Below are 113,890 nucleotides of genomic sequence, written 5' to 3'. Positions count from 1 at the left end.
CAGCCCCGGCGGCCTCAGTCGAACCGCTCCGCGTTTCCGCCTTCGAAAGTGCTGACACTGGCCAGCGGTCGGTCGATCCCCTGCTGCAGTTCCTCCAGCGACGCGGCGAGCACCTGGCGGTCAATGGAGCGCAGCGTTTCAAGAGATACCCCCGCGAGATCGACCAGGCTGGACTCGACGGCGGCCACAGACGGCTCCATGACGGCCAAACCCCTTCCCCCCCGGCTGCGTTTGTGGATGCGGGCTGCTCACATCCCCCTGATAATGGCCCGCTGCGCGGAGGATGAAACCCCGCGCCCTCGGGGCGGCGCGATATCAGGTCAGCGGCTCTCATCGGCTCGACGGTGGCGCCGGGACAACTCCACCGCCTCTTCGTCCATGCGGGCCACCCCGGCGGAGTCGCCCTCCATCAACCGTATCGCTTCGAGGAGTTGGTCCAAGGTCCCCGGGTAGCGCAGGCAGGTCCGCAGGATTCCGAACACGTCCGGTCTCAGTGCCGGTGTCCTCGGACTCATGGCCGCGACGGCCGGGTTGATGCTGCCCAGGACCAGGGCCAGGGTGGTGCGGTCGCTCACCGTGGGCAGTGCCGTCAACGCGCCCACCAAGCCGTCGAGTTCGCGCAGCGGCAGGTCGTCGCGCAGGTCGGCCAGGGTGACCGGGCCCGCGGCGGCGGTCGGCGCGGACGGGATGCGGGGCAGCTCGGGCGCCGACGCGGGCAGGCCGGCGCACTCGTGCAGCAGGGCCAGTTCGGACCTGGTCAACAGCTCGTACCAGCGGTCCACGCGGACGGCGGCGAGGCGGCCGAGACCGTCCGTGCGGTGGTGCGCGCTGACCAGGCCGACGATCGCGTCGTCGTGCCAGACCGCCGCGCCCGACATGCCCTCCCAGGGCGACCGGTCGGGCTCGGCGTCCGACTCGGGCGGGGTGACGGCGAGTTCGAGCGTGCCTTCGCGGCGGTTGGACAGCACCGAGGTCATGCCCGTCGCGTGGCAGGAGTCGCGGTACTGGGACGCCGAGCCGTCGTCGAGCCGTCGCATCCGGTCCTCGCGCAGCTTGAACCGGGGAAGCCCATCGCGCTGCACGGCAGGACGAGGTCCGCGTCGGGCACGGCCCCGTACGAGGGGGGTTCGGTCACGGCCGCGTGGACGCCGTGCGGCGCGGATCCGTCCAGCTCCAGGAGCGCCACGTCGGCCTGCTCCGAGGCCAGCACCACCCGGGCGGCCACGGTCCACTCGTCGGCGCGGTCGGCCTCGAACCGTACGTCGGTGGCTCCCGTTCTCGCGTCGCGGACGACGTGTGCGGCGGTGAGCACCCACCAGGGACCCACCCGGTAGCCGGAACCGCGCCGTCCGGGGCCCCGCCCCGCGAGCGGTCGCACCATCACCTCCGCCACCCGGAGCGGATCCAGTCCGCGGCGCGGATCCTGTGCCGCCACGGCTCAGCGCTCTCGTTCGGCCTCGGCCCCGCCCACCCACGGGGCCCGTCCGCCGCCGCTATGGGTGCGCGGGTCGAGCGTCAGCTTCACCCGGTGCGTGACGCTGTCCGCCACCCGTCCGTCCGCCCCCGCCTCCACCACCCAGAAGCGGATCTTGCCGCCCGCCGTCGCCGACCGCTCCACGACCACGGCCGCCTCCAGCTCCACCGGACCCACCTCGAAGTACAGATCCTCCCCCTCCGCGGCCGTCCGGGCCGCGGTCAGTTCCCTGCGCAACTCCTCGATCAGTTCAGCGAGTTCAATCACACCCGGTCCCTACCCCACCGCGCGTGCTCCCACCGCCCCTCCGTCACCCGATCCGGGCCGATTCCGCGCTGTGGCCCTGCGTGACGGCGTTGATGCAATAGGGTCACCCAAGTAGCCTGAAATCCCTGGAAACGCCATATTCAGTGATATCTAAGGCATTGTTCGCATCACCTCACTGTCACAGGGGCGCCGCCATGGAGAAGTCCGGAGTCGAGTCCGAGCTGATCGACCTCAGCGACGTTCCGCTGGACGCGTGGCCCCAGCTGGACCTGCCGTCCGCGCAGGGCTCCATGCGCCGGCTGCTCAGCCGTATCGACGACCCCGCGAGCAGCCTCGGCGGCTACAACCCGCAGCGCGACGCGTAGCGGCGCGAGAGGTGCACCAGACGGACCGGTCCCACGTCCTGCCCCACGTTCTGCCACACGCCCTGCCGTCGCGGTCGTTCGACGAACTGCTGTGCGGTGGGGGCGGACCCGCGACGGTGGACCGCCTGCGTGCGAGCGAGCGGAGCTGGCGGCTGCTCGTCGTCCGGGCCCTGCTGGACTCGGCCGCGACGGCACCGGCAGGCCCCCTGCCCCCCTTGGCCGACGGCTGGAAGTTGCTGTCGCGTGCCTGGGCCGTGTCCAAGGAGGCGGCGGAAGACCTGCTGGGGTATCCGGCCGTGGGCGTGTGGGCGGCGCACACGCTGCGTCGGCTGCGCGGGACCGCCCAGGACGACGCACCCCTCTGGGCGGACACCGGGCACCTCCACGCGATCGCCGCCGCAGCGGCCGTCCGCGTCGGCCTGGAGTTCCGTACCGACGTCCCGGTCCGCCACGGCTGGGTGGTCCTGCCCGCGCTCGGGGCGATGCGGGTGCCCGGCCGGGCGGACTGGGACGTGGCCGAGGTCGGCGCCTTCGCGGGATCCGTGCGGATCGCCGGGCGCCCACTCGGGGGGCCGGACTGGCATGCCCTGACCGAGCTGCGCGCCGACGGCTGCACCCTGCTTCTGGACGACACCGACCCCTACCGCGACCTGCGCGGACCGGCCGGGGTGGAACCGATCGACTCCACCGCCGAGTGGCAGGAACTGTTCGGCCCCGCCTGGGACATCCTGCGGCGCACCGACACCGAGGTGGCCGAGGCGCTGGCCGGCGGGCTGGTGTCGGTGGTGCCCCGTCCGCGCGCCGAGAGGTTCCGGCCGCACAGCGCGTCCTCGGGCGACGCCTTCGGCACCGCCCTGGCATCGGCCCCGGACGACGCCGAGCAGTTCGCCTCGACGCTGGTGCACGAGTTCCAGCACAACAAGCTCAGCGCGTTCATGCACCTGTTCACCCTGTACGAAGACCAGGGCACCCGGCTCCACTACGCCCCCTGGCGCGACGACCCCCGTCCCCTGGGTGGGCTGCTCCAGGGCGTGTACGCCTTCTTCGGCGTCACCGCGTTCTGGCGGCGGCGCGGCCACGCCCTCGGACAGTTCGAGTTCGCGCTGTGGCGCAGCCAGACCGCGTACGCGCTGCGCGCCGTCGGATCGGCGGACGGGCTCAACGATCTGGGACGGCGGCTGGTGGCCGAGCTGACGCGGCGCCTCGAACCCTGGCTCGACGAACCGGTCGACGCCCGGGTCCGGACCGCGGCGGCCCTGGCGGTCGCCGACCACCGTGCCACCTGGCGCGCCTGCCATCTGCGGCCCGAGCCGGGGATCCTCCGCGCCCACGCGACAGCCTGGGCCGCCGGAAACCCGCTGCCCAGGACGACGGACGAGCCCGAGGCCGTGCCCGTCCCGGGCAGTCCGGCGCGGGGCATCGACACCCGGGCGGTGCTGCTGCGATGGCTGCTGGCGGACCCCGCGGGCTTCGCGGCGCTGCGGGAGGACCCCGGCGCGGTGGTCGCCGGAGCGCGCCTCGAGGACATCGCGCTGGTGGAAGGCCGCACCGCCGAGGCCCTGGGCGCGTTCCGTGCGCGCATCGGCCGCGGCGACGGCGACCCCGAGACCTGGGTGGGGCTCGGCCTCGCGGCACGGGCCGCCGGAGACCCGGCGGGAGACGGTCTGCTGGCCCGCCCGGAACTGGCGATGGCCCTGCACGGCGAACTGGACGGACAGGCCGATCCACTGGCACTGGGGCGCGCCCTCGCGAACGGGGCCCGAGCCGAAGGGCGACCCTTTTAGGTCGCTTTTGCGCCGCTTCAGGCCCCGCTCAGGCTCCGTTCAGGCCTCGCGCGGGGTGCCCCGCAGCCGACGCGCGATCTCCAGCTGGACCGCCTCCAGCGGGCGGCCGTCCTCGATTTCCCACAGAGTGTTCTGTAGGACACGGCCGAGGGTCCAGGCACGGGCCCGCTCGCGATCCAGGCCCATGACGTCGGTCATCGCGTCGAAGCGCCAGCGGATCTCGGCGGGCTCGAAGCGGTTGCCGAGCGCCGGGCAGAGGTCGAAGCCGGGGTCGCCCGCGAGCGGCTTGGGGTCAATGGCGACCCAGGACCCGCGGCCGACGGAGCGGGCGCCCCCGTCCTGGAGGCGGTCGGGGACCTGGAGACCGTCGGGGTCCTGGAGGTCCTGGAGGTCCCGGAGGACGTTGTCGTAATGGAGGTCCCAGTGGAGGAGACGGTCACCCGGCTCGGTCGCCACCTCGCGCACCGCCGCCGCGCAGTCCTCGACGAGACGACGCTCGGCCGGGTCCGCGATCAGTTTCAGGGCCCCCGGCACCCGCTCCAGCATGGCCGCCGCGATGTCACCGAGCCGCCGCATCCCCTCCGGCGCCGGCACGGCCGTCAGCCGGGCCAGCAGCCGCGCGACGACCAGGGCGGCCTCGCGTGTGTCGGGGAGGTGCGTCAACATGCGGGTGTGGTCGAGCCGTTCGAGCAGCAGGGTGCAGGTGGCCTCGTCATGGGCGAGGAGGCGTACGGCCGCGCCACCGTCCCAGACACGCAGGGCGGTCGGCTCACCCGCGCTCTCCTCGTCCAGGAGCTGGAGCTTGAGCACGGCCGGGCTGCCGTCGGCCCGCAGCACCGGCAGGACCAGCGCCGTGACACCGTGCATGGAGGGGCCGTCGAGACGCAGCTCCCAGCGCGCCAGGAAGTGCGCGGCCCGCTCGGGCAGCCCGGCGACGAAGGCGCGCCCCGCCGCTCCGTTGTACTTGTCCTGCGAGGCGGCCAGACCCACCGGAACGTCGATCACGGAGCCGAGCCTACGTGCGGCGGTGAGGCGGCCCATGCGCGTTGACGGGGCCCTGCACCGCGCCGGGAGCTACCTACGCAGTGCCCCCGGCACCTACGTGTGGCTGGCGGTCCTCTTCGTCAGCACAGTGGCTCTGCACCACATGTCTCCGGATTTCGAAGAGGACTTCCTGCGCCAGCGGTCCACGAACATCCACGAGCTGTCGGACAACCCCGTACGGGTGCTGATCACCAGTGCGATGTGGATCGACGGCGGTCTCTGGCTGCCGTACGCCGTCCTGTTCACCGCTTTCCACGCCCAGGCGGAACGCTGGCTGGGCACCCTGCGCTGGCTGGCGGTCGCGGTGGCCGCGCACGTCCTGGCGACACTGATCAGTGAGGGAGCGCTGCTGGGCGCGATCAAGCGCGGGGCGGCGCCGCACTCGGCGGTCGACACCCTGGACATCGGGGTGAGCTATGCGCTGGCGGGCGTCGTAGGGGTCCTGACATACCGCGTCGCGGTGCCGTGGCGGTACCTCTATCTGGTGGTGATCCTCGCGGTCTACGGCCTGCCGCTGCTCACCGGCCGCACCTTCACCGATTTCGGGCATTTCATATCGATCCTGATAGGTCTCTGCTGCTATCCACTGGTCAGAGGCCGCGGAAAAGCATGGAATCCGAAGGAGACACTGGCCACCCTCAGGGGTTAACGTCCCGCCCATGAGCAGCACAGGAAGCGGCACGGTCAACGGCGGCATCTCCTTCTGGTACGCGGACGACGGTCTGCCCGAGCCCCGCGAGCCCCTGGGGGGCGACGCGACCGCCGACGTCGTGATCGTCGGCGGCGGCTACACGGGCCTGTGGACCGCGTACTACCTCAAGAAGGCGGCCCCCTTCCTGCGCGTCACCGTCCTGGAGCAGAAGTTCTGCGGCTACGGCGCCTCCGGGCGCAACGGCGGCTGGCTCTACAACGGCATCGCGGGCCGCGACCGGTACGCCAAGCTGCACGGCCACGAAGCGGCGGTCCGTCTCCAGAAGGCGATGAACGAGACGGTCGACGAGGTCGTCCGGGTCGCCGCCGAGGAGGGCATCGAGGCGGACGTCCACCAGGGCGGCGTCCTCGAAGTGGCCTACACGCCTGCCCAGCTGGCCCGCCTGAAGGCCTTCCACGAGCACGAGCTCTCCTACGGCGAGAAGGACCGCGAGCTCTACGGCGCCCGGGAGACCGTCGAGCGCGTCCGGGTCGCGGACGCGGTCGGCTCGACCTGGACCCCGCACGGGGCGCGTCTGCACCCGGTGAAGCTCATCAAGGGGCTGGCGGCGGCGGCCGAGGCACTCGGCGTCACGATCCACGAGAAGACGCCGGTCACGGAGATCCGCCCGAAGCACGCGGTCACGCCGTACGGCACTGTGCGCGCCCCCTACGTCCTGCGCTGCACGGAGGGCTTCACGGCCTCCCTGAAGGGCCAGAAGCGCACCTGGCTGCCCATGAACTCCTCCATGATCGCGACCGAGCGGCTGACCCCCGAGCAGTGGGCGACGATCGGCTGGGAGGGCCGCGAGACGCTCGGCGACATGGCGCACGCCTACATGTACGCCCAGCGCACCGCCGACGACCGCATCGCGCTCGGCGGCCGGGGCGTCCCGTACCGCTTCGGCTCGCGCACCGACAACGACGGCCGCACCCAGCAGGCGACCATCGACGCCCTCCACGAGATCCTGGTCCGCTTCTTCCCCTCCCTGGCCGGCGTACGGGTGGCGCACGCCTGGTCGGGCGTTCTCGGCGTCCCCCGCGACTGGTGCGCCACCGTCACCCTGGACCGCTCCACCGGCCTCGGCTGGGCGGGCGGCTACGTCGGATCCGGCGTCGCGACGACGAATCTCGCCGCGCGCACCCTGCGGGACCTGATCCAGCAGGACTCGGGCCAGGCGGGCCCGACCGACCTGACCGCCCTCCCATGGGTCGACCACAAGGTCCGCAAGTGGGAGCCGGAGCCGTTTCGCTGGCTGGGCGTGCAGGGCATGTACGCCACCTACCGCACGGCCGACCGCCGCGAACTGACCACACACAGTGCGCAGTCGTCGCGGCTCGCGCGGATGGCGGACCGCGTCGCGGGCCGGCACTGACCACCGGGCGGACCTCTGTCCCTCTGCGAGGGGTCTTTCACGTGTGTGTGAAACTGCGCCCATGATTCGCACCGCGACCCCCGACGACATCCCCGTCATCCACGCGATGGTCCGTGAACTCGCCGAGTACGAGAAGGCGCCGGACGAGGCGAAGGCCTCCCGGGAGCAGCTGCACGAGGCGCTGTTCGGGGAGCGGCCGGCCGCGTTCGCGCACATCGCGGAGGCGGCGGGGGAACCGGTCGGCTTCGCGCTGTGGTTCCTGAACTTCTCGACCTGGCGCGGGGTGCACGGGATCTACCTGGAGGACCTGTACGTCCGGCCCGAGGCGCGCGGCGGCGGGCACGGCAAGGCGCTGCTCACCGAGCTGGCACGGATCTGCGTCGAGCGCGGGTACGAGCGTCTGGAGTGGTCGGTCCTGAACTGGAACCGGCCTTCCATCGAGTTCTACGAGGCGTTGGGCGCGCGTCCGCAGGACGAGTGGACGGTGTACCGGCTGACGGACGGCGCGCTGCGGGAGCTGGGGAAGCCGGGTTCAGGGGACTGACTCGGGCACGGGGGCCGGTGCGGTCGCGTGTCTGGGGGTCCTCGCGGTGACCATGAGGCCCGCGACCAGACCGGCCAGGAGCATGATTCCGGCGGCCCACCAGATGGCGACCGTGTAGCCGTGCACGACGCCCTCGCGGACGATCAGGGCTTTCCGGGCGGGGTCGGTGAGGTGCGCGGCGATGTACGCCGCGCCGCTGGTGGTGGCGATGGTGTTCAGCAGGGCCGTACCGATCGAACCGCCCACCTGCTGTGAGGTGTTGACGGTCGCGGAGGTCACGCCGGAATCCTGTGGGGCGACCCCGGCGGTGGCGGTGGCGAAGACCGGCATGAAGATCAGGCCCATGCCGAGGCCCATCAGGATCAGACCGGGCAGCAGCCGGCCCGCGTAGTCGGCGTCGACCGTGAGGCGGGTGAAGAACAGCATCCCGGACGCCGCGAGGAGCGCTCCGGGGACCATCAGCACGCGCGGTGCCACGCGGCGCAGCAGCCGCGCCGAGATCTGCGTCGTACAGATGACGATCGCGGCCGTCATGGGCAGGAAGGCCAGGCCCGCCCCCACGGGCGAGTATCCGAGGACGACCTGCAGGTAGTAGGTCATGAACAGGAAAATGCCGAACATGCCGATGACGGCGAGGGCCATCGTCAGGAAGCAGCCCGCGCGCGTGCGGTCCTCGATGATGTGGAGCGGGAGCAGCGGGCCCGGGGCCCTCGTCTGCCAGTACACGAACGCGGTCAGCAGCACGATTCCGCCCGCGAGGAGGGCCAGCACCAGCGGGTCCGTCCAGCCGCGGGCCTCCGCCTCGCTGACTCCGTAGACGATCGTGACCAGTCCGCCGCAGCCGAGCACCACACCGGGGATGTCGAGCCGGGCGCGGGCGTTGCCCGGGGGGTCGGGCAGCAGCGCGAACGCGCCGAAGACCCCGATGACGGCTATGGGGATGTTGACGTAGAGGCACCAGCGCCAGTTCAGGTACTCGGTCAGCAGCCCGCCCATGATGAGTCCGATCGCCGAGCCGCTGCCCGCGAGGGCGCTGTAGACGCCGAAGGCCTTTCCGCGCTCCTTGGGTTGGGTGAAGGTGGTGGTCAGCAGGCTGAGCGCGGAGGGGGCCAGGACGGCGGCGAAGGCGCCTTGGAGAGCGCGGGCGCCGTAGAGCATGGCGGAGTTGCCCGCCGCGCCGCCGATCGCGGAGGCGGCCGCGAAGCCGATGAGGCCGAAGACGAAGGTGCGTCTGCGGCCGACGAGGTCCGCGATCCGGCCGCCGAGCAGCAGGAGACCACCGAAGGCCAGCGTGTACGCGGTGATGACCCACTGCCGGTTGCCGTCGGACATGCCCAGGGCGCGCTGTGCGGAGGGAAGCGCGATGTTCACTATGGTCGCGTCGAGGACGACCATCAGCTGCGCGAGGGCGATGATCACCAGGCCCCACCAGCGGCGGGAGTCGGCGCCTTCGGAGGTTCCAGGGGCGCCGCGTTCACCTGATCGGGTGGCGCTCACTTGCCCAGAAGACCATGAATTGGTATGTATCGCATCTTACCGGGCAGTTGATCCTGATCACGGCTCCAGGACCACCTTTCCGAGGGTGGCGCGGGTCTCCAGGGCCCGGTGGGCCCCGGCCGCTGCGGCCAGCGGGAAACGGGTCACGGCCGGGGTGAGGCGGCCCGCCGCGGCTTCGGCGAGAGCTCTCAGCTCCAACGTGCGGACGGGGTCGGGACCGCCCGCCGCGCGCAGCATCACGGGGCCGAGGACCTGCTCGGACACCCCCTCCACGAGGAGTGGCCCGCCGCTCTGGATGCCCTCGCCGGACCAGCCGAAGACGAGGTGTTTCCCGCCGGGGCCGAGGAGGCCGACGGCGGCGCGGGCGACGTCGCCGCCGACACCGTCGAAGACGACGGTGACCGGCTTCCCGTCCAGCTCGGCGCGGACCCGGTCCGGCCAGCCGCCGTCCTTGTAGTCGACGGCCAGGTCGGCGCCGTTCTCGTGGACGCGGGCCACCTTCTCCGGGCCGCCCGCGAGACCGATCACGGTGGCACCCGTGTGCCGGGCGTACTGCACGAGCAGCGTGCCGATACCGCCCGCGGCGGCGGGGATCAGGGCCACGGAGCCGGGGCCCAGCTCGGCGAACTGGAGGATCCCCATCGTCGTACGGCCCGTGCCGATCATGGCGACGGCCTGGGCGAAGTCCAGGTTCTCCGGGATCTCGTGCAGGCGGCCGGCGCCGGTGACGGCCAGTTCGGCGTAGCCCCCGGGGGCGAACTCGAGGTGGGCGACGACGCGCCTGCCGAGCCAGTGGCCTTCGACACCCGCGCCGAGGGACTCGACGGTGCCGGCGACCTCACGGCCGGGGATCGTGGGCAGCGGGGTGGGGGAGGGCCCCGGGCCCCGGGCACCCGCGCGCAGGGCGGCGTCCAGGAGGTGGACACCGGCCGCGGCCACGGCGATACGGACCTGCCCCGGGCCCGGCTCGGGATCCTCGGTCCTCTCGTAGGTGAGGTTCTCGGCCGGGCCGAAGGTGTGCAGGCGGACGGCGTGCATGACGGTCTCCCTCGCTGACGTCCGGAGGCGTGCTTGATCGCTCGGTGGTGGTGCGGCTCAGCGTTCAGCCTCAAGCGCGCTTGAGGTCAAGGCGCGGGTGCCGGGCGGGGTCAAAGGCGCCGGTCGGGGGCGTTGTCAGTGGCGGAGTGCACGATGGGGGCATGGTGCGAAAAGCGGCGGGCAGGGCGAGCGGGCGGGGCCAGGGGGCGCGGCGGCCGGAGGTGCGGCTCCCGTCGCTGGAACCCCATGACGGCTCCGAGCTGGAGCCGGACGGGGACTATGACGGGCTGGAGTTCCGGGAGGCGGACTTCGTCGGGCAGGACGGCGGAGGAGCGACCTTCATGGACTGCGCCCTGACGGGGTGCGCGCTGGACGAGACGCGACTGCACCACGCGCGACTGCTGGACTCGGTCCTGACGGGCCTGCGGGGCGTGGGCACCGATCTCGCCGAGTCGACCTGGCGCGACGTCGAGTTGGTGGACGCCCGCCTGGGCGGGGTGCAGCTGCACGGGGCGGTGCTGGAGCGGGTCCTGATCCGCGGCGGCAAGATCGACTATCTGAACCTGCGCAAGGCCCGGCTCAAGGACGTCGTCTTCGAGGGATGCGTGCTGGTCGAGCCGGATTTCGGGGCCGCCCGGCTGGAGCGCGTGGAGTTCGTGGACTGCGTCCTGAAGGGGGCGGACCTCACCGCGGCCACCCTGACGGACGTGGACCTGCGCCACGCGGCGGAGCTGGACATCGCACGGGGCGTGGACCGGCTGGCGGGGGCGGTGATCAGTCCGAGCCAGTTGCTCGACCTGGCGCCCGTGTTCGCCGCGGCGCTGGGGGTGCGGGTGGACGGGGGGCCGGGAGCGTAACGAGCCGGGGCCGAGTGGGGAGTACGGGGGTCTCAGCCCACTCGGGGGAAGCGGGCCTGGAGGGTCCAGATCGCCGGGTTCTCGGCGAGGTCGTCGTGCAGGTCCGTGAGGTCGGCGATCAGGTCGTGCAGGAAGTCGCGGGCCTCGCGGCGCAGTGCGGAGTGGGAGAACGTCAGCGGCTCCTCGTCGCGCGGCATCCAGTCGGCCTCGATGTCCACCCAGCCGAAGCGCCGCTCGAAGAGCATGCGGTCCGTCGACTCGGTGAAGTCGAGCTCCGCGTGCTGGGGGCGCGATGCCCGGCTGCCTCGCGGGTCCCGGTCGAGCTGCTCCACGATGTCGCACAGGGCCCACGCGAAGTCGAGCACCGGCACCCATCCCCAGGCTGTGGACAGCTCCCGGTCCGCCTTGGTGTCGGCGAGATAGACGTCACCGCAGAACAGGTCGTGCCGCAGCGCGTGGACGTCCGCGCGGCGGTAGTCGGTCTGCGGGGGGTCGGGGAAGCGGTTGGAGAGGGCGTAGCCGATGTCGAGCACGTAGGTGATGGTGTCATGGGCCTGGGGGAGGGGACACGGCTCCGCCGCGCGGGCGCGACCGGTCCCCACCGGCCGACGGCCGGGCCCTCGGGCGGGGTGCGGGGCCTGGGTGGGGTTGCCGGGGCCTCGTAGGATCGCTGATGTGCCCCGATCTTCCGTCGCCGTCCGCTTTGCCCCGGCCCTCGCCCTCGCCCTCGCCCTCGCGCTCACCCTCACCGCGTGCGGCGGCGGTGGTGGTGTGCACGGCAAGCCCGGTGCCACCGGGGTCCGAGATCCGTACTTCCCGAAGATGGGCAACGGTGGCTACGACGTCACGCACTACGCCCTGACCCTCTCCTACGACCCCAAGGCGCACCATCTCGACGGCACCGCCGAGATCACCGCCCGGGCCACCCAGAACCTCAGTGCCTTCGACCTGGACCTGAAGGGCCTGGACGTCGCCTCCGTCACCGTCGAGGGCAAGGAGGCCCGCTGGAACAGGGCGGGCCAGGAGCTGACCGTGCGCCCGCACACCGACCTCGACAAGGGCGAGACGTTCCGCGCGACGGTCCGCTACTCGGGCACCCCCGAGACGCTCACCGACCAGGACGGCTCGCAGGAGGGCTGGCTGCCCACGGCCGACGGCGCACTCGCCCTCGGTGAACCCACCGGCTCGATGGCCTGGTTCCCCGGCAACCACCACCCCTGCGACAAGGCGACGTACGACATCGCCGTCACCGTCCCGAAGAACCTGCAGGCTGTCTCCAACGGCGAGTTGACGAGCGAGACGACGGCGGCCGACGGCCGCAGAACCTTCACCTGGCACACCGCCGAACCGATGGCGAGCTATGTCGCCACGGTCGCGATCGGCCGGTACGACATCACGCGCACGACGACGAAGAACGGCCTGCCCGTGTACGTGGCGGTGGACCCGACGCAGACCGCGGCCGCGAAGAAGGTGCTGTCCGAGATACCCCAGATCATGGACTGGGAGGCGTACAACTTCGGTCCGTACCCCTTCTCCTCGACGGGCGCGATCGTGGACCGCGGCGGTGACGTGGGCTACGCCCTGGAGACCCAGACCCGCCCCGTCTTCCCCGGCGCCCCGGACATCGGCATCCTCGTCCACGAACTGGCCCACCAGTGGTACGGCGACTCCGTCACCCCCAAGTCCTGGCAGGACATGTGGCTCAACGAGGGCTTCGCCACGTACGCGGAGTGGCTGTACCAGGAGGACCACGACGGCGAGAGCGCCGACGAGATCTTCAACTCCCTCTACCGGGGCGACTACTACGACACCCCCGAGAAGAACAAGGCGATCTGGGCCTTCCCGCCCGCCAAGCCCTCCAGCGCGGCCCACATCTCCGACCCGCCCGTCTACGACCGTGGTGCGATGGTCCTGCACAAGATCCGCCGGACCGTCGGCGACGATACGTTCTACGACATCATCCAGGGCTGGGCCGCCACCCACCGCCACGCCAACGCGTCCACGGCGGACTTCACGGCCTACGTCGAGAAGAAGGCCCCGGACAAGGACTTCAGCGGCATCTGGAAGGACTGGCTGTACGGGGAGGGCAAGCCGCCCCGGGCGTGACTCAGGTCCTCCCGTGCAGCGCCTTGCGCAGTACCGCGCAGGGGCGGCCCCGTTGGAGGTCCTCGCGGTGGCCGATGGTCTCGTAGCCGAGGGCGGTCCAGAAGGCGAGGCCCTGGGGGTTGTTGTGGAGGACGGCGAGGCGGGCGGCGTCTCGGCCGGTGCGGCGGAACCTCTCCTCGACGAGTGCCGCGAGTTCACGCCCGTACCCCTTGCGCCGCTCCCGCGCGTCCACGATCAGCAGTCCGATCCACGGATCCGGATCGGTGGGGTCGGGGTGGTGCGCGAGGGTGATCGCGACCCCGACGACTCGCCCCGCACTCCGCGCGAGCAGCACCTCGGCCCCCGGATGTGCCAACTCCTCGGTGAGCGCCGCCGCGACCTGCTCCGGCCGGATGTCGTGGGCGTCGGGGAAGTCCCCGCTGAGGGAGAAGAACTCGTGCTGGGAGGCGTAGAGGGAGGTGAGTTCGGTGAGGACGGCGACGGGGATGTCGTGGCCGGGTACGAGGGCTTCGAGAATCACCGGTGCAGGCTAGCCAATCGGTCCCGTGCTCGGTGGTGGCCGGGCACGGGTGGGGAGGAGCGGGAACGGTCAGGTCTCGTCGGGGGTGGACGGGGGAGGGGGGCCGCCGAAGCCGTGTGCGGAGAGGTCGAACCAGTTGCCCTCCGGGTCCATGGCCCGGTACTCGGCGAAGGGGCGGTCGGTGAAGCGTTCGGCGGGCTTGTCCGCGCCCGCTTCGACCAGGGCCGCCGAGGGGGCCTCCGTGTCGGTGACGTGGAAGCGGAAGTGGTTCATGCCGAGCGGGGTGTCACCGTCGAGGCGGTGCTTGATGAGGGCCAGGGAGAGATGGCCGTCGGAGAGGAAGCAACTGCCGTCGGTGGCCCGGCCGGCGTGGCCCAGGAGGAGGGCGAAGCAGGGGAGGGGGGTTCGGGGGGTGATGAGCTGGTACTCGGTGACCGCGGCGGTGAGGAAGTCGTCGAGTGCCTGGTTGTCCATCAGGACGGTGGGCGGAGCGCTGTCGTTCGTACAGTGCTCGTCCGTTAAGCCGGACAGGGAGGGGGACATGAGGTGGGGGCTCCGTTTCCCGTGGGGGTGAGTGGGACGCCCGGGAGCCTAGAGGTGAATGCTTGAAGGTTTCAGTACCTTGCTCGGAACGTGGGGATATCCCTATGGAGACGGGGAGCGGGGCGCGGGCGAGGCGAACGCGAGGAGCCCCTGGCCCGATCTCCCGGGCCAGGGGCTCCTTCAACCGCCTTGTACGGATCAGACGTTGACGCCGAAGTCCTGGGCGATGCCCACGAGGCCCGAGGCGTAGCCCTGGCCGACCGCGCGGAACTTCCACTCCGCGCCGTTGCGGTAGAGCTCGCCGAAGACCATGGCGGTCTCGGTGGCGGCGTCCTCGCTCAGGTCGTAACGGGCGATCTCGGCGCCGCCGGCCTGGTTGATGATGCGGATGTAGGCGTTGCGGACCTGGCCGAAGTTCTGCGAGCGGTTCTCCGCGTCGTAGATGGAGACGGGGAAGACGATCTTGTCGACGTCGGCGGGGAGGCCCGCCAGGTTGACGTTGATCGCCTCGTCGTCGCCCGCGCCCTCGCCCGTGCGGTTGTCGCCGGTGTGGACGATGGTCTGGTCCGGGGTCTGCTTGTTGTTGAAGAAGACGAAGTGACCGTCGGAGTAGACCTTGCCCTGGGTGTTGACCGCGATGGCCGAGGCGTCGAGGTCGAAGTCGGTGCCCGTGGTGGTGCGGACGTCCCAGCCGAGGCCCACGGTGACGGCGGTCAGGCCCGGAGCCTCCTTGGTGAGCGAGACGTTGCCACCCTTGGACAGGCTTACAGCCATTGTTGGGAGTCCCTTCCCTCGTTGCGTACGTGCGCTGTGCCCGTACGTATGGGCTTCGTACGGGCACGAAGCTACAGCTACCCCTAAGAACGCCAAGAGGGGTGCCGAAGGTTCCTGCCCTCTTTACTTTCTTTACCCTCTTGGCGGACACATGACGGCGAAAACGGGGTGACGTGGACCGGACATCCACGCGACCATGGACCCATGCCTGGTCCTTACGTCATCCGCGGCTCCGTCTCCCTCCCCGAGGCCGAGCTCCTGTGGCGTTTCTCCCGCTCCAGCGGGCCCGGCGGACAGCACGTCAACACCAGTGACTCGCAGGTCGAGCTGAGGTTCGACCTCGCGAAGACCGAGGCGTTGCCCCCGGTCTGGAAGGAGCGCGCCCTAGCCAAGCTCGCCGGGCGGCTCGTCGACGGCGTCATCGGGGTCCGCGCGTCCGAGCACCGGTCGCAGTGGCGCAACCGGGAGACCGCGGCCGTACGGCTCGCCTCCCTGCTCGCCGAGGCCACCGCGCCACCGCCCAAGCCCCGCCGGGCCACCCGCATCCCCCGGGGGATCAACGAGCGGCGGCTGCGCGAGAAGAAACAGCGCTCCGACACCAAGCGGGGCCGCTCCGGTCGCGACTGGGGTTAGGAGCACCCGCGGCACCCGCGGGTCTTCCGTGGGCGTGTCGGCCACTGCGCGGGTGTGAGGTGACAGGCCTTTGTGCCGAGTTGTCGCTAATCTCATGGAATGGACGGATACGAGGACAGGGCGCACCTCGAGTGGTGGGCCAATCGATCGACCTGCCTGGCGCGGATCCCCGTCCGGTTGCGGCAGGCCGCCGTGCCCGACGCCCGTGCGTGGGACGCCGTCGTCTCCGCGCCGCTGGACAGTGGCGCGCGTGAGGACATGCAGTTCCTGATCGAGGCCAGTCCGTACTTCACCCTCCGCTTCGCGGACGATTCCGTGAACGAGGTCGAAGTGGAGCGCTCCGGGGACGGCAGCCGACTGCGACTGAGCGCCGTACCGGAGACGTGACGTCACATCAGCAGGCCGCGGTCCGTCAATGCCATGACGGGCAAGTCCGTGCCGGACCGCGGCGGCGACCAGGAGATGTGACGTATGAGCGACAGCGAATTTCCCGGAGAGAACGGGAATGACGGCAAGAATGCGAAGAACGCGAACGCGAAGAAGGCCGAGAACGCGAAGGACGGCGCGAACGCGAACGAATTTCTCGCCGCGCGATTCGAATCCCACCGCGGTCACCTCCGCGCCGTCGCCTATCGCATGCTCGGCTCCCTCTCGGAGGCCGACGACGCGGTCCAGGAGGCCTGGCTCAAGCTCAGCCGCGTCGACGCCGACCGGGTCGACAACCTCGGCGGCTGGCTCACGACCGTGGTCGGCCGGGTCTGTCTCGACATGCTGCGCTCCCGCCGAAGTCGCGGTGAGGAGCCGCTCGGCCCCCTGGGGGAGGGGCCCGGTGTCCGGATGCCGGAGCCGGTGCTCAGCCCCGTCTCGGGCATCGACCCCGAACAGGAGGCGCTGCTCGCCGACTCGGTGGGCCTCGCCCTGTTGGTCGTACTGGAGACGCTGACGCCCGCCGAACGGCTCGCCTTCGTGCTGCACGACCTGTTCGCGGTGCCCTTCGAGGAGATCGCGCCCATCGTGGGCCGTACGCCGACGGCGTCCCGTCAGCTCGCCAGCCGGGCCCGGCGCAGGGTCCAGGGCGGGGCGCCCGTGCCCGACCCCGACCTGGCGCGGCAGCGGGAGGTCGTGGACGCGTTCCTCGCGGCGGCGCGGGAGGGCGACCTCGACGCGCTCGTCGCGGTGCTCGACCCGGACGTGGTGGCGCGGAGCGAGGGCGGGGTGACGGCGGGTGTGATCGCCGTGGCCTCGGGAGCGAGCGGGTACGCGCACCTGGCCCGGATCGCGCGGCCCGCCCTCGTCAACGGCGCCGCGGGTGTGGTCGTGGTCGCTGAGGGACGCCTCGTCGGTGTCCTCGCCTTCACGGTCGTGCACGGCAGGATCGCCGTCATCGACATCCTCAACGACCCGGAGCGGCTGGCCGGGCTGGACGTCACCGTCCTCGACCGGTAGCCCCGGCCCCGGCCCTCGGAGAAAGGGCGTCAGCCCAACTGCCGGTAGCGGCCCTTGAAGTGCAGCAGCGGTCCGCCGTCCCCGCTCGGTACCGACGCGGTCAGCACCCGCCCGATGACGAGGGTGTGGTCACCGGCGGTGACCCGCTGCTCGGTGCGGCACTCCAGGGTCGCCAGGGCGCCGCCCACCAGGAGTGCCCCGGACGCCTCGCCACGGACGTACGGGATGTCCTCGAAGAGCAGGCGGTCGCTGATGCGGCCCTTCATGGCGAAGCGGCCCGCGATGTGGCGCTGGCTCTCGGAGAGCACGGAGACGGCCCACAGGGGCTGTTCGTCGAGCAGGTCGTCCATACGGGAGCCCTCGCGCAGGCTGACCATGACGAGGGGCGGGTCCAGGGAGACGGACAGGAAGGCCGTCGCCGTCATGCCGACGTCCTCGCCGCCGGGGCCTTCCGGGTCCAGCGCGGGCTCGTGCGCGGTCACCAGGACCACACCCGCGGCCAGCCGGGACATGGCGGCACGGAACTCGTCGTTGCTCACCCCCTCAGCATGCACGGAGGGGATGAGTGGGGCGGCAGAGGGAGTGTTCAGCACGCAGAAACGCTAGTCTCCGATCCGGGGGAGCCGCATCGGGCCTCGGCCCGAGCGTGGTCCTAAGTCCGGTCCTAAGTCTGGTCCCGAGCAGGGTCCTAGGTCTCGGGACGGACACAACTGCTCACAGTGTCTACACAGCGTCCAAATAAGCGTTCAGTAAGCACACGGGGGAAATGCAGAAACCCCACTCAATTGCTCATCTTCTGCTGTGACTTGAGTCACAGGGCCCATATTTTGTTGACCCTGTGTACCGAGTGGGCAGCGCGCTGTGATTCAGTGGCGTGGAAGCTATGAACGAAGCTACCAAGTAGTACGCGAGAGAACCGTAAGAGAACCAGGTACGCCGAAGACAACCCTGGAGTTGCTGCGAGGTCTCGAGGGGAGGGCGAATGGAGACCGAGTCGGAGCCCTATGTCCGTCTTGCGACCCTGCGGCAGCTCCATCAGGTGATGGCGGACATGAACACCGCGCGGAGCCTGGCGGACACGCTGCAGACCGTCGCCGACGGCGTGGTCACGGGCCTCGGCTACGAGCTGGCGTGTGTCAATCTCGTACGCCCCGACGGCGACCTCGTGGTCGCCGCGCTCGCCGGCAACTCCGCCGCCGAAGCGCTGATCACCGGCCGGGTCGGCTCCCGCGCCTCCTGGGACCGGCGGCTGACCATGGGCGAGGCCTGGGGTGATCTGCGCTTCATTCCGCACACCGAGGGCTGGGTCCTCGACGACGACGACGTACCGCAGTGGTACACCGACGGGCCCGCACCGCGCTTCGAGGACGAGTGGCACCCCTCCGACCGCCTCTTCGCCCCCATGTACACCCCGGGCATCTCCGGGGGCAGCACCGGTGAGCTGATCGGCGTCCTGTCCGTGGACCGGCCGCGCAACGGGCGGCGCCCCGGCGCGTGGGGACGCGAGGCGCTCCAGATGTACGCCTTCCAGGCCGCCATCGCCATTAGCAACGCGCGTCTACGAGCCAATATGCAGCGCGCCCTGGTCCGGCTGGAGCGGGAGCAGCAGGCCCTGCGCGCCAGCGAGGAGAGCTTCCGGCAGGCCTTCGAGTACGCCCCCTCCGGCATGGCCATCGCCGAGATGGGCGGCGACCAGCACGGCCGCATCCTGCGCACCAACGACGCCCTGTGCCGCCTCCTGGGCCGCCCCGCCTCCGCGATGCGCCGCTACTCCTTCTCCGACCTCGTGCACCCCGAGGACATCGGCACCCTGCTCCGGACGTCCGCCGAGGGCGGGCGCGCCGAGCTCAGACTCGGCCGCCGCGACGGCACCTACGTCTGGGTCTCGCTGCGCAACTCCGTGGTCGCGGACGCCGCCGACGGCCCCCGCTTCCTGCTCACGCACGTCGAGGACATAGAGGAACGCAAACGCCGCGAGCTCCAGCTCGCCCACCGCGCCTCGCACGACTCGCTCACCGGCCTGCCGAACTCGGCCGAGCTGCGCTCCCGCCTCGGCTCCCGCCTCTGCCAGCGCCCCGGGGCCCTTCGGCCGGGCACGGTCGAGTCGCTGGACGCGGCGTACGGGCACGGTCCGTTCGCGGACCAGGCGGCCGAGCACAACTCCTACGACAACCACCTCGGCGGCGGCGCGGGCACCACGGGCAACGGGAGCGGGCACGGGTTCGACCTCGGGCCGGGCTTCGACGCGTACGACGCCTTCGACCACCATGTGCACACCATCGCGCCCGAGGGTGAGACGGATGACGGCACCAAGGGGCTCGCGGTGCTCTTCTGCGACCTCGACGGCTTCAAGTCGATCAACGACCGCTTCGGGCACAACGCGGGCGACGCGGTGCTCATCGAGGTCGCCAGACGCCTGACCAACGGCGTCCGGGACGGCGACACGGTGGCCAGGCTCGGCGGCGACGAGTTCGTGGTGCTGGCCGACGGGCTCGGCCGGGCCGACGCCGCTGACCTCGCCGTACGGCTGCGGAACGCGATCATCCCGCCGATCCGTGTGGACGGCAGGGCCGTCCGGGTGGGCGCCAGCTTCGGCATCGGGTGGGCACACTGCGGCATGACGGCGGACGAGGTCTTGAAATCCGCTGACGAACGGATGTACGTCGAGAAACGGTCTCGTCCCAAACAGCATCGGCGTGCCGGATAAGTCACAGGTCAGTGGGTTGATGCGAGGAAGCCCACCCGTTTGGCCCCCTGGGAGCGGGTAGGCTCGCCATTTATCCATGTACCGCATCTGTACCGCACCTGTTGAGGAGACCAAGGGATGACGCCCGGCAACAACGGCGCGAGCACGCCCGAGGACGACGACCCGTTCGGCTATCTGTACGCCGACGGTCAGGCCAACGGCGCCACGCCGCCCAGCGGAGGCGGCGGCTACGGCTACCCCGGCTCGGTCAACCGGGTGCGGGCGGTCGGCGAACGCCAGTACGGACAGCAGCAGCCCGGTTACGGCCAGCAGGCTCCGACGGCGCAGTACGGCCAGCAGGCTGCCCCGACCGCGCAGTACGGCCAGGTGCCGCAGCAGGGCGCCTACGGCCAGCCGAACGCGCACTACTCGGCGCCCGAGACGGTCCCCGGCGGGGCCCCGACCGGCCGGCAGCCGTCGGGAGGCGGCGGCCGTGGCCGCGGCCCGAACACCAAGGGTCTGCTGATCGGCGCCATCGCCGTGGTCGCCGCCGTCGTCATCGGCATCGGCGTCGCCATGATGAACGGCAACGCGAACGACAAGAGCAAGGACACCGCGGGCGGCGGCTCGACCCCGTCGGCCTCCGAGAGCGCCTCCCCGAGCGCGTCGTCCGCACAGTCGGCGCCCGCCGGTGAACTCCCGAAGATCGACGCGAAGGCGCTGAACCTGGGGACGGGCGTCGCGACGACCTCGGATGTGGCGGGCGCCAAGTCCGACGGCGGCACGTACGTGACCGGCCTCAACAACCCCGGAGCCTCGGTCACCTGGACCGTCAACGGCATCCCCGACGACGGTACCTACACCCTCTTCGCCCGCTACAGCGCGGCCGGTGCCGACGGCTCGATGACGCTCACCGTCAACGGCAAGGTGTTCGGCTCCAAGCTGAGCATGAAGAACTACGCGCACGCCGCCGACGGTGACTTCGCGAAGGGCTGGACGAAGACCTTCGCGTGGCCCACCCTCACCAAGGGCACCAACACGATCACCATCTCCTGCGGGGACGGCGACAGCTGCAACGTCCTCCTCGACCAGCTGTCGCTGAAGGCAGGCCAGGTCAAGTCCTAGTCGCCGGGGCTACGGCGGTCAGGCCGCCGTGGCGTCCGTCGTCACCGTGATCTGGTCGAGCAGGGTGTCGTACGTCTGGCGGTCGAACTCGCCCGCCACGGGGGCCAGTACGGTCGCCGTGGCGAGGGCGACCGCGCGGGCGAGGCGGTCGGGCCAGGGAAGGTGTTGCACCAGGCCGGACAGCAGGCCCGCGACCGCCGAGTCACCCGCGCCGGTCGGATTGCCGTGGACGCGGCGCGGTGGGGTGGCGCGCCAGAGGCCGTCCGGAGTGTGGGCGAGCAGGCCCTGGGCGCCCAGTGAGGCCACGACGGCGTGCGCGCCGCGCCTGCGGGCGTCCCGGGTCGCCTGCAGCGGCTCGTGGGAGCCGGTGAGTTCGGCCAGTTCGTCGGCGTTCGGCTTGACGATGTCGGGACGGGCGGCGACGCCCCGGCGCAGGGGTTCGCCGCTGGTGTCCAGGAGGACCGGGACGGCCGCGGCGCGGGCCGCGCGGATCAGCCCCGCGTACGCGCCCACCGGCACCCCCGGCGGCAGGCTGCCGCACAGGGCCACCGCCGACGCGGAGCGCAGCAGCACCTCGTAGGCCTCCTGGAAGGCCGCCCACTCGGCAGGGGTGATCTCCGGTCCTGGCTCGTTGAGTTGAGTCGAGTCACCCGTCGTCGTGTCGACCACGGCTATCGTGCGGCGCGTCGCTCCCTCGACCGGGATCAGCGCGTCCACCACCCCGGAGGTGTCCGCGAGTTGGTCCCGCAGGGCGCGGCCCGTCACGCCGCCCGCGAAGCCCGTGACCGTCACCTCGTGGCCGAGGGCGGCGAGCACCCGGGCCACGTTCAGGCCCTTGCCGCCGGGGCGTTCGGTCACCTCGGTCACCCGGTGCGCGGTGTGCGGGCGCAGGGACCGTACGCGATAGGTGATGTCGAGAGCGGTGTTCGGTGTGACCGTGAGGATCACCTGGACCGACCTCCCCCGATGGATGCGCTGGCCGACAGTTTCGAGTTCCGGAGAATCCGGAGGCTCGATCATGCCAAAGACAACGGCGGTCGGCCCAGTCCCGGGACGACCGCCGTAGGTCACATCGCGCTCCAATCGGAGGGCGAATCAGCCCAGTTGCGGGTCAACCACCCATTCGCCCCGGCGCATGACGCCCTTGAGGGCGAACTCCGCGTCCAGGACCACCAGGTCGGCGTCCTTGCCCGGTTCCAGCGAACCCACCCTGTCGTACAGGCCGAGCAGGCGGGCGGGGTTGGCGGACAGGGCCGCGACGATGTCCTCGACCGGCAGCCGGTCGACGGTCACCGCCCGCTGGAAGGCGCGGTCGAGGGTGAGCGTGGAGCCCGCGATCGAGCCGCCCTCCACCAACCGGGCGACCCCCTCGCTGACCTCGACCTCCAGCGGGCCGAGCCGGTAGCGGCCGTCGCCGAAGCCCGCCGCGTCCATGGCGTCCGTGATGAACGCCACCCGGTCCGCCCCCGCGTGATGGAACGCCAGCTGGAGCGCGGCCGGGTGGAGGTGGGTGCCGTCGTTGATCAGCTCGACGGTGATCCGCTCGTCCTCGAGGAGGGCGGTGATCGGGCCGGGCGTGCGGTGTCCGAGCGTGGGCATGGCGTTGAACAGGTGCGTGGCGACGGTCGCGCCCGCGTCGATGGCCTCCACCGTCTGCTCGTACGTCGCGTCCGTGTGCCCGATCGCCGCGATCACCCCGTGCTCGGCCAGCAGGCGTACGGAGTCGATGCCGCCCGGCAGCTCGGTGGCGAGGGTGACCATGCTGGCCCGGCCGCGCGCCGCGTCGATCAGCTTGCGGACCTCGGCCGGGTCCGGGTCGCGCAGCAGTTCCTCGGAGTGCGCGCCCTTGCGGCACGGCGAGATGAACGGGCCCTCGAAGTGGATGCCCGCGATGTCGCCCTGCTCGGCCAGCTCGGAGAGCAGCCCGGCGCGCTGGGCGAGGCCGTCCATGTCGCCGGTCACGGTCGAGGCGACGAGAGTGGTGGTGCCGTGCAGCCGGTGGGTGTGGACGCCCTGGAGGACCTCCTCGACGGTCCCGGAGGTGAAGGAGGCACCGCCGCCGCCGTGGTTGTGGAGGTCCACGAAGCCGGGGACGAGCCAGTGGCCCGACAGGTCCAGTGTCCGCGCCGACGAGGGCGCGCTGCCGGCGATGCGTGTGCCGTCGACGATCACACGACCGTCGACGACGACTCCGGTGGGCAGTACCACCCTGGCACCGGCGAGAACCGTTCTAGGGGCCATCAGGTGGTTACCTCCGAAGTCGGTCGGGAAGCGGTGGTCGGCTGATTCAGCAGGTCCCAGGCCAGCAGGCCCGCGCCCAGGCAGCCGGCGGTGTCCCCGAGGGCCGCGGGCACGAGGGACGGCAGTTTCTGGAAGGTGACGCGCCGCTCGACGGCGGCCCGTAGCGGTGTGAACAAGGTTTCCCCCGCTTCGGCGAGACCGCCACCGATGATCAGCGTGCGTGGATCCAGCAGGGTGAGCGCGGTGACGAGCCCGTCGGCGAGCGCGTCGATGGCGTCCTGCCAGACCTCCCGCGCCCGCGCGTCCCCGGACTCGACGGCCTTCGCGCAGTCGGCGGCGTCCGCCGCCGGGTCCCCGCAGGCCTCGGCCCAGGCCTGGCTGACGGCGGCGGCGGACGCGTACCGCTCCAGACAGCCGTGCTGCCCGCACGGACACGGGGTCCCTCCGGGGCGTACGACGACATGGCCGATCTCGCCCGCGAAACCGTGCGCGCCCGCCTCGACGCCGCCGTCGATGCCGATCGCGCCCGCGATGCCGGTGCCGAGGGGGACGAACAGGAAACGGTCGGCCCCCTGCCCCGCGCCGATCCGGCCCTCCGCGAGCCCGCCGGTGCGCACGTCGTGTCCGAGCGCCACCGGCACCCCGCCCAGCCGGTCGCCGAGCAGCCGGCGCATCGGGACGTCGCGCCAGCCCAGGTTGGCCGAGTACACCGCCACGCCCCGGCCTGCGTCCACGATGCCGGGGACGGCGACTCCGGCGGCCGCCGCGGACTCGCCGAGGTGGTGCTCGCCGTACGCGCGCAGCTCGGCCGCGAAGTCGAGGATCGCGTCGACCACGGCGTCCGGGCCGCGCTGGCGGCCGGTGGCGCGACGGGCCTGGTGGAGGAGCTCGCCCTCCGACCCGACCAGGGCGGCCTTCATCCCGGTGCCGCCCACATCGAGGGCGATGACATGTCTCACGGGGACAGTGTCGCCCCTTACCCCAGGAGAGGTCTAGTCCACTCGCGTGGTGTAGACCTTGTATCCGCATTCCGAGACGGATGCAACGGACGCAGAAGCAAAGACGGACAGCCTCGGGACAGGGGCGGCCGGGGGTTGGGAGAAGTGCGGTGCAGCGGCGTAGGACAGGACGTAGGACGGTACTGATCGCGGCGGCGTCCGCGTTGGGCATGACGGCGACCCTCGCGGGCTGCGGCGGCTCGGCCGGTTCCGGGGACGTGACCCTCAGACTCGTGGCCGCCGACTACGGGGACTCCAAGGCCAACAGCTCCCAGAAGTACTGGGACGAGCTCGTGAAGGCGTACGAGGCCGGCCACCCCGGGACCAAGGTCGAGGTCACCGTCTATCCGTGGACGGACGTCGACCGCAAGGTCAAGGAGATGGTGGCGCGGGGCGACGCCCCCGACATGGCGCAGATCGGCGCGTACGCCGACTACGCCGACAAGGGCGAGCTGTACAAGGCCGAAGAGGTGCTCTCCATACCCGTCCAGGCCGACTTCGTCGCGCAGCTCACCGATGCGGGGAAGATGAACCGGGTGCAGTACGGCATGCCGTTCGCGGCCTCCACCCGGCTGCTCTTCTTCAACAAGAGGCTGTTCGCCGCCGCGGGTCTCAGCGCGCCGACGACCTGGAGCGAGCTGGCCGCAGACGCGCAGGCGCTGAAGGCGCGGGGAGTGAAGATCCCGTACGCGCTGCCCCTCGGTCCGGAGGAGGCTCAGGCCGAGACCATGCAGTGGCTGCTGAGCGGCGGCGACGGCTACACCGACGACGTCGGCACCTACAGCCTCGACTCCGCCCAGAACGTCGCCACCCTCACCTGGCTCAAGGACGACCTGGTCGGCAAGGGGCTGACCGGACCGGTCGCGCCCGCGAAGCTCAATCGTGCGGACGCCTTCGCGGCGTTCGCGCGCGGCGAGGTCGGGATGCTCAACGGGCACCCCACGCTGATGAAGATGGCCGCCGACAAGGGCGTGAAGTTCGGAATGGTGCCGATGCCCGGCGTCAGCGGGAAGAGCCGGGCCACGATGGGTGTCGCCGACTGGATGATGGCCTTCAAGAAGAACGGCCACCGGGAACAGATCGGTACGTTCCTCGACTACGTCTACAGCGAGAAGAACGTGCTCGCCTTCTCGCACGAGTACGACCTGCTGCCGGTCACGACGTCCGCGTCCGAGGCGATGGCGGCGGACAGCGACGACGCGGACCTCACCCCGTTCCTGGACGAGCTCCCCTCCTCCCAGCTCTATCCGGTCGGCAAGACGTCCTGGGCCGCCGTCAGCGCCGATATCAAGGAGCAGATCGGCAAGGCGGTCTCCCCGGACGGCAGCCCGGCCGGGACCCTCGGCTCGCTCCAGCAGAGGGCGACCACGATGGACTCCGCGGGGTAGCTCCGCTGTCGGTGGTGGGCGCTACGGTGCGGTCATGGACGAACTGAGCGGGAGGGAGCGGGGGATCCTCGCCATGGAGCGCCGTTCCTTCGCGGGGCCCGGCGCGAAGGAACGAGCGATACGCGAGCGACTCGGCCTCGCCCCCGTCCGCTACTACCAACTCCTCAACGCCCTCCTCGACGACCCCCGCGCCCTCGCCCACGACCCGATCACGGTGAACCGCCTCCGCCGCATCCGGGACACCCGCCGCGCGGAACGCTGACACCGCCTGGTGTGACTCGGTGAGCCGTGGGTGCGCCCGGGGGTGCGCGGATAGGGTCGGGGTATGGGCAGCCACTCGGAAAACGCGGAATTCCCGGACCTCACGGACCCCTTGCCGACACCCGTGACCCCCGCCGGACGCGACGGTCTCGACGCCATCCTCACCCGGCCCGACCGGGCCGTCATCGCGCTCGACTTCGACGGAACACTCGCCCCCATCGTCGCCGACCCGGAGCAGGCCCGCGCCCACCCCGACGCGGTCCCCGCCCTCGCGGCCCTCGCCCCGAAGGTCGCCTCCGTCGCCGTCGTCACCGGCCGCCCGGCCGGCGTGGCGGTCCGCCACGGTGGTTTCGCGGGTGTCCCGGGCCTCGACCACCTCGTCGTCCTCGGCCACTACGGCGCCGAACGCTGGGACGCCCGCACCGGTACCGTCAACGCCCCCGCCCCGCACCCCGGCGTCGCCGCCGTCCGCGCCGAGCTGCCCGGGGTCCTCGACGGGATCGGCGCCTGGCACGGCACCTGGATCGAGGAGAAGGGCCGCGCGGTCGCGGTCCACACCCGCCGCGCGGAGGACCCCCAGGCCGCGTTCGAGGCACTGCGCGAACCCCTCACCGACCTCGCCACCCGCCACGGCCTGATCGTCGAACCCGGTCGGATGGTCCTCGAACTCCGTCCTCCGGGCATGGACAAGGGCGTCGCCCTCCTGGAGTACGTCCGCGAGGTCCAGGCCGAAGCCGTCATGTACGCCGGCGACGACCTGGGCGACCTCCCCGCCTTCGCCGCCGTCGACAAACTCCGCTCGGACGGCGTCCCGGGCCTGCTGGTGTGCAGCGGCAGCGCGGAAGTCACCGAACTGGCCGAACGAGCGGATCTCGTCGTCGACGGCCCCGCGGGAGTCGTGCGCCTGCTGATGGCATTGGCGAGTCGCCTGGACCGTTGATCCCCGGCCGACCGCTGCGCGACCAGCCACAACGCACCCGCAGTCGACCTGTACCCCTTATCCCTCCAACTCCCGCAACTGCTCAAGAAACCACTGCGCCGGAGGCAACGCCGTCCCGGCGGCAGCCAACCGCTTCGTACGTTCCGCCCGTTCCCCCACCGGCATGGTCAGCGCCGCGTCCAGCGCCCGCGCGGTGCCGACCACGTCGTAGGGGTTCACCACCACCGCGTCCTCGCCCAGCTCCTCGTACGCCCCCGCCTCCCGGGAGAGCACCAGCACGCACCCCTCGTCGGAGACGACCGGCACCTCCTTGGCGACGAGGTTCATGCCGTCGCGGATGGGGTTGACGAGGGCGACGTCGGCGAGCCGGTACGCGGCCAGGGAACGGGCGAAGTCGTCCTTGACGTGGAGGACGACCGGGGTCCAGCCCGGTGTCCCGTACTGGGAGTTGATCTCGGTCGCCACCCGCTGGACCTCGGCCGTGTAGTCGCGGTAGACGGCCAGGTCCTGGCGGGAGGGGTAGGCGAAGGCCACGTGGACGACGCGCTCGCGCCACTCCGGGTGGTCCTCCAGCAGCTGCCGGTACGCCAGCAGGCCCCGCACGATGTTCTTCGACAGCTCGGTCCGGTCGACCCGCACGATCGTCCTGCGGCCCTCGCCGATCTGCTCGCGCAGCGTGGCCATGCGGTCCGCGACGTCCGCCTCGTGCGAGCGCCTGCGCAGGAAGTCCGCGTCCGCGCCGAGCCCGTGCACGCCGATCCGGGTGTCGCCGAGACCGCCGACGAGCGCGTCGCAGCAGGCGGTGAACGCGTCCGCCCAGCGCTGGGTGAGGAAGCCGAGCCGGTCCGCGCCGAGCATGCCGCGCAGCACCTGTTCGGCGATGTCGTCGGGCAGCATCCGGAAGTAGTCGACCGGCGCCCAGGGGGTGTGCGAGAAGTGACCGATCCGCAGGTCGGGGCGGAGCTCGCGGAGCATCCCGGGGACGAGGGTCAGGTGGTAGTCCTGGACGATCGCCACCGCGCCCCGCGCCGCCTCCGCGGCCAGCGCTTCGGCGAACGCGCGGTTGTACGCCTCGTACGACGCCCACTGGCGCCGGAACTCCGCGTCGAAGACCGGCTCCAGCGGGGTCTGGTACAGCATGTGGTGGACGAACCACAGCATGGAGTTCGCGATGCCGTTGTAGGCGTCCGCGTGTACGTCGGCGTCGATGTCCAGCATCCGTACGCCGTCCTCGGCGATCCCGCGCCGGACCGCCTCGCGGTCGCCGTCGCCGAGCGCCGAGCACACCCACAGGGCCCCCGCGTCCGGCCCGATCGCGGAGAGGCCCGAGACCAGCCCGCCGCCACCGCGCCTGGCGCGCAGCGAGCCGTTCTCTTGGACCTCGTAGGTGACCGGGCCGCGGTTGGACGCGACGAGGATGTTGTGGGCGCCTTGCGTTGAAGCCATGCCTCGAAACTTAGCCCCGCATGGAAACGCTCAAACGTTCCCGTTGGCCATATGAGGGGTCGTATGTGATCTTCCGGCCGATGGGGGCCGAGCGCGCAGTTCCCCGTGCCCCTTGCAGGGGTGCCGTTACGCCGCCCTTCGTTTCTGGTACTCGGAGATTTCGACCATCGGAGGACGTTCCTCCGTGTCCACCGAGTACGTGCGCGGCTCGAAACCGTCCCCGCCCCGTTCGAACTGGGTGAGGGCCGGGCGGATCAGGTGGCCGCGGGCCAGCCGGAGCTGGGCCGTGCGGTAGATCGCGGCGGACATCCGGCCCAGCGCCTGCCCGTCCTGGTGGCGGTGCTTGCGCACGCCCACGTCGACCTGGGCGAGCGCGTCCAGGCCCACCAGGTGCAGGGCGTCGACCAGCATGCCCAGCTCGACCCCGTACCCGACGGGGAAGGGGAGCTGTTCGAGCAGCGAGCGGCGGGCCGCGTACTCCCCGCCGAGCGGCTGCACGAAGCCGGCCAGCTGCGGCCAGTGCATGTTGAGGAGGGGGCGGGCCATGAGTTCGGTGACCCGGCCGCCCTGCCCCGCCGTACCGCCGAGCGGACGGTCGTACATCGCCTTGACGAGGTCCACGCCGGGCTCGGTGAGCAGCGGCCCCACGATCCCGGAGACGAAGTCCGAGGAGAACTCCTTCAGGTCCGCGTCGATGAAACAGACGATGTCCCCGCTCGTCACGAGGAGGGAGCGCCACAGCACCTCGCCCTTGCCGGGCACGGTCGGGATGCGCGGCAGGATCTCGTCCCGGTGCACCACGCGCGCGCCCGCCGCGGCGGCCACCTGCGAGGTGCGGTCGGTGGAGCCCGAGTCGACGACGACGATCTCGTCGACGAGGGGCACCTGCTGCATCAGGTCGTGGCGGATGATGGCGACGATCTCGCCGACCGTCTCCTCCTCGTTCAGCGCAGGCAGGACGACGCTCACCGAGGAACCCGTGGCCCGTTTGGCGGACATGAGTCTGTGGAGCGGGCGATCGGTCACGGACCAGGAGCGATTGCTCAGCCAGCGCTCAGTTTCCTTCAGCACGGTCTGCGGCTCCTCACTGTCTGATCACCCGGTGTCTCACGGTGTGATCCATCTCGCGGTTCGGACGACTATCTCAACTGTCCTGGCCTTCGGTTACAGTCTTGAACAACGCGGATGACCATCGCATGTCGTAGATCATTTGCGGACGACCGCACCACCCGCACGACACAACCGAATACCGCTCATCCAGAGGGGCAGAGGGATACGGCCCGATGAAGCCCCGGCAACCCTCCAGCTGGTCCTGTCACGTTGATGTGGCGAGGCTCCCGGCTAGGGAAGGTGCCAAATCCGTCTCACGGCGAAGTGCGTCGTGAGGAAGATGAGGAGAAAGGGCCTCGCCTCCATGGCTGCGCAGACTGTTGCAAGTTCGACTGTTGCAAGCACCACGAACCCTGTCGCGGGCGACACCACCACCGTAGTCGGTGTGGATCTCGGACCCGCCGCCGCGCTTTCCTGCCGCGAGTGCGGGCACCGCGTGCCGCTCGGCCCGGTCTTCGCCTGCGAGGAGTGTTTCGGCCCGCTGGAGATCGCGTACGACTTCTCCGCCTACGAAACCGAAGAACTCCGGGCTCGCATCGAAGCGGGCCCCGCGAACATCTGGCGCTATGCGCCGCTGCTGCCTGTCCCGGCCGACGTCGCCGACAAGCCGAACATCAACCCCGGCTGGACCAAGCTCGTCAAGGCCGACAACCTCGCCCGCGAGCTGGGCGTCGAGGCCGGCAAGCTCTTCGTCAAGGACGACTCGGGCAACCCGACGCACTCCTTCAAGGACCGCGTCGTCGCCCAGGCCATCGAGGCCGCCCGCGCGTTCGACTTCACGACCCTGTCCTGCTCCTCCACCGGCAACCTCGCCGGCGCCGTGGGCGCCGCCGCCGCCCGCGCCGGTTTCCGCTCCTGCGTGTTCATCCCGCACGACCTGGAGCAGGGCAAGGTCGTCATGGCCGCGATCTACGGCGGCGAGCTCGTCGGCATCGAGGGCAACTACGACGACGTGAACCGCTTCTGCTCCGAGCTGATCGGCGACCCGGCCGGCGAGGGCTGGGGCTTCGTCAACGTCAACCTGCGGCCGTACTACGCGGAGGGCTCCAAGACCCTCGCGTACGAGATCTGCGAGCAGCTGGGGTGGAAGCTCCCCGACCAGCTGGTGATCCCCATCGCCTCCGGCTCCCAGCTCACGAAGATCGACAAGGGTCTTCAGGAGCTGATCAAGCTCGGACTGGTCGAGGACAAGCCGTACAAGATCTTCGGTGCCCAGGCCGAGGGCTGCTCGCCGGTGTCCGTCGCCTACAAGGCGGGCCACGACGTCGTACGGCCCCAGAAGCCGAACACCATCGCCAAGTCGCTCGCCATCGGCAACCCGGCCGACGGGCCGTACGTGCTGGACATCGCGCGGCGCACGGGTGGGGCCGTGGAGGACGTGAACGACGAGCAGGTCGTCGACGCGATCACGTTGCTCGCCCGTACGGAGGGCATCTTCGCGGAGACCGCCGGTGGTGTGACGGTGGGCGTGACGAAGAAGCTGATCGAGAACGGGCTGCTGGACCCGACGCTGACCACCGTCGTCCTGAACACCGGTGATGGTCTGAAGACGCTGGATGCGGTGGCCGGTACGGGGCTCACGGCGACGATTCGCCCCAGCCTCGAGTCCTTCCGGGAAGCTGGGCTCGCGTAAGCGTCGTCGTTCGTCTGCGGGCCGGTGGGGGCTGGTCGCGCAGTTCCCCGCGCCCCCAAAAGCCCTTACCTGACCGGAGGTCACAAGAATGAGCGTTTCCGTCCGCATCCCCACCATCCTGCGCACCTACACCGGTGGTCGGGCCGAGGTGACGGCCGAGGGTGCGACCCTCGGTGAGGTCATCGCGGATCTGGAGAAGAACCACACGGGTATCGCCGCGCGCGTCCTGGACGACCAGGGCAAGCTGCGCCGGTTCGTCAACGTCTACGTCAACGACGACGACGTCCGTTTCGAGCAGGGTCTGGAGACGGCGACGCCGGACGGCGCGGGCGTCTCGATCATCCCCGCCGTCGCCGGAGGCTGACCGCCTCGCGAGCCGTTACCCAGGGTGAGATAGTTACCCTTGGTAATGCCAATTACCGAGAGTTCATCGAATTGCCCCCTCCGCGAGAGAAGCGGAGGGGGCAATTCTGCATGGTTGAGCGCGGTACAGTTGGGGAAGCCGCTCCACTTTGCATGCCGGGCGCATATGAGTTCGCGCCCGAAGTCCGGCAAGAAGTAGCCAAAGTGTCCCGTGCTTTTGAGCCTTATATGGCTTTTATGGGGCCCGACTTGCCCTGAATCTTCGCAAATTCTCCCCATATTTCCGATCGGTCGTGCCCGGAATTCTCGTCCGATTGACCTGTTGCAGACGGCAGTTGGACAGATACATTCAGCCGCGGTCGACGCGTTCCGGCGCACACCCCCAACCGTTGGGGGGTGAGGTCTGACCCGGGTCCGCGAAGTGCGGTCCTGTGCAAGGGCCAGTAATAGGGGAGTTAGGCATGGCTCAGGGCACCGTCAAGTGGTTCAACGCGGAGAAGGGGTACGGCTTCATCGCGGTCGACGGTGGTGCGGATGTTTTCGTCCACTACAGCGCGATTCAGATGGACGGCTACCGCACCCTGGAAGAGGGTCAGCGGGTCGATTTCGAGATCTCGCAGGGCCAGAAAGGGCCGCAGGCGGACATGGTCCGACTCGCGACCAGCTGAAGCACGCGCCGACTGACTGTTCGACGTGACGAGGGGCTCGTATCCCATGGGGTACGAGCCCTTCGGTCTGTCCGCGCACGGTCGTGGGCCCGCTCGCGCACCGGCGCGACGCGCGGGTTGCGCGCCCCTTCTCACCTGCGGATCAAGGGAAGGCGCTTGCACTCGGCAGGGGCGAGTGCTAATCATTGGCGTTAGCACTCTGAAGGTGAGAGTGATAACGAAGGACCGGGTCGGTGAGGCCCGCAGGCCAGGTGGTGCAAGGAACCACGGGGCAGGCAGGCCGTCCGTCGCGGGCGCCAGCGCGGTCCGGAGCAATCCACCCCAGTCCGGGAGGACCACTTCACATGGCCAAGATCATCGCGTTCGACGAGGAGGCACGGCGCGGTCTCGAGCGCGGGATGAACCAGCTCGCCGACGCCGTCAAGGTCACCCTTGGCCCCAAGGGCCGCAACGTCGTCCTCGAGAAGAAGTGGGGCGCCCCCACGATCACCAACGATGGTGTTTCCATCGCCAAGGAGATCGAGCTCGAGGACCCGTACGAGAAGATCGGCGCCGAGCTGGTCAAGGAAGTCGCCAAGAAGACGGACGACGTCGCCGGTGACGGTACGACCACGGCGACCGTGCTCGCCCAGGCGCTCGTCCGCGAGGGCCTGCGCAACGTAGCCGCCGGCGCCAACCCGATGGCTCTCAAGCGTGGTATCGAGAAGGCCGTCGAGGCCGTCTCCGGTGCCCTCCTCGAGCAGGCCAAGGATGTCGAGACCAAGGAGCAGATCGCTTCCACGGCCTCCATCTCCGCCGCCGACACCCAGATCGGCGAGCTCATCGCCGAGGCGATGGACAAGGTCGGCAAGGAAGGCGTCATCACCGTCGAGGAGTCCCAGACCTTCGGTCTGGAGCTTGAGCTCACCGAGGGTATGCGCTTCGACAAGGGCTACATCTCGGCGTACTTCGCCACCGACATGGAGCGTATGGAGGCCGTCCTCGACGACCCGTACATCCTGATCGCCAACTCGAAGATCAGCAACGTCAAGGACCTGCTGCCGCTCCTCGAGAAGGTCATGCAGTCCGGCAAGCCGCTGCTGATCATCGCCGAGGACGTCGAGGGCGAGGCCCTGTCGACCCTGGTCGTCAACAAGATCCGTGGCACCTTCAAGTCCGTCGCCGTCAAGGCTCCGGGCTTCGGTGACCGCCGCAAGGCCATGCTCGGCGACATCGCCATCCTCACGGGCGGCGAGGTCATCTCCGAGGAGGTCGGCCTCAAGCTGGAGAACGCGGGTCTGGACCTGCTGGGCCGTGCCCGCAAGGTCGTCATCACCAAGGACGAGACCACGATCGTGGACGGCTCCGGCTCCGCCGACCAGGTCCAGGGCCGGGTCAACCAGATCCGTGCCGAGATCGAGAACTCCGACTCGGACTACGACCGCGAGAAGCTCCAGGAGCGCCTGGCGAAGCTGGCCGGCGGCGTGGCCGTCATCAAGGCCGGTGCCGCCACCGAGGTCGAGCTCAAGGAGCGCAAGCACCGCATCGAGGACGCCGTTCGCAACGCGAAGGCGGCCGTCGAGGAGGGCATCGTCGCCGGTGGTGGCGTGGCCCTCATCCAGGCCTCCTCGGTCTTCGAGAAGCTCGAGCTCTCGGGTGACGAGGCGACCGGCGCCAACGCCGTGCGGCTCGCCCTGGAGGCCCCGCTCAAGCAGATCGCCGTCAACGGTGGTCTCGAGGGTGGCGTCATCGTCGAGAAGGTGCGCAACCTGCCCGTCGGCCACGGCCTGAACGCCGCGACCGGTGAGTACGTCGACATGATCGCCGAGGGCATCATCGACCCGGCGAAGGTGACGCGCTCTGCCCTGCAGAACGCCGCTTCCATCGCCGCGCTGTTCCTGACCACCGAGGCCGTCATCGCCGACAAGCCGGAGAAGGCCTCCGCGGCCGCTCCGGGCGGCATGCCGGGCGGTGACATGGACTTCTGATCCTTCCGAGGATCGGTTTTCCTGCCGAGGGCGGTACTCCCTGGAAACAGGGGGTACCGCCCTCGGGCGTGTCCGGGGTCACAGGGTGGGATGCCGGGCGGCCGGAATGACATGAACGGCCGGAGAGTTGTGGTTGAGGCACCATCGATGCATACGCACATACCATCCGGTACCCGAGGAGTCCCCCACACGTGTCTACGACTGCCCCCGCCTCCCGCGCGGCCGAGATCCTCTCCCGCCCTGTCTCGCTGAACGGCCTGACCGTCCCGAACCGGATCGCGATGGCACCGATGACCCGGCAGTTCTCCCCGGGCGGCGTCCCCGGTGAGGACGTGGCCGGGTACTACGCCCGCCGCGCCGCCGCGGGCGTGGGCCTCATCGTCACCGAGGGCACGTACGTCGGCCACGACTCGGCGGGCGAGAGCGACCGCGTCCCGCGCTTCCACGGCGCGGAGCAGCTCGAGGGCTGGACGAAGGTCGCCGACGCGGTGCACGCGGCGGGCGGCACGATCGTTCCGCAGCTGTGGCACATCGGCATGGTGCGCAAGGCGGGGAAGCCGCCGTACGCCGACGCCCCCGCGGTCGGCCCCTCCGGCATCCGTCTCGACGGCACCGAGGGCACCGGCAAGGCCATGACCCAGACCGACCTGGACGAGGTCATCGCGGCGTTCGCCGAGGCCGCCGCCACCGCCGAGCGCATCGGCTTCGACGGCGTCGAACTGCACGGCGCGCACGGCTATCTGCTCGACCAGTTCCTGTGGGCGGGCACCAACCGGCGTACGGACGCCTACGGCGGTGACCCCGTCGCCCGTACGAAGTTCGCGGCGGAGATCGTCGCCGCGGTCCGTGACTCGGTCTCGGCCGACTTCCCCGTCCTCTTCCGTTACTCGCAGTGGAAGTCGGACAACTACGACGCCCGGCTCGCCGAGACCCCGGAGGAGCTGGAGGCCATCCTGACCCCGCTCGCCGCCGCCGGCGTCGACGCCTTCCACGCCTCCACCCGCCGCTACTGGCTGCCCGAGTTCGACGGCTCCGACCTGAACCTCGCGGGCTGGACCAAGAAGCTCACGGGCAAGCCCACCATCACCGTCGGCTCGGTCGGCCTCGACGGCGACTTCATCAAGGCCTTCATGGGCGAGAGCTCCAAGGTGGCCTCCCTCGACAACCTCCTCGACCGCCTGGAGCGCGACGAGTTCGACCTCGTCGCCGTGGGCCGCGCCCTCCTCCAGGACCCGGAGTGGGCGGCGAAGGTCCTGGACGGACGGCTCGAGGAGCTCGGGTCGTACGACCCGAAGGCGCTGAGCACGCTCAGCTGAACCCCGGGCCGACCGGGCGGGACCTGACCTCGTCCGGACCCGACCCGACCGGATCGGATCGGATGTGACCCGACCTGTCCGAAATCGCATCCAGGCGATCACCCTCCCCATCCCCGGGGGTGATCGCCCGGCTGTTTCGTAGCACGCTGTTCCCCCAAGGGCCCGTTCCGTTCCACCCGTACCCAGGGAGCCGTCGTGACGTCAGCAGGAGCGAGCGTGGTGCGCACCCACGCCGGTGCGGTGCGTGGTCGCCGGGAGGACGGGCTGATGGTCTTCCGGGGCATTCCGTTCGCCGAACCGCCGGTGGGGGAAGCGCGGTTCGCCGCCCCGCGTCCGGTGGCCGCCTGGGACGGCACCCGCGACGCGCTCGCCTTCGGGCCGCCGCCCCCGCAGGAGTCGGGATTCCAGGGCCGTACCGGGGTGATCGACGCCCCCATGGGCGACGACTGGCTGACCGTGAACGTCTGGACGCCCGACCCGGACCCGGCCGCCCGCCGTCCGGTGATGGTCTGGATCTACGGCGGCGCCTACAAGCTCGGCCACTCCGGCAGCCCCGGATACGACGCCCGCCGCATCGCCCGCGACGGGGACCTGGTCGTCGTCACCCTCAACTACCGCCTCGGCGTGGAGGGTTTCGCCCGGATCGACGGAGCCCCCGCCAACCGGGGGCTGCTCGACCAGGTCGCGGCCCTGGAATGGGTGCGGGAGAACATCGCGGCCTTCGGCGGCGACCCCGGCCGGGTCACCGTCTTCGGCGAGTCCGCGGGCGCCGGGTCCGTCGCCTCGCTGCTGGCCATGCCCGGCGCGGCCGGGCTGTTCGGTCGGGCGATCGCGCAGAGCGTGCCCGGCCCCTTCTTCTCCGACGACCTCGCCCGCGACATCGCCGCCACCCTCGCCGCCGAGGCGGGCCTGCGCCCGACGGCCGCCGACCTGTCCTCGGTGGATCCCCGCCGACTGACCGCCGTGGGCGAGGCGTTGGGGCCCAGGATGCGGGAGTTCGAGGACCGATGGGGCATGGTCGCCCACACGCTGACCGCCTTCTCGCCCGTCGTCGACGGAGAGGTGCTGCCGACCGCCCCCTGGCAGGCGCTGGCGGCCGGCTCGGCACGGGACGTGGAACTGGTCGTCGGGCACACACGGGACGAGTACCGGCTGTTCGCCGCGCTGGGCGGCCAACTCGGGACGGTCACGGACGAGCAGGCGACGGCGGCACTGCGCACCTTCGGACCGGGACCGGGGTCGGGCTCCGGGGCTGACGGCGAGCGGGCCTACCGCGCCGCGTTCCCCGACGCCTCTCCCGAGGAGCTCTACGAGTGGGTGCACTCCGACGCGGTGTTCCGTATGCCCTCGTTGCGCCTGGCCGAGGCGCAGATCGCGGGCGGTGGCCGCGCGCACGTCTACGAGCTGGCCTGGCCCGCGCCCGCCTACGGAGGCGCGCTGGGCGCCTGTCACGGCCTCGACGTACCGCTGCTGTTCGGAACCTTCGCCGCCGACCTCGGCCTGATGCTGTTCGCCGGGGTCGGGTCGTCCCCGGAGGCCGAGGCCCTGTCGTCCCGCTTTCGCACGGCCTGGACGGCGTTCGCCACGACCGGAGACCCGGGCTGGCCCGCGTACGACACCGCGCGGCGGCCGACCCAGGTCTTCGACACGGACTCCGCGGTCGCCCCGTACCCGCACGAGACCTCGCGCCGCCTCTGGGAGCACCACGACTTCGGGGCGCTGCCGTTGCTGGGCTGAGGGCTCGGGCACGTCAACCCGCCGGCTTCCCGCTGCGCAGGACCGTGGCCAGGCGTGGGAGTCCGTCCGGTCCGTGGCCGGCGGCGACGGCTCGGTCGGCGGCGCCCTTCGCCGCGGTCAGCGCGCCCACCTCCAGGCCGTGGGCGATGGCCGCGTCGATCAGGTGGGCGATCGTCGTCGCCGCGGAGGCGATCGTGGAGCGCTCACCGGGGTAGTCGCCGGTGCGGAGCTGACCGGCGAATCGCGGGATCATCTCGGACAGCAGACCGCTGATCCCGATGGCGAACGGGGCGAGGTCGTCGGGTGCGATGCCCTCGGCCGAGGCGAGCGCGAAGGAGTGCGCGACGCCGTACACCGACATGGTGAACAGGCCGAGGAGCGCCACCTCGTATGCCGCCGCCCGGCCGGGATCGGCACCGAGATACGTACCGGTGCCGCCCACGGCGGCCATCGTGTCCCGTACGGCCTCGTGCACCTCGTGCGCCCCGCTGTAGAGGACGGCGGTGGCCGCCGTGCCGACGACCTGGGGCGGGGTGAGGATCGCGCCGTCCAGGTAGCGGATGCCGTGCCCACGCCTTCGACCTGTCCGCCGGTGAGAACAACGAGTTCGGTACGGGAACCACCGCCGACCGGCACTTCACCCTGTACAGCCTGCGCCACGAAGAGGGTGCCAGTGCGCGTCTCGACGGTGACGTCCCCGCGAAGCTCCATCTGATGAACCCGATGCACCACCTCGTGGACAGGGGCAACGAGAACCGGTCGAAGCACTGGTGGATCCGCCTCGGTACCAAGGACAGCGACACCGCGCTCACCGTCGCGAGCAACCTCGCCGACCGCGTGAAGAACCTCGGCGACGACGTCGACACCTCGTACGACTCGGCCACGGCGCGGACAACGACCGGCCGACTTCGTCAAGTGGATCGCTACGGTGTCCGGCTGCAGGGCCTAGCCTGGAGGCATGGGTGGTGGCCTCGTCACACTGTTCCTGGCCGGTGATGTGATGCTCGGCCGGGGAGTCGACCAGATCCTTCCGCACCCCGGCGATCCGAAGCTGCGGGAGTCGTACATCAAGGACGCCCGCGCCTATGTGGAGCTGGCCGAGGCGGTGAACGGCGTGATTCCCCGCGCGGCCGGCTTCACCTGGCCCTGGGGCGACGCGCTGGACGTGCTCGCCGCGGTGGCCCCCGACGCCAGGATCCTCAACCTGGAGACCGCCGTCACGCGCAACGACGAGGCCGCGCCCGGCAAAGAGGTCCACTACCGGATGCACCCGGCCAACCTGCCCGCCCTCGCCGCCGCCGGTCCGCACGCCTGTGCCCTGGCCAACAACCATGTGCTGGACTACGGCCGCCGCGGGCTGGAGGAGACCCTCGACGCCCTGGCGGACGCGGGTCTTCGCGCGCCGGGAGCGGGGCGGGACGCCGACGAGGCCCGGCGTCCCGCGATCGTCCCCGTCACTGGCGGCCGGCGCGTCCTGGTCTTCTCCGTGGGGGTGGCCTCCAGTGGCATACCCGGTGGGTGGGCCGCCACGGCGCAGCGCAGCGGGGTCGACTTCGTCGCCGAGCCGTCGGACGCCGCCGCGGCCGGGATCGCGACCCGGCTGCGTCCGGCCAAGCGGCCGGGCGACATCGTGGTCGTCTCGGTCCACTGGGGTTCCAACTGGGGCTACCTCGTCCCGCGTGACCAGGTCCGCTTTCGGCCATGCGCTCGTCGACGGCGGCGCCGACGTCGTGCACGGGCACTCCTCGCACCATCCGCGGCCGTTGGAGTCGTACCGGGGAAAGCTCATCACCCACGGCTGCGGTGACCTGATCAACGACTACGAGGGCATCGGCGGCTACGAGGAGTACCGGGACGATCTCCGTTTGCTGTACTTCGTCACCGTGGACCCGGAGGACGGCAGGTTCGACCACGTGCGCGTCGTCCCGATGCGGTCCCGGCGGATGCGGCTGGAGCGTGCGACGGTCGACGACTCGCGGTGGGTGCGGGACGTTCTGAGCCGGATCAGCCGGGCCTATGGCTCACGGGTCGACCTCGACCCGGACGGCGCCCTCACCGTCCGGCCGGCCCTGGGAGCCGCGAGTGGCGGCGCTCCATAATGGACTTGTCCGAAGGGAACAGACTCTTCCGCCCGGAATTGATTTTCCGCCCTGCAGTGCGGACCGGACTTCACTCGGGACCCGAGGAGCTCACCTCACCCCGGGAGGCGACCATGTACTTCGCTGATCGAATCGACGCGGGCCGGCAGCTCGCCGCCCGGCTGCACCACCTCAAGGGCCAGGACCTCGTGGTCGTGGGACTTCCCCGCGGCGGCGTTCCGGTCGCCGCGCAGGTCGCCGAGGCTCTCGGCGCTCCGCTCGACGTCTGCCTCGTGCGCAAGCTGGGGGTGCCCTTCCAGCCGGAGCTGGCCATGGGCGCCATCGGCGAGGAAGGCGTCCGTGTCATCAACGAAGAGGTGCTGCGGGGGACGGGGGTGACGGAGCGTGCCCTGGCGGCGGTGGAGGAACACGAGCGCGGTGTCCTGCAGCAGCGGGCCCGCCAGTACCGGGGCGAGCGGCAGCCGGCCCGGTACGAGGGCCGGACGGTCCTGGTGGTGGACGACGGGCTGGCGACCGGCTCCACGGCGCTCGCGGCCTGCCGGATCGCGCGCGCCCGCGGCGCGTCGCGGATCGTGCTGGCGGTTCCCGTGGCGCCGCACGACTGGTCGGCCCGCCTCGGAGGCGCGGCGGACGAAGGCGTCTGTCTGCACACCCCCCGGCTGTTCTACGCGATCGGCCAGTTCTACACGGACTTCGGGCAGACGAGCGACGAGGAGGTCATCGCCTGTCTGGAGCACAACCGCGCGGTGCACGCCAGGTCCGACGCACCGCAGGCCGCGGGCGGTGCCTCCCCGGAGGACGCTCCCCCGCCCTACGACCGGGAGGTCCGGATTCCGGCCACGGGCGCCGCGCTCGACGGGCGGCTGACGGTACCCCGCGGCGCCCCCGGGGTCGTCCTCTTCGCCCACGGCAGCGGCAGCAGCAGGAAGAGTCCACGCAACCGCTTCGTCGCCACCGGGCTGAACCGCGCCGGTCTCGGCACCCTTCTGTTCGATCTGCTCACCGAGGCCGAGGCGGTGAACCGGGACAACGTGTTCGACACGGCGCTGCTCGCCCGCCGCCTGATCCAGGCGACCGAATGGCTGCGTGAGCAGCCCGGCACCGAGGGCATGGCCTTCGGTTACTTCGGTGCCAGCACGGGCGCCGCCGCCGCGCTGTGGGCCGCGGCGGAGCCGGCGGCGGACGTCGCGGCAGTCGTCTCCCGCGGGGGCAGGCCGGATCTGGCCGGCGCCAGGCTGCCGGAGGTGAAGGCTCCGACGCTGCTCGTCGTCGGGGGCCGTGACCACGTCGTACTGGACCTCAACCGGCAGGCCGCGGCGCGCCTGAGCTGTGAGCATCGGCTGGCCGTCGTCCCCGGTGCCACTCATCTCTTCGAGGAACCCGGCACCCTGGAATCGGTCACCGAGCTGGCCACGGAGTGGTTCACCGGGCATCTCGCCTCTGCCGTCCCGAGCGCGGGAGCCCGCAGGTGACCGGCTACAGGTTGCCCATCGGCTCGATGTCCACCTTCACCGGTGTGCCCCAGATGCGCAGCACCTCGTAGTCCGTGAACTCGTGGACCAGGCGGTAGGCCATGCCGGGGCGCGGGGTGCGGCGCTCCGCGGCGAGATACCGCTCCGCCTCGACGCGGTCGCGGCGCGGGGTGCCGCACAACTGCCACGCCTGGCCGGTCCACACCTCCGGCAGCCAGCGCTGTTGGGGCTGGGGGCGGTCGGCCCGCACGCCGTACCGGGACATCGTGCGCTCGGGTGCGTCGTCGGCGCCGCTGGGGCGGCCCTGCGGGAAGGCGTCGTTGACCTCGGTGCGGCGTGCGGTGCGCCGCCGTGTCTCGCAGAGCAGGCAGAGGTCGACCGCGCCCTCGTCCACCGGGCCATTGGGGTGCTCGGCGCAGCGCGTCGTGGGCACCGCCGTCGTCACCGTCTCCTCCAGCAGGTCCAGCGCCCGCTTCAGGTCGGCCTTCACCTCGTGCAGCTTCGCGTCGGGCGTGTCGGCGCTCAGCGCGTCGCCGTGCTCGCCGAGCACGCGCAGGGCGCGGCCGAGGGCGGTCAGCTGTGCGTGGTTCACGGTGGTGGATTCCCTCCCGGGTCGGTGTCCTGCCCCTCCTTCGAAGAATCGCACACACCACTGACAGCGCCCCTGACCGTCCTCCCGAGGCCGAAGAAGTACGTCGCCGCGAACCCCACCACGTACCCCGTCAGCAGCCCGCCCGCGTAGATCGACGCCGTCAGGGCCAGTCCGCCCGTGCCCTTGAGCAGGGGGAACAGCGCCCAGCCCGAGGGGCCGATCGCCGTGGAGCCGATCTTGTCGCCGAGCATCGAGAAGAAGCCGACGAAGGCGCCGCCCGCCGCCCCGCCCGCGCAGGCGGTGACGAAGGGGCGGCCGAGGGGGAGCGAGACGCCGTAGATCAGGGGTTCGCCGACGCCCAGGAGGCCCGCGGGGAGCGCCGACCTGATCGTCGTACGGAGGGACTGGTCGTGGTGGAGGCGGACGTAGACCGCGAGCGCCGCGCCGACCTGCCCGGCGCCCGCCATCGCGAGGACGGGGAGCAGGACCGTGTAGCCCTGCTGCTGGATGAGGGTGGTGTGCAGCGGGATCAGGGCCTGGTGCAGGCCCAGCATCACCAGGGGGAGGAAGAGGCCGCCCAGGACCAGGCCCGCGAAGACGCCCGTGTGGTCGAGGAGCCAGTTCGCGCCCGTCCCGATGGCCGTCGACAGCTCGCCTGCCGTGTACATCAGGACGTAGAGCGTCACCAGGCCGGTGATCAGGACGGTGAGGGTGGGGGTGACGAGGACGTCGAGGGCTTCGGGAACCCGGCGGCGGCACCACTTCTCCACGTACGTTCCCAGGAGCGCGGCGGCCAGTGCGCCGAGTACCCCGCCCTGCCCCGGCGCCAGGGTCATGCCGAAGGCCGTCACCTTCGCGACCCCCGCGTACACGACGATCGCCGCCACCGCGCCGCCCAGGACCGGGGTGCCGCCGAACTCCTTCGCCGTGTTGTGGCCGACGAACACCGCGATCAGGGCCATGAAGCCGGAGGCGATCGCCGCGAGGGCGGGGGTGAGGGAGGGGAGCCACCCCAGATTGACCAGCAGGCCGCCCAGGCCCGCGATGACGCCGCAGCCGATCAGGGCGGGGATCAGGGGGACGAAGATGTTCGCGATCCGGCGCAGGAGGAGTTTGAGAGGGGTCGCGTTGCGCTGTTGCCGGGCCGCCTTCCACTCGGCGCCGCGTGCGGCCAGCGCGTCGGCCGTGCCGGTGTCCGGCGCACCGGCCGTGCCGGCGACGAGCGCCTCGAACTCGGGGGTCACCCGTGCGACCGTGCCCGGCCCCAGGACGATCTGGTAGCTGTCGTCGTCCGTGACCACGCCCAGTACGGCGGGCAGGGACCTGAGAGCGTCCTCGCGTACGAGGGTCCGGTCCCGCAGGCCCAGGCGCAGGCGGGTCATGCAGTGGGCGACGGAGGTGACGTTCGCGACGCCGCCGACCAGGGGGAGGATCGCGGCGGCGGTGGCGGCATGGGGGGTGAGGTCGTTCGTTGTGCGCACTCCACGAGGGTGCTGGTCAGCCCGTCGATGCGGCGAGCGCCGCGCGCAGATGGCCGTCGCTCTCCTCCAGAAGGCGGGCCGCCGTGGGCCCGTCCACGCCGCCGAGGATGGTGAGGATGGCGTTCTTCACCTCGCCGTCGGTGGCCGCGAGGGCCTGTTCGATCTCCTCGTCCGAGGCGCCGGTCGCGAGGGCGACGATACGGCGGGAGCGGGCCCGCAGCTTCTCGTTCGAGGCGCGGACGTCGACCATCAGGTTCCCGTACGTCTTGCCGAGACGGATCATCGTGATCGTCGAGAGCATGTTCAGGACGAGTTTCTGGGCCGTGCCCGCCTTGAGGCGGGTCGAGCCGGTCAGCAGCTCGGGCCCGACGACGATCTCGATGCCGTGCTCGGCCGCGGCGGCCAGCGCGCTGTGCGCGTTGCAGGACAGGCCGATCGTCAACGCGCCGCGCGCGCGGGCGTGTTCGACCGCGCCGACGGCGTACGGGGTGCGGCCGGAGGCGGAGACGCCGACCACCGTGTCGTCGGGGGTCAGGGAGAGCTCCTTCAGGTCGGCCTCGGCCAGCTCCTTGGAGTCCTCGGCGCCCTCGACCGAGGTGACCATGGCGCTCGGGCCGCCCGCGATCAGGCCCACGACCTCGGACGGGTCGGTGTTGAAGGTGGGCGGACACTCGGAGGCGTCCAGCACGCCGAGGCGTCCCGCGGTGCCCGCGCCCGCGTAGATCAGCCGACCGCCACGGGACATGCGCTCGGCCACGGCGTCGATCGCGGCGGCGATACGGGGTAGCTGGGTCGCGACGGCCGTCGGCACGGTCGCGTCCTCGGCGTTCATGATCTTCGCGATCTCCAGCGTCGACAGCCGGTCGATCTCGGACAGCTCGGGACGGAACGCCTCAGTGGTCAACGTCTCCAACTCGTCCCGCAGGGAACGGTGGTTGGAGGAGGCGTCGGCGGTGGAGGAGGTCATGACGAACGGCTCTTTCCAGTGCTGGGTGGTGAAGGCGCGCCCCTCAGGGGCGCGGGGAACTGCGCGACCAGCCACAACGGGCCCGCAGCGTGACGACTACATCCAGTCTCGGCTCCTACATCCAGCCACGGCTTCCCGCGGAGCGCTAGCGCATACGGCCCCGAGGACTGTGGCGGTGCGCCAGCGCCTCGTACGACGCGGACAGCGCCGGCGCCGCCGTCTCGTACGTCCGCTGGGCGACCCCCACGAACAGACAGTCCACCACCAGCAACTGGCTGGTGCGCGACGACATCGCCGCGGGACGCAGCTCGCTCTCGCGGGCCGTGGACGTGGTGAGTATGTGATCGGCGTACTGCGTGACGGGCCCGTCCGGGCGGCCGGTGATCGCGACCGTCGTCGCCCCGCGTTCGAAGGCGACCCGCAGCGGCTCGATGACGTCGCCCGTCGAGCCGGAGTGGGTGATCGCGATCGCCACGTCCTTGGCCCGCAGCTGCACCGCGTTGGTGACGGCGAGGTGCGGATCGCTGTGCGGGTGGGCTATGAGTCCGATGCGCAGCAGCTTCTGGGCCAGGTCCTGGGCGACGAGGCCGGACGCGCCGACGCCGTAGATGTCGATCCGGCGGGCGGCGGCGAGCGCGGTGACGGCCGCGCCCAACTGGACCGTGTCGAGCCCCGCCGCGGTGTCGGCGAGGGTTTGCTGCTCGTCGTACGCGAGTTTCGCGACGACGTCCGCGATGGGGTCGTCGACCGCGATGTCCGCGGTGACGGCGGGGGCGCGGCCCGACTGCTGCTGGGCGGCGAGGCCGGCGAGCGCGAGGCGCAGGTCGCGGTAGCCCGGGTAGCCCAGGAGGCGGGCGGTGCGCACGACCGTGGCCTCGCTGGTGCCGGTGAGCTCGGCGAGGCCGGTGACCGTGAGGGCCGCGCAGCCGGCGGGGTCGCCGGCGACGGCTTCGGCGACCCGTTGCATGGAGCGGGTCATCGACGGGGCGAGCGTCCGCACCTTGGCCGCGAGGGCGGCGGGAGCGGGCGGAGCCTCACCGGCGAAAATTTCCTTCACGTTGTGGGTCACTTGTGAAAGATATTTTCTGCTGGGGTATGCGGTCAAGGGTGCGCACAATGGGTGCATGGACCCCACCAGCCATCCCGTCAGCCCCTTGGAGCAGGCGTTGCACGCGGCCCGCGCCCTCGTTCTCGCCGATCTCGTCGCGCGTGAGGTCGCCGAGGCGGATGTCGTCTCGCTCGTCGAGGACTCGGTGGTACAGCGCCGATGGTGGGTCGAACAGTGGCCGGAGGGCGTCGGCTATGTGGCCGGGCTCGTCGCCCAGGACGTACAGGACGCGTTGCTGGAGCGGTACGGGCGGTGGCCGCTGTGTCCGGTCTGCGGCTCGGGCGACCCGCACGCCCTCGACGTCGAGCCGGAGCTCGGGCCCGACCCGCACTGGGTCTGCCACAAGGCGGGCGTGAAGGTCGCGTCGGTGGGATGCCTGGGGTCGGCGACCGGCGAGACGCCGTCCTCGTGACCGTCTACATCGACCCACCCGCCTGGCCGGGGCACGGGCGGCTCTGGTCGCACCTGGTCAGCGACGTCTCGTACGACGAACTGCACCTGTTCGCCGCGGACTTGGGTGTACCTCCGCGTGCCTTCGAGCGCGACCACTACGACCTGCCCTCCCACCGGTACGCGGACGCCGTGCGCGCCGGGGCGGTGGAGGTCAGCAGCCGCGAGGTGGTGCGGCTGCTGTACGGGGCGGGGTTGCGCCGGCGCAAGTACGTCGGCCGGTAGGAGGACCGGTCCGCCCACCGCGGTGGGCGGAGGTCAGTCCGTACGGGCGTACACCCGCAGCGAGGGATCCTGCGCGCGCAGCTCGTACGCGTACTCCTGCTCGTCCTCGCTCACCCGGGTGAATCCGGCGCGCGCGATGACCCGCTGGGAGGGTGCGTTGGTCCGCTCTATGGCCGCGAAGAGGATGTCGAGCTCGTCGTGGGCGAGGGCCCAGGCGGCCAGGGCGCGCAGGGCCTCGGTCGCGTAGCCGTGGCCGCGGGCGTTCTCGGCGAGGTCGTAGCCGACTTCCGCGCGGCCGTCCTCGTCGGGGGCGCCGTGGAAGCCCATCGCGCCGACCGCCCGGCCGTCCTCGGTCCGTACGAGCACGAACATGCCCCACTCCGGGCGGTGCACCCCGCTCTCGTACGCCTTCAGGACCATTCCGGCGGCGTCCCGCGTGCCGTCGAAGGGGCCGCCCTCGATCCACTCGAAGCCGCCGGTGCCGCCCGCGCGCAGATCGGCGGCGGCCGCCGGGGTGACTCCCTGGAGCGTGAGCCGTCCGGCCTCGATCACCAGGTTGTTGCTCCAGTGCCACTCGGTGAGCGGAGCGCGGCCGGGCAGCTCGCCGCGGCCGGTCGCCCACAGGAGGGTGGGCCACGGGTCGAACCCCGGCCTGACGTGCGGAAAGATCCGGGTGAGGACGTCCGCGCAGAGCTCGGCCGGCGGCTCGTAGGCGACCCCGAGACCCTGCGCGATGTCATGCGTGTGCAGCAGCACCTCGGTGACACCCATCGCGGCGAAGCCCTCCCGGTTCGCGCTGCGGAACGGGTACGGGTGGAAGGCACGCACCTCACGCGGCGCGGTGCGCACGGCGGCGGCGAGCAGGGCGCCGGTCGTCTCGATCACGTCGACGACGCCCGCGTTGTCGGTGCCGTCGTCCAGGGTGATCTCGAAGGGCACGTACGCCGTGGTGGCCCGCCCCGCCAACTGGCCCGCGTACGCGAGGAGATCGTCCGCGATGTGCTCGGCGGTCCTGCGGCAGCTCCACTCGAGACGGCCCGCCCCGACGCCGTCCCAGTCCCGCCCGGCCACCGCCCGCAACAGCGCGACGGCCCCCGCGACGGCTTCCTCCACCTGGTCCCCACCCACGGATCGCATGCGGCTGAGGATAGGCGCGGTCAGACGTCGTTACGTACTGGATTGTTGGTCCTGTCGGACTTTTCGGCCTTCTTGTTCATGGACACCACCACGCGGGAGGCCCGGGTACGGCGCTGGAGGCGCAGCGAGACCGCGGCCACCCCCAGGCCCGTCAGCGTCATGGCAGCGCCCGCCCAGGCCGTCGCCGGGTAGCCGAGACCCGCGTCTATGACCGTGCCGCCGACCCAGGGGCCGCCGGTGTTGCCGAGGTTGAAGGCGGCCGTGGTGGTGGCACCGGCCAGGGTGGGGGCGGCCCCGGCGAGGTTGAAGAGCCGGGCGTTGAGCGCCGGGGCGGTGAAGAAGCAGGTGACGCCGAGGAGGAAGGAGAGAGCCACGGCCGCGATCGCGTACTGCCCCAGGAGCGCGAGCGCCACGAGGACGGTGGTCGAGGCCGCGGTGCCGGAGAGGAGCACCCCGAAGAGGTGCGCGTCGGCGACCCGCCCGCCGACCGTCGTACCGATCAGCGCCCCGACCCCGAAGAGCGCGAGCACGCTCGGCACCCAGCCGTTGTCGAGCCCGGCGACATCCGTGAGCAGCGGTGAGAGATAGCTGAACGTGCAGAAGACGCCGCCCGCGGCGAGCATCACGAGTGCGACGGTGAGCCAGACCTGCGCGTCACGGTAGATGGAGACTTCCCGCCTGAGCTGCGGCTTCTCGTCGGGGAGCGGGATGCGGGGGATGAGGGTGACGACCCCGACCAGGGCGATCGCCGAGGCCGCGCCGACGGCCCAGAACGCGGACCGCCAGCCGAGATGCTCGCCGAGGAAGGCACCGACCGGGACCCCGAGCACGTTCGCGATCGACAGACCGCCGATCATCACCGCGAGCGCGCGGGCCCGGGCGGTCACCGGGACCATCGCGATGGCCACCGCCGCGCCCACGGCCCAGAAGCCCGCACAGGCGAGGGCGCTGACGATCCTGGAGGCGAAGAGCACGGCGTACGTCGGCGCCAGCGCGCCGGCGATCTGGCCGAGCCCGAAGACGGCGATGAGCGAGACGAGGGTGGTACGGCGGGGGAGGCGGAGGGTGGCCACGGCGAGCAGCGGCGCGCCGACGACCATGCCTATGGCGAACGCCGATATGAGCAGGCCCGCCTGCGGAATCGTGACACCCATGTCGTCGGCGATGGGCGGCAGGAGTCCCGAGAGCATGAACTCGCTGGTCCCGAGGGCGAAGACGGAGAGGGCGAGGATGTGGACGGCGAGGGGCATGCGGGGGCCGGGCGGCCGACTGGGGCGGCTCACTTGGCGGTCTTCCGGGGTGGGTTCGGTGCGTCCGGCGTGGCTTCGGCGAGGTGGGCGAGCTCGTGCCGGATGTTCTCCCGGGCCCGCTCCTCCCACTCCCGTGTTCCGTACGGCGTCCTGAACAGCCGTGGCAGGTCGAGGAGTTGACGCAGTACGGCTGCCCGGCCCGCCCGGAACGCCTCGTCCGGGACGAAGGCGTACTCCTCGCGGACGGCGGCGGTGTAGGCGGCGTAGGTGTCGGGGATCGAGGCGAGGATCGCGAGGTCGGCGTCGCAGAGGACCCGGCCGTTGCGGTCGTCGTCGGTCGGGGCGTGGGTGACGGTGAGCCGGACGAGACGCCCGACCTCGGCTGACTTCTCCTCTCCCACCCCGGCCTCGGGCAGGGCGCGTTCGGCGAGGCGGGCGGAGCGTTCCTCGTTCTCGGAACGGTCGGGGAGGTAGACGGCGTCGTGGAACCAGGCGGCGAGGCGGACGAGGGCGGGGTCGTCCGCGTACTCCTCCAGTACGTCGATGTGGTCGAGGACCGCGGTGAGGTGCGCGAGGGTGTGGTAGCGGCGCTGTGGCTCCTGCCAGCGGGCGAGGAGGTTGTCCGCGTACGGGGCGGGGTCGGGGCCGCCGGGGGAGCGGGCGCCGTCGAGGGCATGGGACCAGCGGGTGCGCAGCGCGTCGAGGTCGGGCATGCGTCGATTCTCCCGCTTGGGCTGCTCGGCCCCTAGGGCCTGTCCGGCGGAGCAGGCCGGAGGGAAGCGTCGGTACCTCATGAGCACCGGCGACCGACGACAACGTGGCAGATGTGCGCACCAAGCCCCGCGTCTCCGGCATGATCCGCCGGACAGGCCCTAGCGTGTGTTGCCCCCGGGAACAGGGGTCCCTCGAACGCCGACCGAGCCGAGGCTTCCAGGGGCGCGGGGAACTGCGCGACAAGCCCCCACCGTCCCGCAGCCGAAGCACCCGGCGAGGGCGGGGCATCGGGGCGGAGCCCCGCCTGGGGGGGCGCGGGGAACTGCGCGATCGGCCACCGCCGTCCCGCAGGCGAACGAATTCGCGTGGGCGGGGGATTCGGGGCGGAGCCCCGGTGATGTGTCCCGGTAAAGGGCGAGGCCTTCTCGCGGTGGTCGGTCGGCGCGGCGTACCCTGAGATTGGACTAGACCTGTAGCCGCCCCAGAGGAAGAGGCCCCATGAGCGAGCGCAAGCGTGCAGTTCTGGAGGTGATCGCCCTCGGTGTGGAGGACGCGGTCGCCGCCCAGGCCGGAGGCGCCGACCGGCTGGAGCTGGTCACCGACATGGCCGCCGACGGGCTCACCCCGGCGGTGGAGACCTTCGTCGGGATCCGCTCCGCCGTCGACATCTCGCTGCGCGTGATGCTGAGGCGGGCGGACGGCTTCGCGGCGGGCGGCGCCAAGGACGTCGACGCGCTCGTACGGCTCGCGGGGGAGATGCGGGCCGCCGGCGCGGACGAGTTCGTGCTCGGTTTCCTCGACGAGCACGGCGGTCCCGACCTGTCCGCCGTGGAGCGGATCGTCGCGGAACTGGACGGCTGCCCCTGGACGTTCCACCGCGCGATCGACCGCGCCGCCGACCGCGACTCCCTGCGCAAGCAGCTCGCGGACCTGCCGGGCCTGGACGCGTACCTCACGGCGGGTTCCCCGGACGGCGTGGACGACGGTTTCCCGACCCTCCTCGCCGAGGCCGCCCGCCGCACCGAACCCGGTTACGAGCCCCGGATCATGGTGGGCGGCGGGCTGCGTCTCGATCATGTTCCTCGGTTGAGGGCCGCGCGGATCGACGCCTTCCACATCGGTGGAGCGGCCCGGCCCGGCGGATGGGACGGGCCGGTGGCGGTGGCGGCCGTACGGGAGTGGCGGCAGGCCCTGGACGCGTAGCGGCCGGCAAAGGGCCCGCCCGACTAGGCCAGTTGCTGCGGCAGCGGGGCCGCGTGGGTGACGGTCAGACCCGAGACCGCTCGGGTCAGGGCCACGTACAGGCGGCGCAGTCCGGTCCGTTCGTCCGGCTCGCCGTCGACCACGGCCTGCGGCTCGTCCAGGACCACGTAGTCGTACTCCAGGCCCTTGGCGAGGGAGGCGGGGACAAGGGTGAGGCGGGTCTGAGCCGTCGTCTCCTCGCCGGGGCCCAGGTACGTCAGGCCCGCCGCCGTCAGCGCCTCGGTCAGCGCCGGGATCCGGGCGTCGGCGGCGATGAGGCCGACCGAACCCTCGTTGCGCAGCAACTCCTCGCAGGCGTCCACGACCTGCTCGTCGGTGGTTGTCGGCCGCACCTCGAAGAAGCCCGGGTTCTCACGGACCGACGCCACCGGGGTCAGGCCCGGCGCGATGTGCGGCAGCAGTCGGGAGGCGTAGGTGATGACGTCGGTGGGGACGCGGAAACCGGCGGTCAGCTCCTCGATCACCGCTTCCCCCTTGCCGAGGTGCGCGAGCGCCTCGTCCCAACTCCGCGTCGCCCAGGGGGTCGTGCCCTGGGCGAGATCACCGAGCACGGTCGCCGAACCCGTCGTGCAGCGCCGCCCCACCGCCCGGTACTGCATCGGCGACAGATCCTGCGCCTCGTCGAGCACGACATGGCCGAGGGAGTGGGTGCGCTGGACGAGATCGGTGGCCTCGTCGATCAGCACGGCGTCGGCGGGCGACCACTTGGCCGACTTCACCGACCGCACCGGCTTCGACCAGAGGATCTCCTTCTGTTCGTCCTCGTCGAGGATGCCGTCCGCGTGGACGGCCAGGAAGTCGGCGTCGGTGAGCAGACGAAGGACCAGCTTGGCGGGGTCGACCGGCGGCCAGATCGCCTTGACGGCCGCCTTCACCGCGGTGTTGCGGGCCACGGCGTCCTGCACCCGGTCGTCCGGTGCCTCGCCCGAGCGTTCCATCTGGACCAGCACGGCGTGCGCGATCCGCTGCGGAAGGGCCTCGCGGGCGGCGCCGTACCGGATGTCGCGGTCCAGCAACTCCCCGACGATCGTCTCGAGTTCGTACGCCGGGACACGCCAGCGCCGCGATCCGCGCACGACCACGACGCCCTCGGTCGGGAGCGTCACATGCGAGCGGACGGCCCGGCGCAGCACCTCGGCCATCCGGGCGTCGCCCTTGACGACGGCGGCGGTCGCGTCGTCCGTCCCGCGTACCTCCACATGCGCGACGAGGTCGTCGACCGTCGCCTGCTTGACCTCGAGCTCGCCCAGCGCGGGCAGCACCTGCTCGATGTAGTGCAGGAAGGACTTGTTCGGCCCGATGACCAGGGTGCCGGTGCGGGCCAGCCGCTCCCGGTGGGCGTAGAGGAGGTAGGCGACGCGGTGCAGGCCGACGGCCGTCTTCCCGGTGCCGGGGCCGCCCTGCACACAGACGGAGCCCGCGAGACCCGACCGTACGATCTCGTCCTGCTCCGGCTGGATGGTCGCCACGATGTCCCGCATCGGGCCCACGCGCGGGCGCTCGATCTCCTGCTGGAGCAGCTTGCTGGTCGCCGCGGCCTCGGAGGGGTCGGACAGGTGCTCGTCCTCGTACGCCGTGAGGTCGCCGCTGGTGTACCCGAAGCGGCGGCGCAGTCCGACGTCCATCGGGTCCTTCTTCGAGGCCCGGTAGAACGGCTGCGACACCGGGGCGCGCCAGTCGATGACCATCGGGTCGCCCTCGGCGTCGTGCACATGCCGGCGCCCGATGTAGAAACGCTCGCCCTCCGCGCCCTCCGCCTTGTCGGCGCCGGGCGCGTGCAGATAGTCGAGGCGGCCGAAGAACAGCGGGGTGTGGCTGAGGTCGGCGAGGGCCTTGATCCGCTCGTCGATCTGGTGCTGGAGGACCGCGGCGTTCACCCAGTTCGCGGTGACGTCCGTGATGTCGAGGTTCTCCACGTCCTCGCGCATCGCGCGCAGTGCCGCGCGGGACGAGCCGAGGTGGGCGCGCTCGCGGGAGAGGGGGTCCTGGGCGGGTGGGGTGGACAACGTGGTGCCTCCGGAAGACCTGCTGCGTGTGAGTGGGTACGGCGGTCGAGCCGTTGGATGCCGTCCGGTTTCCGTCCGGGCAGCGGCACTCCGTCGAGGGAGGCGGGCAAGAGCGGAGATTCTAGGTCAGGGGAGGAGGTCCGGGCCAACCCTTTTCCGCGGCATCGTTCGCGGCGCGCGGCATCAGGGATGCGACCGTTCCTAAAGACTGAGCGGGAGTGAGTCCTGTTGCCAGGACCCGTGCTCAGCCGCGTGCCCCGGACGGTGTTGGGCACACTGGGCTCCCGCGTTCGCTCCGCGTCCGGGCGGTACGGATCGTGTCCGTGATCCGGGAATGCGGGGGCGGGTTCCCTCGCACCCAGAGACCTCCGGTCGGGCCTGGACGGTCCGATGCCCCGCACGATCACTCTGGTCGTGCGGGGGCGGTGCCGCCCGTCGCCGGGTCGGGTGTCCCTGAGCGCGCCTTCCGATCGCCACCGCTGCCGCGTCGTGGCGAGTCGTCTTACGGTTGCTGCTGGTGAGAGGCTTCTGCCAGTGCTGGGCTCCCCAGCGGGAGGTGTAGGCGGGGTCCACGGCGATGATGGCGATGCCCGTCTGGTCGGCCATCGAGGTCAGCCGGGCGCGGAGTCTCCCGGTGGGCATGCCGGAGATGACCTGTCGGAACCGCTTCCGGCGGCCGTGCTTCTCGCGGGTCTTGTCCGCCGTGAAGTCCAGGTCTTCGATCGCGATCGCCTTTACGCCGCAGGCCCGGACCCAGTGCAGCAGCCGGGTGAGGGCGTGGCGGACCTGGGCGTCGCGGTGGGTGGCGCTGCCGGACAGGGCGTAGAAGAAACGGCGCGGGGCACCGATGGGGTTGCCGTGGACGTCCAGTCGCCAGGCGGCGAGGTGGTCAGCGTTCATGTCCACGCCGATCACGCCGCCGGCGAGCGCGGCACGGATGGGGATGGCTGGGGTGGGCGGGATCTGCCAGGAAGCGGTCAGGTACCAGCGGTCCCGGCCCACGTCCAGATGAACGCGGTAGGCCACGGCACGATTGGCCTCGACGCGGTCGGCCCACTCGGTGCCCCGGTGCGGGAACCTGACCTGGCAGGCGAGGATGTACCGGCCGTGCCCGGCGTTCGCCAGACGCGCAGGCGGCGCGGGGAGTTTGATGCTCACCTCGCCGTCGGGGCTGACGCGGATGGTCTCGTTGCCGTAGCGCTTGCCGGACTCTCCGTCGGCGGCGAGGAACCAGCGCTCGGCCTCCCAGAGTTCACGCCACTGGTCCTCGGTCAGCTGGGCGGCATCCAGGTGGTGCCGGATGCGGGCCAGGCGCTTGCCGCCGCGTACGACGTGCACGAGTCCGGCTTCGCGGTCGGCCCGCTCGGCGGCCAGCCGGTCTTCCAGCACATGCAGGCGACGCGCCTTGGCATGCCACTCCCGCTTCGACCGGTAACCCCCGGGCGACTTTTTGGAGCCCTTCTGCCCGAGGGGCAGGGACAGCCGGTGCATGACGGTTTTGATGCCGACTTCCAGGCCCTGGACGTGCGCCGGCTGACAGCGGCGGGCCAACGCCCACTGGTCGTGCGACGCCTTCGTGATACTGCCCGCCCAACGTGACGACGACAGAGGCGTCAGCTCGCGCTTGCGGGCCGCCCAGATGTCGGCGGAATGCTCCAGACCGTCACGGCACCGCGCCGCAAGATCCTTCGCAGCGAGCGACCCCAGATACGCGCCGACCAGCCGCAGCACCTTGTCGTCCCCAGGCGCCAGGAGCTTGAGCCGGGTACGGACCGCCACACCGGTCGGACCGGACGCGACGAACGACTCTGCCGCCTTCCTCAGCCCGCCCACCCCACCCCTCCGCCCTCCGCCCGGCCGCACCCGAAGATCCCGTCACCACGTCCAACGAGCTCCACTCGCAGAGGTCACGCATTCGACAGAAGAACACCGGTTCCCTCCCGGCGCGTGACGCGACGCATCCCACCGGCACTCGCTCCCGCTCACCAGAACGAACTCGAGTGCACTCCAGCGGCAGCAGCTCCCAACCCCCATATCCCTAGGGGTCGCCGTCCGTCGTGAGGCGTACACGCAGAGGCCTGGAGGCGTACGAGGGGTCGCCGAGGTTCGGTCCATAGGCCGACGCCATAAGGGGGCGCGCATTCCATCATGGATACATGAGCGCAGCAACCTTCACCCCAGGCCCTTCCCAGCGCGGTCCCGCCGCTCGTGGCGCGACCGCCTTCTCCGCCGCCCACCACCGCCACCGTGTCGGCGACGCCCTGCACGCCGTCAAGGTCTTCGTGGGCGCGGCGTTCGGCGTGGTGCTCCTCGGGGAGTACGAGGAGGAGGCGGGCGTACGACGCCGGTGAGCCGTCCGCCGGGGTGAACCGTCCCGGCACTAGGGTCACCCCGTGCTTCAGCGGAACGTGACCAATCGCTCACTCGGCGAAGTTCTCCCGTCCTTCGTCCCCCGTTTCTCCGTCTCCCGCTTCCCCGCGTCTCTTCTGCCCCTCCTCCTGCCTGCCGCTTCCCTCACCGCGTTCGCCGCGCTGTGTCTTCTCCGGCGCACCCCGATGGCCGACGCGCTCGTCTACCGGGCCGAGGGTGCGGCCGTCGTCCACGGCACGGATCTCTACGGGTTCACTGTCACCGAGTGGCAGCTGCCCGCCACGTACCCGCCCTTCGCGGCGGTCCTCTTCGTCCCGCTGGCCTGGCTCCCGCTGTCCGTCCTCAAGGCGGCCTGCGTCGCCGGGAACGTGGCCCTGCTGGCCGTGCTGGTCCGGCTCTCCTGCCGTCTCGCGGGCCTGCCGACGCGGCTGCCCGCGCTCTGTGCCGCCACCGCGCTCGCCCTGTGGCTCGAACCCGTCTTCCAGACCGTGCTCTTCGGCCAGATCAACCTCGCCGTCGCCTGCCTGATCCTCTGGGACCTGACACGGCCGCCCGGCGCCCCCGGCAAGGGCATCGCCCTCGGCATCGCGGCCGGGGTGAAACTGACCCCCGCCGTCTTCGTGGCGTATCTGGTGCTCAGGGGCCGGCGACGGGAAGCGGCCACCGCCCTGGCGGCCTTCGCCGGGACCGTAGTCCTGGGAGCGCTCGCCCTTCCCGCCGCGAGCGTCGACTTCTGGACCCGGCGGCTCCACGAGACCGGCCGCGTCGGCAAGGTGTGGATCGTCGACAACCAGTCGCTGCAGGGGCTGATCGCGCGGGCGCTGGGGGACCCGGCACCGGGTTTGCTGTGGGCCGTACCCGCGCTGGCCGTCGCGGCGACGGGACTGTGGCTGGCCCGCCGCGCGCGCACCGACCGCCAGGGCGTCCTCGTCACCGCCCTCACGGCCCTGCTGATCTCACCCATCAGCTGGTCGCACCACTGGGTGTGGTGCGTCCCGCTGATCGCCGTGCTGTACGCCGAACGCGGCCCGCGCGCGGCCGCCGCCACCGCCGTGGTCTTCGCGGCCCGCACCCTCTGGCTGGTCCCGCACCAGGGCGATCTGGACCTTCGCCTGCCCTGGTGGCAGCAGCCGTTCGCCTCGCCGTACCCCCTGCTGGGGTTGGTACTGCTGGCTCAGTTGTCGGCCAGGAGCTCGTCCGCGTCGACGATCCGGTAGGCGTACCCCTGCTCAGCCAGGAACCGCTGCCGATGGGCGGCGAAGTCCTGGTCGATGGTGTCGCGGGCGACGACGGAGTAGAAGTGCGCCTGGTGGCCGTCGGCCTTCGGGCGCAGCACGCGGCCGAGGCGCTGGGCCTCCTCCTGGCGCGAGCCGAAGGTGCCCGACACCTGGATGGCGACGGTCGCCTCCGGCAGGTCGATGGAGAAGTTGGCGACCTTCGACACGACGAGCACGCTGATCTCGCCCTCCCGGAAGGCGTCGAACAGCTTCTCCCGCTGCGCGTTGCTGGTCTCGCCCTTGATGACAGGCGCGTTCAAGTGTTCGCCCAGCTCGTCGAGTTGGTCGATGTACTGACCGATCACGAGGATCTGCTGTCCCGCGAACTTCCGTACCAGCGCCTCGGTCACCTTCCGCTTCGTCGCGGTCGTCGCGCAGTAGCGGTACTTCTCCTCGGTCTCGGCGGTGGCGTACGCGAGCCGCTCGGCGTCGGTGAGGTTGACGCGGACCTCGACACAGTCGGCGGGCGCGATGTACCCCTGCGCCTCGATCTCCTTCCAGGGCGCGTCGAACCGCTTGGGCCCGATGAGCGAGAAGACGTCCGACTCGCGCCCGTCCTCGCGGACCAGGGTCGCGGTCAGGCCCAGCCGCCGCCGTGCCTGGAGATCGGCCGTGAACTTGAAGACGGGCGCGGGCAGCAGGTGCACCTCGTCGTAGACGATGAGTCCCCAGTCCCGGGAGTCGAACAGCTCCAGGTGGGGATAGACGCCCTTCCGCTTGGTCGTCAGCACCTGGTACGTGGCGATGGTGACCGGGCGGATCTCCTTCCTCGTCCCGCTGTACTCGCCGATCTCGTCCTCGGTCAGCGAGGTCCGCTTCACCAGCTCGTGCTTCCACTGCCGGGCGGAGACGGTGTTGGTGACGAGGATGAGCGTGGTGGCCTTGGCCTGCGCCATGGACCCGGCGCCGACGAGCGTCTTCCCGGCTCCACAGGGCAGGACGACAACGCCCGACCCGCCGTGCCAGAAGTTCTCCACGGCCTGCTTCTGGTACGGCCGCAGCGCCCAGCCGTCCTCCGCCAGCTCGATCGGGTGCGCCTCCCCGTCGACGTACCCGGCGAGGTCCTCGGCCGGCCAGCCCAGCTTCAGCAGCGTCTGCTTGATCTGCCCGCGCTCAGAGGGGTGCACGGCCACGGTGTCCGGGTCGATCCGGTTGCCGACGAGCGGGATGACCCGCTTCGACCGCAGGATCTCCTCCAGGATGGGCCGGTCGGTGGTGGTCAGGACCAGCCCGTGGGCCGGGTGCTTGCTGAGGGTGAGACGCCCGTAACGGTCCATCGTCTCGGCGATGTCGACGAGCAGCGCGTGCGGCACGGGGTAGCGGCTGAATTCGACGAGCGCGTCGACGACCTGCTCGGCGTCGTGGCCCGCGGCCCGTGCGTTCCACAGGCCGAGCGGCGTCACCCGGTAGGTGTGGATGTGCTCGGGCGCGCGCTCCAGCTCGGCGAACGGCGCGATGGCGCGACGGCAGGCGTCGGCCTGCTCGTGGTCGACTTCCAGGAGCAGGGTCTTGTCGCTCTGAACGATGAGGGGTCCGTTCACACCCGTCCCTTTCTGCGTGCCGTCACCCCGCGCGGATGACCGGCCAAACGTCCAGTGTGCCTCAAGGGGAGGTGATCACGGCTGGTCGTCGGCGAGCTCGGCGACCCCCGTCACGCGGTGCAACGGATAGGTGCGGACCTCGTCCGCGGTGTGGTCGTACGCCGTCACGAAGCCGCCCTCCACCCGGATCGGGGCGATGACGCGCTGGCTGGCGGCGCCCTCGGCGTTCACGTACCCGATCCACACCGCCTCGCCGGTCATGACGGCGGCCTGCATGGTGGCGAGGGTCTCGGCGGAGCTGGTGCGCGGCAGCTCGCTGTTGCCCGGCGTCGGTGTCTGGGTGTCCTTGCGCGGGGTCGTGGAGGCCATGTCACCGGCGCGGATGGCGCGGATCGCGGCACCGAGGAGCGTGGCGTCGGGCACCGGCGGACCGTCCGGGACCGGCACGGGGGCGGAGCGCGGCGGGGTGCGGTGGGCGTGCGCGCGGGTGATCAGCACATCGCCCTCGGCGGACTCCGCGGCGGGCGCGAAGCCCATCGAGCGCAGGCCCTCCAGCAGGGCCGCCGGGTCGGCCTGGGCCGCGAGCACGGTGGGTGCGAGGCGGCGCAGCCGCAGTCCCTGCGAGCGCTTGTCGGCGAGGATCTCGCTCAGCAGCGCGTCGTCGTCACAGCGGACGTACGCCGAGGCCGCCCCGATCCGCAGATGGCCGTGCCGGCGGGCCACGTCGTCGATCAGATAGGCGAGCGGCTGCGGGACGGGCGTGCGGGAGTGGGCCGCGAGGAACGCGTGCAGGTCCGAGGCCGACCGGCCCGCGTCCAGAGCGCGCCGTACCGACCCCGGGGTGAAGCGGTAGACCGTCGCCCCGCCCTTCGACTCGACGTCCGCGAGCACCCCGAGCGTGTCGGCGAGAGGCCGCTCCAGCGGGCCGGGGGCGACGGCCGTCAGGTCCGCCTGGAGGAGGACGTGGTCCAGGGGCTCGGGCAGCAGCGGGGCGAGGAGCCGGGCGGCGTGGGCGGCGGCAGCGGCCTGCTCGGCGGGGGAGCGCGGGGTTTCGGAGAGGGGGGCCTCGACGGCGGGGCGGTGGTGTTTGTGGGCGGGGAGCTTGTCGCCTGGACCGGAGGGGGCGCGCGTTCCGGTCTCGCGCACGCTCGCCGACGGCAGCCCCAGCAGCGCCCGCCCCTGCGTCGAGAGGGCGCCCCGGCCGGTGACTCCCAGCAGCTCCGACTCGGACAGCGTCCACCGGGCGAGCCGGGTCCGCAGATCCTCGGCCGCGCTCCGGTCCCCGCGCAGCGGACGCTCCCACTGGAGGTGGGCGAGGACCGAGTCCGGGGTGGCGGCGGCGCCCTCGGGCAGGGTGGCGAGGAGGGTGAGGACGCGGTGGCGGACCTCGGGGGCCGCCGAGCGGTCGAGGCCGGGACCCAGCGCCGACAACGTACGGTCCTTCGTGTCCCGCCCGCCGATCAGGCCCGCCGTACGGGTCGCGGCCAGCCACGCGGAGGCGAGCGTGGCCCACCGTTCGGCGGCGGGCCTCTCCAGCCACTCGTCATAGGCGGGGGTGGCCGCGTACCGTTCGTCGGCCTCCCCGTCCGAGGCCAGCAGTCCCGCCGCGTAGGCGAGCTCCACCCAGAACGCGGCCACCGGCTCCGCGACGTCCAGCGCCACCGCCGTCCGTTTCAGGTCCCGCACGCTGATCCCACCGGCGCGCAGTACGGCGGGCCCGCCCTCGTGCCAGTCCTTCAGCAGCTCCTCGACGGTGGCGAGCGCCGTGTACGCCTGGCCCGCCGCCGCACTGTCCACAACCTGTGGACGGTGCGTCCGCGCGGACTCGACCGCCGGGGCCACCGGTTCCGTCGCCCGGTGCGCGCGGCCCGCCCGCAGATGCAGAGCGACCTCCCGGGGCAGTACGACCGTGCCGGGCGCCGTCGGCAGCAGCAGCCCGCGGTCGATCAGCCAGCGCAGATGGCGTGCCGGGTCGGCGGTCACCTGGCCGTACGGCGGCCCCCACACCAGCCGGGACAGCACGTCCACCGCCTCGGCCGGGGCGGTGTCGAGGAGCGCCGACATCCGGGCCCGGTCGGTGAACAGTGCGGTGAGCGACGCGACGGCGGAGACGGAGTCGTGGGTGGTCGGCAGTCCGGCCTCGGCCACGATCTCCTGGATACGCCCGGGGGACATCCCGGCCGTGGCTTCGGCGACGGTCGGGCCCAGGCCGGTGGGGGACGGGTGCTGGGGGGACGGCGCGAGCAGCTCACGCGCCGTCCGTACGAGGCGCAGGCGGTCGTCGGGGCCCCACACCAGGGCCTGCTCGCGGAGCGTCCCCAGAGCGCGCGGGAACGCCGCCGTGACCGCCGGGTCGTTGTCGTCGCCCGCCAGCAGTGCGAGCAGTTCGTCGTGCGCCGCCGGTTCCGACGCGACGGCGAGGGCCTCCGCGGTCTGGAGCGTGAACCGGTCCAGGCGCTCCAGGGCGCGGACCACCGAGGCCCGGGTGCCGGCGCGGGTGGCGAGCTGGGTGAGGTCCGTGGGGACGGGGGTGATGAGGTCGGGGCGGGTGCGGAGGAGGGCCGACAGGGAGGCGTCGTCCCGGGCGCGGAGGGCTTCCGCGAGGGAGCGCGGAGCGGTGCCCTGCGGGGCGGGGTCCGGGGTTCGGTCCGGCGTGGGGTGCTCCTCTGTGCTCATCCGCTCAACGGTAGTGGTTTCTCGCCCCCGCCGCCCCTACCCACCTCATCCCCGGGGCCACGCCCCGGACCCCGGGTGTGTTGCCCGGCTGCGGGTGGGTGGGGCTGATCGCGCGGCCCCGCGCCCCTGAGGCACGGGGCCGCGCCCCGGCGCCCCTTCAGGGGCGCGGGGAACTGCGCGCCAAGCCCCCACCCGCCCGCAGCCGACGAACCCGCCCGGGGGCCGGGGGCGGAGCCCCCGGTAGGGATGGGTCCGGTAGGGGCGGCGGGGGCGAAGAACTCGGGGTGTACGCGGTACCGTCGTGGCCGCGGGGTTTACAACGTGCGCGCCCCGGAGGGGACTTCGTGGGGATTGAGAGCGACCAGCTCGTATTCGACTATCTGAGCCGCGTCGGAGACCTGGCCCAGCAGCGCCAGCTGCCCTCGGCCACCCGCATGCGACTCGTGTCGGAGCTGCGCAACGAGATCGACCGACGCCGGGCGAAGGCCCCCGTCGACAGCCCGGCCGCCGTCCGCCGCATCCTCTCCCGCCTCGGCACCCCGGACGACATCGTCGCCGCCGCCCGCGAGGGCGCCTCCGAGGCCGGTACGGACACCTGGGCCGCCGTCCCCACCCAGCGCGCCGGCGAGGCCGACGACCGCCCCAAGGGCCTGCGCCGAGTCGTCCCGAGGCCCCGCCCGGCGGAGCCGAAACCCGCGCCCCGCCCCACCGAGGCCGACGGCGCCCCCTCCCCGCCCCACCTCGCGAGCACGCACGAACTGGGCGACAGCTCCGCGGATCCGGACTGGTGGCGCAAGGACACCAGCCCGTTCGGGCTGGGGGACAGCGTGCCGGGTTTCGTCGGCGGTGTGGAGATCCCCGAGCTGCTCAAGCCACCACCGAGGCACGAGGACGACGACGAGGACGAATCCGACTCCGTCGAGGAAGCGGGGCCGAAGCCCTCCAGGCCCTCCAAGTCGGCCAAGGTGCGCAAGTCGCCCAAGGCCGAGAAGCCCGCCCTCGTCGAAGAGCCCGACGTCGCCGTCGCGGCCCGTCGCCGCCTCCCCCGCCCCGGCAGCTGGAGCAACCCCCTCCTTCTGCTGGCCGCCGTCCTCCTCGTCGTCGGCGCCGTCCTCGGCAACTGGTTCGCCTTCGGCCTCGGCTGGCTCATCGCCTGGGCCTCCCGCCGGCTGAGCCCCGTCGAGTCGAAGTGGGCCGTGCTCGGCATGCCGGGGCTGGCCGTGACGGCGGGCGTCGTCTGGCTGTGGGGCCGTACGGACGGCCGCTGGGGCGATCCGATCGTCAAGGGGCACATGAACGAGGCGGTCGCGCAGACCTGGCCGTGGGTGGTCAGGGGCGCGGCCGTGGCCTCGGCGCTGTACCTGGTGTGGCGCTCACAGCGACGCCGCTGACCCGCGCGACGGGCCGTCACCGGCCACCACATGGGCATCTGGGCGCGTGGGCACAATGGTCCATATGCCTATCGCATCGACGACCCCCCGGACTCCCCACCTGCTGACCGTCGGCTTCGACCTCGACATGACCCTGATCGACTCCCGCCCCGGCATCCACGCCTGCTACCAGGCGCTTTCGGAGCGCACGGGGACGTACATCGACTGCGACCTGGCCATCACGCGGCTCGGACCGCCGCTGGCGGAGGAGCTGATCAACTGGTTCCCGGCGGACCAGGTGCCCGCGATCGCCGACCTCTACCGCGAGATGTACCCCGTGCACGCCATCACCGGCACACTCGCGATGCCCGGCGCCCGCGAGGCCGTCGCGGCGGTCCGCACGGCGGGCGGGCGCGCGGTCGTCGTCACCGCGAAGTGGGAGCCCAACGCCAAGCTGCATCTGGACCACCTGGGCATCGACGCCGACGCGGTCGTCGGCAACCTGTGGGCCGAGCAGAAGGCGCAGGCGCTGCGGGAGCACGGCGCGAGCGTGTACGTCGGCGACCACACCGGCGACGTCCGCGGCGCGCGCACCGCGGACGCGTACTCCGTCGCGGTCGCCACCGGCCCGTGCGACGCGGCGGAGTTGCGCGCGGCGGGCGCGGATGTCGTGCTGGCCGACCTGACGGAGTTCCCGGCGTGGCTGAGCGACTACCGGGGGGATTACCGGGAGGCCGTACGGGCCTGAATCGCGCGGGCCTGACGGCGTCCCGCGGCGACGGACCGGAACACCCCCGCCGCGGCGATCAGGAAGCCGACGCCCATGAGCATGCTCAAGCCGAACATGTACGTCGGAAAAGGCGTCGTATGGAGGAGTAGCGGGGCCACGGTGACGAGTGTGGCCACGGCTCCGACGAAGAACACGATGGCACCGGCACGGATCAGCCGGTCACCGGGCTCTGCGGAATTCGGTTGGGTTTTGTCACGCACCGGACCAGGGTAGTTCCCAGCGCGAAGGAACAATCCGGCGACGTCTTGTCACCGGCCCCGGGACCATTAGCCTTGGTACCGGCGGGTCCGACGACCCGCTGTAGTGCTATCCGGGGCAGTTTCCGGCCGTTGCCCGTGCAACGGCCCGAGTGTGCGCCCGTGCAGTTTCAGAGCAGTTTCCGACGAGTACGAGGACGAGGACAGACGTGCCTACCGGCAAGGTCAAGTGGTTCAACAGCGAGAAAGGCTTCGGCTTTCTCTCCCGCGACGACGGCGGCGACGTCTTCGTTCATTCCTCGGTCCTGCCCGCCGGAGTAGATGTGCTCAAGCCCGGCCAGCGCGTGGAGTTCGGCGTCGTCGCCGGCCAGCGCGGTGACCAGGCGCTTTCGGTGACCATCCTGGACCCGACCCCCTCCGTCGCGGCCGCCCAGCGCCGCAAGCCGGACGAACTGGCCTCCATCGTGCAGGATCTGACGACCCTTCTCGAGAACATCACGCCGATGCTGGAGAAGGGCCGCTACCCCGAAAAGGCCTCCGGCAAGAAGATCGCGGGCCTCCTGCGCGCGGTCGCCGACCAACTCGACGTGTAGCCCGCGGGCGGACGGAAGGAAGCGCCGGAAGCGTATCCGGGCCGAGGAGCTTGGTCAGCTCCTCGGCCCCGTCCGTGCCGTCGGCCGGGGATCAGGGGAATGACAGGGCGTGGGGTCCGAGTGCCGGGACCAGTCCTTCGGCGGCGGCGCGGGTGAGCAGGCCCCGGATCGCGGCGTAGCCGTCCTCCCCGAGGTCGGCGGTGAACTCGTTGACGTACAGGCCGATGTGCTGGTCGGCGACGGCCGGGTCCATCTCCTGGGCGTGTTCGAGGACGTAGGGGCGCGAGGCCTGCGGGTCGTCCCAGGCGGCGCGGACCGAGGCGCGGGCGGCGTCGGCGAGGCCCTTCAGACGCTCCTCGCCCAGCGCGCGCTTGGCGATGATCGCGCCGAGGGGGATGGGCAGTCCGGTCGTGCGCTCCCAGTGCTCGCCCATGTCGGCGAGATTGTGCAGCCCGTAGTTCTGGTACGTGAAACGGGCCTCGTGGATGACGAGTCCGGCGTCGACCTTCCCGTCCCGTACCGCCGGCATGATCTCGTGGAAGGGCATGACGACGATCTCGCCGACCCCGCCGGGAACGGTGTCCGCGGCCCAGAGACGGAAGAGCAGGTAGGCGGTCGACCGCTCGCTCGGCACGGCGACCGTGCGCCCGGTCAGGTCCGCGTCCGGCTCCCGGGTGAGGACCAGGGGCCCGCAGCCCCGGCCCAGCGCGCCCCCGCACGGCAGCAGCGTGTACTCGTCGAGGACGTACGGCAGGACGGCGTACGACACCTTCAGCACGTCGAACTCACCGCGCTCGGCCATGCCGTTGGTGACGTCGATGTCCGCGAAGGTCACGTCGAGCGCGGGCGCGCCCGGGACGCGGCCGTGGGCCCAGGCGTCGAAGACGAAGGTGTCGTTCGGGCAGGGCGAGTACGCGATCTGCAGCGTCTGCTCAGGGCTGGTGGTCTGGGTCATGTGGGTTCCAACTCTCCAGGACGGGCGCGAGCTTCCCGAACGCCTCGGTGAGGGCCGCGAGAGCCTCTCCGATGCGCCAGGCGGCGCGGTCGCGCGGGCCGACGGGGTTGGAGACCGCGCGCATCTCCAGGACGGGCACACCGTGCGCGGCGGCCGCCTCGGCCACCCCGAAGCCCTCCATGGCCTCGGCGAGGGCGCGCGGGTGGCGGGCCCGCAGCTCGGCGGCGCGCTCGGCGCTGCCGGTCATGGTGGACACGGTCAGTACGGTTCCGGCGCGTCCACCCGTGGCCGACACGACTTCTCGTACGAGTGATGGTGGCGGACGGTGGCTGACGGTCCCGAACCCGAGCTCGGTGACCGGCAGGAACCCGTCCGCGGTCTCGGCGCCCAGGTCCGCCACGGTGATCTCGTCGGCGACGACGAGGGATCCCACCGGGGCCTCAGGCTGAAAACCGCCCCCGATCCCGGTGGAGACGACGAGGTCGTAGGGGGTGCCGTCCAGGGCGGCCGCGGTGAGCGCGGCCGCGGTGGACGACGCGGCCGGAGCGGGCCCCACCCCGGCGGCCAGCAGATCGAGGGTCACGCGGGCTTCAGCGCTGCCGTGGGAGGCCGGGGACAGCCGCTCCAGGGTCGTCCCGGGCAGCCGCAGCGAACGGCCGGTGGCAGTGAACGCCCCGGCCACCGCGTCCCTCTCCACGGGAACGGCGGTGGCCACCAGCACCTTCAGCCCAGCGGCAGCGATCAGGCGTCCTTCTTGAACTTGAAGGTCCACAGCCCGGTCACCGTCTTGTCGCCCTCCTTGATGGAGACGCGCGTGGAGTTGCCGCTCGCGCCGTACTGCGCGTTGAAGAACACGCTGCCCGGGATCGTGCGGTACGTCTTCTTGCTGGAGTCGGTCAGCGGCTGACCGTTCATCAGGATGGTCCAGCCGTTGTCGGCGATCTTCGGGTCCACACCGAACCGGACGGTCTCGTCGGGGTCGACCTTGATGGACTTGATGTCCGAGCTCGTGAGGCACTTGGCCAGGTCCGCGGTCTTCACCTCCTTGCCGTCGTTGTAGCAGGCGGTCTCGGAGCTCACGGAGTTCTTGCCGACCGTGATGGTGGCCAGCGGCGTCGGCTTGTCACAGGCGGACAGGACGAGAAGTCCGGCGGAAACGGCGCCGAGAGCGGCAACGGCGCGACGGCGATGTCCATTGGCGGCTCTGCCGCGGGGCAGGGAGGTCATGGCCGAAGGCTATCGGGCACGTCCACCGCTCCCCCCACGTGGGGTACGGCGTGCCGCCCTCAGGCCACGCGTGACCGCACCGGGCCCCCGTGTCGCGCCGCGCCGAGCAGCCCCCGCACGGTGGTCAGCCATCCGACGGCGACGATCGCGGCGGCCACGGACAGGCCGAGCGTGCCGTTGAGGGGCAGCACGATGCCGATCGCACCGCCGAACACCCAGGCCACCTGCAACAGCGTCTCCGAGCGCGCGAACGCCGACGTACGGACGAGTTCCGGCACGTCCCGCTGGATCAGCGCGTCCAGGGAGAGCTTGGCGAGCGCCTGCGAGAACCCCGCGACCGCCGTCAGACAGGCCACCAGGACGGCCCCGAAGAATATGGCGGCGGTGATCGCGGCCCCCAGCACACACGCGACGACCGTCACGATGATGATCTCCGGGGCGCGCGATTTCAGCCAGGCCCCGACCGCCGTGCCGAGCGCGTTGCCCGCGCCCGCCGAGACGCCCACTATCCCGAGCGAGACGGCCGCGCTCTCGCCGGTGAGCGGGTGCTCGCGGAGCAGGAAGGCGAGGAAGAAGATCAGGAAGCCGGAGAGGCAGCGCAGGGCGGCGTTGGCGCCTAGGGCGTGGGTGACGGCCGTACCGACGGTGCGCAGCCCCGGCCGCCGCAGCTTGTCCTTGATGAGGTGCGGTCCGTGCAGATGCTCCTCGTCCGCGACCAGCAGCGCCCGGTCCTCGCCCTTGGCCGAGTCGACCTTGGGCGGCAGCGTGAACGACAGGAACGTGCCCGCGATGAAGATGACGAAGGCGCCGTAGAGCGGATAGCGCGGGCCGAGGGCCTGCAACCCCGCCCCGATCGGCGCGGCGACACCGGTGGCCAGGAGTCCGCCCAGGGTGACCCGGGAGTTCGCCTTCACCAGGGAGAACCGGGGTGGCAACAGCCTCGGGACCACGGCGCTTCGTACGACCCCGTACGACCTGGACGCGACCAGCACGCCCAGCGCGGCGGGATACAGCTCCAGGCTGCCGGTCACCACCGCGCCCGACAGCAGCAGCGCGAGCATGGCCCGGGCGAACATCGCGCCCGCCATCGCGGCCCGGCGGCCGTGCGGCAGACGGTCCAGAAGCGGGCCGATCACCGGGGCGAGGACGGTGAAGGGCGCCATGGTGATGGCGAGGTAGAGAGCGACGCGCCCGCGCGCCTCGTCGGTGGGCACCGAGAAGAAGACGGTGGAGGCGAGCGCGACGGTGATCATGACATCGCCGGCGCCGTTCACCGCGTGCAGCTCGATCAGTTTCCCGAGGCCGGATTCGCCCGCCCCGTGCGCGTGCGTCGCCTTGCGGATCCCGCGCGCCGTTCCGGTCACCGGGAAATGCAGGGCACGGCCCACCGCGCGGACGGAACCGGTCATCCGGCCCGATCCGCCACTTCTGGTGCCGCCCTTGGCAGCGCCGACACCGGCGGCTCCTTGGGGCGACCTCGCGGCTGCCACTCCGCAATAGTGCCCCGAGAAGTGCGTACGTAGTGCGGTTACCGCGCGTATGGCGGCCGAGTGGGCTGGTGACGGGCCGTACGCGGGTCGCGTGTCGGAGTGTCGAACCGGACCGGGGCGGGGGCGAGGAGCGTTTTCCGGCCGACCGCGACGGTTGTGCGAGGTTCTTTTCGATCCGTACGAGAGGGGGTATGGGGTGGGAAAACACTGCTTGGGAGCGGTCCGGAAACCTGGTGCGGAGTGCGGAAGCGCCCCGCCGGTGTGGGCCCAGGGCTCAGGAGAAGGTAGCGTGCGTAGCGCGCCTGCGGCGGTTGTTCTCGGCCGCGCGCCTCTCGGTCATCCCGCAGAATGGATGACGTAGGTGCGCCCGAGTGCGATCGGGCGTGGACGTCGACGCGGCCCACCGGTCCGCTCCGTCCGCACTCCCGCCGAGGAATGGCGCACCCGTGAGACGGCGTAGGAGAGAAGCGATACCTGTGAGCGCAGCGACAACGCGAAGCCGCACCCCCGACCGCCTGTGCGCCGAGGCCGTCGACCTCGCGCGCACCGCCGCCGAGGAGGCCGCCGCCCCCGGCGTCGTCGGCGAGCACGTGGGACTGGTCTCCGAGGGGGACCGCGTTGTCACGCACTACTTCGAGTGCAAGGAGTTCGGGTACCGCGGCTGGCGCTGGGCCGTCACCGTCGCCCGTGCCTCGCGCGCGAAGCTCGTCACCCTCGACGAGACGGTGCTGCTGCCCGGCCCCGAGTCCCTGCTCGCCCCCGAGTGGGTGCCGTGGAGTGAGCGGCTGCGCCCGGGGGACATGGGCCCGGGCGACCTGCTGCCCACGGACGCCGAGGATCTGCGGCTGGAGCCCGGTTTCTCCGGGGAGGACGAGCCCGCGCCGAACTCCGCGGTCTCCCAGGACATGGCGGAACTGGTCGAGGCGGAGGACGCCGAGGTCACCGCCGGCACCCCCGCGCATCTGCCGTTCGCCCCGCGTCGCGGCTCGATCGCGGCCGTCGCGGAGGAACTCGGCCTGCGCCGGGCCCGTGTTCTGTCCCGCTACGGCCTGCATGTCGCGGCCGATCGCTGGGAGGAGTCGTACGGCCCCAAGACGGCGATGGCCCAGGCCGCGCCCGCGTCCTGCGTCAGCTGTGGCTTCCTGAACCCCATCGGGGGCTCGCTCGGACAGGCGTTCGGTATCTGCGCGAACGAGTTCTCTCCGGCGGACGGGCGTGTCGTCTCGCTCTCCTACGGCTGTGGAGGCCACTCCGAGGCCGCGGTCATGCCCAAGCCTCCCCGCCCGGCCCCTCCGGTCATCGACGAGACCCGGGTCGACCCCTTCCCGCTGCGCCCGTCCCCGGACTCCGGTTCGGTCTCCCTCACCCCCGACGAAACCGCGGCGGAACTGGGCCACTCGTAACGTCCCTCGCCCCCGCCGCCCCTACCCGACCCCTCCCCAGGAGCTCCGCCCCCCGGAGGGCTCGTCCTCGAACGCCGGACGGGCGGAGGATGCGCGCCAGCGCACTGGAGGGGAGCGGGGAACTGCGCGATCAACCCCCACCGGCCCGCAGACAGGGGATGCGTGCCGCGGCCGGGTGGGTTCGGGCAGGCCGGAATCCGGGATCCCGGCCCCGGTGCGAGAGGGCCGCAGGCCGAGATGCATCGTGGGCCGGGCCGGAACCCCTTCCGCCGCGCGGTACCTTCGTGCCGCGGCCGAGCCCAGCGCTCGCGATCGCACGAAGCGAGAGGGAGAGTGAACCGTGAGCAAGTTCGTGCGGCCGGCAGCCGAGGGCGCGGACCCGTTCGGCACGGCCCGCCTGCGCCGCGGCGTGCAGGACGCCTGGGCCACCAGCCCGGCCCGGTTCCGTGAGGACGCCAACGCCGAGGAGGACCTCGTCCTCGGCGGCTACCGGGACCGGCTCGTCGTCGAGCTCGCCCAGAACGCCGCCGACGCGGCAGCCCGCGCCGGCGTCCCCGGCCGGCTCCGCCTCACCCTGCGCGACGGCGTACTCCTCGCGGCCAACACCGGCGCCCCCCTCGACGCGGCCGGCGTCGAATCCCTCGCCACCCTCCGCGCCTCCGCGAAGCGGGACGCGCACGACACCGCCGTCGGCCGCTTCGGCGTCGGCTTCGCGGCCGTCCTCGCGGTGACCGACGAGCCCGCCGTGGTCGGCCGGCACGGCGGGGTGCGCTGGTCCCTGGCCGAGGCCCGCGAACTGGCGACGGACACCGCCCGCCACAGCCCGGGCCTCGGGGACGAGATCCGTCGGCGCGACGGTCATGTGCCGCTGCTCCGGCTGCCGTTCGCGGCCGAGGGCACCGCCCCGGACCCGTACGACACCGTCGTGATCCTCCCGCTGCGCGACCCCGCCGCCGAGGGCCTCGCCGAGCGCCTCCTGCAGAACATCGACGACGCCCTCCTGCTCGCCCTCCCGGGCCTGGAGGAAGTGATCGTCGAGGTCGGGGAGGGCGGCGAGGACGTACGCACGCTGCGGCGCCGCGGCGACGAGCACGGCGTCACCATCGAGGACTCCCGTCACGGCACCACGCCCTACCGCACCGTCTCCCACCACGGCCCCCTCGACCCCGCCCTGCTCGCCGACCGCCCGGTCGAGGAACGCCTGCGCCCGCACTGGTCGGTGACCTGGGCCGTCCCGGTGGACGAGGACGGCACGCCCGCCCGGCCCCGTACCAGCCCCGTCGTGCACGCGCCCACGCCCAGCGACGAACCCCTCGGCGTGCCGGCCCTCCTCATCGCCTCCCTCCCGCTCGACACCACCCGGCGCCATGCCGCGCCCGGCCCGCTCACCGAGTTCCTGGTGGAGCGCGCCGCGGACGCCTACGCCGAACTCCTCGCCGCCTGGCGCCCGGTGGACACCGGGATCATCGACCTCGTGCCCGGCCCCCTCGGCAAGGGCGAGCTGGACGGCACCCTGCGCCAGGCGATCCTGGACCGGCTGCCGCGCACCGCCTTCCTGCCGCCCGCGGCCCCGCAGGCCAAGGACCAGGACACTCCGGCGGACTGGCCCGAGGGCGAGAGCGACGCGGCCGGGATCGGGATCGGTCTCGCGGAGATCGCGGAGAACCCGGACGCCCTGCGGCCGCGCGACGCCGAGATCGTCGAGGGCGCCGGTGCCGACACCGTGCGCGTCCTCGCCGAGGTGATCCCCAGCCTGCTGCCCGCCGGTCTGGAACGCCGGGTGGAGCTGCGGACGCTGGGTGTCGCCCGCGTCCCGCTCACCGAAGCCGTGGACCGGCTGGCCGGCCTGGAGAAGGACCCGGTCTGGTGGCGGCGGCTGTACGACAGCCTCGCCGGCGTCGACCCGGACCGGCTCTCCGGCCTGCCCGTACCGCTCGCCGACGGCCGTACGACCATCGGACCCCGCCAGATCCTGCTGCCGCTCCCCGAAGGCCCCACTCCCGACGACACCTGGGCCGCCACCTCCGACGCCCTCGCCCGCCTCGGCCTCAAGGTCGCCCACCCCGACGCCGCCCACCCCCTGCTGGAGAAGCTGGGCGCTCTCCCGGCGACGCCTCGCGCCGTGCTCACCACCCCCCAGGTGCGTGCCGCTGTCGCCGCCTCGCTCGACGACGAGCGCGGGGCGTGGGAGGAGGACGCCCCGGACGCGGAGGAGCTGGCGGACACCGTCCTGGCCCTCGTCCGCGACGCCGCCCTCGAACCCGGCGACGAACCCTGGCTCGGCGCCCTGGCCCTGCCCGACGAGGAGGGCGAACTCCTCCCCGCGGGCGAACTCGTCCTGCCCGGCAGCCCCTTCGCGCGGGTCATGCGCGAGGACGAACTCGCCTTCGTCGACGGTGAGCTGGCCGACCGCTGGGGCGAACAGCCGCTCGCGGCCTGTGGTGTGCTCGCCAACTTCACCCTCGTCCGCGCCACCGACGTCGTCCTCGACCCGGACGAACTGGAGCCCCGTGACTCGGACTTCGCCGAACCCGACGACGCGGGTCTGCTGGACGCCGTCGACGTGTGGTGCGAGGACGTCCTCGACCGGCTGCCCGACACGCCGGTGCCGCCGGTCGCGACGGAGATCGTCGCCGTACGGGACCTGGACCTGGTCGACGACGACCGCTGGCCGCAGGCACTCGCCCTGCTCTCCCAGCCGCCCCTGCGGGACACGCTCACCCAGCCGGTGCGGATCCTCCTCCCGGACGGCACGCACGAGATCGTCCGGCCGTACACGGCCTGGTGGCTGCGCGACCACCCCGTCCTCGACGGCCGCCGCCCGGCCGGTCTGCGGGCGGAGGGCGGCGACCCCCTCCTGCACGGCCTGTACGACGCCGCCGACGCCAGCGGTTTCAACGACGAGCAGGTCCTGCGCGCGCTGGGCGTCCGCACGTCCGTGGCCGCCCTCCTGGACGAGCCCGGCGGCGCCGCCGAACTCCTCGACCGGCTCGCCGACCCCGACCGCGAGGTCTCCGGAACGCAACTCCACGCCCTCTACGGGGCCTTGGCCGACCTCGAACCCGAACAGGTGACCCTGCCGGACGAGTTGAGGGCCGTGGTGGACGGCGAGGTGGTCGTCGTGGACGCCGCCGACGCCGTGGTCGTCGACTCGCCCGACCTGCTGCCCTTCACCGGCGGCATGCCGCTGCTCCCCGTACGGCCCGCGCGCGCCGCCGATCTCGCCGAGCTGTTCCAGGTGCGGCGGCTCAGCGAGTCGGTGACCGGCGAGGTGACCTCGGAGGGCACCGAGCACGACGTACCGGAGTCCGTGCGGATCCTGCTGGGCCCCTCGACCCCCATCTCGTACGTCGAACACGAGGAACTCGTCGTCGACGGCACCGAATTGGACTGGCGCCGCACGCGGGACGGGGTGCTGCACGCCGCCACCCTGGAGGGCGTGGCGGCCGGCCTCGCCTGGGCGGCCGGACAGTGGCCGCGCCGCTTCGAGGTCGCGGCCCTGCTGGAGGACCCGTCCCGCACGGAGGAACTGGCCCGGGACCGCTGGTTCGACTGAGGCCGGGTACAGACGTCCGTCAAAGGGCGTTGCATACGGGCCCGTCGGAGGGCGTGCGCGTTCGTTCGCGTCCTCTCCGGCGGGCTCGTGCTGTGACCTTCGTCATACCCACACAAAGGTTCTACCAGCCGTACAACCATTCGCTCGCCTCGCGGATCAGATCACCCGAGTCAACAGACTCCATGATCACTTGGGCCCCAAGGGAAGACGAGCCGTGAGGAACGACCACTCACCACCGGGGCCCCTTTCTCCACTTGGGGATCGCATGCGCATTCGCGCCACTGTGGCAGCCGTTTCCGGCGCCCTGGCCCTCTCCGCCTTCGTGGTACCGGCCGCTCACGCCGCCGATGTCCCGGGCGCCGCCTCGCTCGCCCGCACCGTTCAGCCGAACACGGTGAAGTCGCCCACCGACGTCACCCACGGTGACACCAAGATCTCCAACGTCGTCGTCAACGGCGGCAAGGGGGTCGTCTTCGGCACGACCACGAAGAAGACCTTCACGGTCACCTTCACGGCCTCCGACAACTCCGGCATCAAGATGGCGCTCGCGATCCTGTATCACGGCGCGAACATCGAGGACTCCGACAACGGCGCCGTGCCGAACGAGAACGGGGGCGCGAAGGCCTCCTGCACCGCGGTCAGCAGCACGACCGCGAACTGCAAGGAGACCTTCACGATCCAGGCCAACCAGCAGCTGCTCAACGCGCACGCGGGCACCTGGAAGGTCTGGGCGATCGCGCAGGGCAAGGACGCCGACTACGTCCAGAAGGAGAACGCCAAGAGCTTCTACGTCCAGCGCGCCTCCAAGCTGACGGTCAACGCGGCCCCGGAGCCGGTGAAGAAGGGCAGGACCATCACGGTCACCGGCGCCCTGACCCGCGCCGACTGGCAGACCGGCACGTACACGGGTTACGTGGGCCAGCCGGTGAAGCTGCAGTTCAAGAAGAAGGGCGCCGGCGCCTACACCACGGTCAAGACGATCAAGACGACCACGGGTGGCGCGCTGAAGACGACGGTCACGGCGTCCGTCGACGGCACCTTCCGCTACTCCTTCGCGGGCACCACGACGACCCCGGCCGTCAGCGCCACGGGTGACTACGTCGACGTGCAGTAGTCACCACCAGCTGTTTCGTGCTGTTCCCCGCGTCCCCTCCAGGGGCGCGGGTTCGTCGTTTGGCACCTCGCCCGGTTCGTCAGCCGACACTTTCAACCCATGGGGGGAATCCATGCGCAAGCGCACCACCACCGTCGCCAGGCGGGCACCTGGTACGTGGACGCCTGGGTCGACGCCAACGGCGACGACTCCAACTTCATCTGGAAGGAGAAGGCGGGCAGCTTCAAGCTCCAGCGCCTCTCCAGGCTGACGGTGAACGCGGCCCCGGAGCCGGTGAAGAAGGGCAGGACCATCACGGTCACCGGCGCCCTGACGCGCGCGAGCTGGGAGTACGGCACGTACACGGGTTACGTGGGCCAGCCGGTGAAGCTGCAGTTCAAGAAGAAGGGCGCCGGCGCCTACACCATGGTCAAGACGATCAAGACGACCAGTGGCGGCGCCCTGAAGACGACGGTCAAGGCGTCCGTCGACGGCACCTACCGTTACGCCTTCGCGGGCACCACGACCACCCCGGCGGTCAACGCCACCGGTGACTACATCGACGTCAGGTAGTGACCGGCTCACCTGTCGGCACGCCTCACGCGGGAAAGCGGCGGTCCACCCATCTCCACAGGAACTCCAGGGTGGCCGCCGCCACCACCGAGATGCCCACCGCGATCCACGGCATCTCCACGCCCACCAGCTTCAGCGCGAAGAAGTGCTGGAGCCACGGCACGATCAGTACGACGAGGAACGCCAGGCCCATCGAGGCCACCAGGGTGGCGCGCCACCAGGTGTACGGGCGGGCGATGATCGCCAGCACCCACATCGAGATCAGGAACAGTGTCAGCGTGGCGGCGCTGGTCTCCGCGTCCAACTCGCCCGGCCCGGTGTAGTGATGACGGGCCACCAGATACGTGAGGAAGGTGGCGACCGCCGCGACCACGCCCCCGGGGATCGAGTACCGCATGACCCGCTGGACGAAGTGCGGTCTCGCCCGCTCCGTGTTGGGGGCGAGCGCGAGGAAGAACGCCGGGATGCCGATGGTCAGCGTGGACAGCAGGGTCAGGTGCCGGGGCAGGAAGGGGTATTCGACCCGCCAGCACACCACCAGGATGGCCAGCAGCACGGAGTAGACCGTCTTCACCAGGAAGAGGGTCGCGACGCGGGTGATGTTGCCGATGACGCGGCGTCCCTCCGCGACCACCGAGGGCAGCGTCGAGAAGCTGTTGTTGAGCAGCACGATCTGGGCCACCGCCCGGGTCGCCTCCGAGCCCGAGCCCATGGACACGCCGATGTCGGCGTCCTTCAGGGCGAGCACGTCGTTCACTCCGTCGCCCGTCATCGCCACCGTGTGGCCGCGTGACTGGAGCGCGCCCACCATGTCCCGTTTCTGCTGCGGGGTGACCCGCCCGAACACCGTGCCCTTGTCCAGCGACTTCGCCATCTCCTCCTTCTCATCGGGAAGGTGGCGCGCGTCCACGACAGTGCCGCTCAGGCCGAGCTTCCCGGCCACCGCGCCCACCGAGACCGCGTTGTCGCCGGAGATGACCTTCGCCTTCACGTCCTGCTGGGCGAAGTAGCGCAGGGTGTCCGCCGCGTCCGGGCGCAGCCGCTGCTCCAGGACCACCAGGGCGGTGGGGCGGGCGCCCTCCGTCACCTTGAGGTCGTCGAGGTCCTTCGAGGCCTTGGCGAGCAGCAGCACCCGCAGCCCGTCCTCGTTCAGCCGCGCGGTCTCGGCGAGCGCCGGGTCCCCGTCGGGCAGCAGCACGTCGGGGGCGCCGAGCAGCCACGTACTCGACTCTCCGTTGCCCTCGCTGAAGGACGCCCCGCTGTACTTGCGGGCCGAGGAGAACGGCAGCGACTCGGTGCAGCGCCAGTCCTCGCTGTCAGGGTAGGAGTTGATGATCGCCTGGAGGGAGGCGTTCGGGCGCGGGTCGGACTCGCCGAGCGCCCCGAGGGCCTTGCGTATGTACGTCTCGTCGGCGCCCTGGATCGGCCGCAGCTCGGTGACGTCCATGCCGCCCTCGGTGAGGGTGCCGGTCTTGTCGAGGCAGACGGTGTCGATGCGGGCGAGGCCCTCGATGGCGGGAAGTTCCTGCACGAGGCACTGTTTCCGGCCAAGCCGGATGACGCCGATCGCGAAGGCCACGGAGGTGAGCAGGACCAGGCCCTCGGGGACCATCGGGACGATCCCGCCGACCGTACGGGCGATGGAGTCCTTGAAGCCGTGCTGCTTGACCACGAGCTGGCTGATGACCAGACCGATCGCGGTCGGGATCATCATCCACGTCACGTACTTGAGGATCGTGGAGATACCGCTGCGCAGCTCGGAGTGGACCAGTGTGAACCGGGACGCCTCCTCGGCGAGCTGCGCCGCGTACGCCTCCCGCCCCACCTTCGTCGCGGTGAACGCGCCGCCGCCCGCGACCACGAAGCTGCCCGACATCACCTCGTCGCCGACGTGCTTGACCACCGGGTCCGCCTCACCGGTGAGCAGTGATTCGTCGATCTCCAGACCGTCGGCCTCGACGCACGAGCCGTCCACGACGATCTTGTCCCCGGGCCCGATCTCGATCACGTCGTCCAGCACGATCTCCGACGTACTGACCTCGCCCGCGACCCCGTCCCTGCGGACCGTCGGCCTCGCCTCGCCGATGACCGCGAGCGAGTCCAGGGTCTTCTTGGCCCGCCACTCCTGGATGATGCCGATCCCGGTGTTGGCGATGATCACGTACCCGAAGAGGCTGTCCTGGAACGGCGCCACGAACAGCATGATCAGCCAGAGCACACCGATGATCGCGTTGAACCGGGTGAAGACGTTGGCGCGGACGATCTCGCCCATGGAGCGGCTGCTGCGCACGGGGACGTCGTTCACCTCGCCGCGGGCGACCCGTTCGGCCACTTCGGCGGCGGACAGCCCCGGGGCCCGCTTGGGGGCGGGCAGGGGCACGGGGTGAACAGGGTCGAGTTCGGCGCCCGCGTCGATGTGCGTCATGCATTCGACGGTACGTGCGGAAATACGGCTTCACCCCCCGAGTGCCCCAAAGATCCGACCAGGGGAGGACCGGAGCGGCGGCGAGTGATGCCGTGGTTGTAGGGGGAGCTGGTTGCTCCGCCGCAGCGGACGGTTACTCCGTAGTGGCGGTGGGCTGTTGCTCCGCTTCGGTGGCGGCCCTCTTGAGGGCGGCGTCGCGCCCACGGACGTACCAGATGCCGATCAGGCCGAGGCCCGCGCCGGCCAGGCAGGTCCACACCCACCACAGGTGCCCGTGGTCGTCGAACCAGCCGTAGAACGGCAGCTGCACCAGGAAGAGGACGAACCAGAGGATCGTGCCGCCCGTGATGGTGGCGACGACGGGGCCCTCCAGGGGCTCCGGCGCCTCGTGCTTGGGGGTCCACTTCGCCATGGACACAGCTTACGAGGCCGTCCGTCCCGGCTCCGCCGGACCCGGTGCGCCCCTTGTATACCAACGGTCTACGCGCGGAGATAGCGATTTCGGACTCATATGTTCATACTGAAACGGTCTGAGTCTGGCTCTTTCTGTTCGTACGAAACTCCAACAGAAACATCTGAGAAACCTGTTGGTGATCGCGCGGCGGCCAGACTCGATCATGTTTCCCCCGGCCCGGCGCCCGTCCCCGCCCGGCGCCAGTCCTGGCCCGCAAGGCCCCACACGTATGAGGTCACCCATGTCCACCTCGGCCACCACCAAGGCCCCCGCCCCGGACCAGCCGGGACCCGGCCCCGCGCAGGGCGCGCTGGACCGCTACTTCAAGATCTCCGAGCGCGGCAGCTCCCTGCCCCGCGAGATCCGCGGCGGTCTCGCCACCTTCTTCGCGATGGCCTACATCATCGTGCTGAACCCGATCATCCTGGGCAGCGCGAAGGACATGTACGGGCACCACCTGGACAACGGCCAGCTGGTCACCGCGACCGCCCTGACCGCGGCCTTCACCACGCTGCTCATGGGCGTCATCGGCAACGTGCCGATCGCGCTGGCGGCGGGCCTCGGCGTGAACACGGTCGTCGCCCTGCAGCTCGCCCCGCGGATGTCCTGGCCGGACGCCATGGGCATGGTCGTCCTCGCGGGCTTCATCGTGATGCTCCTTGTCGCGACCGGTCTGCGCGAGCGCGTCATGAACGCCGTGCCGCTGGGCCTGCGCAAGGGCATCTCGATCGGTATCGGCCTGTTCATCATGCTGATCGGCCTGGTCGACTCGGGCTTCGTCACGCGCATCCCGGACGTCGCCCAGACCACCGTCCCGCTCCAGCTCGGCGCCGACGGTCACCTCAACGGCTGGCCCGTCCTGATCTTCATCCTCGGCACGCTGCTCACGCTCGCGCTGATCGTGCGCAAGGTGCCTGGCGCCATCCTCATCTCGATCGTGAGCATGACGGTCCTCGCGGTGATCATCAACGCCGTCGCGAAGGTCCCGTCCTGGGGCCTGACCACCCCGAAGTGGCCCGGCAACCCGGTCGCCACCCCGGACTTCGGTCTCGTCGGCAAGGTCAGCCTCTTCGGCGGCTTCGGCAAGGTCGGCGTGCTGACCGGCATCCTCTTCGTCTTCACCGTGCTGCTGTCGACCTTCTTCGACGCGATGGGCACGATCATGGGCATCAGCGACGAGGCCAAGCTGACCGACGCGCAGGGCAACATGCCCGGCATCAACAAGGTCCTCTTCGTCGACGGCATCGCGGTCGCCGCGGGCGGTGCCACCTCCTCCTCGGCCACCACCTGCTTCGTGGAGTCCACGGCGGGCGTCGGCGAGGGCGCCCGCACCGGCTTCGCGAACGTCGTCACCGGTGCGCTCTTCGCCGTGGCGCTGTTCCTCACCCCGGCCGCCACGATGGTCCCGTCCCAGGCCGCCACGCCCGCGCTCATCGCGGTCGGCTTCCTGATCATGTCCCACTCGGTCAAGGAGATCGACTGGGCGGACTACACGATCGCCATGCCCGCCTTCGTGACCATGGTGATGATGCCGTTCACCTACTCGATCACGAACGGCATCGGCATGGGCTTCATCACCTTCGTGGTACTGCGCCTGGCCGCCGGCCGCGCCCGGGAGATCCCGGTCGCGATGTACGTCGTCTCGGCGGTGTTCGCCTTCTACTACCTGATGCCGGCCCTGGGCCTGACGTGAGCGGCCCCACGGGGTCTCACGTGACCCCGTAGAACTTCTCCGTCTCCTCGACCGCGGTCTGGAACCGCTCGTCGAAGTCATCGCGAATGAGCGTCCGGACGACATAGTCCTGGACGCTCATTCCGCGTTTGGCGGCGTGGTGTCGGAGCCGGTCGAGCAGCTCCCCGTCTATCCGCAGGCTGAGCACGCTGGTCCCCATGCAGTGAGGGTCGCGGGACCAGGAGGGGCGAGGAGTCACTTTCTGGAAGGGACTCACTCATATGGGTGACGTAAAGGTTCAGTGGCCCGTGTCACGGGCATCCTGGGGCTCTTTAGAGAGAGTAATGAGTTACCCTAAAGACATGGCTGACCTCACCCATGGCGACGACGCTGCCGCCGTGAACGCCCTGCGCTCCGCAGTAATGCGGCTGTCGCGTCGACTCAAGCACCAGCGGGTCGACGAGTCGCTGAGCCCGACCGAGATGTCGGTGCTCGGCACCCTCGCCCGCTGTGGCACCGCCACACCCGGCGAGCTCGCCCGTAAGGAGCATGTGCAGCCACCGTCGATGACCCGCATCGTCGCGTTGCTGGAAGCCAAGGGCCTGGTCAGGCTGGAGCCGCACCCCGAGGACCGGCGCCAGAAGGTCGTCACCCAGACCGACAAGGCCGAGGCGATGCTCGAGGAGAGCCGCCGCAAGCGCAACGCGTTCCTGGCCGGACTGGTCGAGGCCCTCGACGAGGACGAGTGGGCGAAGGTCCGCGAGGCCGCGCCCGTCCTCGAAAAGCTCGCGCAACTGTGACAGGGGCGCACACCCGGCCCCGGGCCCGCACGCGACGGGCGCGGCTTCGGCGCGGGCGCCGCGTCGCGGTCGCAGCCGCGCACGGCGGACCGCCGGATGCGCGCCGGCCACGGCGCCCCGTGCACCGCCAGGGGCACGCCGTGACGGCCGTGCGCACTGCCCCGCACGCTCCGCCGTGCCCGAACCTCACCGTGACAGACGCGGCCGCGCCCGCGTGCAATGACGTCCCACGCTAGGAGGCGAATCCCTTTGAGTACGGGATCCGGAATACCTTCCGCCCCCGGACCAGCCACCCCCGACTCCCCGCCCGCCCTCGAGAGTTCCTCCCGTTCCCCCGCTCCTCGATGTTCAGCTCGCTGAGGATCAGGAACTACCGGCTGTTCTTCCTCGGCCAGGTCGTCTCCAACACCGGCACCTGGATGCAGCGCATCGCGCAGGACTGGCTGGTCCTGAGCCTCACCGGCTCCTCCGCCGCGGTCGGCATCACCACCGCGCTGCAGTTCCTGCCGATGCTGCTCTTCGGGCTGTACGGCGGAGTCCTCGTCGACCGCCTCCCCAAGCGCCCCACCCTGCTGGCCACCCAGACCGCCATGGGCGTCACCGGCCTCGCGCTCGCCTTCCTGACCCTCTCCGGCCACGTCCAGGTCTGGCACGTCTACCTGGCGGCCTTCGCCGTCGGCCTCGCCACGGTCGTCGACAACCCCGCCCGCCAGTCCTTCGTCTCCGAGATGGTCGGCCCGGGCCAGCTGCAGAACGCGGTCAGCCTCAACTCCGCCAACTTCCAGTCCGCCCGCCTGGTCGGCCCCGCCGTCGCGGGCGTCCTGATCACCGGCGTGGGCACGGGCTGGGCGTTCCTCTTCAACGGCCTGTCCTTCGTGGCCCCCATCGTCGGCCTGCTCCTGATGCGCGCCCGCGACCTGCACCCCGTCGAGCGGGCGCCGCGCGGCAAGGGCCAGCTCCGCGAGGGCCTGCACTACGTCGCCGGCCACCCCGAGCTGATCTGGCCCATCGTCCTCGTCGGCTTCATCGGTACGTTCGGCTTCAACTTCCCGGTCTGGCTCTCGGCGTACGCGGACGACATCTTCCACGCCGGCGCCGGCGGATACAGCCTCTTCAACACGCTGATGGCGGTCGGCTCGGTGGCCGGCGCGCTGCTCGCCGCCCGCCGCGGCACGGCGAGACTGCGCATCCTGATCGCGGCGGCCATGGCCTTCGGCATCCTGGAAGTGGCCGCGGCCCTGGCCCCGTCCTTCTGGCTCTTCGCCCTCCTCATGGTCCCCATCGGGATCTTCGGTCTCACCGTCAACGTCACGGCGAACACCGCGGTCCAGATGGGTACCGACCCGGCCATGCGCGGCCGGGTGATGGCGCTGTTCATGATGGTCTTCATGGGCGGTACGCCCCTGGGGGCGCCCCTGGTCGGCTGGGTCACCGACGCCTACGGCGCCCGGGTCGGCTTCGCCCTCGGCGGCCTGGTCTCGGCCGTCGCCGCGACCACCGTCGGCCTGGTCCTGGCCCGGGTCGGCGGCCTGCGCCTGTCGGTGGGCTGGCATCGCGGCCACCCGCAGGTCGGCTTCGTACCGAGGGAAGCGGGAGAGCAGCAGGAGCGGCTGGCCACGGCGGTGTGACGACGGCCGCCCTACGGTTGCCCGAGCGACCGCCGTACGGCGGTCGCTCGGCCGGCGGCACGGCGCGAAGGTGGTCAGGTGATCCATTCCCTGGAAGGGTGATGGGCATGAGACTCTTTGCGGCCGTGCTGCCACCTCAGGCCGCGGTGCGTGAACTCGGCACTCTGGTGGACCAGTTGCACCGCCTGCCGGGCGCGGACGGACTGCGCTGGACGGGCCGCCCCGGCTGGCACTTCACCCTCGCCTTCTACGGCGAGGTGGCGGAAGAGCTCGTCCAGCCCCTGTCGGACCGCCTGGCTCGCGCGTCCCACCGCACCCCCTCCTTCCCTCTCGCCCTCCATGGCGGCGGCCACTTCGGGGGCCGGGCGCTGTGGACCGGGGTGTCGGGAGACGTCGCTACGATGCGGCTGCTGGCCGACCGGGCGGAGGCCGCGGCGCGGAAGGCGGGCGTCGGGGCGGGCGAGCACCGTCGCTACCGCCCGCACCTGACGCTGGCCCGCAGCCGCGACACCGCGGACTTCGCCCCGTACGTCGCCGCCCTGGACGCCTTCGCCGGGCGCGATTGGACGGTCCGGGAGCTGTGTCTCGTCCGCAGTAATCTGCCGAGGTCGGGAGTGTCGGGGGAGCAGCCGCGCTACGAGACGGTGGCCCGCTGGCCGCTGGACGGGACGGGCGGCTGAAGGTCCTCGGGGGCGGCCGGTTAACCTCGATGACGTGAACCCGAAGACCCGAAACCAAATCATGGCCGGTGTGCTCGTGCTGATGTTCGTCGTGGTGGCGCTGGCCGCGGCGGTCAAGTAGGGCCGACCGGGCCGCTTCGCCGGAGCGCCGCTTGTCCGCCCGCGGACAGGCCGTGGCCGGCCGCGCGGTTCCTCACGCCCGTTGAGGGGCGCCCAGGCGGGCGCCCCCTGGGGAGCGTTACCAGGCGAAGGCCTCCGGGGACGGGCCCGGACCCGGGAAGATCTCGTCCAGGCCGGTCAGCAACTCGTCCGACAGCTCCAGCTCGACCGCGCGCAGGGCCGAGTCGAGCTGTGCGGCGGTACGGGGGCCGACGATGGGGCCGGTGACGCCGGGACGGGTCAGCAGCCAGGCCAGGGCGGCCTCGCCGGGCTCGATCCCGTGCTTGTCGAGCAGATCCTCGTACGACTGGACCTGCGCGCGGAGGGTGGTGTTCGCGAGGGAGTCGGCGGCCCGGCCGCTCGCCCTGCGCCCGCCCTCGACCTCCTTCTTGATGACCCCGCCGAGCAGTCCGCCCTGCAGCGGCGACCAGGGGATGACCCCGAGGCCGTACTCCTGCGCGGCCGGGATGACCTCCATCTCGGCGCGCCGCTCGGCGAGGTTGTAGAGGCACTGCTCGCTGACGAGACCGATGGTGCCGCCGCGCCGGGCGGCGATCTCGTTGGCCTGGGCGATCTTGTACCCGGGGAAGTTGCTGGACCCCACGTAGAGGATCTTGCCCTGCTGCACCAGTACGTCGACGGCCTGCCAGATCTCCTCGAAGGGAGTGCGGCGGTCGATGTGGTGGAACTGGTAGACGTCGATGTAGTCGGTCCGGAGCCGCTTGAGGGAGGCGTCCACGGCCCGTCGGATGTTGAGGGCCGACAGCTTGTCGTGGTTGGGCCAGGCGTCGCCGTCGGCGGCCATGTTCCCGTACACCTTGGTGGCGAGCACGACCTTGTCGCGCCGCTCGCCGCCCTTCGCGAACCAGTTCCCGATGATCTCTTCCGTGCGGCCCTTGTTCTCGCCCCAGCCGTACACGTTCGCGGTGTCGAAGTAGTTGATTCCTGCGTCCAGCGCCGCGTCCATGATGGCGTGGCTGTCGGCTTCGTCGGTCTGCGGACCGAAGTTCATGGTGCCGAGGACGAGTCGGCTGACCTTGAGTCCCGTGCGTCCGAGCTGCGTGTACTTCATGGCTCCCTAGCCAACGACGTGGAGTGCGCTCTAGGCAAGGGAGGCGTGCGGGACGGGGGCTCAGTCGCGGGGGAACTCGTCCGTTTTGAGGGTGAGTCCGAGGGTGGTGGTCAGGTCGACGTCTCCGCCGAAGGAGACCGTCGTCTCCGTGACGTACTCGCCGTCCTTGGGCTGGGTGTAGACGTGGCACCGGCCCTGGTACGGGTCGGCGATGAGGTAGACGGGGACCTCGGCGAGCGCGTAGGCGGTCTTCTTGGGGCCGTAGTCGTTCCTGGCGGTGTCCTTGGAGATGACCTCGGCGATGAACTCCACGTCCTGATAGCGCCACCGGCCCTCGGCGTCCTTCTCGGAGCCGTCGCGCAACTTCGCTACATCTGGGCAGAAGCCGTTGAGGTGACCGGGAAAGTCGACGCGCACGTCGGACAGCACCTTTGTGCGCCTCTTGAAGTGATCCCTGAGCACCTCGACGATCAGGAGGATGCTCTCCCAGTGGACATCCCGCTGCCGCGATATGTAGATGGCCCCTCGACGATCTCGGCCTTGAAGCCCTCGGGGACGGTGACCCGGTCACGTAGGGATCAGTTCCCGGCGGTCACTTGAGTCTCCCGTAGGGGGAGGCGGCAGGGTGGGGGCATGGATGGCGGCATGAACGACCCCCTCGGTCCGCTCCGCTCGATCGGTGAGCTGGCCCGGCGGACCGGGCTGACGGTCAAGGCGATTCGGTTCTACTCCGATCGGGGCATCGTGCCGCCGACCGGTCGCAGCCCGGCCGGCCACCGCCTCTACGGCGCCGACGCCCTCGCGCGTCTGGATCTCGTGCGGACCCTGCGTGAGCTGGGAGTAGGGCTTCCGGACATCCGGAAGGTCGTGGCACGCGAGCTCTCGCTCTCCGAGGTCGCGGCGGCGCACGCGGACGCGCTCGCCGTGCAGATCCGCACCCTGCGGCTGCGGCACGCGGTGCTGACGGCGGTGGCCCGGCGCGACTCCAGCCCCGAGGAGATGGATCTCATGCACCGGTTGGCGAGGCTCTCCGAGGACGAACGCCGACGTCTGATCGACGACTTCCTCGACTCCGTCTTCACCGGGTCGGCCGGTTCCGGCGCGTTCGTCGGGATCCGGCGCTCGTTCACCCCCGAACTGCCCGACAACCCCGAACCCGAACAGATCGCGGCCTGGGTGGAGTTGGCCGAGCTGTCCCAGGACGGGGAGTTCCGTGCCGTCGTGAGACGGTTGGTCGGACATCTGGCGGCGGAGCAGGAGGGTGCCCGCGGCGGCGGGCCCCGCCCCGGGCTGGTCCCGACCGTTCGTGAGCTGGTCGGCCCGGTCCTCGCGGCGGGGATCGAGCCGGGAGACGGTGCCGCCGCGCCGGTCGCCGAGGCGCTCCTCGCTCACGACGTCCATGTCCTGACCCGGCTCGAAGCCGTCAACGACCCGCGCAGGGAGCGGTACACGGAGCTGCTCGCCGTCATCAACGGCTGGCCGGCACCGGAAAGTGTGGCGCCCGTGCTGGACTGGGCCGTCGAGGCGCTGCGCGTCCGGGTGTCCGTGGGCGGTGCCGGGTGTCCCTGACGTCCCCTCACGTCCTTGACCTCAATCGTGGTTCAGGTAACAGGGTGGGGTGATGACTGCCGAGACCGTTCGTCCCGATCACCATCACCTCGCCGTCACCACGTTCGTCAGCCGGTTCTTCCGGTCCCTGGACGTGGGGAAGATCGACGAGGCATGGGCGCGGGAGTACTTCACGGAAGACGTGCGGGAGCGGACTCCCATCGGTGACAGCGATGGGCGGGACGCCGTGCTGCGGCACACCGTCGAGGCGCTCGGGCGGTTCGCTCGTACGCAACACATGGCGACGGATGTGGTGAGCGAGGTGACGGAGGGCGGGGCGGCGGCCGTCGTGTCCTGCAACACGTTGATGACGCACGTACACCACGACGGCACCGTCTTCACCGTGGGCGGTCACTGCCGGGCCGAGCTCCGGCGCACGCCCGACGGCTGGCGCATCCGTGACACGGCTGTCGAGGTGATCTGGACGCAGGGAAGGCCGCCGGCCGGCGTCGGCGGTCAGGCCGAGTAGGGCTCGCCCAGGTCCCAGGCCTGGTACATCGCCTCCGCGAAGGCCTCCGCGATCTTGTGCTCGCCGGTCGCGTTGGGATGCGTGCCGTCGTACGTGTCGTGGCGGAAGTCGTAGCCGGGGGGCGGGGAGGCGAGGAGGACGGGGGAGCGGGGTTCGTCCAGGTCGGCCACCGCCTTCGCCAGGAGTTCGTTGAAGGCGGCGACCTCGGCGGCGAAGGGCGCGTCGGACTCCGCGCGGACGTTCGGTATCACCGGGAGGAGGACCAGGTGGATGCGCGGGTTCGCCGCACGGGCCTCGGCGACGAAGGCACGGGCGTTCGCGGCCGTCTGTACGGCGTTCGTGTAGAAGCCCAGGTCGATCAGGCCGAGGGAGACCAGGAGCACGTCCGCGCGCTCGGTGCGGACCGCCTCACCGATCAGGGGCACCATGTGCTGCCAGCCCTCGCCCCAGCCCGCGAGGTGGGCGCGCGGGAAGTCGGGGTCCGCGTACTCGTGCGAGTCGGGGGACTCCGTCGCCTTGTCGTACAGCGTCTCGCGCGGGCCGACGATCCGGAACGGGCCCCCGTACGTCGCGCGCAGGTGCTGCCACATTCGGTAACGCCATGTGTGTTCGCCCGCGCTTCCGATCGTCATGGAGTCGCCGACGGGCATGAACCTGAGCATCCGCTCATCATGGATGATCGGGCGGGCGATCAGTAAGGGCCGTGTGGGGTGCGAGGTGTGAGGATGGACACGCCGGGGGCGGCGGCTCCCCGCGGGCTCACCGGGTCCCGGCGGCTCCGGGATGGCAGGCTGGGGCCATGCGCCGATCGCCCTCGTTCCTCGCCGGAGCCGCCTCCGCCGCTGCCGTTCTCGCCCTCGCGCTGCCGGCACCGGCCCTCGCCGCCGACGGGGACGGGGGGTTCACGATCAAGGACCCCCGGATCACCGAGTCGAGCGGGCTCGCCGCCTCGCACCTCCACCCCGGCATCTACTGGACCCACAACGACAGCGACGACGGTCCGTACATCTACGCCGTCGACAGCAGGACCGGCGAGACCGTCGCCACCATCACCATGAAGGGGGTGGGCGCGCCGCGTGACGTCGAGGCCATCTCCCTCGGGCCCGACGGCGACCTCTACGTCGGCGACATCGGCGACAACCTCGGCGGCAAGTGGTCCTACGTGTGGATCTACAAGCTGCCCGAGCCGAAGGTGCTCAAGGACCAGACGATCCGGGCCACGCAGTACGTCGTGAAGTACGCGGACGGGCCCCGCAACGCCGAGGCGCTGATGGTCCATCCGAAGACCGGACGGGTCTACATCGCCGACAAGAACGAGGACGGCGGCCACCTGTACGAGGGTCCGGCCCGGCTTTCCACGTCGGGCACCAACATCTTCCGGCCTGTCGCCACCATCGACCTCTGGGTCACCGACGGCGCCTTCTCGCCGGACGGCCAACAGCTCGTCGTGCGCGGGTACTTCGGCGGGATCGCGTACGCCTGGAACGACGGGAAGCCCAAGCGCCAGGGGCGGTTGAACGTGCCGCTCCAGCGGCAGGGGGAGTCGGTCACGTACACCCCCGACGCGTCCAGGCTCATGTACGGCAGCGAGGGCAAGGACAGTCCGGTCCAGCCCGGCTCGGTTCCCGGGGGCGGGTCCGGTTCCAAGTCGCCTTCGGAGGGCGGGGGATCGGTGTCGGCCGGTGGGAGCGACGGGGGCGGAGGCATGAGCTCAGGTGTCGAGGGGGCGCTCGCCGTCGCCGCGGTTCTGGCGGCGGGGTTCGGCCTGAAGAGGTTGTTGCGCAAGTCGTAGTCGCGTGAGAAAGAGGCGCCCGGCGCGATGGCCCGCGCCGGGCGCCCCCTTCTGCGTACGAGTGAGGACTACAGCTTTTCGATCACGTAGTCGACGCACTTCGTCAGCGCCTCGACGTCCGCCGGGTCGATCGCCGGGAACATCGCGATACGGAGCTGGTTGCGGCCGAGCTTGCGGTAGGGCTCGGTGTCGACGATGCCGTTGGCGCGCAGGACCTTGGCGACGGCGGCGGCGTCGATCTCGTCGGCGAAGTCGATCGTGCCGATGACCTGCGAGCGCTGGGCGGGGTCGGCGACGAACGGGGTCGCGTACTTGCTCTCCTCGGCCCAGGTGTAGAGGCGGGTCGAGGAGTCCTTCGTACGGCCCGTGGACCACTCCAGACCGCCCTGGCCGTTGATCCACTCCAGCTGCTCGTTGAGCAGGAACAGGGTGGCGAGGGCCGGGGTGTTGTACGTCTGGTTCTTGCGGGAGTTGTCGATCGCCGTGGGGAGCGAGAAGAACTCCGGCACGTGACGGCCGCTCGCGTGGATGCGTTCGGCGCGCTCGATGGCGGCGGGGGAGAAGACGCCGATCCACAGGCCGCCGTCGGAGGCGAAGGACTTCTGCGGGGCGAAGTAGTAGACGTCCGTCTCGGCGATGTCGACCGGGAGGCCGCCGGCGCCGGAGGTGGCGTCCACCAGAACGAGGGAACCCTCGTCGGCGCCGTCGACGCGCTTGAGGGGGGCGGCGACGCCCGTGGAGGTCTCGTTGTGGGTGTAGGCGTAGACGTCCACGCCCGCCTCGGCCGCCGGCTCGGGGTGCGTGCCCGGCTCGGAGGAGATGACGGTGGGCTCGGCGAGCCAGGGGGCGAGCTTGGCGGCCTTCGCGAACTTGGAGCTGAACTCGCCGAAGGTGAGGTGCTGGGACTTGTTGTCGATCAGGCCGTGGGTCGCGACGTCCCAGAAGGCGGTGGAGCCGCCGTTGCCGAGGACGACCTCGTAGCCGTCGGGGAGCGAGAACAGGTCGCGCACGCCCTCGCGGACCTTGCCGACCAGGTTCTTGACCGGGGCCTGGCGGTGGGAGGTGCCGAGCAGCGAGGTACCGGTCGCGGCCAGCGCGTCCAGCGCCTCCGTGCGCACCTTGGAGGGGCCCGCGCCGAAACGTCCGTCGGCGGGCTTGATGTCAGCGGGGATCTGGATATCAGCCACGGTGGGAGCGTATCCGTTATGCGAAACGTCGTGGAAACCTCGTCCGGCCGGTGAGACGGGGCGGGGACCCGCTGTCCCTCGCCCCCGCCGCCCCTACCCGTCCCCTCCCCGGGGCTCCGCCCCGGACCCCGTGAGCCGTCCTTTTGACCGCGACTGGGCGGGGGCCGGTCGCGCAGTTCCCCGCGCCCCGGGGCGGGGGCTTCGCCCCGCGTTCCGCGCCCGCCCGGTTCGGTTGGCTGCGGGCCCGGTGGGGGCCGGTCACGCAGTTCCCCGCGCCCCTCAAGTGCGCTGGCGCGCCTGTTCAGCCCGTCCGGCGTTTGAGGACGAGCCCTCGGGGGCGCAGCGATGCGGGGGTTCGGGCGGCGGCAGCCTCCGGCGGGGGTGATGGGGCGGAGCCCCTGGGGAGGGGACGGGTAGGGGCGGCGGGGGCGAGGGAGTGGGGGGCCGGGTCAGGGGGTTGGGGTCAGGCGTACCGGGAGGTCGTGGAGGTCGTTCTGGGTGACTACCGGCTTGTTGCGGAGTTCCGAGGAGGGGATCGCCAGGTCCAGGGACGGGAAGCGGGCGTACAGGGCCGGGAGGGCGACGGCCGCCTCCAGGCGGGAGAGCGCGGCGCCGGGACAGACGTGGGGGCCGTGGCCGAAGGAGATGTGACGGTTCTGGGTGGTGCGGGTGATGTCGAAGTCGCCCGCGGTCGGACCGTGGGCGTTCTCGTCGCGGCCGATCGCGCCGTACGAGACGATCAGCGCGTCGCCCGCGGGGATCACCTTGTCCCCGACGGGCACGTCCTCCGTCGCGAAGCGGATCAGGACGTGCGAGGTCGGGGTGGAGTAGCGGAGGGTCTCCTCGACGACCGCCGACCAGTCCGCCTCGCCGGAGAGGACGAGGGCGCGCTGCTCGGGGTGGGCGGAGAGGTTGACCACCGCGTTGACGATCAGGGAGATCGTCGTCTCGTGGCCCGCCGCGACCATCAGCTGGAGGGTGGAGACGATCTCCTCGTCGGTGAGGTGGTCGCCGTCCTCGGAGGCCAGGATCAGGGCGGAGGTCAGGTCGTCGCCGGGCTCGGCCCGTTTCGCGGCGACCGTGGCCGCCATGATCCCGGCCAGCTCCGTCAGCGTGGCGATGACCTCCGCGGGCGGGGTCTGCGTCGAGAAGAACTTCTCGAAGAGTTCCTTGAGGCGGGGGAGCCGGGACTCCTCGATGCCCATGAGGTCGGCGACGACGTACATCGGGAGGGGGTAGGCGAATTCGGCCTTCAGGTCGACGACCCCGCCCGGGCCCGGCACCAGGGCGTCCAGCAGACCCTCCGTCAGTTTGGTGATGCGCTCCCGCATCTGCTCCACCCGGCGCGGGGTGAGCGCCTGCGCGACCAGCGTGCGCATCCGGCGGTGGTCCGCGCCGTCCACCGTGAGCATGGAGCGGCCGGGGTTGGCGAGCCCGATCAGCGGCCAGTCGGGCGCTATCTCGCCGCGCTGCCAGGCACCCCAGACGTTGATGTCCTTGACCAGCCGGGGGTCGGTGAGCAGGGCGCGTGCCTCGGCGTGGTGGGTGACGGCCCAGACCGGGACGCCGCCGGGCAGGTCGACGGCGGCGAGCGGGCCCGCCTCCCTGAGCCGGGCGCTCTCGCCGTCCAGGTCGGACACGAACGGGTCCAGGGCGATACGACTGGTCATGCGGGGGTGCCTCCCAGGGCCGGGGTCGGGGTGAAGCGCACAGGCAGTTCGGTCAGGCCCCGCAGCCACGGTGAGGGGCGCCGGGCCAGGGAGTCGGCCGGGACCGCCAGGTCGATGTCCGGCAGGCGGTCCAGTACGACCTCGATCCCCGTCCGCGCGATGACCTCCGCCACCTCCTGCGCCGGGAACGGGCAGCGGTGCTCCCCGTGGCCGAAGGAGAAGTGGGCGTTGTTGCCGCCGGTGAGGGCGGAGCCGTCGGTGCGGACCTGGGGGTCGGAGTTGGCGCCCTGGAGGCCGAGGAGGAGGAGATCGCCCGCGCGGACGCGGTGACCGCCGAGCTGCGCGTCGCGGGAGGCCCAGCGGCCTGCCACGTTCTGGGTGGGGGTGTCCTCCCAGAGGACCTCGTTCATGGCCTCGGCGACGCTGTTGCGGCCGCCGAAGAGCGAGGCGGCGAAGCGTTCGTCGGTCAGCATCAGGCGCAGCGAGTTGCCGATCCAGTCCGCGGTCGGCTGGTGGCCGGCGGCCATCATGACCATCAGGTCCTGGATGATCTCCTCGTCCGTGAAGCCGGCCGTGTTCGCGAGCATGCGGGACACGACGTCGCTTGCGGGCGCGGCCTTCCGGTCGGCGATCAACCGGGCCATGGAGCCGGCCAGGTGCTGCTGTCCTGCCAGCGCGTTCTCACGGCCGTTGACCATGTCGTTGAGGGCGGTGACGAGGCCGGGGCCCTGTTCCTCGGCGAAGCCGTAGAGCATGGCGAGGACACGGACGGGCAGCAGGGCGGCGTAGTCCCCGATGAGGTCCGCCTCGCCCTTGGCGCACACCGCGTCGATGAGTTCGTCGGCGAACCTCTCGGCCTGGGCGCGCAGTTCGAAGGGGTCGACGGCTTCGAGGGCGTCGCTGATCATCGCGGCGCGTTCGCGGTGACGTTCGCCGACGGTGTAGAGGATCGAGGGCTGTCGGCGGCCGATCATCGGCAGCAGTGGCCAGTCGTCGGGGATGCGGTCCCACTGGTTCCACAGCTCGGAGTCGCGGCTGAACAGCACGGGGTCGCCGGTGACCTGGTGCAGTTCGCGGTAGCCGAGCACCAGCCACGCCGGGATGTCGCCGTCCAGGACGACGGGCGTCACGGCACCGTGGTCGCGTCGCATCTCCCGGTACAGCTCGGCGGGTTCGGTCTGGAACCGGGGCCCGCTGAGGGGCACGGGGGCGGGGGTCACAGGACCAACTCCGGTGATGTGAGGGCGCTTTCGGATGCGTACAAGGTCTTGAGGTGCTCCACCAGCGTGATCAGCACTCGTTTGCTGGACTCCCGCGAACGCGCGTCGCAGTCGAGCAGCGGGACCTGCGGATCGAGGTCGAGGGCCTCGCGGATCTGGGCGGGGGTGTGCGCGGAGCCGCCGAAGTCGTTGCAGGCCACGATGAACGGCGTCCCGTGGTGCTCCAGCCGGTCGATCGCGTACCAGGAGTCGTCGATACGGCGGGTGTCGACGAGGACGACGGCCCCGAGCGTGCCGGAGAACAGCCGGTCCCACAGGAACCAGAAGCGCTCCTGGCCCGGCGCGCCGAACAGGTACAGCACATTGCGGGCGTCCAGCGTGATGCGCCCGAAGTCGAAGGCGACCGTGGTCGCGGACTTGCCGCGCACCTCGCTGATGTCGTCGACCGCCGCACCGGCCTGCGTCATCGTCTCCTCGGTGTTGAGGGGACGTATCTCGCTCACGGAGCGGACCAGGGTGGTCTTGCCGACGCCGAAGCCGCCCACGACGACGATCTTCAGACCGTTGTCGGCCTGGGCCCCCAGGGGCGTACGGGCGTCGGCCTCCTGGGACGTACGGGCATCAGAGGTTACGGAGTCCAACGAGCACCTGCTCCAGGATGTCGGGATCGGGAAGAGCGGCCTTCTGGGGGTGGCGGGCGCTGACGCGGCCCGCGGCGAGCAGGTCGGAGAGCAGGATGCGGGTGATGGACACCGGCAGCTTCAGCACGGCGGCGATCTCCACGACCGCCGTCGGCCGCTCGCACAACCGCAGGATCGCCGCGTGCTCCGACTGCATGCCCACCGCCGGATCGCACTCGGCGACCACGAGTGTCACCAGGTCGAACGGGGTGTCGGGCGCGGACCGACTGCGCCCTCCGGTGAGGGTGTAGAGCCGGTCGGGCGCGTCGTCCCTGCCCGGACGGCTCATGACGTCCGGGGCTGCGCGCTCAGGTGTTCGCCGAGTTGTTCCACGAGCTCGCTCATGTTGTGCCCGACCAGACCGGCGTCCGCGTCCTCGGCGGTGACCACCGCGAGGTGGGCGCCGTCGCCCGCCTCCACGATGAACAGGACCCCGCCGTAGAACTCGGTCATCGCCGAGCGCACGCCCCCGGTGCCGTCGCCGAACTCCACGGACGCCCCGTGGGACAGCGACTGGATGCCGGCGGCGATCGCGGCGAGCTGGTCGGCGCGGTCGACGGTGAGCTCCGGCGTGCGGCACAGCTTCAGGCCGTCCCGGGAGAGCACGAGCGCGTGCCGGGCGCCCGGGGTGCGCTCGAGGAGGCCCTCGATGAGCCAGGAGAGCTTCTCGTCGGCGGTGGTGGTGCCGGTCATGAAGTGGTGTCGCCTTCCGGATGCGAGGAGGTGTGCGAGGTGGCGTGCGAGGGATGCGCGGGGGCGGGCTCCCGTACGGCTGCTTCGCCGCGTACGGCGTTCCCGGATTCGTCCTGCGCGGATTCGACCCGTACGGGTTCTTCCTGCGCGAGTTCGTCCCGTACGGCGTCTTCGGCGCTGGACGCGGTGGGGCGTACGGCGTCGTCCTCGGGCACCGTTCCCTGGACCGCCGCCTGGTCCGGCGCGGTGCCCCGGACGGCCTGGCGGAAGCTGCTGAAGCGGGCGGCGGCGGCCTTGGAGTCGGTCGTACGGGGCTCGGGGTCGGCCTGGTTCGTGAGGTGGGTGCGGCTGCGTTCGGCGTGCGCGAGGGTCCGGCCGCGGCGGCGCTTGGGGAGGCCGCCGGTCGCGGGAGTGCCGGCCGTGGGGGTGCCGTTCGGCGGGGTGTCGGTGACGGTGGCGTGCCGGGGCGACTCGTGGGTGGGGACCGGGTCCGGGTCGAGGTCCTCGGGGGCGCGGGCGGCGGCGTACGACGCCTGGGGACGCGGCTCGGCGAGCGGGCGGTCCTCGTCGGACGGGGTCGCCGCGGCGGGCTTGACCTGGGGTTCCGTCGCCGCTGGGGCGGCCGGGACCGGCGCGGAGGGCAGGCTCAGGATGTCCTGGGGGATGAGCACCAGGACGCCCGTGCCGCCGCGCGCGGAGGGCCGGAAGGACACCTTCAGGCCGTGCTTGCGCGCGAGCCGGCCGACCACCGCGAGGCCGAGCCGGGTGCCGGTGAGGCCGCCGAGGTCGGCGGCGTTCTCGGCGTCCGCGGAGACGGCGCGTTCGGCGCGGCGCAGCTGCACGTCGCCCATGACGAGGCCGCTGTCCTCGACGGAGACGATGACACCCGCCGGGACCTCCTCGACGTAGACGTGGACCTCGGCGGTCGGCGGCGAGAAGTTCGCGGCGTTGTCGAGGAGTTCGGCGAGCGCGTGCATCACGCCCTCGGCCGCGTGCCCGGCGACGGCTGCGTCGCTCGCGGAGTGGACGCGCACCCGCTGGTAGCCGCCGATGCGGCCCATGGCGCCGCGCAGGATCGACTCCATGACGATGGGGCGCGCCCAGCGGCGGCCGGAGCGGGCGCCCGCGAGGACGGCGACGGAGTCGGCGAGGCGGCCCGCCTGCGCGGTGCGGTGGTCGAGGTGGAGGAGGTCGGCGAGGACCTCCTCGTCGGAGTGCTTCTCCTCCATGGCACGCAGGTCGGCGAGCATGCCGGTGGACAGTGCCTGCATCCGCCCGGCCGCGTTGGCGGTGGCCGAGATCGCGGCGGCCCGGTCACTGCCCGCCCGCCGCATGCGCTCGGTCAGCCGGATGTTCTCCTCGGCGAGTTCGGCGAACCGCCGCCGTTCCTCGGTGATCTCGGTGGTGAGGCGCTGCCGCTCCTCCTCGAACCCCTGCGTGAGCAGGGCGCGTTCGCGGGCGTCGGCGTCGGCCAGGCGCGCGCGGTCGCGGGCGGACTCCTCCGCGAGCCGGGACCGCTCCTGGTTGAACTCCTCTGCCATGCGGGCCCGTTCCTGCAGGAGCCGTCCGGCGTCCTGGGCCACGGTGTCGAGGCGGCGGCGCGCGAGCTTCGCGGTCTGCAGGGCGCGCGCGGCGACCGCGACGGCGACGCACAGCAGCACGGCGGCGGCGCCCGTGCCCCAGGCGAGCGGGACACGTGCCGAGTCGGGTGCCAGGGAGACGGCGACGACGACCGCGACCGCCGCCGCGACGGCGGTGAGCAGGGGCGCGGGCGCGCTCGCGCGGAGGGTGGGTCGTTCGCCGGAGGGGATGGGCGCGGTCATGAATCGTGTCCTCGGTCGTGTCCGGGGCGAAGTTCCTGGGGGCGAGGTTCCTGGAGCGAGGTTCCTGGGCGAGAGCCGACACCGGTTGCTCAATTTGCCGTCACTATATGAGAGTTCGTGATCGCATTGGGAAGGTTCCGGATCCGAGCTCATAATCCGCTGGTGATCGGTCCGTGATCGCGACGGCGATCGGCCGGTGATCGGTCAGGGACGGGTCGGGGACCGATCAGGGACCGGTCAGTGATCGGCCGGTGATCGATGCGTCACGGTTACGGACCGTTGTCGGTGCGCGGGGTCATCCTGGAGACATGACGGATCTTGGCGCGAAGGACGGCACGAGCGGCGCGGCCGACCCGCCCGACGTGGACGGGCTGCGGGCCGCCCTCGCGGCACAGATGCGCGGCGAGGTCGCCTTCGACGTGACCGCGCGGGCGCTGACCACCATGGACGCGTCCAACTACCGCCGGGTCCCACTCGGCGTGGTCCGCCCGCGCGACGCCGACGACGTGGCGGCCGCCCTGTCCGTGTGCCGGGCCCACGGGGTGCCGGTCGTGCCGCGCGGCGGCGGCACGTCGATCGCGGGACAGGCGACCGGCACCGGGGTCGTCCTCGACCTCACCCGCCACATGAACCGGATCGTCACGCTCGACCCCGAGTCGCGCACGGCCGTCGTCCAGCCCGGTGTCGTCCTCGACCGCCTCCAGGAGGCCGCGGCCCCGCACGGCCTGCGCTTCGGACCCGACCCCTCCACGCACAGCCGCTGCACCCTCGGCGGCATGATCGGGAACAACTCCTGCGGCTCGCACTCGGTGGCCTGGGGCACGACGGCGGACAGCGTGCGCGCACTGTCGGTGGTCAAGGGGAACGGCTCCGTCGTACGGCTGGGCCAGAGCTGGCAGGGCGCCCCGGACGGCCTCCGGACCTTGGTCGAGGGTGAGCTGGCCCGCCTGCGCACGGGTTTCCCGGAGCTGCCCCGCCGAATCTCCGGCTACGCGCTCGACGCGCTGCTCCCCGAGAAGGGCGCCGACGTCGCCCGCTCCTTCTGCGGCTCCGAGGGCACGCTCGGGGTGCTCACGGAGGCGGTCGTACGCCTGGTCGAGGCACCGCGTGCGCGGGCGCTGGCCGTGCTGGCGTACGCGGACGAGAGCGCGGCGGCCGAGGCGGCGGCCGGGCTGCTGCCGCTGGGGCCACTCACCGTGGAGGGGATGGCCGCGGACCTCGTACCGCCGGACGCGGGGCTGCCGCGCGGCGGCGCGTGGCTGTTCGTGGAGACGGGGGGCGCGGACCCGGCGGAAGCACGCGCGCGTGCGGACGCGATCGTCCGGGCCGCCGACGTCCTCGACGCCCTCGTGGTCACCGACCCGGCCGGACAGCGCGCCCTGTGGCGGCTGCGCGAGGACGCGAGCGGCACGGCGACCCGGATGCCGGACGGGAGCGAGGCATGGCCGGGCTGGGAGGACTGCGCGGTGCCGCCGGCCCGGCTCGGCGCGTACCTGCGCGACTTCCGGCGCCTGCTGAGCGCCCACGACCTGCGCGGCACCCCGTACGGGCACTTCGGCGACGGCTGCATCCACGTCCGCATCGACTTCGACCTGCTGACCGGCGCGGGCATCGGCCGCTTCCGCCGCTTCTCCGAGGAACTGGCCGAACTGGTGGTCTCCCACGGAGGCTCCCTCTCGGGCGAGCACGGCGACGGGCAGGCACGGGCCGAACTGCTGCCCAGGATGTACGGCACGGAGCTGGTCGGCCTCTTCGAGCGGGCCAAGGACCTGTGGGACCCGGACGACCTGCTCAACCCAGGGATGCTGGTACGCCCGCACCGGCTGGACGAGAACCTGCGCTTCGCGGTGCTGCCGCGCGAGCCGGTGGACGTGGCGTTCGGATATCCGGCGGACGGCGGGGACTTCTCGGCGGCGGTGCGCAGATGCGTGGGGGTCGCCAAGTGCCGTACGACGGCCGCCGACGCGGGCGTCATGTGCCCGTCGTTCCGGGCGACGGGCGAGGAGGAGCACTCCACGCGCGGGCGGGCCCGGCTGCTGCACGAGATGCTCGCGGGCGAGGTGGTCACCGACGGCTGGCGCTCGACCGAGGTCCGGGACGCGCTCGACCTGTGCCTGTCCTGCAAGGGCTGCCGCTCCGACTGCCCGGTGGGCGTCGACATGGCCACGTACAAGGCGGAGTTCCTGCACCACCACTACGAAGGCAGGAGGCGCCCCGCCGCGCACCGCACGATGGGCCGGCTGCCGGCGTGGCTGCGCCTGGTCGACCGCACGGGAACGGCGCCGCTGCTCAACTCCCTGGCATCCGTACGGCCGTTCGCGGCGCTCGCCAAACGGCTCGGTGGGATCGCACCCGAGCGGGAGATCCCGCGCCTGGCACCGGAGACGTTCAGCCGGTGGTGGGGGCGGCGGTTCAAGGACCGGGTGCGGCGGATGATGCGCGAGGGGGCGTACGGCCCAGAGGTGGAGCTCGACGAGCCCCCGAGGAAGGTGGCGATCCTCTGGCCGGACACCTTCACCGAGCACCTGTCGCCCTCCGTGGGGCAGGCGGCCGTACGGGTGTTGGAGGCGGCGGGGGTGGACGTGATGCTCCCGCCGACGGTGGTGATGCGCAAGCGGACGCCGCGGGTCGGGGAGAGCGTGTCCCTCTCGCACCACCCCTGGTCGGTGGGCGCGCGGGGCCACGTCTGCTGCGGACTGACGTACGTCTCCACGGGCCAACTCGACCGCGCCCGCGCGGTGATGCGCCGCACGCTCGACCTGATGGGCGTGTTCCTGGACCCGGACGTCCATCCGCGGCCACCCACCGTCGTCGTCCTGGAACCGAGCTGCGCCGCCGCTCTGCGCACGGACCTCCCCGAGCTCCTGCACGACGACCCGCGCGCGGCGCGCCTCGCCGCGGCGGTGCTGACGTTCGCCGAGGCCCTGGAGCGCCTCGCCCCTGACTGGTCACCCCCGCTCCTCGACCGTCCGGTGACCGGCCAGACCCACTGCCACCAGCACGCCGTCCTCGGCGACGGCGCCGACCGCCGGCTGCGCGAGGCGGCGGGCCTCACCGGCTCCCTCGCGGGCGGATGCTGCGGACTCGCGGGCAACTTCGGCTTCGAGAAGGGCCATTACGAGGTGTCGAAGACCTGCGCGGAGGAACAGCTGCTCCCGGCCGTGCGGGCCGCCGCCCCCGACACCCTGCTTCTCGCGGACGGTTTCTCCTGCCGCACACAGCTGGAACAGCTGGCGGGACGCAAGGGGCGGCATCTGGCCGAGGCGCTGGCGGAGGCGCTGGACCAAGGGGTGGACTGAGGGGTGGACCAAGGGGGGACCTGGAGGTCGACCGAGGGTCGGACTGACGGCGTGGATATCCAATTCCCAGGTTTTTTAGGAAACTCTCAGGTTTCATAAGGGGATTCACAGTCGTCATGTGCTGCATTTTGCTGTGCCTTGGGGTGCGGGCCGTGTAGGTTCCCTCATGTCGGGCAGCAGGGAAAACCGAGGTGACGACCAGGAATTCCCGCCCGAGTCCGCAGAGAATTCTCGCACCATCGCACTATTGCGCTCGCTCTTGCGTAGCCAGAAACCTCAAGGAGTTGGCATGAGCTTCAAGAAGCTTGCCCCCCTGCCCCCCAAGCCCAAGTCGAAGCAGCTCCCGCCCCCGCCGGCGCCGAAGCCGCGCAAGAAGGCGCACAAGCCGCTCCCCAAGCCGTTCCCCAACGACGAACGCTGATCGAGCGGTAGCGGAGAGGCCGACGGCGCGCCGTCGGCCTCTCTCTTTGAATTCCACGGCGCGGCCTGCAATTCAAATGAGGAGGGCCATGACCCGGCAAATGCGGAATCAGGGGTACGAGAAACAAGAGGAATACGTGAAAACCGGCGTCGGCGCGGTCGCGGACGATCGGTACGAGGACGACGCGTACGAGGACGACGATGAACTCGACCACGACACGCCGACCATTCCCGCCCGTACCGCCTTCCGGCGCTTCTGGCCGCTGACCAGGGGACTGCGGAGCTGGCTGTTGGCCATCTGGCTGTGCACGGTCCTGGCAGCCCTCGCCGAGACCGCCGCCATCCTCCTCTTCGGCGATCTGACCGACCACGCCCTGCAACAGGGCTCACTGGCCGCGTTCTGGGCCCCGGCCGCCGAATGGCTGGCCGTCGCCGTGCTCGGCGCCGCCGTCGCCTACGCGGGCAACTCCCTCGCCACCTGGGTCACCGAGCGCTTCGTGATGCGGCTGCGCGAGCATGTCTTCGACCACGTACAACACTTGCCGCCGCACTTCTTCCAACGGCACCGTCAGGGCGATCTGTTGTCCCGGCTGACCAGCGACGTCGAGTCGATCGAGACGTTGGTCGTGTCCGGGCTCGTGGGCGCGGCGTCGGCGGCGTTCAGTGCGCTCTTCTACGCGGCCGCCGCCTTCTGGCTGCGCTGGGACCTGGCCGCGGCGACCTTCGTGCTCGCCCCCCTGTTCTGGCTGGCCGCCCGCCGCTTCTCCGGCTCCATCAAGTCCGTCTCGCGCGACGGCCGGGTCGCCGACGGCGCGATCACCTCCGTCGTCGAGGAGTCCCTCGGCAACATCGTCCTCACCCAGGCGTACGACCGCCGTGACGCCGAGCGGCGGCGGCTGAACCAGGAGGCGAACGCCTGGTTCAGGGCCTCCGTACGCTCCGGGCGCCTCAACGAGCTGTACGAGCAGCTCGTCCAGGTCATCGAGACGATCTGCGTGCTCGCGGTCATCGGCCTCGGCGCGTGGGAGATCTCCGGCGGCCGGATGACCCTCGGTCAACTGCTCGCCTTCGCCGCGTTCCTCGGCTACCTCTACCCGCCCGTGCGCGGCCTGGCCCAGCTCGGCCTGACCATCGCCGCCGCCACCGCCGGCGCCGAACGGCTGATCGAGATTCTCGATGTGCGGCCCGCGGTCGCCGACCCGGCGCGCTCGGCGGAGAGCCGGCTCGGCCGCCCCGACGGCGCCGTGGAGGTCCGCGAGGCCACCTTCCGCTACCCCGGTGCGGACACCGACGCCCTGCGCGGCCTGTCCTTCCAGGTCAACCCCGGCGAGCTCGTCATCGTCACCGGCCCGAGCGGCGCGGGCAAGTCCACCGTGTCCAAGCTCCTCCTGCGCTTCTACGACCCGGACGCCGGCTCCGTGCTCCTCGACGGCGTCCCGGTGGGCGACTTCCCGCTGGCCCGGCTGCGTGAGTACGTCACGCTGCTGCCGCAGGAGACCCTCGTCCTGCACGACACCGTCCGCGCCAACATCGGCTGCGGGCGCCCCGGCGCGAGCGACGAGGCGCTGGTGGCGGCCGCGCGCGCCGCCGACGCGCACGACTTCATCGTGAAGCTGCCGGACGGATACGCCACCAAGATCGACCCCAACTCGGCCCGCCTCTCCGGCGGCCAGCTCCAGCGGCTCGCCATCGCCCGCGCCATCCTGCGCGACGCCCCCGTCCTCGTCCTCGACGAGCCGACGACCGGCCTGGACGCGATGGCCGCGCGCCGCGTGATCAAGCCGCTGCGGCGTCTGATGCAGGGCCGTACGACGATCATGATCACCCACGACCTCAACCTCGCGCCCGACGCCGACCGTATCCTCGTCGTCGACCGCGGCCGTGTGGTCGAAACCGGCCGCCACGACGAACTCCTGGCCCGCGGCGGCGCGTACGCCCGTCTGCACGGATCGCAGAACAACGCGCTGATGGACACCGGAGAGCTGCGGCTGCCGCTGTTCACGGAGGCGGAGGTTCCGGTGGGCGGCGCGGTGCCGGTGGGGATGCCGACCGGCGCGGTGCCGGAGGGGATGTCGACCGGGGTGCCTGTGGGAGCGCCGACGGGGGTGCCCGCCGGGGTGCCGATGGATTGCGCGGGGGGCTTCGTGGCGGAAGCGGCCCCGCAGTACGCGTACTACGGGGCCGCCGGGCAGTCCGGGGCCGAGGGGGCCCGGTACCCCGGTGCGTCTCCCGATCCCTACCCCCTCCCCGGCCCCTGCCCCTTCCCCGGCCCCTACCCCCTCCCCGATCCCGGCTCCCTTCCCGATCCCGATCCTCTGCGGGACCCCCTTGACGGCTATCTGCCCGACGGTCGGCCCCTCTTCCGCGACGAGGCACCCTGGACAGGCGCATAAGGGGTTCACGTGCCTGACTTAGTCCATTACTGTGGACTGAGAAGTGCACCTTGATGCACGACTTCCAAGTCGATCCCCTGGAAGGCCCCGTGAACACCGTTTCTAGAGACTGAGCGGGAGTGAGTCCTGTTGCCAGATCTCATGCTCAGCCGCGTGTCCCGAACGGTGTTGGACACGCTGGTCTCCCGCGTTCGCGCCGTGTCCGGGCCCGGCGCATCGTGTGCGCGGTCCGGGAACACGGGGGCGGGTTCCCTCACGCCTGAGGACGCCCGGTCGGGCCTGGACGGTCCGATGCCCACGACGATCGCTCTGGTCGTCGTGGGGCGGTGCCGTCCGTCGCCGGATCGGGTGTCCCTGGGCGCGCCTGCCGATCGCGATGCTCGCCGCATCGTGTCGGCTGGTCTTGCGGGATGTACTGGTCGTGGGGCGCTGCCAGTGTTGGGCTCCCCACTTGGATGTGTAAGCGGGATCGACGGCGATGACCGCAATGCCGGTCGCGTCGGCCATCGAGGTGAGGCGGGCACGGAGCTTGCCGGTGGGCATGCCGGAGAGCAGTTGCCTAAACCGCTTCTTGCGGCCGTGCTTCTCCCTTGTCCTCTCGGCGGTGAAGTCCAGATCCTCAACGGCGATGGCCTTCACACCGCACGTCCTGGCCCAGTTCAGCAGGCGAGACAGGGCGTGGCGGACCTGGGCGTCGCGGTGATCCGCGTTGCCGGTCAGGTCGTAGAAGAAGCGGCGTGGACTGCCAACGGGATTGCCGTGGTGGTCGAGGCGCCAGGCGGCGAGGTGGTCGGCGGTGGTGTCCACCCCGATCACACCGTGCGCGAGGGCCGCTTCCAGCGGGATCGCGGGGGCGGGCGCGTACTGCCGGCAGGCGGTCAGGTACCAGCGGCCCCGCGCGACATCCAGGTGGATGCGGTAGGCGATGGCCCGGTTGGCCTCCACTCGGTCGGCCCACTCGGGACCCCGGTGCGGGAAGGTGACTCGGGAGGCGAGGACGTACCGGCCGTGCCCGGAGTTGGCGAGTTCCGCCAGCGGGGCAGGCAGCTTGATACTGATCTCACCGTCCGGCGTGACGCGGATGGTCTCGTTCCCGTATCGCTTCCCGGATTCCCCGTCAGCGGCGAGGAACCAGCGCTCCGCCTCCCACCGCTGCCGCCACTGTGCCTCGGTGAGCCCGGCCTCGGTCAGGTGGTGCCGGGTGTTCGCCAGCCGTGTGCCGCCTCGCACCGCGTGAACGCGTCCGGCCTGCCAGTCCTCGACGGCCGCCGTGTGCCGGTCCTTCAACACTGCCAGCCGACGCGACTTCGCGTGCCACTCCCTCGCGGACCGGTAGCCGCCCGGAGCATGCCGGGATCCCCTCTCACCCACGGGCAGCGACAGGCGATGTCGAATCGCCCTGATCCCGGCCTCCAGGCTGTGGATGTGCGCCACGAGGCAACGCCGCGACAGCGCCCACTGATCGTGGCTGGCCTTGGTGACCGACCCGGCCCACCGGGACGACGACAACGAGGTCAGCTCCCGCTTCCGCGCCGCCCACGTGTCCGCGCAATGCTCCAGGCCGTCCGCGCACCGCGCTTTGAGATCCCGCGAGGCGAGCACGCCAAGGTGCGCGCCGACCAGCCGCAGCACTCTCTCGTCCTCAGCCGTGAGGTGTCTCAGCCGGTCACGCACCGCCACACCCGACGGGCCCGCGGCGACAAACGGCTCAGCCAGTCCACGCAGACCCGAAACCGACCGCTCCCCGCTCCCGCGCACCACACTCACCCCCGACCGCCCTTTGATCCGCTTGTCGCACAGGTCAACGAGCCGCACCGAGAAAGGTCACCCGTTCCCACCTCGAACATCAGGACAGTCCATTGGTCGCAACCAAACAGAGCGGGACACGCTCACCCCTACGCACCCACACGCAGTGACACACAGAAAAGCAGGAGTCGTTGGATACCCTCAGCGCAGCCCCGTCCGCCCCGGCGATGGCGCCCGCGCCCGCCCCGGGCGAGGGAGTCCCGAGCCGATGGGGTGCCCTCGGCCCCGTGGGGCTGGTCCTGGCCGGAGGCATCTCGGTGCAGTTCGGTGGCGCGTTGGCGGTCACTCTCATGCCGCGCACCGGCGCGCTCGGAGTCGTCACCCTGCGCCTGCTGGTGGCCGCGATCGTGCTGATGGCCGTCTGCCGGCCCAAGATGCGCGGGCACTCGCGGGCGGACTGGGGCACGGTCGTGATCTTCGGTCTCACCATGGCCGCGATGAACGGCCTCTTCTACCAGTCGGTCGCCCGTATCCCGTTGGGCCCCGCCGTCACCCTCGAGGTCCTCGGCCCGCTCGTCCTCTCGGTCCTCACCTCCCGCCGCGCCCTGAACCTCCTCTGGGCGGGCCTCGCCCTCGGCGGCGTCTTCCTGCTCGGCGGCGGAGGCTTCAGCTCCCTCGACCCGGTCGGCGTCGCCTTCGCCCTGTGCGCGGGCGCGATGTGGGCGGCGTACATCGTCTTCAGCGCGCGTACGGGCCGACGCTTCCCCCAGGCGGACGGGCTCGCGCTCGCCATGGTGGTCGCGGCGGTGGCGTTCCTGCCGCTGGGGATCGCCGAGTCCGGGACCCGGCTGATCGACCCGACGACCGTGGCCCTGGGCGGCGCGGTCGCCGTCATGTCCTCCGTGCTGCCGTACACCCTCGAACTGCTCGCGCTGCGCCGCCTGCCCGCCGCGACCTTCGCCATCCTGATGAGCCTGGAGCCCGCCGTCGCCGCGACCGCCGGCTTCCTCGTCCTGGACCAGGCGCTCTCCGCCACCGAGGCTCTCGCGATCGCCCTGGTCATCGCCGCGAGCATGGGGGCGGTACGGACACAGGTGGGGCGGGGCAGGGCGAAGAACGGGTGACGTCGGGCGCGGCCTGGGCGGGCGGTGCGACGCTCGCCGCCTACGGCGCCACGAAGGCGTTCGACCTGATCCTCGCGGAGAGTCTGTGGGCGGAGTGGCGCACCCGCGGGGTCGACGTACTGGGGCTCGTCCTCGGCAAGACCGACACCCCGTCCATGCGCCGGGCGTTCGACGCCGAGGGCAAGCCGTACGGAGAACTCGCCGACCCCGACGACGTCGCGGCGGCGGCCCTCGACCACCTCGCCGACGGCCCCACCTGGATCTACGGGAGCGACACCCCGACCGGCGGTTCCCCGTTCGGCGCGCTCAGCCGACGCGACGCGGTCCTCGCGATGAGCCGGGGCGCGTCCGCGCACGGCGACGACGCCTGACTCCTGGTCGTCAGGACCGACTTCGGCGACGAAGGGCGTGGACGGCGCTGAAACGCGCGCTGTCTCCGCCCTGGGGCCCCGGAGACTTCGAGCCCCGCGGCCAGGCCGTCGACGACCCCTCCTGGGCGGGTCTCACGACAGCCGACGTACTCGCCGCGGTCTCCGCCGACGACGAACCGGCCGTCGTCCTCCTCGCGGACGGCGTCGGCCTGCGCACCGACCAGGGAGCTCTGCCGGCGGTGTCCACGCTGACCGCGGAGGCGGCGCCCGAGGGCGCCTTCCGTTTCCTTCGGCCCGCGCGGGACGTCTTCTTGCGGCCCGCTCCGGGTTCTTCCCGTGGTCCGCTCGGCACATCAATTAATGCAAGCATGCTTGCTTGTTTCTGTGGCCGCTGCCATGCTCCAGAGCGCACCGCGAAAGACTCCGCACGCCCGCCGCGCATCGCCGCACTTCGCGGCGCATCGCCCGCGCGCCGCCGCACACCGTCGTGCCCCGAGGGGAGCCCCATCGTGTCCGACCCGTCGTCAGTGATCGACGATCTGCACCGGGAGAGCGAAGAACTCGACCTGCTGGTGGGGGACTTGGCAGAGAGCCGCTGGGCACTCGCCACCCCCGCCGCCGGCTGGACCGTCGCTCACCAGATCGCCCACCTGGCCTGGACGGACCGTTCCGCCCTGCTCGCCGTGACGGACGCCGAGGCCTTCGCCACGTTGGTCGAGAAGGCGATGGCCTCGCCCGGCGGATTCGTGGACGAGGGCGCGGAGGAGGGGGCCGGGCTGCCGCCCGCCGCACTGCTCGGCGACTGGCGGGCGGGGCGAACGGCGCTGGAAGAGGCCCTCCGCGCGGCCCCCGCCGGCACCCGCTTCCCCTGGTACGGGCCGCCCATGTCGGTCGCCTCCATGGCCACCGGCCGCTTGATGGAGACCTGGGCCCACGGCCAGGACGTGGCGGACGCGCTGGGCGTGACGCGCACTCCCACCGACCGCCTCCGCCACGTGGCCCGCATCGGCGTACGGGCCCGGGACTTCGCCTTCCACGTACGGGGGCTCACTCCGCCCGCCACCGAGTTCCGCGTCGAACTGGTCGGCCCCCAGGGTGAGGTGTGGACGTACGGGCCCGAAGAGGCACCCCAGCGCGTCACCGGTCCCGCCCTCGACTTCTGTCTTCTGGTCACCCAGCGGGCCCACCGCGGCGACCTCGCCGTACGGGCGGACGGCCCCGACGCCGACCGCTGGCTGGACATCGCACAGGCCTTCGCGGGTCCACCCGGACAGGGCCGCGCGTCCAAGGGAGACGCCAGGTGACCGTCGCGCCCCTGCGGATAGGCAACGCCTCCGGCTTCTACGGCGACCGCTTCGACGCGATGCGCGAGATGCTCACCGGCGGCCCCCTGGACGTCCTCACCGGCGACTACCTCGCCGAACTCACCATGCTCATCCTCGGCCGCGACCGCCTCAAGAACCCCTCCGGCGGCTACGCCCGCACCTTCCTGGGCCAGTTGGAGGAGTGCCTCGGCCTCGCGCACGAGCGGGGCGTGCGGATCGTGGCGAACGCCGGCGGCCTCAACCCCGCCGGACTCGCGGACGCCGTGCGGCAGTTGGCCGACCGCCTCGGCATACCGGTGCGTGTCGCCCACGTCGAGGGCGACGACCTGACCGCCGGCCACCCCAGGAGCCTCGCCGCGCACGCCTACCTCGGTGGTGCCGGGATCGCCACCTGTCTGCGCGAGGGCGCGGACATCGTGGTGACCGGTCGGGTCACCGACGCGGCGCTGGTCACCGGGCCCGCCGTCGCCCACTTCGGCTGGGCGCCGGACGCGTACGACCGCCTCGCCGGCGCCGTCGTCGCCGGTCACGTCCTGGAATGCGGCACCCAGGCCACCGGCGGCAACTACGCCTTCTTCACCGACCACGACCCGGCGCGCCTTCGTCACCCGGGATTCCCGCTCGCCGAACTCCACGAGGACGGCACCAGCGTCATCACCAAGCACGGCGGCTCCGGCGGCCTCGTGGACATCGGCACCGTCACCGCACAGCTCCTCTACGAGACCTCCGGCGCCCGGTACGCGGGCCCCGACGTCACCGCCCGCCTCGACTCGGTCCGCCTCACCCAGGAGGCCCCCGACCGCGTCCGCGTCTCCGGTGTACGCGGCGAGGCCCCGCCCCCCACCCTCAAGGTCGGCCTCAACCGCCTCGGCGGCTACCGCAACGAAGTCGTCTTCGTCCTCACCGGCCTCGACATCGAGGCGAAGGCCGCCCTCGTCCGGGACCAGATGGAGGCGGCCCTCGACGCGGCCAAGTCGCGTCCCACGGAGGTCCGCTGGGACCTCGCCCGCACCGACCACCCCGACGCCCCCACGGAGGAGACCGCGAGCGCCCTCCTGCGCCTCGTCGTACGTGACCCCGACCAGGACGCGGTGGGCCGCACCCTCAGCGGCGCCGCCATCGAACTGGCCCTGGCCAGCTACCCCGGCTTCCACGTGATCGCGCCCCCGGGAAAGGGCTCCCCCTACGGGGTCTTCGAGGTCGTGTACGTCCCCCAGGGCGCCGTGGAGCATGTGGCGGTCCTCCACGACGGGCGACGGGTGCCGGTTGCCCCGGCCACCGACACCCTCGTACTCGAACCGGCGCCCGAGCCCGCTCTGCCCGAACCGCTCCCTCCGGGGCCGACGCGACGCGCTCCTCTGGGCGTGGTCGCGGGTGCGCGCAGTGGGGACAAGGGTGGCAACGCGAATGTCGGGGTGTGGGTGCGATCGGATGACGCGTGGCGCTGGCTGGTTCACCAACTGACAGCTGACAGATTTCAGAGTCTGATAACTGAAAGCTGTCATCTGAAAGTTGTCCGTCACACTCTGCCGAACCTCCGCGCCCTCAACTTCGTCGTCGAAGGAATCCTCGGCGAAGGCGTCGCCTCCCAGCACCGCTTCGACCCCCAGGCCAAGGCCCTGGGCGAATGGCTCCGTTCCCGCCACCTCGACATCCCGGAGGCTCTGCTGTGACGGTCCTGGCGTCCGCCCTGGACACCGCCGCCCCCGACTACACCGCCCACCGCGAGGCCATGCTCGCCAAGCTCGCCGAGCTGGACACCGAACACGCCAAGGCGCTCGCGGGCGGCGGCGAGAAGTACGTGGCCCGGCACCGCAAGCGCGGCAAGCTGCTCGCCCGTGAACGCATCGAGCTGCTGCTCGACCCCGACACCCCGTTCCTGGAGCTGTCGCCGCTCGCGGCCTGGGGGAGCGAGTACGCGGTCGGCGCGTCACTGGTGACCGGGATCGGGGTCGTCGAGGGCGTGGAGTGCCTGATCACCGCGAACGACCCGACCGTGCGGGGCGGCGCCAGTAATCCCTGGAGCCTGAAGAAGGCCCTGCGGGCCAACGACATCGCCCTCGCCAACCGGCTGCCGTGCATCAGCCTGGTGGAGTCGGGCGGCGCCGATCTGCCGTCGCAGAAGGAGATCTTCATCCCCGGGGAGCGATTTTCCGCGACCTCACCAGGTTGTCGGCGGCGGGGATCCCGACCGTCGCCGTCGTCTTCGGCAACTCCACCGCCGGGGGCGCGTACATCCCCGGCATGTCCGACCACGTGATCATGGTCAAGGAGCGGGCGAAGGTCTTCCTGGGCGGGCCGCCGCTGGTGAAGATGGCGACCGGCGAGGAGAGCGACGACGAGTCCCTGGGCGGCGCCGAGATGCACGCGCGCGTGTCGGGTCTCGCGGACTACTTCGCCGTCGACGAACAGGACGCCCTCCGCCAGGCCAGGCGCGTCGTCGCCCGGCTCAACCACCGCAAGGCGTTCGGCGATCCCGGTCCGGCCGAGCCCCCCAAGTACGACGAGGACGAGCTCCTGGGAATCGTCCCCGGCGACCTCCGACACCCCTTCGACCCGCGCGAGGTCATCGCCCGCGTGGTCGACGGCTCCGACTTCGACGAGTTCAAGCCCCTCTACGGGACGAGCCTCACGACCGGCTGGGCAACCCTCCACGGCTATCCCGTCGGCATCCTGGCCAACACCCAAGGAGTGCTGTTCAGCGCCGAGTCCCAGAAGGCCGCCCAGTTCATCCAGCTCGCCAACCAGCGCGACATCCCTCTCCTCTTCCTGCACAACACCACCGGCTACATGGTCGGCAAGGAGTACGAGCAGGGCGGGATCATCAAGCACGGCGCGATGATGATCAACGCCGTCTCCAACTCGAAGGTCCCCCACCTGTCCGTCCTCCTGGGGGCCTCCTACGGAGCCGGTCACTACGGCATGTGCGGGCGCGCCTACGACCCGCGCTTCCTGTTCGCCTGGCCCAGCGCCAAGTCCGCCGTCATGGGTCCCCAGCAGCTCGCGGGCGTCCTCTCGATCGTCGCCCGGCAGTCGGCCGCGGCCAAGGGGCAGCCCTACGACGAGGACGCCGACGCGGCCCTGCGCGCCATGGTGGAGCAGCAGATCGAGTCGGAGTCCCTACCGATGTTCCTGTCCGGGCGGCTGTACGACGACGGGGTCATCGACCCCCGCGACACCCGCACCGTTCTCGGCCTGTGCCTGTCCGCGATCCACACGGCCCCCTATGAGGGTGCGCGCGGTGGCTTCGGCGTCTTCCGGATGTGAGGTCCCAGTGATTAGTTCCGTCCTCGTGGCCAATCGGGGCGAGATCGCCTGCCGGGTCTTCCGCACCTGCGGTGAGTTGGGGATCCGGACCGTCGCCGTGTACTCGGACGCCGACGAGAACGCCCTCCACACGCGTGTGGCCGACGAGGCGGTACGGCTGCCGGGGGCGGCGCCCTCGGACACGTATCTGCGCGGCGACCTGATCGTGAAGGCCGCCCTCAGCGCGGGCGCGGACGCCGTGCACCCCGGGTACGGCTTCCTCTCCGAGAACCCCGGCTTCGCGCGGGCCGTCCTCGACGCGGGCCTCGTCTGGATCGGGCCGCCGCCCGAGGCCATCGAGGCGATGGCCTCCAAGACGCGCGCCAGGAAACTGATGGGGCTGCAACCGCTGGAGACGGTCACCGCCGCCGATCTCCCGGTGCTCGTCAAGGCGGCCGCGGGCGGTGGCGGACGCGGGATGCGCGTCGTACGCGAGCTCGACGCCCTCGACGCCGAGCTGAGCGCCGCCCGCGCCGAGGCCCTCAGCGCCTTCGGAGACGGCGAGGTCTTCGTCGAGCCCTACGTAGAGGGCGGTCGGCACGTGGAAGTGCAGATCCTCGCCGACGCGCACGGCACGGTCTGGGCGCTCGGCACCCGCGACTGCTCCCTCCAGCGCCGCCATCAGAAGGTCGTCGAGGAGGCCCCGGCCCCCGGTCTCGGAGACCTCACGGAAACCCTCTACGACCTGTCCGTGCGGGCCGTCCGAGCCGTCGACTACGTGGGCGCGGGAACGGTCGAGTTCCTGGTCGCCGACGGCAAGGCCCACTTCCTGGAGATGAACACCCGCCTCCAGGTCGAACACCCGGTGACGGAGGCGGTCTTCGGCGTCGATCTCGTCGCGCTCCAGATCCAGGTGGCGGAAGGCGCGGCGCTCGCGAACGACCCCCCACGCGCGCGTGGGCACGCGATCGAGGCCCGGCTGTACGCCGAGGACCCGGCGCGGTCCTGGGCCCCGCAGACCGGCACCCTGCACCGCCTCGCCGTCCCGGAGGGCGTCCGCCTGGACACCGGTTACACCGACGGCGACCCGATCGGCGTCCACTACGACCCGATGCTGGCGAAGGCGATCGCGTACGCGCCCACGCGCGCGGAGGCCCTCCGCAAGCTGTCGGGTGCCCTGGAACGTGCCGACATCCACGGCCCGGCGACCAACAGGGATCTGCTCGTACGCTCCTTGCGGCACCCGGAGTTCGCGGAGGCCCGCATGGACACCGGGTTCTACGAGCGCCACCTCGCCGCCCTCACGACGTCGGCCCCGGACCCGTACGCGCCCCTGGCGGCGGCCCTGGCGGACGCGCGGGGCCACGCCCGCTCCCGGTTCGGCGGCTGGCGCAACCTCCCCTCGCAGCCCCAGGTCAAGCGCTACGACCTGGCCGGCACCGAGCACGAGGTGCGCTACCAGCACACCCGTGCGGGCCTCACGGCCGACGGGGTGCGCGTGGTGCACGCCGACGCCCGTCTCGTCGTACTCGAAGTGGACGGCGTACGCAGGAAGTTCGAGGTGACGCGGTACGGCGACCAGGTGTTCGTGAACACCACCGCCCTCACCGCCCTGCCCCGCTTCCCCGACCCCACCGCACAGCAGGCCCCCGGCTCCCTGCTGGCTCCCATGCCCGGAACCGTCGTCCGCGTCGCAGAGGGACTGGCCACGGGAGCCGCCGTACGGGCCGGGGAGCCCCTCCTGTGGCTGGAGGCGATGAAGATGGAACACAAGATCTCCGCGCCGACGGCAGGCACGCTCACGGCCCTCCATGCCACCCCCGGCCAACAGGTGGAGGTCGGGACCCTGCTGGCAGTGGTGGAGACAACACCGGTGAGTACAGCGCCCCGATAGGGGCGCGGGGAACTGCGCGACCAGCCACAAACAACCCGCAGCGTCATGACGGCCCCAGGAGTCCCCATGAGCCCCGCAACAGAAACCGAAGAGCACAAGGCCCTCCGTTCCGCCGTGGCTGCCCTAGGCAAACGCCACGGCCGCGACTACGACATCGACACTCTCTGGTCCGAGGCCGCCAAGCTCGGCTACCTCGGCGTCAACCTGCCGGAGGCCTACGGTGGCGGGGGCGGCGGCATAGCCGAACTCTCCATCGTCCTGGAAGAACTCGGCGCCGCGGGCTGCCCCCTCCTGATGATGGTCGTGTCGCCGGCGATCTGCGGCACGGTGATCGCCCGCTTCGGCACGGAGGCCCAGAAACAGGAGTGGCTCCCGGGCCTGGCCGACGGCACCCGCACCATGGCCTTCGGCATCACCGAACCCGACGCGGGTTCCAACTCGCACCGCATCACCACCACCGCGCGCCGGGACGGTGCCGACTGGCTCCTGAGCGGCCGCAAGGTGTTCATCTCCGGCGTCGACATCGCGGACGCCACCCTCATCGTGGGGCGCACGGAGGACGCGCGGACGGGCCGCCTCAAGCCCTGCCTGTTCATCGTCCCGCGCGACGCCGACGGCTTCGGGCGGCGGCGGATCGACATGGAACTCCACAGCGCGGAGAAGCAGTTCGAGCTGACCCTCGACGACGTGCGGCTGCCCGCCGACGCGCTCGTCGGCGACGAGGACGCGGGCCTGCTCCAGCTGTTCGCGGGGCTCAACCCCGAGCGGGTGATGACGGCCGCGTTCGCGATCGGCATGGGCCGCTACGCGCTCTCCAGGGCCGTCGAGTACGCCCGCGAGCGCACCGTCTGGAAGCAGCCCATCGGCGCCCACCAGGCCGTCGCCCATCCCCTCGCACAGGCCCACATCGACCTCGAACTCGCCCGCCTGATGATGCAGAAGGCGGCGTACCTGTACGACTCCGGGGACGACGTCGCCGCAGGTGAGGCCGCCAACATGGCGAAGTACGCGGCGGGCGAGGCCTGTGTGAGGGCGGTCGACCAGTCCGTGCACACCCTCGGCGGCAACGGCCTCACCCGAGAATTCGGCCTCGCCTCGTTGATAACTGCCTCGCGCGTGGCTCGTATTGCTCCGGTGAGCCGGGAGATGATTCTCAACTACGTCTCCCACCAGACCCTGGGCCTGCCCAAGTCGTACTAGCCCGCCGCTCCACGAGCCGCTCCAGGAGGAACCGTGTTCCGCAGCGAGTACGCCGAAGTACCGGCCGTAGAGGAACCCATTCACGAGGCGGTCCTCGGCCGCGCCGCCGAGCGCGGCGACACGCCCGCGCTGATCGACGGAGTCGACGGCACCACGCTCACCTACGGGCAACTGGACCGCTTCCACCGGCGGCTGGCCGCGGCGTTCGCCGACGCGGGCGTCCGCAAGGGTGACGTCCTCGCCCTGCACAGCCCGAACACCATCGCTTTCCCGACGGCGTTCTACGCCGCCACGCGCGCGGGGGCGTCGGTCACGACCGTGCACCCGCTCGCCACGCCCGAGGAGTTCGCCAAGCAGCTGCGGGACAGCGCCGCGAACTGGATCGTGACCGTGTCGCCCCTCCTGGAGGCGGCGCGGCAGGCCGCCGAACTCGCCGGCGGAGTGCGGGAGATCTTCGTCTGCGACAGCGCGCCGGGGCATCGCTCGCTGATCGACCTGCTCGGTTCGACCGCGCCCGAACCGGAGATCGACATCGACCCGGTGACGGACGTCGCGGCCCTGCCGTACTCCTCCGGGACGACCGGCATACCCAAGGGGGTGATGCTCACGCACCGGTCCATCGCCACCAATCTGGCGCAGCTGGTGCCCTTCCTGCCGATGGGCGAGGGCGAGCGCATCCTCGCGGTGCTGCCCTTCTTCCACATCTACGGGCTGACGGCCCTGATGAACGCGCCCCTGAGGCAGGGCGCCACCGTCGTCGTACTGCCCCGCTTCGACCTCGACACCTTCCTCGCGGCCATCGAGAAGCACCGCATCAGCGGCCTCTTCGTGGCGCCGCCGATCGTGCTGGCCCTGGCCAAGCACCCGGCCGTCGCGCGGTACGACCTGTCGTCCCTGAAGTACATCGTCTCCTCCGCCGCGCCCCTGGACGCCAAGCTCGCGCTGGCGTGCGCCGAGCGCCTCGGGCTGCCGCCCATCGGCCAGGGCTACGGGATGACGGAACTGTCTCCCTGCACGCACCTGGTCCCTCTGGACGCCGCCCAGGACGCGCCCCCGGGAACGGTCGGCAGGCTCGTCCCGGGCACCGAGATGCGCATCGTCTCCCTCGACGACCCCGACAAGGACCTCGGCGTCGGGGAGGCGGGCGAGATCGTCATCCGCGGTCCCCAGGTCATGAGGGGCTATCTGGGGCAGCCCGAAGCCACCGCCGCGATGATCGACCCGGACGGCTGGCTGCACACCGGAGACGTGGGCCACGTGGACACCGAGGGCTGGCTGTTCGTCGTCGACCGCGTCAAGGAGCTCATCAAGTACAAGGGCTTCCAGGTCGCGCCCGCCGAACTGGAGGCCCTTCTCCTCACCCACCCCGGCATCGCGGACGCGGCCGTCATCGGGGTCTACAACGAGGACAACAACGAAGTCCCGCACGCCTTCGTGGTGCGCCAGCCGTCCGGGGCCGGTCCGGCGGCGGACCTCTCCGACGTCCCCGGCCTCTCCGAAGGAGAGGTGATGATGTACGTCGCCGAGCGCGTCGCCCCGTACAAGAGGGTCCGCGGCGTCACCTTCATCGACGCCGTCCCGCGGGCGGCCTCCGGAAAGATCCTGCGTCGGGAACTGCGGGGCTTGTCATGACCGTTGAACCGGTTGTCCGTGTGGCGCACGACCGCGCCGTCACCACCCTCACCCTCGACTCGCCCGCCAACCGCAACGCCCTCTCCGCCGCGCTCGTGGGCGAACTCGCGGACGGGCTCACCCGGTGCGGCAAGGACCGTGACGTCCGCGCGGTCGTCCTCGCCCACACGGGAAACACGTTCTGCGCGGGCGCCGACCTGCGTGACCCCCCGCACCCGGACGCGCTCGTCGCCCTGCTGCGGCAGATCGTCGAGCTGCACAAGCCCGTGGTGGCCCGGGTGACGGGCCATGTGCGGGCGGGTGGACTGGGGCTCCTGGGAGCCTGCGATCTGGCGATCGCCTCCAAGGAGGCCACGTTCGCCTTCACGGAGGTCCGCATCGGCGTCGCGCCCGCCGTGATCTCCCTTCCCCTGCTGCCCCGTACGGACCCCCGCGCCCTCGCCCGCTACTACCTCACGGGTGAACGTTTCGACGCGGCGGAGGCGGTACGGACGGGACTCCTGACGGCGACCGGCGACGACGTCGACATCACCCTGGAACCCGTCCTGGACGGCCTGCGCCGCGCCTCCCCCCAAGGCCTGGCCGAGACGAAACGGCTGCTCACGGCTAGGGTGCTGGAGGCCTTCGACCGGGACGCGGACGCCCTGACCGCGCTCTCGGCCGAACTGTTCTCCTCCGCGCAGGCCCGCGAGGGGATGACGGCCTTCCTCGAACGACGGGATCCCGCATGGGTGGTGTGAGCACGACGCAAGCCGCGGAGCAAGCGGAGCCCATGGACGCCGCAGACGCGACCACGGATGCGACCACGGACGCAGCGGACGCGACCACGGACGCGACCGATCCGGTCGCGATCGCCCCCCGCAGTCCCCGGCTTCCGCACGTTCCCAAGCAGGACCGCAGCCGCGCCACCCGGCAGCGGCTGCTCGCGGCCGCCGTGGCCTGTCTCGCCGAGCACGGCTGGGCGGGCTCCACGGTCTCCGTCGTCGCCGAGCGCGCGGGAGTGTCCCGGGGGGCCGCCCAGCACCACTTCCGCACCCGCGAGGACCTGTTCACCGCCGCGGTGGAGTACGTCGCCGAGGAGCGCTCCACCGCATTGCGCGCCTTGTTCCCGGAGGGTGCCGCCGACCGCCGCGAGGTGGTCGTGGCCCTGGTCGACCTCTACACCGGCCCCCTCTTCCGCGCCGCCCTCCACCTCTGGGTCGCCGCCTCCAACGAGGAGCAGCTCCGCCCCAGGGTCACCGAGCTGGAGGCCCGCGTGGGCCGCGAGACGCACCGGATCGCCGTGGAACTCCTCGCCGCCGACGAATCCCGCCCGGGCGTTCGCGAAACGGTCCAGGGCCTGCTGGACATGTCCCGCGGCCTCGGCCTCGCCAACCTCCTCACGAACGACGGGGGGCGACGGGAACGGGTGGTGGCGCAGTGGGGCGTACTGCTGGACGAGGCGCTGGGCTGAGCCCCGCCGACGTCGCTGACTGAGCCCCGCCTACGTCACGGACTGAGACGCTCCGCCCGCCAGCTGCCGTCCGGCTCCACCACGTACCGCAGCCGGTCGTGGAGGCGGTTCTCGCGACCCTGCCAGAACTCGACCGTCTGGGGGGCGACGCGGAAGCCGCCCCAGTGCGGGGGCACGGGGACCTGCTCCCCCTCCGGGTAGCGGGCGCTCAACTCCTCGTAGGCGGCGTCGAGCTCGTCCCGGGAGGAGATGACCGAGGACTGGGCGCTGGCCCAGGCGCCGAGCTGGGAGCCGTGCGGGCGGGTGCGGAAGTACGCGGCGGTCTCGTCGCGGCCGGTGCGCCGCGCCGTCCCGGTGACGATGACCTGGCGGGCCATCGGATGCCAGGGGAAGAGCAGCGAGACGTACGGGTTCTCGGACAGCTCGCGGGCCTTGCGGGAGTCGTAGTTGGTGTAGAAGACGAAGCCCTGCTCGTCGTACTGCTTGAGCAGCACCGTGCGTGAGCTGGGTCGGCCCTCCGCGTCGGCCGTGGAGACGACCATCGCGTTCGGCTCGTACACCATGCCCTGCACGGAGGCCTGCGCGGCCTGCTTGAACCAGCGGGCGAACTGGTCCATGGGATGCGCGGCGAGATCGGCCTCGACGAGCCCCTCGGCGCGGTAGTGGGCGCGCATCGCGGCGGGGTCGGCGGCGAGTTCTTCGGCGTCGCCCGCGGCTTCCGCGGCGGCGGCTTCCGCAGCGCGCAGGACGAGGGGCTCGGCGGCGGATTCATCCGGGAAGCGGTCGCGGTCGGTCACGCGGTCATCTTGCCGTATCCCTGTACGGCATCGAGTGTCAGTGGGTGGCACTCAGTGCCGCAGGGCCTCCCCAAAGGTGGCACTCGGAGATATGGTGCTGCCACCGTTCCGGTGGGATGACCGCCGGTCGCACGGGGCATCACCGGGAAGACGTACCGGACCGCGAGTCCACGAGCCGACCGTGGAGCCGGACGTCCACCACCCATCATCGACGCACGGTTTTCCCTTCCAACCGCAAGACGCGCC

99 protein-coding genes, 7 pseudogenes and 1 riboswitch are annotated in these 113,890 nt (G+C 71.5%); of the genes and pseudogenes, 57 read left to right on the top strand and 49 right to left on the bottom strand.

What is annotated here, in order from left to right; all coding sequences use genetic code 11:
* Nucleotides 1–14: 14 nt before the first annotated feature.
* The 4 genes from AAFF41_RS22940 to AAFF41_RS22925 form a co-directional block, all read right to left on the bottom strand.
* Nucleotides 15–188 carry a hypothetical protein gene (locus tag AAFF41_RS22940; RefSeq protein WP_165854072.1) on the bottom strand — a complete coding sequence of 58 codons (174 nt, stop codon included), beginning with the start codon at nt 186–188 and terminating at the stop codon, nt 15–17.
* A 132-nt stretch (nt 189–320) separates the two neighbouring features.
* A complete protein-coding gene (locus AAFF41_RS22935; protein ID WP_343324556.1) occupies nt 321–1,037 on the bottom strand; it encodes an effector-associated domain 2-containing protein in 717 nt (238 codons plus the stop codon).
* Entirely contained in the window at nt 974–1,435 is a 462-nt protein-coding gene (locus AAFF41_RS22930; protein ID WP_343324555.1) for a trypsin-like peptidase domain-containing protein, read from the bottom strand. The genes AAFF41_RS22935 and AAFF41_RS22930 overlap by 64 nt, the downstream gene beginning before the upstream one ends.
* Nucleotides 1,436–1,438: 3 nt before the next feature.
* Entirely contained in the window at nt 1,439–1,741 is a 303-nt protein-coding gene (locus AAFF41_RS22925; RefSeq protein ID WP_054232450.1) for a trypco2 family protein, read from the bottom strand.
* Between the two features lie 194 nt (nt 1,742–1,935).
* On the opposite strand from AAFF41_RS22925, the gene AAFF41_RS22920 reads away from it, so the two are divergent.
* A complete protein-coding gene (locus AAFF41_RS22920; RefSeq protein WP_159055261.1) occupies nt 1,936–2,106 on the top strand; it encodes a hypothetical protein in 171 nt (56 codons plus the stop codon).
* Nucleotides 2,107–2,117: 11 nt separating this feature from the next.
* A complete protein-coding gene (locus tag AAFF41_RS22915) occupies nt 2,118–3,890 on the top strand; it encodes an HEXXH motif domain-containing protein (RefSeq protein WP_343324554.1) in 1,773 nt (590 codons plus the stop codon).
* A gap of 39 nt (nt 3,891–3,929) precedes the next feature.
* On the opposite strand, the gene AAFF41_RS22910 is transcribed toward AAFF41_RS22915, so the two are convergent.
* Entirely contained in the window at nt 3,930–4,931 is a 1,002-nt protein-coding gene (locus AAFF41_RS22910; RefSeq protein ID WP_425526144.1) for an aminoglycoside phosphotransferase family protein, read from the bottom strand.
* On the opposite strand from AAFF41_RS22910, the gene AAFF41_RS22905 reads away from it, so the two are divergent.
* The 3 genes from AAFF41_RS22905 (at nt 4,930) to AAFF41_RS22895 (ending at nt 7,544) form a co-directional block, all read left to right on the top strand.
* On the top strand, nt 4,930–5,583 hold the full coding sequence (locus tag AAFF41_RS22905; protein ID WP_101913797.1) for a rhomboid-like protein: 654 nt from the start codon (nt 4,930–4,932) through the stop codon (nt 5,581–5,583). The genes AAFF41_RS22910 and AAFF41_RS22905 overlap by 2 nt on opposite strands.
* A gap of 10 nt (nt 5,584–5,593) precedes the next feature.
* A complete protein-coding gene (locus AAFF41_RS22900) occupies nt 5,594–7,000 on the top strand; it encodes an NAD(P)/FAD-dependent oxidoreductase (protein ID WP_319748707.1) in 1,407 nt (468 codons plus the stop codon).
* A gap of 61 nt (nt 7,001–7,061) precedes the next feature.
* Nucleotides 7,062–7,544, top strand: a complete 483-nt coding sequence (locus tag AAFF41_RS22895) for a GNAT family N-acetyltransferase (protein ID WP_054232454.1) — start codon at nt 7,062–7,064, stop codon at nt 7,542–7,544.
* Here AAFF41_RS22895 and AAFF41_RS22890 read toward each other — a convergent pair.
* Nucleotides 7,533–9,041, bottom strand: coding sequence for an MFS transporter (locus AAFF41_RS22890; RefSeq protein WP_343324552.1), 1,509 nt, complete (start codon nt 9,039–9,041; stop codon nt 7,533–7,535). The genes AAFF41_RS22895 and AAFF41_RS22890 overlap by 12 nt on opposite strands.
* A 57-nt stretch (nt 9,042–9,098) precedes the next feature.
* Nucleotides 9,099–10,079, bottom strand: a complete 981-nt coding sequence (locus AAFF41_RS22885; RefSeq protein ID WP_343324551.1) for a zinc-binding dehydrogenase — start codon at nt 10,077–10,079, stop codon at nt 9,099–9,101.
* A 161-nt stretch (nt 10,080–10,240) separates the two neighbouring features.
* On the opposite strand from AAFF41_RS22885, the gene AAFF41_RS22880 reads away from it, so the two are divergent.
* Nucleotides 10,241–10,936 (top strand): pentapeptide repeat-containing protein, encoded by a 696-nt coding sequence (locus AAFF41_RS22880; protein ID WP_319748710.1) that lies wholly within the window; start codon nt 10,241–10,243, stop codon nt 10,934–10,936.
* Nucleotides 10,937–10,968: 32 nt separating this feature from the next.
* On the opposite strand, the gene AAFF41_RS22875 is transcribed toward AAFF41_RS22880, so the two are convergent.
* Nucleotides 10,969–11,469, bottom strand: a complete 501-nt coding sequence (locus AAFF41_RS22875; RefSeq protein WP_054232473.1) for a hypothetical protein — start codon at nt 11,467–11,469, stop codon at nt 10,969–10,971.
* A gap of 142 nt (nt 11,470–11,611) precedes the next feature.
* On the opposite strand from AAFF41_RS22875, the gene AAFF41_RS22870 reads away from it, so the two are divergent.
* Nucleotides 11,612–13,042, top strand: coding sequence for a M1 family metallopeptidase (locus AAFF41_RS22870; RefSeq protein WP_343324550.1), 1,431 nt, complete (start codon nt 11,612–11,614; stop codon nt 13,040–13,042).
* Between the two features lies 1 nt (nt 13,043).
* On the opposite strand, the gene AAFF41_RS22865 is transcribed toward AAFF41_RS22870, so the two are convergent.
* From AAFF41_RS22865 to AAFF41_RS22855, 3 genes are all read right to left on the bottom strand, one after another.
* Nucleotides 13,044–13,562, bottom strand: coding sequence for a GNAT family N-acetyltransferase (locus AAFF41_RS22865; protein WP_319748712.1), 519 nt, complete (start codon nt 13,560–13,562; stop codon nt 13,044–13,046).
* Between the two features lie 69 nt (nt 13,563–13,631).
* Nucleotides 13,632–14,036, bottom strand: coding sequence for a VOC family protein (locus tag AAFF41_RS22860; protein ID WP_343324549.1), 405 nt, complete (start codon nt 14,034–14,036; stop codon nt 13,632–13,634).
* Between the two features lie 267 nt (nt 14,037–14,303).
* A complete protein-coding gene (locus tag AAFF41_RS22855; protein ID WP_054235130.1) occupies nt 14,304–14,879 on the bottom strand; it encodes a TerD family protein in 576 nt (191 codons plus the stop codon).
* Nucleotides 14,880–15,083: 204 nt separating this feature from the next.
* Between AAFF41_RS22855 and arfB the strand changes: the two genes are divergently transcribed.
* From arfB to AAFF41_RS22840, 3 genes are all read left to right on the top strand, one after another.
* Nucleotides 15,084–15,512: an alternative ribosome rescue aminoacyl-tRNA hydrolase ArfB gene (gene arfB, locus AAFF41_RS22850; protein ID WP_054235131.1), complete on the top strand. Its 429-nt coding sequence runs from the start codon at nt 15,084–15,086 to the stop codon at nt 15,510–15,512.
* A gap of 99 nt (nt 15,513–15,611) precedes the next feature.
* Nucleotides 15,612–15,899, top strand: a complete 288-nt coding sequence (locus AAFF41_RS22845; protein WP_067371743.1) for a hypothetical protein — start codon at nt 15,612–15,614, stop codon at nt 15,897–15,899.
* 84 nt (nt 15,900–15,983) lie between these two features.
* Nucleotides 15,984–16,958 (top strand): sigma-70 family RNA polymerase sigma factor, encoded by a 975-nt coding sequence (locus AAFF41_RS22840; RefSeq protein ID WP_319748714.1) that lies wholly within the window; start codon nt 15,984–15,986, stop codon nt 16,956–16,958.
* A gap of 29 nt (nt 16,959–16,987) precedes the next feature.
* Here AAFF41_RS22840 and AAFF41_RS22835 read toward each other — a convergent pair whose 3' ends face one another.
* A complete protein-coding gene (locus tag AAFF41_RS22835; RefSeq protein ID WP_319748715.1) occupies nt 16,988–17,497 on the bottom strand; it encodes a flavin reductase family protein in 510 nt (169 codons plus the stop codon).
* Nucleotides 17,498–17,940: 443 nt separating this feature from the next.
* Between AAFF41_RS22835 and cdgB the strand changes: the two genes are divergently transcribed.
* Nucleotides 17,941–19,665, top strand: coding sequence for a diguanylate cyclase CdgB (cdgB, locus tag AAFF41_RS22830; protein WP_319748716.1), 1,725 nt, complete (start codon nt 17,941–17,943; stop codon nt 19,663–19,665).
* Nucleotides 19,666–19,782: 117 nt separating this feature from the next.
* Nucleotides 19,783–20,769: a carbohydrate-binding protein gene (locus tag AAFF41_RS22825; protein WP_343324548.1), complete on the top strand. Its 987-nt coding sequence runs from the start codon at nt 19,783–19,785 to the stop codon at nt 20,767–20,769.
* A gap of 18 nt (nt 20,770–20,787) precedes the next feature.
* On the opposite strand, the gene AAFF41_RS22820 is transcribed toward AAFF41_RS22825, so the two are convergent.
* The 3 genes from AAFF41_RS22820 to AAFF41_RS22810 all read right to left on the bottom strand — a co-directional run bounded on the left by AAFF41_RS22820 (nt 20,788) and on the right by AAFF41_RS22810 (nt 23,969).
* The gene (locus AAFF41_RS22820) at nt 20,788–21,717 is read right to left on the bottom strand and encodes a 1-phosphofructokinase family hexose kinase (protein WP_343324547.1); all 930 of its coding nucleotides are present in this window, start codon (nt 21,715–21,717) and stop codon (nt 20,788–20,790) included.
* Between the two features lie 147 nt (nt 21,718–21,864).
* Nucleotides 21,865–23,010, bottom strand: coding sequence for an N-acetylglucosamine-6-phosphate deacetylase (nagA, locus tag AAFF41_RS22815; RefSeq protein WP_319748720.1), 1,146 nt, complete (start codon nt 23,008–23,010; stop codon nt 21,865–21,867).
* Nucleotides 23,010–23,969 (bottom strand): ROK family protein, encoded by a 960-nt coding sequence (locus tag AAFF41_RS22810; RefSeq protein ID WP_060901729.1) that lies wholly within the window; start codon nt 23,967–23,969, stop codon nt 23,010–23,012. The genes nagA and AAFF41_RS22810 overlap by 1 nt, the downstream gene beginning before the upstream one ends.
* Nucleotides 23,970–24,178: 209 nt before the next feature.
* Here AAFF41_RS22810 and AAFF41_RS22805 point away from each other — a divergent pair, with 209 nt between their 5' ends.
* The 3 genes from AAFF41_RS22805 to otsB all read left to right on the top strand — a co-directional run bounded on the left by AAFF41_RS22805 (nt 24,179) and on the right by otsB (nt 26,597).
* Nucleotides 24,179–25,396: an ABC transporter substrate-binding protein gene (locus AAFF41_RS22805; protein ID WP_319748721.1), complete on the top strand. Its 1,218-nt coding sequence runs from the start codon at nt 24,179–24,181 to the stop codon at nt 25,394–25,396.
* Nucleotides 25,397–25,430: 34 nt separating this feature from the next.
* A complete protein-coding gene (locus tag AAFF41_RS22800) occupies nt 25,431–25,658 on the top strand; it encodes a DUF3263 domain-containing protein (RefSeq protein WP_060901731.1) in 228 nt (75 codons plus the stop codon).
* 63 nt (nt 25,659–25,721) lie between these two features.
* Complete coding sequence (otsB, locus tag AAFF41_RS22795; protein ID WP_319748722.1) at nt 25,722–26,597, top strand: trehalose-phosphatase; 876 nt, start codon at nt 25,722–25,724, stop codon at nt 26,595–26,597.
* 57 nt (nt 26,598–26,654) lie between these two features.
* On the opposite strand, the gene AAFF41_RS22790 is transcribed toward otsB, so the two are convergent.
* Both AAFF41_RS22790 and AAFF41_RS22785 read right to left on the bottom strand, forming a co-directional pair.
* Nucleotides 26,655–28,043: an alpha,alpha-trehalose-phosphate synthase (UDP-forming) gene (locus AAFF41_RS22790; RefSeq protein ID WP_343324546.1), complete on the bottom strand. Its 1,389-nt coding sequence runs from the start codon at nt 28,041–28,043 to the stop codon at nt 26,655–26,657.
* A 126-nt stretch (nt 28,044–28,169) separates the two neighbouring features.
* Nucleotides 28,170–29,114 (bottom strand): glucosyl-3-phosphoglycerate synthase, encoded by a 945-nt coding sequence (locus AAFF41_RS22785; RefSeq protein WP_097285240.1) that lies wholly within the window; start codon nt 29,112–29,114, stop codon nt 28,170–28,172.
* Between the two features lie 179 nt (nt 29,115–29,293).
* A riboswitch (SAM riboswitch) is annotated at nt 29,294–29,440 on the top strand.
* A gap of 17 nt (nt 29,441–29,457) precedes the next feature.
* On the opposite strand from AAFF41_RS22785, the gene thrC reads away from it, so the two are divergent.
* From thrC to AAFF41_RS22755, 6 genes are all read left to right on the top strand, one after another.
* Entirely contained in the window at nt 29,458–30,786 is a 1,329-nt protein-coding gene (thrC, locus tag AAFF41_RS22780) for a threonine synthase (RefSeq protein ID WP_319748725.1), read from the top strand.
* 88 nt (nt 30,787–30,874) lie between these two features.
* A complete protein-coding gene (locus tag AAFF41_RS22775; RefSeq protein ID WP_343324545.1) occupies nt 30,875–31,150 on the top strand; it encodes a ubiquitin-like small modifier protein 1 in 276 nt (91 codons plus the stop codon).
* 460 nt (nt 31,151–31,610) lie between these two features.
* Nucleotides 31,611–31,817, top strand: a complete 207-nt coding sequence (locus tag AAFF41_RS22770; protein WP_019057200.1) for a cold-shock protein — start codon at nt 31,611–31,613, stop codon at nt 31,815–31,817.
* A 344-nt stretch (nt 31,818–32,161) separates the two neighbouring features.
* Nucleotides 32,162–33,784, top strand: a complete 1,623-nt coding sequence (gene groL / locus AAFF41_RS22765) for a chaperonin GroEL (protein WP_054235146.1) — start codon at nt 32,162–32,164, stop codon at nt 33,782–33,784.
* 191 nt (nt 33,785–33,975) lie between these two features.
* Entirely contained in the window at nt 33,976–35,100 is a 1,125-nt protein-coding gene (locus AAFF41_RS22760; RefSeq protein ID WP_319748726.1) for an NADH:flavin oxidoreductase, read from the top strand.
* Between the two features lie 195 nt (nt 35,101–35,295).
* A complete protein-coding gene (locus AAFF41_RS22755) occupies nt 35,296–36,837 on the top strand; it encodes a carboxylesterase/lipase family protein (RefSeq protein WP_343324544.1) in 1,542 nt (513 codons plus the stop codon).
* Between the two features lie 13 nt (nt 36,838–36,850).
* Here AAFF41_RS22755 and AAFF41_RS22750 read toward each other — a convergent pair whose 3' ends face one another.
* Complete coding sequence (locus AAFF41_RS22750; RefSeq protein ID WP_343324543.1) at nt 36,851–37,312, bottom strand: imine reductase family protein; 462 nt, start codon at nt 37,310–37,312, stop codon at nt 36,851–36,853.
* 239 nt (nt 37,313–37,551) lie between these two features.
* Here AAFF41_RS22750 and AAFF41_RS22745 point away from each other — a divergent pair, with 239 nt between their 5' ends.
* The 3 genes and pseudogenes from AAFF41_RS22745 (at nt 37,552) to AAFF41_RS22735 (ending at nt 40,408) form a co-directional block, all read left to right on the top strand.
* Nucleotides 37,552–37,833 (top strand): hypothetical protein, encoded by a 282-nt coding sequence (locus AAFF41_RS22745; RefSeq protein ID WP_319748729.1) that lies wholly within the window; start codon nt 37,552–37,554, stop codon nt 37,831–37,833.
* Nucleotides 37,796–38,936, top strand: a pseudogene (locus AAFF41_RS22740) (CapA family protein). The gene AAFF41_RS22745 and the pseudogene AAFF41_RS22740 overlap by 38 nt, the downstream one beginning before the upstream one ends.
* 113 nt (nt 38,937–39,049) lie before the next feature.
* Nucleotides 39,050–40,408 (top strand): phosphoribosyltransferase family protein, encoded by a 1,359-nt coding sequence (locus tag AAFF41_RS22735; protein ID WP_319748730.1) that lies wholly within the window; start codon nt 39,050–39,052, stop codon nt 40,406–40,408.
* A 4-nt stretch (nt 40,409–40,412) separates the two neighbouring features.
* Here AAFF41_RS22735 and AAFF41_RS22730 read toward each other — a convergent pair whose 3' ends face one another.
* The 4 genes from AAFF41_RS22730 to AAFF41_RS22715 all read right to left on the bottom strand — a co-directional run bounded on the left by AAFF41_RS22730 (nt 40,413) and on the right by AAFF41_RS22715 (nt 44,517).
* The gene (locus tag AAFF41_RS22730) at nt 40,413–41,000 is read right to left on the bottom strand and encodes a hypothetical protein (RefSeq protein ID WP_319748731.1); all 588 of its coding nucleotides are present in this window, start codon (nt 40,998–41,000) and stop codon (nt 40,413–40,415) included.
* Nucleotides 40,997–42,481, bottom strand: coding sequence for a PTS transporter subunit EIIC (locus tag AAFF41_RS22725; protein ID WP_319748732.1), 1,485 nt, complete (start codon nt 42,479–42,481; stop codon nt 40,997–40,999). Before AAFF41_RS22725 ends, AAFF41_RS22730 begins: the two co-directional genes overlap by 4 nt.
* Nucleotides 42,482–42,497: 16 nt before the next feature.
* On the bottom strand, nt 42,498–43,448 hold the full coding sequence (gene murQ / locus AAFF41_RS22720; RefSeq protein WP_343324542.1) for an N-acetylmuramic acid 6-phosphate etherase: 951 nt from the start codon (nt 43,446–43,448) through the stop codon (nt 42,498–42,500).
* 145 nt (nt 43,449–43,593) lie between these two features.
* Entirely contained in the window at nt 43,594–44,517 is a 924-nt protein-coding gene (locus AAFF41_RS22715; protein WP_054235156.1) for a MurR/RpiR family transcriptional regulator, read from the bottom strand.
* A gap of 55 nt (nt 44,518–44,572) precedes the next feature.
* Here AAFF41_RS22715 and AAFF41_RS22710 point away from each other — a divergent pair, with 55 nt between their 5' ends.
* Nucleotides 44,573–44,968: a hypothetical protein gene (locus AAFF41_RS22710; RefSeq protein WP_319748735.1), complete on the top strand. Its 396-nt coding sequence runs from the start codon at nt 44,573–44,575 to the stop codon at nt 44,966–44,968.
* On the top strand, nt 44,965–45,231 hold the full coding sequence (locus AAFF41_RS22705) for a DUF4031 domain-containing protein (RefSeq protein WP_054235190.1): 267 nt from the start codon (nt 44,965–44,967) through the stop codon (nt 45,229–45,231). Before AAFF41_RS22710 ends, AAFF41_RS22705 begins: the two co-directional genes overlap by 4 nt.
* Nucleotides 45,232–45,264: 33 nt before the next feature.
* Here the strand turns inward: AAFF41_RS22705 and AAFF41_RS22700 are convergent, their stop codons facing one another.
* Genes AAFF41_RS22700 through AAFF41_RS22690 form a run of 3 tightly spaced genes read right to left on the bottom strand, consistent with a single transcriptional unit; the run spans nt 45,265 to nt 48,331 of the window.
* On the bottom strand, nt 45,265–46,368 hold the full coding sequence (locus AAFF41_RS22700) for a GNAT family N-acetyltransferase (RefSeq protein WP_343324541.1): 1,104 nt from the start codon (nt 46,366–46,368) through the stop codon (nt 45,265–45,267).
* 20 nt (nt 46,369–46,388) lie between these two features.
* Entirely contained in the window at nt 46,389–47,618 is a 1,230-nt protein-coding gene (locus tag AAFF41_RS22695) for a Cmx/CmrA family chloramphenicol efflux MFS transporter (protein WP_343326334.1), read from the bottom strand.
* A gap of 29 nt (nt 47,619–47,647) precedes the next feature.
* Nucleotides 47,648–48,331: an HD domain-containing protein gene (locus tag AAFF41_RS22690; protein ID WP_343324540.1), complete on the bottom strand. Its 684-nt coding sequence runs from the start codon at nt 48,329–48,331 to the stop codon at nt 47,648–47,650.
* Nucleotides 48,332–48,830: 499 nt separating this feature from the next.
* On the opposite strand from AAFF41_RS22690, the gene AAFF41_RS22685 reads away from it, so the two are divergent.
* A complete protein-coding gene (locus AAFF41_RS22685; protein ID WP_319748738.1) occupies nt 48,831–49,535 on the top strand; it encodes a copper homeostasis protein CutC in 705 nt (234 codons plus the stop codon).
* Nucleotides 49,536–49,558: 23 nt separating this feature from the next.
* On the opposite strand, the gene AAFF41_RS22680 is transcribed toward AAFF41_RS22685, so the two are convergent.
* Together AAFF41_RS22680 and AAFF41_RS22675 are read right to left on the bottom strand one after the other, a co-directional pair.
* Nucleotides 49,559–51,601, bottom strand: coding sequence for a HelD family protein (locus AAFF41_RS22680; protein ID WP_319748739.1), 2,043 nt, complete (start codon nt 51,599–51,601; stop codon nt 49,559–49,561).
* A 201-nt stretch (nt 51,602–51,802) separates the two neighbouring features.
* Nucleotides 51,803–53,434 (bottom strand): annotated as a pseudogene (locus AAFF41_RS22675) (IS200/IS605 family accessory protein TnpB-related protein).
* Between the two features lie 323 nt (nt 53,435–53,757).
* Between AAFF41_RS22675 and AAFF41_RS22670 the strand changes: the two are divergent.
* Nucleotides 53,758–53,952 (top strand): hypothetical protein, encoded by a 195-nt coding sequence (locus AAFF41_RS22670; RefSeq protein ID WP_054235163.1) that lies wholly within the window; start codon nt 53,758–53,760, stop codon nt 53,950–53,952.
* 147 nt (nt 53,953–54,099) lie between these two features.
* Nucleotides 54,100–55,188: a glycosyltransferase 87 family protein gene (locus AAFF41_RS22665; RefSeq protein ID WP_425526249.1), complete on the top strand. Its 1,089-nt coding sequence runs from the start codon at nt 54,100–54,102 to the stop codon at nt 55,186–55,188.
* On the opposite strand, the gene AAFF41_RS22660 is transcribed toward AAFF41_RS22665, so the two are convergent.
* Complete coding sequence (locus tag AAFF41_RS22660) at nt 55,146–56,789, bottom strand: DNA repair helicase XPB (RefSeq protein WP_343324538.1); 1,644 nt, start codon at nt 56,787–56,789, stop codon at nt 55,146–55,148. The two genes, AAFF41_RS22665 and AAFF41_RS22660, sit on opposite strands and share 43 nt — an antisense overlap.
* Nucleotides 56,790–56,864: 75 nt before the next feature.
* Nucleotides 56,865–59,465 (bottom strand): helicase-associated domain-containing protein, encoded by a 2,601-nt coding sequence (locus AAFF41_RS22655; protein WP_343324537.1) that lies wholly within the window; start codon nt 59,463–59,465, stop codon nt 56,865–56,867.
* Nucleotides 59,466–59,809: 344 nt separating this feature from the next.
* On the opposite strand from AAFF41_RS22655, the gene AAFF41_RS22650 reads away from it, so the two are divergent.
* Both AAFF41_RS22650 and AAFF41_RS22645 read left to right on the top strand, forming a co-directional pair.
* Nucleotides 59,810–60,856, top strand: coding sequence for a hypothetical protein (locus AAFF41_RS22650; protein ID WP_343324536.1), 1,047 nt, complete (start codon nt 59,810–59,812; stop codon nt 60,854–60,856).
* A gap of 55 nt (nt 60,857–60,911) precedes the next feature.
* Nucleotides 60,912–61,583 carry an HAD family hydrolase gene (locus AAFF41_RS22645; protein WP_319748743.1) on the top strand — a complete coding sequence of 224 codons (672 nt, stop codon included), beginning with the start codon at nt 60,912–60,914 and terminating at the stop codon, nt 61,581–61,583.
* On the opposite strand, the gene AAFF41_RS22640 is transcribed toward AAFF41_RS22645, so the two are convergent.
* On the bottom strand, nt 61,559–61,825 hold the full coding sequence (locus AAFF41_RS22640) for a hypothetical protein (protein WP_060901737.1): 267 nt from the start codon (nt 61,823–61,825) through the stop codon (nt 61,559–61,561). The genes AAFF41_RS22645 and AAFF41_RS22640 overlap by 25 nt on opposite strands.
* A gap of 206 nt (nt 61,826–62,031) precedes the next feature.
* Between AAFF41_RS22640 and AAFF41_RS22635 the strand changes: the two genes are divergently transcribed.
* Nucleotides 62,032–62,415, top strand: coding sequence for a cold-shock protein (locus tag AAFF41_RS22635; RefSeq protein ID WP_054235168.1), 384 nt, complete (start codon nt 62,032–62,034; stop codon nt 62,413–62,415).
* A 91-nt stretch (nt 62,416–62,506) separates the two neighbouring features.
* Here the strand turns inward: AAFF41_RS22635 and AAFF41_RS22630 are convergent, their stop codons facing one another.
* The 4 genes from AAFF41_RS22630 to AAFF41_RS22615 are packed head-to-tail and all read right to left on the bottom strand — an operon-like array spanning nt 62,507 to nt 66,087.
* A complete protein-coding gene (locus AAFF41_RS22630) occupies nt 62,507–63,370 on the bottom strand; it encodes a 1,4-dihydroxy-6-naphtoate synthase (protein WP_319748744.1) in 864 nt (287 codons plus the stop codon).
* Complete coding sequence (locus tag AAFF41_RS22625) at nt 63,348–64,085, bottom strand: futalosine hydrolase (protein ID WP_319748745.1); 738 nt, start codon at nt 64,083–64,085, stop codon at nt 63,348–63,350. The genes AAFF41_RS22630 and AAFF41_RS22625 overlap by 23 nt, the downstream gene beginning before the upstream one ends.
* Before the next feature lie 26 nt (nt 64,086–64,111).
* Entirely contained in the window at nt 64,112–64,597 is a 486-nt protein-coding gene (locus AAFF41_RS22620; RefSeq protein ID WP_319748746.1) for a DUF2771 domain-containing protein, read from the bottom strand.
* Between the two features lie 59 nt (nt 64,598–64,656).
* A complete protein-coding gene (locus tag AAFF41_RS22615; protein ID WP_319748747.1) occupies nt 64,657–66,087 on the bottom strand; it encodes an MFS transporter in 1,431 nt (476 codons plus the stop codon).
* Between the two features lie 476 nt (nt 66,088–66,563).
* Here AAFF41_RS22615 and AAFF41_RS22610 point away from each other — a divergent pair, with 476 nt between their 5' ends.
* The 4 genes and pseudogenes from AAFF41_RS22610 to AAFF41_RS22595 form a co-directional block, all read left to right on the top strand.
* A complete protein-coding gene (locus AAFF41_RS22610; protein ID WP_319748748.1) occupies nt 66,564–67,490 on the top strand; it encodes a DUF3027 domain-containing protein in 927 nt (308 codons plus the stop codon).
* 340 nt (nt 67,491–67,830) lie between these two features.
* A complete protein-coding gene (locus AAFF41_RS22605; protein WP_343324535.1) occupies nt 67,831–71,046 on the top strand; it encodes a sacsin N-terminal ATP-binding-like domain-containing protein in 3,216 nt (1,071 codons plus the stop codon).
* Nucleotides 71,047–71,311: 265 nt separating this feature from the next.
* Nucleotides 71,312–72,160 carry a DUF5707 domain-containing protein gene (locus AAFF41_RS22600; protein ID WP_343324534.1) on the top strand — a complete coding sequence of 283 codons (849 nt, stop codon included), beginning with the start codon at nt 71,312–71,314 and terminating at the stop codon, nt 72,158–72,160.
* 141 nt (nt 72,161–72,301) lie between these two features.
* Nucleotides 72,302–72,712, top strand: a pseudogene (locus tag AAFF41_RS22595) (calcium-binding protein); the annotation flags it as partial.
* A gap of 25 nt (nt 72,713–72,737) precedes the next feature.
* On the opposite strand, the gene AAFF41_RS22590 reads toward AAFF41_RS22595, so the two are convergent.
* Nucleotides 72,738–75,137: a cation-translocating P-type ATPase gene (locus AAFF41_RS22590; RefSeq protein ID WP_319748751.1), complete on the bottom strand. Its 2,400-nt coding sequence runs from the start codon at nt 75,135–75,137 to the stop codon at nt 72,738–72,740.
* A gap of 133 nt (nt 75,138–75,270) precedes the next feature.
* Nucleotides 75,271–75,549 (bottom strand): DUF2530 domain-containing protein, encoded by a 279-nt coding sequence (locus AAFF41_RS22585; RefSeq protein WP_075027055.1) that lies wholly within the window; start codon nt 75,547–75,549, stop codon nt 75,271–75,273.
* A 283-nt stretch (nt 75,550–75,832) separates the two neighbouring features.
* Between AAFF41_RS22585 and AAFF41_RS22580 the strand changes: the two genes are divergently transcribed.
* Nucleotides 75,833–77,284 (top strand): NCS2 family permease, encoded by a 1,452-nt coding sequence (locus AAFF41_RS22580; protein ID WP_343324533.1) that lies wholly within the window; start codon nt 75,833–75,835, stop codon nt 77,282–77,284.
* Between the two features lie 16 nt (nt 77,285–77,300).
* Here AAFF41_RS22580 and AAFF41_RS22575 read toward each other — a convergent pair whose 3' ends face one another.
* On the bottom strand, nt 77,301–77,483 hold the full coding sequence (locus tag AAFF41_RS22575; protein WP_054235178.1) for a hypothetical protein: 183 nt from the start codon (nt 77,481–77,483) through the stop codon (nt 77,301–77,303).
* Between the two features lie 142 nt (nt 77,484–77,625).
* Here AAFF41_RS22575 and AAFF41_RS22570 point away from each other — a divergent pair, with 142 nt between their 5' ends.
* The 3 genes from AAFF41_RS22570 (at nt 77,626) to thpR (ending at nt 80,371) form a co-directional block, all read left to right on the top strand.
* Nucleotides 77,626–78,063 carry a MarR family winged helix-turn-helix transcriptional regulator gene (locus AAFF41_RS22570; RefSeq protein ID WP_054235179.1) on the top strand — a complete coding sequence of 146 codons (438 nt, stop codon included), beginning with the start codon at nt 77,626–77,628 and terminating at the stop codon, nt 78,061–78,063.
* 344 nt (nt 78,064–78,407) lie between these two features.
* Entirely contained in the window at nt 78,408–79,691 is a 1,284-nt protein-coding gene (locus tag AAFF41_RS22565) for an MFS transporter (RefSeq protein WP_319748753.1), read from the top strand.
* Nucleotides 79,692–79,798: 107 nt separating this feature from the next.
* Nucleotides 79,799–80,371 carry an RNA 2',3'-cyclic phosphodiesterase gene (gene thpR / locus AAFF41_RS22560; RefSeq protein ID WP_319748754.1) on the top strand — a complete coding sequence of 191 codons (573 nt, stop codon included), beginning with the start codon at nt 79,799–79,801 and terminating at the stop codon, nt 80,369–80,371.
* A gap of 238 nt (nt 80,372–80,609) precedes the next feature.
* Here thpR and AAFF41_RS22555 read toward each other — a convergent pair whose 3' ends face one another.
* Both AAFF41_RS22555 and AAFF41_RS22550 read right to left on the bottom strand, forming a co-directional pair.
* A complete protein-coding gene (locus AAFF41_RS22555) occupies nt 80,610–81,602 on the bottom strand; it encodes an aldo/keto reductase (protein ID WP_343324532.1) in 993 nt (330 codons plus the stop codon).
* Between the two features lie 60 nt (nt 81,603–81,662).
* Nucleotides 81,663–82,171: pseudogene (locus tag AAFF41_RS22550) on the bottom strand (Uma2 family endonuclease); the annotation flags it as partial.
* 64 nt (nt 82,172–82,235) lie between these two features.
* On the opposite strand from AAFF41_RS22550, the gene AAFF41_RS22545 reads away from it, so the two are divergent.
* Together AAFF41_RS22545 and AAFF41_RS22540 are read left to right on the top strand one after the other, a co-directional pair.
* The gene (locus AAFF41_RS22545; protein WP_425526143.1) at nt 82,236–83,171 is read left to right on the top strand and encodes a MerR family transcriptional regulator; all 936 of its coding nucleotides are present in this window, start codon (nt 82,236–82,238) and stop codon (nt 83,169–83,171) included.
* A gap of 52 nt (nt 83,172–83,223) precedes the next feature.
* Nucleotides 83,224–83,679, top strand: a complete 456-nt coding sequence (locus AAFF41_RS22540; RefSeq protein ID WP_319748757.1) for a nuclear transport factor 2 family protein — start codon at nt 83,224–83,226, stop codon at nt 83,677–83,679.
* On the opposite strand, the gene AAFF41_RS22535 is transcribed toward AAFF41_RS22540, so the two are convergent.
* Nucleotides 83,667–84,341, bottom strand: a complete 675-nt coding sequence (locus AAFF41_RS22535) for an SGNH/GDSL hydrolase family protein (RefSeq protein ID WP_319748758.1) — start codon at nt 84,339–84,341, stop codon at nt 83,667–83,669. The two genes, AAFF41_RS22540 and AAFF41_RS22535, sit on opposite strands and share 13 nt — an antisense overlap.
* A gap of 137 nt (nt 84,342–84,478) precedes the next feature.
* On the opposite strand from AAFF41_RS22535, the gene AAFF41_RS22530 reads away from it, so the two are divergent.
* The gene (locus AAFF41_RS22530; RefSeq protein ID WP_343324530.1) at nt 84,479–85,471 is read left to right on the top strand and encodes a YncE family protein; all 993 of its coding nucleotides are present in this window, start codon (nt 84,479–84,481) and stop codon (nt 85,469–85,471) included.
* Between the two features lie 68 nt (nt 85,472–85,539).
* On the opposite strand, the gene serC is transcribed toward AAFF41_RS22530, so the two are convergent.
* From serC to AAFF41_RS22495, 7 genes are all read right to left on the bottom strand, one after another.
* On the bottom strand, nt 85,540–86,658 hold the full coding sequence (serC, locus tag AAFF41_RS22525) for a phosphoserine transaminase (protein WP_343324529.1): 1,119 nt from the start codon (nt 86,656–86,658) through the stop codon (nt 85,540–85,542).
* A 449-nt stretch (nt 86,659–87,107) separates the two neighbouring features.
* Nucleotides 87,108–88,328, bottom strand: a complete 1,221-nt coding sequence (locus AAFF41_RS22520) for a cytochrome P450 family protein (protein ID WP_319748761.1) — start codon at nt 88,326–88,328, stop codon at nt 87,108–87,110.
* The gene (locus AAFF41_RS22515; RefSeq protein WP_164404885.1) at nt 88,325–89,548 is read right to left on the bottom strand and encodes a cytochrome P450; all 1,224 of its coding nucleotides are present in this window, start codon (nt 89,546–89,548) and stop codon (nt 88,325–88,327) included. Before AAFF41_RS22515 ends, AAFF41_RS22520 begins: the two co-directional genes overlap by 4 nt.
* The gene (locus tag AAFF41_RS22510; protein WP_319748763.1) at nt 89,545–90,189 is read right to left on the bottom strand and encodes a GTP-binding protein; all 645 of its coding nucleotides are present in this window, start codon (nt 90,187–90,189) and stop codon (nt 89,545–89,547) included. Before AAFF41_RS22510 ends, AAFF41_RS22515 begins: the two co-directional genes overlap by 4 nt.
* Nucleotides 90,170–90,517 carry a DUF742 domain-containing protein gene (locus tag AAFF41_RS22505; protein WP_067371922.1) on the bottom strand — a complete coding sequence of 116 codons (348 nt, stop codon included), beginning with the start codon at nt 90,515–90,517 and terminating at the stop codon, nt 90,170–90,172. The genes AAFF41_RS22510 and AAFF41_RS22505 overlap by 20 nt, the downstream gene beginning before the upstream one ends.
* Nucleotides 90,514–90,921, bottom strand: coding sequence for a roadblock/LC7 domain-containing protein (locus AAFF41_RS22500; protein WP_054235659.1), 408 nt, complete (start codon nt 90,919–90,921; stop codon nt 90,514–90,516). Before AAFF41_RS22500 ends, AAFF41_RS22505 begins: the two co-directional genes overlap by 4 nt.
* Complete coding sequence (locus tag AAFF41_RS22495; RefSeq protein WP_319748764.1) at nt 90,918–92,744, bottom strand: sensor histidine kinase; 1,827 nt, start codon at nt 92,742–92,744, stop codon at nt 90,918–90,920. Before AAFF41_RS22495 ends, AAFF41_RS22500 begins: the two co-directional genes overlap by 4 nt.
* Nucleotides 92,745–93,052: 308 nt before the next feature.
* Between AAFF41_RS22495 and AAFF41_RS22490 the strand changes: the two genes are divergently transcribed.
* From AAFF41_RS22490 to AAFF41_RS22480, 3 genes are all read left to right on the top strand, one after another.
* The gene (locus tag AAFF41_RS22490) at nt 93,053–96,043 is read left to right on the top strand and encodes an FAD-binding and (Fe-S)-binding domain-containing protein (protein ID WP_425526142.1); all 2,991 of its coding nucleotides are present in this window, start codon (nt 93,053–93,055) and stop codon (nt 96,041–96,043) included.
* Nucleotides 96,044–96,332: 289 nt separating this feature from the next.
* Nucleotides 96,333–96,464: a hypothetical protein gene (locus AAFF41_RS22485; RefSeq protein ID WP_256258009.1), complete on the top strand. Its 132-nt coding sequence runs from the start codon at nt 96,333–96,335 to the stop codon at nt 96,462–96,464.
* Between the two features lie 88 nt (nt 96,465–96,552).
* On the top strand, nt 96,553–98,856 hold the full coding sequence (locus tag AAFF41_RS22480; protein WP_343324528.1) for an ABC transporter ATP-binding protein: 2,304 nt from the start codon (nt 96,553–96,555) through the stop codon (nt 98,854–98,856).
* Nucleotides 98,857–98,958: 102 nt separating this feature from the next.
* Here the strand turns inward: AAFF41_RS22480 and AAFF41_RS22475 are convergent.
* Nucleotides 98,959–100,614, bottom strand: a pseudogene (locus tag AAFF41_RS22475) (IS200/IS605 family accessory protein TnpB-related protein).
* Nucleotides 100,615–100,829: 215 nt separating this feature from the next.
* Between AAFF41_RS22475 and AAFF41_RS22470 the strand changes: the two are divergent.
* From AAFF41_RS22470 to AAFF41_RS22425, 11 genes and pseudogenes are all read left to right on the top strand, one after another.
* Nucleotides 100,830–101,726 carry an EamA family transporter gene (locus AAFF41_RS22470; RefSeq protein ID WP_319748864.1) on the top strand — a complete coding sequence of 299 codons (897 nt, stop codon included), beginning with the start codon at nt 100,830–100,832 and terminating at the stop codon, nt 101,724–101,726.
* Nucleotides 101,723–102,097, top strand: a complete 375-nt coding sequence (locus AAFF41_RS22465) for an SDR family oxidoreductase (RefSeq protein WP_319748767.1) — start codon at nt 101,723–101,725, stop codon at nt 102,095–102,097. The genes AAFF41_RS22470 and AAFF41_RS22465 overlap by 4 nt, the downstream gene beginning before the upstream one ends.
* Nucleotides 101,983–102,375, top strand: a pseudogene (locus AAFF41_RS51635) (DUF6924 domain-containing protein); the annotation flags it as partial. The gene AAFF41_RS22465 and the pseudogene AAFF41_RS51635, both read left to right, overlap by 115 nt.
* Before the next feature lie 231 nt (nt 102,376–102,606).
* Entirely contained in the window at nt 102,607–103,401 is a 795-nt protein-coding gene (locus AAFF41_RS22460) for a TIGR03084 family metal-binding protein (protein ID WP_343324526.1), read from the top strand.
* Nucleotides 103,398–105,095, top strand: a complete 1,698-nt coding sequence (locus tag AAFF41_RS22455; RefSeq protein WP_343324525.1) for an acyclic terpene utilization AtuA family protein — start codon at nt 103,398–103,400, stop codon at nt 105,093–105,095. The genes AAFF41_RS22460 and AAFF41_RS22455 overlap by 4 nt, the downstream gene beginning before the upstream one ends.
* Nucleotides 105,092–106,689: pseudogene (locus AAFF41_RS22450) on the top strand (acyl-CoA carboxylase subunit beta). The gene AAFF41_RS22455 and the pseudogene AAFF41_RS22450 overlap by 4 nt, the downstream one beginning before the upstream one ends.
* 7 nt (nt 106,690–106,696) lie before the next feature.
* Nucleotides 106,697–108,562 carry an acetyl/propionyl/methylcrotonyl-CoA carboxylase subunit alpha gene (locus tag AAFF41_RS22445; RefSeq protein WP_319748771.1) on the top strand — a complete coding sequence of 622 codons (1,866 nt, stop codon included), beginning with the start codon at nt 106,697–106,699 and terminating at the stop codon, nt 108,560–108,562.
* A 66-nt stretch (nt 108,563–108,628) separates the two neighbouring features.
* Nucleotides 108,629–109,762 carry an acyl-CoA dehydrogenase family protein gene (locus tag AAFF41_RS22440; RefSeq protein ID WP_054235651.1) on the top strand — a complete coding sequence of 378 codons (1,134 nt, stop codon included), beginning with the start codon at nt 108,629–108,631 and terminating at the stop codon, nt 109,760–109,762.
* Nucleotides 109,763–109,795: 33 nt separating this feature from the next.
* Entirely contained in the window at nt 109,796–111,394 is a 1,599-nt protein-coding gene (locus AAFF41_RS22435) for a 4-coumarate--CoA ligase family protein (RefSeq protein WP_319748772.1), read from the top strand.
* On the top strand, nt 111,391–112,134 hold the full coding sequence (locus AAFF41_RS22430; RefSeq protein WP_054235649.1) for an enoyl-CoA hydratase family protein: 744 nt from the start codon (nt 111,391–111,393) through the stop codon (nt 112,132–112,134). Before AAFF41_RS22435 ends, AAFF41_RS22430 begins: the two co-directional genes overlap by 4 nt.
* Nucleotides 112,135–112,166: 32 nt before the next feature.
* The gene (locus AAFF41_RS22425) at nt 112,167–112,847 is read left to right on the top strand and encodes a TetR/AcrR family transcriptional regulator (RefSeq protein WP_343324524.1); all 681 of its coding nucleotides are present in this window, start codon (nt 112,167–112,169) and stop codon (nt 112,845–112,847) included.
* Nucleotides 112,848–112,882: 35 nt separating this feature from the next.
* Here AAFF41_RS22425 and pdxH read toward each other — a convergent pair whose 3' ends face one another.
* A complete protein-coding gene (gene pdxH, locus AAFF41_RS22420) occupies nt 112,883–113,521 on the bottom strand; it encodes a pyridoxamine 5'-phosphate oxidase (RefSeq protein WP_060901760.1) in 639 nt (212 codons plus the stop codon).
* Nucleotides 113,522–113,890: the final 369 nt, after the last annotated feature.

It is taken from the genome of Streptomyces mirabilis (assembly GCF_039503195.1).
In the GTDB taxonomy this organism is placed as follows: Bacteria; Actinomycetota; Actinomycetes; order Streptomycetales; family Streptomycetaceae; genus Streptomyces; species Streptomyces mirabilis_D.
Note: the sequence above shows the minus strand (reverse complement) of the source record. Positions and strands in the feature narration are given on the sequence as shown.

Excerpts from the sequence above, each read along its gene's own strand:
- AAFF41_RS22935 (WP_343324556.1), bottom strand. The coding sequence starts at position 1,037 with ATGCGACGGCTCGACGACGGCTCGGCGTCCCAGTACCGCGACTCCTGC.
- AAFF41_RS22920 (WP_159055261.1), top strand. The coding sequence starts at position 1,936 with ATGGAGAAGTCCGGAGTCGAGTCCGAGCTGATCGACCTCAGCGACGTT.
- AAFF41_RS22905 (WP_101913797.1), top strand. The coding sequence starts at position 4,930 with ATGCGCGTTGACGGGGCCCTGCACCGCGCCGGGAGCTACCTACGCAGT.
- AAFF41_RS22910 (WP_425526144.1), bottom strand. The coding sequence starts at position 4,931 with ATGGGCCGCCTCACCGCCGCACGTAGGCTCGGCTCCGTGATCGACGTT.
- AAFF41_RS22900 (WP_319748707.1), top strand. The coding sequence starts at position 5,594 with ATGAGCAGCACAGGAAGCGGCACGGTCAACGGCGGCATCTCCTTCTGG.
- AAFF41_RS22895 (WP_054232454.1), top strand. The coding sequence starts at position 7,062 with ATGATTCGCACCGCGACCCCCGACGACATCCCCGTCATCCACGCGATG.
- AAFF41_RS22885 (WP_343324551.1), bottom strand. The coding sequence starts at position 10,079 with ATGCACGCCGTCCGCCTGCACACCTTCGGCCCGGCCGAGAACCTCACC.
- AAFF41_RS22880 (WP_319748710.1), top strand. The coding sequence starts at position 10,241 with ATGGTGCGAAAAGCGGCGGGCAGGGCGAGCGGGCGGGGCCAGGGGGCG.
- AAFF41_RS22860 (WP_343324549.1), bottom strand. The coding sequence starts at position 14,036 with ATGGACAACCAGGCACTCGACGACTTCCTCACCGCCGCGGTCACCGAG.
- AAFF41_RS22855 (WP_054235130.1), bottom strand. The coding sequence starts at position 14,879 with ATGGCTGTAAGCCTGTCCAAGGGTGGCAACGTCTCGCTCACCAAGGAG.
- arfB (WP_054235131.1), top strand. The coding sequence starts at position 15,084 with ATGCCTGGTCCTTACGTCATCCGCGGCTCCGTCTCCCTCCCCGAGGCC.
- AAFF41_RS22845 (WP_067371743.1), top strand. The coding sequence starts at position 15,612 with ATGGACGGATACGAGGACAGGGCGCACCTCGAGTGGTGGGCCAATCGA.
- AAFF41_RS22840 (WP_319748714.1), top strand. The coding sequence starts at position 15,984 with ATGAGCGACAGCGAATTTCCCGGAGAGAACGGGAATGACGGCAAGAAT.
- cdgB (WP_319748716.1), top strand. The coding sequence starts at position 17,941 with ATGGAGACCGAGTCGGAGCCCTATGTCCGTCTTGCGACCCTGCGGCAG.
- AAFF41_RS22825 (WP_343324548.1), top strand. The coding sequence starts at position 19,783 with ATGACGCCCGGCAACAACGGCGCGAGCACGCCCGAGGACGACGACCCG.
- nagA (WP_319748720.1), bottom strand. The coding sequence starts at position 23,010 with ATGGCCCCTAGAACGGTTCTCGCCGGTGCCAGGGTGGTACTGCCCACC.
- AAFF41_RS22805 (WP_319748721.1), top strand. The coding sequence starts at position 24,179 with ATGACGGCGACCCTCGCGGGCTGCGGCGGCTCGGCCGGTTCCGGGGAC.
- AAFF41_RS22800 (WP_060901731.1), top strand. The coding sequence starts at position 25,431 with ATGGACGAACTGAGCGGGAGGGAGCGGGGGATCCTCGCCATGGAGCGC.
- otsB (WP_319748722.1), top strand. The coding sequence starts at position 25,722 with ATGGGCAGCCACTCGGAAAACGCGGAATTCCCGGACCTCACGGACCCC.
- AAFF41_RS22790 (WP_343324546.1), bottom strand. The coding sequence starts at position 28,043 with ATGGCTTCAACGCAAGGCGCCCACAACATCCTCGTCGCGTCCAACCGC.
- thrC (WP_319748725.1), top strand. The coding sequence starts at position 29,458 with ATGGCTGCGCAGACTGTTGCAAGTTCGACTGTTGCAAGCACCACGAAC.
- AAFF41_RS22775 (WP_343324545.1), top strand. The coding sequence starts at position 30,875 with ATGAGCGTTTCCGTCCGCATCCCCACCATCCTGCGCACCTACACCGGT.
- AAFF41_RS22770 (WP_019057200.1), top strand. The coding sequence starts at position 31,611 with ATGGCTCAGGGCACCGTCAAGTGGTTCAACGCGGAGAAGGGGTACGGC.
- groL (WP_054235146.1), top strand. The coding sequence starts at position 32,162 with ATGGCCAAGATCATCGCGTTCGACGAGGAGGCACGGCGCGGTCTCGAG.
- AAFF41_RS22745 (WP_319748729.1), top strand. The coding sequence starts at position 37,552 with ATGAACCCGATGCACCACCTCGTGGACAGGGGCAACGAGAACCGGTCG.
- AAFF41_RS22735 (WP_319748730.1), top strand. The coding sequence starts at position 39,050 with ATGTACTTCGCTGATCGAATCGACGCGGGCCGGCAGCTCGCCGCCCGG.
- murQ (WP_343324542.1), bottom strand. The coding sequence starts at position 43,448 with ATGACCTCCTCCACCGCCGACGCCTCCTCCAACCACCGTTCCCTGCGG.
- AAFF41_RS22710 (WP_319748735.1), top strand. The coding sequence starts at position 44,573 with ATGGACCCCACCAGCCATCCCGTCAGCCCCTTGGAGCAGGCGTTGCAC.
- AAFF41_RS22700 (WP_343324541.1), bottom strand. The coding sequence starts at position 46,368 with ATGCGATCCGTGGGTGGGGACCAGGTGGAGGAAGCCGTCGCGGGGGCC.
- AAFF41_RS22695 (WP_343326334.1), bottom strand. The coding sequence starts at position 47,618 with ATGCCCCTCGCCGTCCACATCCTCGCCCTCTCCGTCTTCGCCCTCGGG.
- AAFF41_RS22690 (WP_343324540.1), bottom strand. The coding sequence starts at position 48,331 with ATGCCCGACCTCGACGCGCTGCGCACCCGCTGGTCCCATGCCCTCGAC.
- AAFF41_RS22685 (WP_319748738.1), top strand. The coding sequence starts at position 48,831 with ATGAGCGAGCGCAAGCGTGCAGTTCTGGAGGTGATCGCCCTCGGTGTG.
- AAFF41_RS22670 (WP_054235163.1), top strand. The coding sequence starts at position 53,758 with ATGAGCGCAGCAACCTTCACCCCAGGCCCTTCCCAGCGCGGTCCCGCC.
- AAFF41_RS22655 (WP_343324537.1), bottom strand. The coding sequence starts at position 59,465 with ATGAGCACAGAGGAGCACCCCACGCCGGACCGAACCCCGGACCCCGCC.
- AAFF41_RS22645 (WP_319748743.1), top strand. The coding sequence starts at position 60,912 with ATGGTCCATATGCCTATCGCATCGACGACCCCCCGGACTCCCCACCTG.
- AAFF41_RS22630 (WP_319748744.1), bottom strand. The coding sequence starts at position 63,370 with ATGACCCAGACCACCAGCCCTGAGCAGACGCTGCAGATCGCGTACTCG.
- AAFF41_RS22620 (WP_319748746.1), bottom strand. The coding sequence starts at position 64,597 with ATGACCTCCCTGCCCCGCGGCAGAGCCGCCAATGGACATCGCCGTCGC.
- AAFF41_RS22600 (WP_343324534.1), top strand. The coding sequence starts at position 71,312 with ATGCGCATTCGCGCCACTGTGGCAGCCGTTTCCGGCGCCCTGGCCCTC.
- AAFF41_RS22590 (WP_319748751.1), bottom strand. The coding sequence starts at position 75,137 with ATGACGCACATCGACGCGGGCGCCGAACTCGACCCTGTTCACCCCGTG.
- AAFF41_RS22585 (WP_075027055.1), bottom strand. The coding sequence starts at position 75,549 with ATGGCGAAGTGGACCCCCAAGCACGAGGCGCCGGAGCCCCTGGAGGGC.
- AAFF41_RS22580 (WP_343324533.1), top strand. The coding sequence starts at position 75,833 with ATGTCCACCTCGGCCACCACCAAGGCCCCCGCCCCGGACCAGCCGGGA.
- AAFF41_RS22575 (WP_054235178.1), bottom strand. The coding sequence starts at position 77,483 with ATGGGGACCAGCGTGCTCAGCCTGCGGATAGACGGGGAGCTGCTCGAC.
- AAFF41_RS22570 (WP_054235179.1), top strand. The coding sequence starts at position 77,626 with ATGGCTGACCTCACCCATGGCGACGACGCTGCCGCCGTGAACGCCCTG.
- AAFF41_RS22565 (WP_319748753.1), top strand. The coding sequence starts at position 78,408 with ATGTTCAGCTCGCTGAGGATCAGGAACTACCGGCTGTTCTTCCTCGGC.
- thpR (WP_319748754.1), top strand. The coding sequence starts at position 79,799 with ATGAGACTCTTTGCGGCCGTGCTGCCACCTCAGGCCGCGGTGCGTGAA.
- AAFF41_RS22555 (WP_343324532.1), bottom strand. The coding sequence starts at position 81,602 with ATGAAGTACACGCAGCTCGGACGCACGGGACTCAAGGTCAGCCGACTC.
- AAFF41_RS22545 (WP_425526143.1), top strand. The coding sequence starts at position 82,236 with ATGGATGGCGGCATGAACGACCCCCTCGGTCCGCTCCGCTCGATCGGT.
- AAFF41_RS22540 (WP_319748757.1), top strand. The coding sequence starts at position 83,224 with ATGACTGCCGAGACCGTTCGTCCCGATCACCATCACCTCGCCGTCACC.
- AAFF41_RS22535 (WP_319748758.1), bottom strand. The coding sequence starts at position 84,341 with ATGCTCAGGTTCATGCCCGTCGGCGACTCCATGACGATCGGAAGCGCG.
- AAFF41_RS22530 (WP_343324530.1), top strand. The coding sequence starts at position 84,479 with ATGCGCCGATCGCCCTCGTTCCTCGCCGGAGCCGCCTCCGCCGCTGCC.
- AAFF41_RS22520 (WP_319748761.1), bottom strand. The coding sequence starts at position 88,328 with ATGACCAGTCGTATCGCCCTGGACCCGTTCGTGTCCGACCTGGACGGC.
- AAFF41_RS22505 (WP_067371922.1), bottom strand. The coding sequence starts at position 90,517 with ATGAGCCGTCCGGGCAGGGACGACGCGCCCGACCGGCTCTACACCCTC.
- AAFF41_RS22500 (WP_054235659.1), bottom strand. The coding sequence starts at position 90,921 with ATGACCGGCACCACCACCGCCGACGAGAAGCTCTCCTGGCTCATCGAG.
- AAFF41_RS22495 (WP_319748764.1), bottom strand. The coding sequence starts at position 92,744 with ATGACCGCGCCCATCCCCTCCGGCGAACGACCCACCCTCCGCGCGAGC.
- AAFF41_RS22490 (WP_425526142.1), top strand. The coding sequence starts at position 93,053 with ATGACGGATCTTGGCGCGAAGGACGGCACGAGCGGCGCGGCCGACCCG.
- AAFF41_RS22485 (WP_256258009.1), top strand. The coding sequence starts at position 96,333 with ATGAGCTTCAAGAAGCTTGCCCCCCTGCCCCCCAAGCCCAAGTCGAAG.
- AAFF41_RS22480 (WP_343324528.1), top strand. The coding sequence starts at position 96,553 with ATGACCCGGCAAATGCGGAATCAGGGGTACGAGAAACAAGAGGAATAC.
- AAFF41_RS22470 (WP_319748864.1), top strand. The coding sequence starts at position 100,830 with ATGGCGCCCGCGCCCGCCCCGGGCGAGGGAGTCCCGAGCCGATGGGGT.
- AAFF41_RS22440 (WP_054235651.1), top strand. The coding sequence starts at position 108,629 with ATGAGCCCCGCAACAGAAACCGAAGAGCACAAGGCCCTCCGTTCCGCC.
- AAFF41_RS22430 (WP_054235649.1), top strand. The coding sequence starts at position 111,391 with ATGACCGTTGAACCGGTTGTCCGTGTGGCGCACGACCGCGCCGTCACC.
- AAFF41_RS22425 (WP_343324524.1), top strand. The coding sequence starts at position 112,167 with ATGGACGCCGCAGACGCGACCACGGATGCGACCACGGACGCAGCGGAC.
- pdxH (WP_060901760.1), bottom strand. The coding sequence starts at position 113,521 with ATGCGCGCCCACTACCGCGCCGAGGGGCTCGTCGAGGCCGATCTCGCC.